This is a genomic window from Dickeya oryzae, from assembly GCF_009372235.1.
Taxonomy (GTDB): domain Bacteria; phylum Pseudomonadota; class Gammaproteobacteria; order Enterobacterales; family Enterobacteriaceae; genus Dickeya; species Dickeya oryzae.
The window spans coordinates 279,298-394,640 of the sequence record NZ_ML762920.1 but is presented as its reverse complement, the minus strand read 5'-3'; the positions used below and the strand labels follow the sequence as shown (position 1 = coordinate 394,640).

94 protein-coding genes, 2 tRNA genes, 1 other RNA gene and 3 pseudogenes (1 of these 100 running past the window's edge) are annotated in these 115,343 nt (G+C 54.6%); 51 read left to right on the top strand and 49 right to left on the bottom strand.

What is annotated here, in order from left to right; all coding sequences use genetic code 11:
• From rlmKL to rmf, 6 genes are all read left to right on the top strand, one after another.
• Positions 1 to 530: the 3' portion of a bifunctional 23S rRNA (guanine(2069)-N(7))-methyltransferase RlmK/23S rRNA (guanine(2445)-N(2))-methyltransferase RlmL gene (gene rlmKL, locus FAZ14_RS01720; RefSeq protein ID WP_038926188.1), read on the top strand. The gene continues 1,594 nt to the left of window position 1, outside the view; the window shows 530 of its 2,124 coding nt (coding positions 1,595–2,124); its start codon lies off the left edge, out of view; its stop codon occupies positions 528 to 530.
• Between the two features lie 5 nt (positions 531 to 535).
• On the top strand, positions 536 to 2,470 hold the full coding sequence (locus FAZ14_RS01715) for an ABC transporter ATP-binding protein (RefSeq protein WP_153507957.1): 1,935 nt from the start codon (positions 536 to 538) through the stop codon (positions 2,468 to 2,470).
• 217 nt (positions 2,471 to 2,687) lie between these two features.
• Entirely contained in the window at positions 2,688 to 3,956 is a 1,269-nt protein-coding gene (gene pqiA / locus FAZ14_RS01710; protein WP_016940787.1) for a membrane integrity-associated transporter subunit PqiA, read from the top strand.
• The gene (gene pqiB, locus FAZ14_RS01705; protein ID WP_420890224.1) at positions 3,943 to 5,589 is read left to right on the top strand and encodes an intermembrane transport protein PqiB; all 1,647 of its coding nucleotides are present in this window, start codon (positions 3,943 to 3,945) and stop codon (positions 5,587 to 5,589) included. The genes pqiA and pqiB overlap by 14 nt, the downstream gene beginning before the upstream one ends.
• Entirely contained in the window at positions 5,586 to 6,164 is a 579-nt protein-coding gene (gene pqiC / locus FAZ14_RS01700) for a membrane integrity-associated transporter subunit PqiC (RefSeq protein ID WP_153507956.1), read from the top strand. The genes pqiB and pqiC overlap by 4 nt, the downstream gene beginning before the upstream one ends.
• A 301-nt stretch (positions 6,165 to 6,465) precedes the next feature.
• Positions 6,466 to 6,633, top strand: coding sequence for a ribosome modulation factor (gene rmf, locus FAZ14_RS01695; RefSeq protein WP_012884340.1), 168 nt, complete (start codon positions 6,466 to 6,468; stop codon positions 6,631 to 6,633).
• Here rmf and FAZ14_RS01690 read toward each other — a convergent pair.
• A pseudogene (locus FAZ14_RS01690) lies at positions 6,558 to 7,195 on the bottom strand (3-deoxy-7-phosphoheptulonate synthase). The gene rmf and the pseudogene FAZ14_RS01690 sit on opposite strands and share 76 nt — an antisense overlap.
• Positions 7,196 to 7,370: 175 nt before the next feature.
• Positions 7,371 to 8,192: a posphoenolpyruvate synthetase regulatory kinase/phosphorylase PpsR gene (gene ppsR, locus FAZ14_RS01685; RefSeq protein ID WP_029456276.1), complete on the bottom strand. Its 822-nt coding sequence runs from the start codon at positions 8,190 to 8,192 to the stop codon at positions 7,371 to 7,373.
• 301 nt (positions 8,193 to 8,493) lie between these two features.
• On the opposite strand from ppsR, the gene ppsA reads away from it, so the two are divergent.
• Complete coding sequence (ppsA, locus tag FAZ14_RS01680; protein ID WP_016940784.1) at positions 8,494 to 10,872, top strand: phosphoenolpyruvate synthase; 2,379 nt, start codon at positions 8,494 to 8,496, stop codon at positions 10,870 to 10,872.
• A 95-nt stretch (positions 10,873 to 10,967) separates the two neighbouring features.
• Here ppsA and rprA read toward each other — a convergent pair.
• Both rprA and ydiK read right to left on the bottom strand, forming a co-directional pair.
• Positions 10,968 to 11,078: antisense sRNA RprA (rprA, locus tag FAZ14_RS01675), an RNA gene on the bottom strand.
• A gap of 232 nt (positions 11,079 to 11,310) precedes the next feature.
• Positions 11,311 to 12,411, bottom strand: coding sequence for an AI-2E family transporter YdiK (ydiK, locus tag FAZ14_RS01670; protein WP_420890242.1), 1,101 nt, complete (start codon positions 12,409 to 12,411; stop codon positions 11,311 to 11,313).
• Positions 12,412 to 12,750: 339 nt separating this feature from the next.
• Here ydiK and ydiJ point away from each other — a divergent pair, with 339 nt between their 5' ends.
• On the top strand, positions 12,751 to 15,810 hold the full coding sequence (ydiJ, locus tag FAZ14_RS01665) for a D-2-hydroxyglutarate dehydrogenase YdiJ (protein ID WP_153507955.1): 3,060 nt from the start codon (positions 12,751 to 12,753) through the stop codon (positions 15,808 to 15,810).
• Positions 15,810 to 16,232: a hotdog fold thioesterase gene (locus FAZ14_RS01660; protein WP_016940780.1), complete on the top strand. Its 423-nt coding sequence runs from the start codon at positions 15,810 to 15,812 to the stop codon at positions 16,230 to 16,232. The genes ydiJ and FAZ14_RS01660 overlap by 1 nt, the downstream gene beginning before the upstream one ends.
• Before the next feature lie 60 nt (positions 16,233 to 16,292).
• On the opposite strand, the gene FAZ14_RS01655 is transcribed toward FAZ14_RS01660, so the two are convergent.
• Entirely contained in the window at positions 16,293 to 16,694 is a 402-nt protein-coding gene (locus FAZ14_RS01655; protein WP_016940779.1) for a hypothetical protein, read from the bottom strand.
• Between the two features lie 416 nt (positions 16,695 to 17,110).
• Between FAZ14_RS01655 and FAZ14_RS01650 the strand changes: the two genes are divergently transcribed.
• Positions 17,111 to 18,115 (top strand): L,D-transpeptidase family protein, encoded by a 1,005-nt coding sequence (locus FAZ14_RS01650; protein ID WP_153507954.1) that lies wholly within the window; start codon positions 17,111 to 17,113, stop codon positions 18,113 to 18,115.
• A 314-nt stretch (positions 18,116 to 18,429) separates the two neighbouring features.
• Here FAZ14_RS01650 and FAZ14_RS01645 read toward each other — a convergent pair whose 3' ends face one another.
• A complete protein-coding gene (locus FAZ14_RS01645) occupies positions 18,430 to 18,666 on the bottom strand; it encodes a major outer membrane lipoprotein (RefSeq protein ID WP_012769424.1) in 237 nt (78 codons plus the stop codon).
• A 307-nt stretch (positions 18,667 to 18,973) separates the two neighbouring features.
• On the bottom strand, positions 18,974 to 20,386 hold the full coding sequence (pykF, locus tag FAZ14_RS01640) for a pyruvate kinase PykF (RefSeq protein WP_016942511.1): 1,413 nt from the start codon (positions 20,384 to 20,386) through the stop codon (positions 18,974 to 18,976).
• A 695-nt stretch (positions 20,387 to 21,081) separates the two neighbouring features.
• Between pykF and licT the strand changes: the two genes are divergently transcribed.
• From licT to FAZ14_RS01620, 4 genes are all read left to right on the top strand, one after another.
• The gene (gene licT, locus FAZ14_RS01635; protein ID WP_029456478.1) at positions 21,082 to 21,933 is read left to right on the top strand and encodes a BglG family transcription antiterminator LicT; all 852 of its coding nucleotides are present in this window, start codon (positions 21,082 to 21,084) and stop codon (positions 21,931 to 21,933) included.
• 310 nt (positions 21,934 to 22,243) lie between these two features.
• Positions 22,244 to 24,175 carry a PTS beta-glucoside transporter subunit IIABC gene (bglF, locus tag FAZ14_RS01630; protein WP_153507953.1) on the top strand — a complete coding sequence of 644 codons (1,932 nt, stop codon included), beginning with the start codon at positions 22,244 to 22,246 and terminating at the stop codon, positions 24,173 to 24,175.
• Between the two features lie 33 nt (positions 24,176 to 24,208).
• Entirely contained in the window at positions 24,209 to 25,606 is a 1,398-nt protein-coding gene (locus FAZ14_RS01625) for a glycoside hydrolase family 1 protein (RefSeq protein WP_153507952.1), read from the top strand.
• 382 nt (positions 25,607 to 25,988) lie between these two features.
• The gene (locus FAZ14_RS01620; RefSeq protein WP_029456476.1) at positions 25,989 to 27,173 is read left to right on the top strand and encodes an alpha/beta hydrolase-fold protein; all 1,185 of its coding nucleotides are present in this window, start codon (positions 25,989 to 25,991) and stop codon (positions 27,171 to 27,173) included.
• A 195-nt stretch (positions 27,174 to 27,368) separates the two neighbouring features.
• Here FAZ14_RS01620 and FAZ14_RS01615 read toward each other — a convergent pair.
• From FAZ14_RS01615 to FAZ14_RS01605, 3 genes are all read right to left on the bottom strand, one after another.
• Positions 27,369 to 27,445: transfer RNA gene (locus FAZ14_RS01615), tRNA-Val, on the bottom strand.
• Between the two features lie 36 nt (positions 27,446 to 27,481).
• Positions 27,482 to 27,558: transfer RNA gene (locus FAZ14_RS01610), tRNA-Val, on the bottom strand.
• Positions 27,559 to 27,714: 156 nt separating this feature from the next.
• Positions 27,715 to 29,088 (bottom strand): MATE family efflux transporter, encoded by a 1,374-nt coding sequence (locus FAZ14_RS01605; protein ID WP_016942506.1) that lies wholly within the window; start codon positions 29,086 to 29,088, stop codon positions 27,715 to 27,717.
• Between the two features lie 279 nt (positions 29,089 to 29,367).
• On the opposite strand from FAZ14_RS01605, the gene FAZ14_RS01600 reads away from it, so the two are divergent.
• Entirely contained in the window at positions 29,368 to 30,027 is a 660-nt protein-coding gene (locus tag FAZ14_RS01600; protein ID WP_016942505.1) for a riboflavin synthase, read from the top strand.
• A 137-nt stretch (positions 30,028 to 30,164) separates the two neighbouring features.
• Here FAZ14_RS01600 and cfa read toward each other — a convergent pair whose 3' ends face one another.
• Both cfa and purR read right to left on the bottom strand, forming a co-directional pair.
• Entirely contained in the window at positions 30,165 to 31,316 is a 1,152-nt protein-coding gene (gene cfa, locus FAZ14_RS01595) for a cyclopropane fatty acyl phospholipid synthase (protein WP_016942504.1), read from the bottom strand.
• A gap of 427 nt (positions 31,317 to 31,743) precedes the next feature.
• Positions 31,744 to 32,769 carry an HTH-type transcriptional repressor PurR gene (gene purR, locus FAZ14_RS01590; protein ID WP_016942503.1) on the bottom strand — a complete coding sequence of 342 codons (1,026 nt, stop codon included), beginning with the start codon at positions 32,767 to 32,769 and terminating at the stop codon, positions 31,744 to 31,746.
• 384 nt (positions 32,770 to 33,153) lie between these two features.
• On the opposite strand from purR, the gene cydH reads away from it, so the two are divergent.
• Positions 33,154 to 33,243 carry a cytochrome bd-I oxidase subunit CydH gene (cydH, locus tag FAZ14_RS01585; RefSeq protein ID WP_157782982.1) on the top strand — a complete coding sequence of 30 codons (90 nt, stop codon included), beginning with the start codon at positions 33,154 to 33,156 and terminating at the stop codon, positions 33,241 to 33,243.
• A 101-nt stretch (positions 33,244 to 33,344) separates the two neighbouring features.
• Here the strand turns inward: cydH and FAZ14_RS01580 are convergent, their stop codons facing one another.
• Positions 33,345 to 34,364: a C40 family peptidase gene (locus tag FAZ14_RS01580; RefSeq protein WP_016942501.1), complete on the bottom strand. Its 1,020-nt coding sequence runs from the start codon at positions 34,362 to 34,364 to the stop codon at positions 33,345 to 33,347.
• Positions 34,365 to 34,693: 329 nt separating this feature from the next.
• Here FAZ14_RS01580 and FAZ14_RS01575 point away from each other — a divergent pair, with 329 nt between their 5' ends.
• The gene (locus tag FAZ14_RS01575) at positions 34,694 to 35,044 is read left to right on the top strand and encodes a Grx4 family monothiol glutaredoxin (RefSeq protein WP_016942500.1); all 351 of its coding nucleotides are present in this window, start codon (positions 34,694 to 34,696) and stop codon (positions 35,042 to 35,044) included.
• Positions 35,045 to 35,168: 124 nt separating this feature from the next.
• Here the strand turns inward: FAZ14_RS01575 and rnt are convergent, their stop codons facing one another.
• Entirely contained in the window at positions 35,169 to 35,849 is a 681-nt protein-coding gene (rnt, locus tag FAZ14_RS01570) for a ribonuclease T (RefSeq protein ID WP_016942499.1), read from the bottom strand.
• A 132-nt stretch (positions 35,850 to 35,981) separates the two neighbouring features.
• On the bottom strand, positions 35,982 to 36,389 hold the full coding sequence (gene gloA / locus FAZ14_RS01565; RefSeq protein WP_019845813.1) for a lactoylglutathione lyase: 408 nt from the start codon (positions 36,387 to 36,389) through the stop codon (positions 35,982 to 35,984).
• Positions 36,390 to 36,671: 282 nt separating this feature from the next.
• Between gloA and FAZ14_RS01560 the strand changes: the two genes are divergently transcribed.
• Together FAZ14_RS01560 and slyA are read left to right on the top strand one after the other, a co-directional pair.
• On the top strand, positions 36,672 to 36,911 hold the full coding sequence (locus FAZ14_RS01560; protein WP_016942497.1) for a DUF1289 domain-containing protein: 240 nt from the start codon (positions 36,672 to 36,674) through the stop codon (positions 36,909 to 36,911).
• 172 nt (positions 36,912 to 37,083) lie between these two features.
• Positions 37,084 to 37,521, top strand: a complete 438-nt coding sequence (gene slyA / locus FAZ14_RS01555) for a transcriptional regulator SlyA (protein ID WP_016942496.1) — start codon at positions 37,084 to 37,086, stop codon at positions 37,519 to 37,521.
• A gap of 464 nt (positions 37,522 to 37,985) precedes the next feature.
• Here the strand turns inward: slyA and FAZ14_RS01550 are convergent, their stop codons facing one another.
• Complete coding sequence (locus tag FAZ14_RS01550) at positions 37,986 to 38,453, bottom strand: outer membrane lipoprotein (RefSeq protein WP_012884366.1); 468 nt, start codon at positions 38,451 to 38,453, stop codon at positions 37,986 to 37,988.
• 339 nt (positions 38,454 to 38,792) lie between these two features.
• Here FAZ14_RS01550 and anmK point away from each other — a divergent pair, with 339 nt between their 5' ends.
• The 5 genes from anmK to pdxY all read left to right on the top strand — a co-directional run bounded on the left by anmK (position 38,793) and on the right by pdxY (position 43,675).
• On the top strand, positions 38,793 to 39,920 hold the full coding sequence (gene anmK, locus FAZ14_RS01545; RefSeq protein ID WP_016942494.1) for an anhydro-N-acetylmuramic acid kinase: 1,128 nt from the start codon (positions 38,793 to 38,795) through the stop codon (positions 39,918 to 39,920).
• 134 nt (positions 39,921 to 40,054) lie between these two features.
• Complete coding sequence (locus FAZ14_RS01540) at positions 40,055 to 40,363, top strand: MliC family protein (protein ID WP_016942493.1); 309 nt, start codon at positions 40,055 to 40,057, stop codon at positions 40,361 to 40,363.
• 123 nt (positions 40,364 to 40,486) lie between these two features.
• A complete protein-coding gene (gene pdxH / locus FAZ14_RS01535) occupies positions 40,487 to 41,185 on the top strand; it encodes a pyridoxamine 5'-phosphate oxidase (RefSeq protein WP_016942492.1) in 699 nt (232 codons plus the stop codon).
• A 138-nt stretch (positions 41,186 to 41,323) separates the two neighbouring features.
• Positions 41,324 to 42,601 carry a tyrosine--tRNA ligase gene (tyrS, locus tag FAZ14_RS01530; RefSeq protein WP_033581440.1) on the top strand — a complete coding sequence of 426 codons (1,278 nt, stop codon included), beginning with the start codon at positions 41,324 to 41,326 and terminating at the stop codon, positions 42,599 to 42,601.
• Positions 42,602 to 42,814: 213 nt separating this feature from the next.
• Positions 42,815 to 43,675, top strand: a complete 861-nt coding sequence (gene pdxY, locus FAZ14_RS01525) for a pyridoxal kinase PdxY (protein ID WP_153507951.1) — start codon at positions 42,815 to 42,817, stop codon at positions 43,673 to 43,675.
• A gap of 155 nt (positions 43,676 to 43,830) precedes the next feature.
• On the opposite strand, the gene gstA is transcribed toward pdxY, so the two are convergent.
• Positions 43,831 to 44,445: a glutathione transferase GstA gene (gene gstA / locus FAZ14_RS01520; RefSeq protein WP_153507950.1), complete on the bottom strand. Its 615-nt coding sequence runs from the start codon at positions 44,443 to 44,445 to the stop codon at positions 43,831 to 43,833.
• Positions 44,446 to 45,254: 809 nt separating this feature from the next.
• Here gstA and FAZ14_RS01515 point away from each other — a divergent pair.
• Positions 45,255 to 46,874, top strand: coding sequence for an ABC transporter substrate-binding protein (locus FAZ14_RS01515; RefSeq protein ID WP_153507949.1), 1,620 nt, complete (start codon positions 45,255 to 45,257; stop codon positions 46,872 to 46,874).
• 66 nt (positions 46,875 to 46,940) lie between these two features.
• Here FAZ14_RS01515 and ribA read toward each other — a convergent pair whose 3' ends face one another.
• The gene (gene ribA / locus FAZ14_RS01510) at positions 46,941 to 47,534 is read right to left on the bottom strand and encodes a GTP cyclohydrolase II (RefSeq protein WP_027711787.1); all 594 of its coding nucleotides are present in this window, start codon (positions 47,532 to 47,534) and stop codon (positions 46,941 to 46,943) included.
• Between the two features lie 253 nt (positions 47,535 to 47,787).
• Between ribA and pgpB the strand changes: the two genes are divergently transcribed.
• The 5 genes from pgpB to yciH all read left to right on the top strand — a co-directional run bounded on the left by pgpB (position 47,788) and on the right by yciH (position 51,669).
• A complete protein-coding gene (gene pgpB, locus FAZ14_RS01505) occupies positions 47,788 to 48,564 on the top strand; it encodes a phosphatidylglycerophosphatase B (protein WP_153507948.1) in 777 nt (258 codons plus the stop codon).
• 304 nt (positions 48,565 to 48,868) lie between these two features.
• Positions 48,869 to 49,177 carry a LapA family protein gene (locus FAZ14_RS01500; protein WP_012884377.1) on the top strand — a complete coding sequence of 103 codons (309 nt, stop codon included), beginning with the start codon at positions 48,869 to 48,871 and terminating at the stop codon, positions 49,175 to 49,177.
• A gap of 11 nt (positions 49,178 to 49,188) precedes the next feature.
• On the top strand, positions 49,189 to 50,358 hold the full coding sequence (gene lapB, locus FAZ14_RS01495) for a lipopolysaccharide assembly protein LapB (RefSeq protein WP_153507947.1): 1,170 nt from the start codon (positions 49,189 to 49,191) through the stop codon (positions 50,356 to 50,358).
• 235 nt (positions 50,359 to 50,593) lie between these two features.
• A complete protein-coding gene (pyrF, locus tag FAZ14_RS01490; RefSeq protein WP_153507946.1) occupies positions 50,594 to 51,343 on the top strand; it encodes an orotidine-5'-phosphate decarboxylase in 750 nt (249 codons plus the stop codon).
• Positions 51,343 to 51,669, top strand: a complete 327-nt coding sequence (yciH, locus tag FAZ14_RS01485) for a stress response translation initiation inhibitor YciH (protein ID WP_038926196.1) — start codon at positions 51,343 to 51,345, stop codon at positions 51,667 to 51,669. Before pyrF ends, yciH begins: the two co-directional genes overlap by 1 nt.
• A gap of 110 nt (positions 51,670 to 51,779) precedes the next feature.
• Here yciH and osmB read toward each other — a convergent pair whose 3' ends face one another.
• Positions 51,780 to 51,995, bottom strand: coding sequence for an osmotically-inducible lipoprotein OsmB (osmB, locus tag FAZ14_RS01480; RefSeq protein WP_016942482.1), 216 nt, complete (start codon positions 51,993 to 51,995; stop codon positions 51,780 to 51,782).
• 354 nt (positions 51,996 to 52,349) lie between these two features.
• Between osmB and araD the strand changes: the two genes are divergently transcribed.
• Both araD and kdgT read left to right on the top strand, forming a co-directional pair.
• The gene (gene araD / locus FAZ14_RS01475) at positions 52,350 to 53,045 is read left to right on the top strand and encodes an L-ribulose-5-phosphate 4-epimerase (RefSeq protein WP_029456472.1); all 696 of its coding nucleotides are present in this window, start codon (positions 52,350 to 52,352) and stop codon (positions 53,043 to 53,045) included.
• Positions 53,046 to 53,485: 440 nt separating this feature from the next.
• On the top strand, positions 53,486 to 54,502 hold the full coding sequence (kdgT, locus tag FAZ14_RS01470; protein WP_153507945.1) for a 2-keto-3-deoxygluconate transporter: 1,017 nt from the start codon (positions 53,486 to 53,488) through the stop codon (positions 54,500 to 54,502).
• Between the two features lie 124 nt (positions 54,503 to 54,626).
• Here kdgT and FAZ14_RS01465 read toward each other — a convergent pair whose 3' ends face one another.
• The 6 genes from FAZ14_RS01465 to FAZ14_RS01440 form a co-directional block, all read right to left on the bottom strand.
• Positions 54,627 to 56,693, bottom strand: coding sequence for a carbon starvation CstA family protein (locus FAZ14_RS01465; protein WP_153507944.1), 2,067 nt, complete (start codon positions 56,691 to 56,693; stop codon positions 54,627 to 54,629).
• A gap of 355 nt (positions 56,694 to 57,048) precedes the next feature.
• Entirely contained in the window at positions 57,049 to 57,966 is a 918-nt protein-coding gene (locus tag FAZ14_RS01460) for an aldo/keto reductase (protein ID WP_153507943.1), read from the bottom strand.
• A 102-nt stretch (positions 57,967 to 58,068) separates the two neighbouring features.
• Positions 58,069 to 60,000 (bottom strand): exoribonuclease II, encoded by a 1,932-nt coding sequence (locus FAZ14_RS01455; protein WP_016942477.1) that lies wholly within the window; start codon positions 59,998 to 60,000, stop codon positions 58,069 to 58,071.
• Positions 60,001 to 60,140: 140 nt separating this feature from the next.
• Positions 60,141 to 60,614, bottom strand: coding sequence for a DUF2335 domain-containing protein (locus FAZ14_RS01450; protein ID WP_016942476.1), 474 nt, complete (start codon positions 60,612 to 60,614; stop codon positions 60,141 to 60,143).
• Positions 60,601 to 60,807: a hypothetical protein gene (locus tag FAZ14_RS01445; RefSeq protein ID WP_038926201.1), complete on the bottom strand. Its 207-nt coding sequence runs from the start codon at positions 60,805 to 60,807 to the stop codon at positions 60,601 to 60,603. The genes FAZ14_RS01450 and FAZ14_RS01445 overlap by 14 nt, the downstream gene beginning before the upstream one ends.
• Before the next feature lie 183 nt (positions 60,808 to 60,990).
• Entirely contained in the window at positions 60,991 to 63,300 is a 2,310-nt protein-coding gene (locus tag FAZ14_RS01440; RefSeq protein WP_153507942.1) for an FdhF/YdeP family oxidoreductase, read from the bottom strand.
• Positions 63,301 to 63,505: 205 nt separating this feature from the next.
• Between FAZ14_RS01440 and FAZ14_RS01435 the strand changes: the two genes are divergently transcribed.
• Positions 63,506 to 64,417 (top strand): LysR family transcriptional regulator, encoded by a 912-nt coding sequence (locus FAZ14_RS01435; protein WP_153507941.1) that lies wholly within the window; start codon positions 63,506 to 63,508, stop codon positions 64,415 to 64,417.
• A gap of 150 nt (positions 64,418 to 64,567) precedes the next feature.
• On the opposite strand, the gene fabI is transcribed toward FAZ14_RS01435, so the two are convergent.
• The 6 genes from fabI to sapA form a co-directional block, all read right to left on the bottom strand.
• A complete protein-coding gene (gene fabI / locus FAZ14_RS01430; protein ID WP_012884394.1) occupies positions 64,568 to 65,359 on the bottom strand; it encodes an enoyl-ACP reductase FabI in 792 nt (263 codons plus the stop codon).
• 195 nt (positions 65,360 to 65,554) lie between these two features.
• Positions 65,555 to 66,370 (bottom strand): putrescine export ABC transporter ATP-binding protein SapF, encoded by an 816-nt coding sequence (sapF, locus tag FAZ14_RS01425; RefSeq protein ID WP_016942472.1) that lies wholly within the window; start codon positions 66,368 to 66,370, stop codon positions 65,555 to 65,557.
• On the bottom strand, positions 66,370 to 67,362 hold the full coding sequence (gene sapD, locus FAZ14_RS01420) for a putrescine export ABC transporter ATP-binding protein SapD (protein WP_153507940.1): 993 nt from the start codon (positions 67,360 to 67,362) through the stop codon (positions 66,370 to 66,372). Before sapD ends, sapF begins: the two co-directional genes overlap by 1 nt.
• Before the next feature lie 15 nt (positions 67,363 to 67,377).
• The gene (sapC, locus tag FAZ14_RS01415; protein WP_153507939.1) at positions 67,378 to 68,268 is read right to left on the bottom strand and encodes a putrescine export ABC transporter permease SapC; all 891 of its coding nucleotides are present in this window, start codon (positions 68,266 to 68,268) and stop codon (positions 67,378 to 67,380) included.
• Positions 68,255 to 69,220 (bottom strand): putrescine export ABC transporter permease SapB, encoded by a 966-nt coding sequence (gene sapB, locus FAZ14_RS01410; protein ID WP_016942469.1) that lies wholly within the window; start codon positions 69,218 to 69,220, stop codon positions 68,255 to 68,257. The genes sapC and sapB overlap by 14 nt, the downstream gene beginning before the upstream one ends.
• Positions 69,217 to 70,926 carry an ABC transporter substrate-binding protein SapA gene (gene sapA, locus FAZ14_RS01405; RefSeq protein ID WP_020477053.1) on the bottom strand — a complete coding sequence of 570 codons (1,710 nt, stop codon included), beginning with the start codon at positions 70,924 to 70,926 and terminating at the stop codon, positions 69,217 to 69,219. The genes sapB and sapA overlap by 4 nt, the downstream gene beginning before the upstream one ends.
• A gap of 267 nt (positions 70,927 to 71,193) precedes the next feature.
• Here sapA and zigA point away from each other — a divergent pair, with 267 nt between their 5' ends.
• Positions 71,194 to 72,384, top strand: a complete 1,191-nt coding sequence (zigA, locus tag FAZ14_RS01400; protein WP_153507938.1) for a zinc metallochaperone GTPase ZigA — start codon at positions 71,194 to 71,196, stop codon at positions 72,382 to 72,384.
• A 64-nt stretch (positions 72,385 to 72,448) separates the two neighbouring features.
• On the opposite strand, the gene pspF is transcribed toward zigA, so the two are convergent.
• Complete coding sequence (gene pspF, locus FAZ14_RS01395) at positions 72,449 to 73,447, bottom strand: phage shock protein operon transcriptional activator (RefSeq protein ID WP_153507937.1); 999 nt, start codon at positions 73,445 to 73,447, stop codon at positions 72,449 to 72,451.
• 219 nt (positions 73,448 to 73,666) lie between these two features.
• Here pspF and pspA point away from each other — a divergent pair, with 219 nt between their 5' ends.
• From pspA to tyrR, 8 genes are all read left to right on the top strand, one after another.
• On the top strand, positions 73,667 to 74,332 hold the full coding sequence (gene pspA, locus FAZ14_RS01390; RefSeq protein WP_016942465.1) for a phage shock protein PspA: 666 nt from the start codon (positions 73,667 to 73,669) through the stop codon (positions 74,330 to 74,332).
• A 63-nt stretch (positions 74,333 to 74,395) separates the two neighbouring features.
• A complete protein-coding gene (gene pspB / locus FAZ14_RS01385; RefSeq protein WP_012884403.1) occupies positions 74,396 to 74,623 on the top strand; it encodes an envelope stress response membrane protein PspB in 228 nt (75 codons plus the stop codon).
• On the top strand, positions 74,623 to 74,982 hold the full coding sequence (gene pspC, locus FAZ14_RS01380; protein WP_012884404.1) for an envelope stress response membrane protein PspC: 360 nt from the start codon (positions 74,623 to 74,625) through the stop codon (positions 74,980 to 74,982). Before pspB ends, pspC begins: the two co-directional genes overlap by 1 nt.
• Before the next feature lie 202 nt (positions 74,983 to 75,184).
• On the top strand, positions 75,185 to 76,600 hold the full coding sequence (locus FAZ14_RS01375; protein WP_038904048.1) for a YcjX family GTP-binding protein: 1,416 nt from the start codon (positions 75,185 to 75,187) through the stop codon (positions 76,598 to 76,600).
• Entirely contained in the window at positions 76,597 to 77,652 is a 1,056-nt protein-coding gene (locus FAZ14_RS01370) for a TIGR01620 family protein (RefSeq protein ID WP_153507936.1), read from the top strand. Before FAZ14_RS01375 ends, FAZ14_RS01370 begins: the two co-directional genes overlap by 4 nt.
• A 503-nt stretch (positions 77,653 to 78,155) precedes the next feature.
• Positions 78,156 to 79,451 (top strand): MFS transporter, encoded by a 1,296-nt coding sequence (locus FAZ14_RS01365; RefSeq protein ID WP_016942461.1) that lies wholly within the window; start codon positions 78,156 to 78,158, stop codon positions 79,449 to 79,451.
• A gap of 508 nt (positions 79,452 to 79,959) precedes the next feature.
• Complete coding sequence (locus tag FAZ14_RS01360) at positions 79,960 to 81,522, top strand: M20/M25/M40 family metallo-hydrolase (RefSeq protein WP_016942459.1); 1,563 nt, start codon at positions 79,960 to 79,962, stop codon at positions 81,520 to 81,522.
• 119 nt (positions 81,523 to 81,641) lie between these two features.
• The gene (gene tyrR, locus FAZ14_RS01355) at positions 81,642 to 83,207 is read left to right on the top strand and encodes a transcriptional regulator TyrR (protein ID WP_016942458.1); all 1,566 of its coding nucleotides are present in this window, start codon (positions 81,642 to 81,644) and stop codon (positions 83,205 to 83,207) included.
• Positions 83,208 to 83,262: 55 nt separating this feature from the next.
• Here tyrR and FAZ14_RS01350 read toward each other — a convergent pair whose 3' ends face one another.
• The gene (locus tag FAZ14_RS01350) at positions 83,263 to 83,520 is read right to left on the bottom strand and encodes a hypothetical protein (protein ID WP_153507935.1); all 258 of its coding nucleotides are present in this window, start codon (positions 83,518 to 83,520) and stop codon (positions 83,263 to 83,265) included.
• A gap of 802 nt (positions 83,521 to 84,322) precedes the next feature.
• The gene (locus tag FAZ14_RS01345; RefSeq protein WP_023640051.1) at positions 84,323 to 84,871 is read right to left on the bottom strand and encodes a GNAT family N-acetyltransferase; all 549 of its coding nucleotides are present in this window, start codon (positions 84,869 to 84,871) and stop codon (positions 84,323 to 84,325) included.
• 116 nt (positions 84,872 to 84,987) lie between these two features.
• Here FAZ14_RS01345 and FAZ14_RS01340 point away from each other — a divergent pair, with 116 nt between their 5' ends.
• A complete protein-coding gene (locus FAZ14_RS01340) occupies positions 84,988 to 87,321 on the top strand; it encodes a penicillin acylase family protein (protein ID WP_153507934.1) in 2,334 nt (777 codons plus the stop codon).
• A gap of 44 nt (positions 87,322 to 87,365) precedes the next feature.
• Here FAZ14_RS01340 and FAZ14_RS01335 read toward each other — a convergent pair whose 3' ends face one another.
• Positions 87,366 to 88,274, bottom strand: a complete 909-nt coding sequence (locus FAZ14_RS01335; protein ID WP_016942454.1) for a helix-turn-helix transcriptional regulator — start codon at positions 88,272 to 88,274, stop codon at positions 87,366 to 87,368.
• A 126-nt stretch (positions 88,275 to 88,400) separates the two neighbouring features.
• Between FAZ14_RS01335 and FAZ14_RS01330 the strand changes: the two genes are divergently transcribed.
• Entirely contained in the window at positions 88,401 to 89,822 is a 1,422-nt protein-coding gene (locus FAZ14_RS01330; protein ID WP_153507933.1) for an MFS transporter, read from the top strand.
• A gap of 98 nt (positions 89,823 to 89,920) precedes the next feature.
• Here the strand turns inward: FAZ14_RS01330 and tpx are convergent, their stop codons facing one another.
• Together tpx and mpaA are read right to left on the bottom strand one after the other, a co-directional pair.
• Positions 89,921 to 90,424 (bottom strand): thiol peroxidase, encoded by a 504-nt coding sequence (gene tpx, locus FAZ14_RS01325; protein ID WP_012884420.1) that lies wholly within the window; start codon positions 90,422 to 90,424, stop codon positions 89,921 to 89,923.
• Between the two features lie 56 nt (positions 90,425 to 90,480).
• A complete protein-coding gene (gene mpaA, locus FAZ14_RS01320; protein ID WP_038926213.1) occupies positions 90,481 to 91,212 on the bottom strand; it encodes a murein tripeptide amidase MpaA in 732 nt (243 codons plus the stop codon).
• A 302-nt stretch (positions 91,213 to 91,514) separates the two neighbouring features.
• Here mpaA and FAZ14_RS01315 point away from each other — a divergent pair, with 302 nt between their 5' ends.
• Positions 91,515 to 93,095: a peptide ABC transporter substrate-binding protein gene (locus FAZ14_RS01315; protein ID WP_235914447.1), complete on the top strand. Its 1,581-nt coding sequence runs from the start codon at positions 91,515 to 91,517 to the stop codon at positions 93,093 to 93,095.
• Positions 93,096 to 93,236: 141 nt separating this feature from the next.
• A complete protein-coding gene (gene zntB / locus FAZ14_RS01310) occupies positions 93,237 to 94,214 on the top strand; it encodes a zinc transporter ZntB (protein ID WP_071526218.1) in 978 nt (325 codons plus the stop codon).
• Between the two features lie 463 nt (positions 94,215 to 94,677).
• On the opposite strand, the gene ttcA is transcribed toward zntB, so the two are convergent.
• Both ttcA and FAZ14_RS01300 read right to left on the bottom strand, forming a co-directional pair.
• Positions 94,678 to 95,619 (bottom strand): tRNA 2-thiocytidine(32) synthetase TtcA, encoded by a 942-nt coding sequence (ttcA, locus tag FAZ14_RS01305; protein ID WP_016942449.1) that lies wholly within the window; start codon positions 95,617 to 95,619, stop codon positions 94,678 to 94,680.
• Between the two features lie 55 nt (positions 95,620 to 95,674).
• Positions 95,675 to 95,887 (bottom strand): annotated as a pseudogene (locus FAZ14_RS01300) (tyrosine-type recombinase/integrase); the annotation flags it as partial.
• Between the two features lie 285 nt (positions 95,888 to 96,172).
• On the opposite strand from FAZ14_RS01300, the gene FAZ14_RS01295 reads away from it, so the two are divergent.
• A complete protein-coding gene (locus FAZ14_RS01295; protein ID WP_016942447.1) occupies positions 96,173 to 96,670 on the top strand; it encodes a hypothetical protein in 498 nt (165 codons plus the stop codon).
• A 162-nt stretch (positions 96,671 to 96,832) separates the two neighbouring features.
• Here the strand turns inward: FAZ14_RS01295 and FAZ14_RS01290 are convergent.
• Positions 96,833 to 97,402, bottom strand: a pseudogene (locus tag FAZ14_RS01290) (hypothetical protein); the annotation flags it as partial.
• A gap of 251 nt (positions 97,403 to 97,653) precedes the next feature.
• Here FAZ14_RS01290 and FAZ14_RS01285 point away from each other — a divergent pair.
• A complete protein-coding gene (locus FAZ14_RS01285; protein ID WP_029456465.1) occupies positions 97,654 to 97,944 on the top strand; it encodes a putative hemolysin in 291 nt (96 codons plus the stop codon).
• A 96-nt stretch (positions 97,945 to 98,040) separates the two neighbouring features.
• Here the strand turns inward: FAZ14_RS01285 and FAZ14_RS01280 are convergent, their stop codons facing one another.
• Positions 98,041 to 99,033: a 2-hydroxyacid dehydrogenase gene (locus FAZ14_RS01280; RefSeq protein ID WP_153507931.1), complete on the bottom strand. Its 993-nt coding sequence runs from the start codon at positions 99,031 to 99,033 to the stop codon at positions 98,041 to 98,043.
• Positions 99,034 to 99,254: 221 nt separating this feature from the next.
• Positions 99,255 to 100,808 (bottom strand): methyl-accepting chemotaxis protein, encoded by a 1,554-nt coding sequence (locus tag FAZ14_RS01275; RefSeq protein ID WP_016942442.1) that lies wholly within the window; start codon positions 100,806 to 100,808, stop codon positions 99,255 to 99,257.
• A 304-nt stretch (positions 100,809 to 101,112) separates the two neighbouring features.
• Between FAZ14_RS01275 and FAZ14_RS01270 the strand changes: the two genes are divergently transcribed.
• Together FAZ14_RS01270 and FAZ14_RS01265 are read left to right on the top strand one after the other, a co-directional pair.
• A complete protein-coding gene (locus FAZ14_RS01270; protein ID WP_153507930.1) occupies positions 101,113 to 103,716 on the top strand; it encodes a YdbH family protein in 2,604 nt (867 codons plus the stop codon).
• Positions 103,717 to 103,755: 39 nt separating this feature from the next.
• Positions 103,756 to 103,989, top strand: coding sequence for a YnbE family lipoprotein (locus tag FAZ14_RS01265; RefSeq protein WP_153507929.1), 234 nt, complete (start codon positions 103,756 to 103,758; stop codon positions 103,987 to 103,989).
• A gap of 210 nt (positions 103,990 to 104,199) precedes the next feature.
• On the opposite strand, the gene FAZ14_RS01260 is transcribed toward FAZ14_RS01265, so the two are convergent.
• Positions 104,200 to 104,805, bottom strand: coding sequence for an FMN-dependent NADH-azoreductase (locus FAZ14_RS01260; protein ID WP_016942439.1), 606 nt, complete (start codon positions 104,803 to 104,805; stop codon positions 104,200 to 104,202).
• A gap of 385 nt (positions 104,806 to 105,190) precedes the next feature.
• Here FAZ14_RS01260 and hrpA point away from each other — a divergent pair, with 385 nt between their 5' ends.
• On the top strand, positions 105,191 to 109,078 hold the full coding sequence (gene hrpA / locus FAZ14_RS01255) for an ATP-dependent RNA helicase HrpA (protein WP_153507928.1): 3,888 nt from the start codon (positions 105,191 to 105,193) through the stop codon (positions 109,076 to 109,078).
• A gap of 124 nt (positions 109,079 to 109,202) precedes the next feature.
• Here hrpA and FAZ14_RS01250 read toward each other — a convergent pair whose 3' ends face one another.
• The 6 genes from FAZ14_RS01250 to FAZ14_RS20515 form a co-directional block, all read right to left on the bottom strand.
• Entirely contained in the window at positions 109,203 to 109,898 is a 696-nt protein-coding gene (locus FAZ14_RS01250) for a LutC/YkgG family protein (protein WP_029456464.1), read from the bottom strand.
• A complete protein-coding gene (locus FAZ14_RS01245) occupies positions 109,898 to 111,319 on the bottom strand; it encodes a LutB/LldF family L-lactate oxidation iron-sulfur protein (RefSeq protein ID WP_016942435.1) in 1,422 nt (473 codons plus the stop codon). Before FAZ14_RS01245 ends, FAZ14_RS01250 begins: the two co-directional genes overlap by 1 nt.
• A gap of 11 nt (positions 111,320 to 111,330) precedes the next feature.
• Entirely contained in the window at positions 111,331 to 112,050 is a 720-nt protein-coding gene (locus FAZ14_RS01240; RefSeq protein WP_153507927.1) for a (Fe-S)-binding protein, read from the bottom strand.
• Positions 112,051 to 112,170: 120 nt separating this feature from the next.
• A complete protein-coding gene (locus FAZ14_RS01235) occupies positions 112,171 to 113,721 on the bottom strand; it encodes an L-lactate permease (protein ID WP_153507926.1) in 1,551 nt (516 codons plus the stop codon).
• 282 nt (positions 113,722 to 114,003) lie between these two features.
• Complete coding sequence (locus tag FAZ14_RS01230; RefSeq protein WP_016942432.1) at positions 114,004 to 114,822, bottom strand: trypsin-like serine peptidase; 819 nt, start codon at positions 114,820 to 114,822, stop codon at positions 114,004 to 114,006.
• 359 nt (positions 114,823 to 115,181) lie between these two features.
• Positions 115,182 to 115,343, bottom strand: a 162-nt coding sequence (locus tag FAZ14_RS20515) for a hypothetical protein (protein ID WP_478210372.1), incomplete at its 5' end; no start/stop codon positions are given.

Here is a 115,343-nt window from a genome sequence, read left to right as displayed (position 1 = left end):
GTATGCTGGGCGAAATGGGTAACGGCAAGGATTTCCTCAACCTGTTCGCGTACACCGGCAGCGCCAGTGTGCACGCCGGGCTTGGCGGCGCACGCTCTACAACCACGGTGGATATGTCGCGCACTTATCTGGAATGGGCGGAGAAAAACCTGCGTCTTAACGGCCTGACCGGTCGTCAGCACCGGCTGATCCACGCCGACTGCCTGGCATGGATGCGGGAAACCCACGAACAGTTTGACCTGATTTTTATCGACCCGCCGACCTTCTCCAACTCGAAACGGATGGACGAATCGTTTGATGTACAGCGTGACCACCTGATGCTGATGACCCAGCTCAAACGCCTGTTGCGCCCTCGCGGTACCATCCTGTTTTCTAACAACAAACGCGGATTCCAGATGGACAAGGCCGGGCTTGCCACGCTGGGGCTGGAAGCGAAAGAAATTACTGCGCAAACACAGTCGCAGGATTTCGCCCGTAACCGTCAGATTCACAACTGCTGGCTGTTGAAACACGCCGGCGAGGAAAAATAACCACTATGTCATTGATCAGTTTATCCGGTGCCTGGCTATCGTTCAGCGATGCGCCGTTGTTGGACAACACCGAACTGCATATTGAAGACAACGAGCGTGTATGTCTGGTTGGGCGTAACGGTGCTGGCAAATCCACCTTGCTGAAAATTCTGGCAAAAGAAATCCCGCTGGATGACGGTCGGCTGGTGTACGAGCAAGACCTGATTGTGGCGCGCTTGCAGCAGGATCCGCCGCGTGATATCGACGGCACGGTGTTTGATTTTGTGGCCGAAGGCGTCGCGGCGCAGGCAGAATACCTGAAAGCCTACCATGTCGCGTTGCGTCAGGTCGGGGAAGACCCCAGCGAGAAGAACCTGAATCAACTGGCGAAGATTCAGGACGTGCTGGATCACCAAGGGCTGTGGAAGCTGGAAGACCGTATCAACGAGGTGTTGGAGCAACTGGGGTTATCGGCGGATACGCCGTTGTCGGCGTTGTCCGGTGGCTGGCTGCGTAAAGCCGCGTTAGGGCGGGCGTTAGTCAGCGCACCGCGGGTATTGTTGCTGGACGAACCCACCAACCACCTGGATATCGACACTATCGACTGGCTGGAAGGTTTCCTCAAAGCATTTTCCGGCAGCATTGTGTTTATTTCCCATGACCGGTCGTTTATTCGCAACATGGCGACCCGTATTGTCGATCTGGATCGCGGTAAGATGGTGTCCTGGCCTGGCGATTACGACAAATACTTGCTGGGGAAAGAAGAGGCGCTGCGGGTGGAAGAACTGCAGAATGCGGAATTCGACCGCAAACTGGCGCAGGAAGAAGTGTGGATTCGCCAGGGCATCAAAGCCCGTCGTACCCGTAATGAAGGTCGGGTGCGGGCGCTCAAGGCGATGCGACAAGAGCGGGCTGAGCGCCGTGAAGTCATGGGCAACGCCAGAATGCAGGTGGAAGAAGCGGCCCGTTCCGGCAAGATAGTGTTTGAACTGGAAGACGTACAGTATCAGGTTGACGGGAAAACACTGGTATCGGGCTTTTCTGCCCAGGTACAACGCGGCGATAAAATCGCGCTGGTCGGGCCGAATGGCTGCGGTAAAACCACGCTGTTAAAGCTGATGCTGGGTCAACTGGCACCGACATCCGGGCGTATTCACTGCGGTACCAAGCTGGAAGTGGCGTATTTCGATCAGCACCGTGCTGAGTTAGACCCGGAAAAAACGGTGATGGATAACCTCGCCGAAGGTAAACAGGAAGTGATGGTCAACGGTCGTCCGCGCCATGTACTGGGGTATCTTCAGGACTTCCTGTTCCACCCGAAACGCGCCATGACACCGGTAAAAGCGCTGTCAGGTGGGGAGCGTAACCGTCTGTTACTGGCGCGGTTGTTCCTCAAACCCAGCAACCTGCTGATTCTCGACGAACCGACCAACGATCTGGACGTGGAAACGCTGGAATTGCTGGAAGAACTGTTGGAAAGTTATCAGGGAACCGTGCTGCTGGTCAGCCACGATCGTCAGTTCGTTGATAACTCGGTCACCGAGTGCTGGATTTTTGAAGGCAACGGCCTGATTGGCCGCTATGTCGGCGGGTATTATGATGCCCAATACCAGCGTGCGTCCTCTGCGCCGTTGCGAAGTGCTGCGCCCGTAAAAAGCGTGGCGACCAAAGAAGACCTTGATAGCGAGAGCGCACAAAGCACACCGGCCGCACAGCCAGCTAAACGCAGCGGCGGCAAGCTCAGTTATAACCAACAGCGTGAACTGGAACAGTTGCCGCAACGTATTGAAGCACTTGAGGGTGAGATTGCCTCGCTACAACAGCAGATGAATGACCCGGCATTCTTTTCCCGATCGCATGATGAAACTCAGCCCGTGCTGGCGGCGCTGGCGCAAGCGGAACAGCAACTGGAGACCTGTTTTGAGCGCTGGGAAGCGCTTGAGGCACAGAAGAACGGCTAAAGCGTGGCGTTGTGCCGCTGTGCGTCATTTTTAACGCGGATGTTTTTTAACAGTTCGCGGATGTTTTCTAACAGTTAATGTTTTTTTAGCGGTAATGTTTTTTAACGGCAATAGCCGGAGTGTTAAGGCGAGCGCCTCCATCGCGTTAACACCCCGGTCATGCCGGTGCGGCAGTATGAGCGATTGTCGTTATCAGCCAGGCCACAGGAGGCGGCGAATGGGTGAGCATCACCACCACTATGACCAGCATATGCTGTGTCCGCATTGTGATCTGCTGGTAGAACTGCCGACATTACAGGATGGGCAGCGGGCGGTGTGCCCGCGTTGTAAAACCGCGTTGTCCAGCCGTCAGCGCGAGCCGCGCTGGCGTCCGGCCAGTTTCGCGTTTAGCGCACTGATGATGTTGCTGCTGTCCATGCTGTTTCCTTTCGTTTCGATGAGCGTGGCCGGTATTCGCAGTGAAATCACCTTACTGGAAATTCCCCAGGTAATGGTGGCGGAAAACTACGCCAGCATGGCGACGCTTTTTCTGCTGTTTGCCCAGTTGGTTCCCGCCTGCTCGATGACGGTGATCCTGTTACTGTGTCTGCGTGCACCGTTGCCTGATGGGGTGCGGCGTCTGTTTACCCGCCTGCTGTTCCAGTTAAAAAGCTGGGGCATGGCGGAAATCTTCCTGGCTGGCGTGCTGGTCAGCTTCGTCAAACTGATGTCATACGGCGATATTGGCATCGGTGCCAGTTTTATTCCGTATATCGTTTTCTGTCTGTTGCAACTGTTGGCTTTTCAGAGTCTGGATCGTCGCTGGTTGTGGGATGACGTCGCACCACCGCCGCTGATGCCAGCCGGGCTGGAGGTCGGGCGGGTTGGACAAGCGCAAGGGGTGCGTTCCTGTCACTGTTGCAGTGCCATTTTGCCTGCCGGGGTCGTGCGTTGCCCACGCTGCCATACCCATGGTCATGTGCGGCGGCGTCATAGTTTGCAGTGGACGTTGGCGCTGCTGTTCACGTCGGTATTGCTGTATGTCCCTGCCAACCTGATGCCGATTATGGTGACTGAAGCCCTGGGGCATAACGTCACCTCGACCATCATGTCCGGGGTTATCCTGCTGTGGGACTCCGGGTCGTGGCCGGTCGCGTTGGTGATTTTTGTCGCCAGTATCATGGTACCCACGCTTAAAATGCTGGCGATGGGGTGGTTGTGCTGGTGTGCGCACGGCGCGCGTCGTCATGATACCGAACGTCTGCACCGGGTGTATGAGGTTGTGGAGTTTGTGGGGCGTTGGTCCATGATCGATGTTTTTGTTATCGCCGTACTGTCGGCGATGGTGCGTATGGGCCGACTGATGAGCATTTATCCGGCCATCGGCGCGGTGTTGTTTGCCACCGTGGTCATTCTGACCATGATTGCCGCAATGGCCTTTGATCCCCGCCTGTTGTGGGATAGGCATCACGTGCAAGGAGAGGAGCATTCTGTTGACGAACACTAACCAAGGTATGGCGCAGATAGAGACTATCAAACGCTGGTCGCCGGTATGGATAGTACCGATTGTGACCGTGCTGATTGGCGCCTGGATTCTGTTTTATCACGTGAGTCATCAGGGGCCGGAGATTACGCTGACCACCAGTAATGCGGATGGAATCGAGCCGGGAAAAACGGCGATTAAAAGCCGTAGCGTAAACGTGGGCGTGGTGGAAGGGGTGAGGCTCAGCGAAGACTTGCACCAGGTGGAGATCAAGGCACGGTTAAACGACGGCATGGATAAACTGCTGAGCAAGGATTCGGCGTTTTGGGTCGTCAAGCCACAGATAGGCCGTGAGGGCGTTTCCGGGTTGGGGACGTTGCTGTCCGGCGCGTTCATCCAACTTCAGCCAGGCTCCAGCAAGGAAGACAGCCGTTCGTTCAAACTACTGGATTCACCACCGCTGGCGTCACCTGACGCGAAAGGGATCCGTATTATTCTCAACAGTATACAGTCCGGGCAGTTGAGCGCGGGCGATCCAGTGCTGTTTCGTGGCTATCGGGTGGGCTCGGTAGAAACCAGCCATTTTGATCCCGCCGCCAGAAAAATACAGTATCAACTGTTTGTCGCCTCACCTTATGACCAACTGGTGACATCGAATGTCCGTTTCTGGAAAGACAGCGGCGTGGCGCTCAATCTGTCGGCACAGGGAATGCGGGTGGAGATGGGATCGCTGAGTACGCTGCTAAGCGGCGGCGTCAGTTTTGATGTGCCTACCGGTTGGGACATCGGTAGCCCGGCGCATGAGCGTGATCAATACCAACTGTTTGATAATCAGAACAGTATTCAGGATTCGCTTTACACCGAATACAAAGAGTATTTGCTGTTTTTCGACGAGTCGGTTCGTGGCTTGCAGGCGGGGGCACCGGTCGAGTTTCGTGGCATCCGCCTGGGGACCGTGACCGAAGTGCCGTTCTTCCCTAAAAACATGTCGCAGCGTTTTGATAGCGATTATCGCATTCCGGTCCTGGTACGCATCGAACCAGGGCGGCTCAAGCCGGGGTTACGTGGCCAGATCAACCTGGAACGAGAGTTAAGCAAAGGTGCCGATTCGGGGATGCGGGCATCGATGAAGACCGCCAATTTGTTGACCGGTGCGTTGTATGTGGATCTGGATTTTTACCCGCCACAGAAAGGCCGGATGACGTCGCTGACGCAAGTAGATGGTTATCCGGTGCTGCCGACGGTGAATGGCGGCCTGACGCAGATTCAGCAAAAGCTGATGTCGGTGTTGGATAAGATCAATGGCCTGCCACTCAATCCGATGGTGGAACAGGCAACGAAAACCCTGACAGAGAGTCAGTCCACCCTGCGTGAGTTGCAGAAAACGCTGGCGTCACTCAATAAACTGACCAGTAGCGATGCGATGCAGCAGTTGCCCGCGGATATGCAACGCACCTTGCGTGAGCTGAACAGTAGCCTGCAGGGAGTACAGCCCGGCTCACCGGCCTACAACCGCATGGTGGTCGATATGCAACGCCTCGATCAGACGTTGCGTGAGTTGCAGCCGCTGCTGCGTACCCTGAATGACAAGAGTAACGCGCTGATTTTCGAGGCACCGGCTGCCCGTGATCCACAACCGAAGAAGGCGAAACCATGATAAAGAAATGGCCGTTGTGGCTGGTGTTGTTGCTGGCTGCCTGTAGCAGCCCACAGAAAGTCTATTATCAACTGCCTGCTACGACGCAGGGGACAACGCAGGGGACAGCCAGCCTGTCGGTGACGCCAGCCGACAGTCGCCAGTTGTGGGTAGCGCCTGTTGTCCTGAGCGATTCACTGGCTGGAAACGGCATCGTGTTCCAGACCTCAGCAGTGCGTTATACCATCGCCACCAATAATCTGTGGGCCAGCCCGCTGGATCAGCAACTACAGCAGGCGTTGGCATCGTCGTTACGCACTCGTCTGCCGGAGTGGAATGTGGTGACTAACGGTGTTGCCAGCGCGGCGGCGTCCAGTTTACAAATCAATGTGACTGCGTTTCAGGGGCGCTTTGACGGTAAAGCGGTTATCCAGGGGGATTGGGTGCTGCGCAGCAACAAGCGTATCGTGACCCAGCCGTTTAGTCTTGAGGTGTCACAAACCGAAGATGGTTATGACGCACTGGTTGCCGCGCTTGGCAAAGGCTGGCAGCAGGTAGCGGAGCAGATTAGTCAGCGGCTATTAGCCGGGAATTGAGACTTATCTGACGTGAAACTCGGATGTCTTATACCGAGAGAGATTGAGTTATAGCAAATACCTCTGAATCCCGTTTTTGTGAGCATGATCGGGTTTCAGGGGTTTTGTTTTTGTCTCAGCCGGTTAGCGCGAAATGTGGTTTTATTCTACGGAAAATTCTTCATTCTGGTTCACAAATATGACAATGACGTGAATTTTGCGCCTTGATCTTCGTCTCCCAAATGGCTATTCATAGAGTGTGGTTGCATGAAAAACGACCACTGTTTTCTTTCCACCAGAGTCGAAATGAGGGAAACAAGGCATGAAGAGACAGAAAAGAGATCGTCTGGCACGGGCGCATTCACGGGGCTACCAGGCTGGTATCATTGGCCGGTCCAAGGAGCTCTGTCCTTATCAATCTATCGATGCCCGGTCTAACTGGTTGGGAGGCTGGCGAGAAGCCATGGAGGACAGGGCAGTGATGGCCTGATCACGCCTTGTCAATCGAAAAGGGAAAACCTCCGCCGCGGCGGAGGTTTTCGTTTTAAGGTGTGGGTAATACAGTGCGCCGATGGCTCCCCAACTGATGGTATCGGCAATGTACTGCCCGGTGACGATATCCAGAAACTCGGTGGCGGTTGGCAGCCTGAGCGCGTTGATATCCAGCAGCAACTGGCGTGCCCGCATCAATCCTTCATTGATCAGGAAGCTGCCGTTAAGCTGTGGATCAGCTATCAGCCCTTTCCAGCCCACCACGGTGCGTGGTTTTTAGAAGTAGGTCCGCATGACGATTTCCAGCCGGTGCTGGTATCGCATCCGTAATGTAGCCAGGCGTTGGGCGTAGTCTTTGGCGCTATCAATATGGTGAATGGAACATGGGCCAATGATCACCAGCAAACGGCAGTCTTGCCCGGAAAGATACGTTCTATGTGTGCGCGTGAGGCGATGACGGTGTCGGCGATATCCGGTGTGAGCGGAAGCTCGGTCAATAGTTCATGCGGCGTCATCAGACTGGCTAGTCGCTCACTGCGCAGCTCATCAGTGGGTTGCATGGATAATCTCTGAGTGTGAGTTAAATCTGTCTTATCAGGCTACTTTGTCATTTCTGGTCAGCCTGCTCTACTCGCAGTGAGGTGGCCGAAGGGCCACCGATATACCTGCGTGCTACATAGCCACAATGGGGGTAGTTTATCATTGGAGGCGTGCGACTCCGATGAATGAAAGTAGTTAATACATACGTCTATTTATTCCCATCAGGTCAATAATTCTGGCTGATATCTCTTCTACCGAGTAATTGGTGGTGTTGATGTAGCGAATTTGGTGACGACGGAATAACGATTCCACTTCGCTCAGCTCCATACGGCATTGCCGTAGGGACGCGTACCGGCTGTTGCCGCGTCGTTCTTCACGAATGGCGGTGAGGCGCTCGGCATCAATGGTTAACCCGAACAGCTTTTGCTGATAAGGCTTGAGCGCGTCTGGCAATAACAGGTTGTCCATGTCATCGGCGGTGAAAGGATAGTTGGCGGCGCGAATGCCAAATTGCATCGCCAGATAAAGGCTGGTGGGGGTTTTGCCGCAACGGGACACCCCCAGCAGGATCACCTGTGCCTGATCGAGATTTCGCAATGAAATACCATCATCATGCGCCAGCGTATAGTCGATGGCGGCGATGCGGGCGTCATACTTGATCAGGTTGTTGGCGGTTAATCCGTGGGTGCGATTGGCGACCGGCGTTGGTGAAACCCCCAACTCCTGCTGTAGCGGTGCGACCAGTGCTTGCACGATATCCTGACAAAATCCTTCACTGCCGACGATGATGTCGCGGATAGCGGGCGTGACAATGGAGTAGAATACCAGTGGGCGCACGCCGTTTTGATGGTATAAGCTATTAATCTGATCGCGAACGGCAGTAGCCCGGGTTTCATTATCGACAAACGGCAAGGTGTAGCTGGTGGTACCGACCGGAAACTGGGACATGACCGCATGGCCTAACACTTCTGCGGTAATGGCCGTGCCGTCGGATACATAAAATACGCTTCTTTCCATACTGACTCCTTAAATGCCCTCGCTGGCTATCATAAGACTTTTGTGCCGAAAATCAGGTGTTTCCTGACTTTTTTGTTGAAACGGCGTTTCATTATCCGCATGATTACGATGATATTATTTCACAATATTGGGATTTTTCTGACTTTTAGCAATCTCAATCCGCGAATTCCTTTTTTTTTCACTTGGTTGATCGATTCACCTTTCCGTCCTTTTTAAAACCCTGTGCTACGCTGATAAAGCCGAAACTCATTCACGGCGAAATATTTCACACCCTAATTGTATGCAAAAAGGATTATTTTCGATGTCTAACAACGGCCCTGATATGCGTAATGTCCTGTGGTATAACCAGCTTGGTATGCACGACGTTGAGCGGGTGGGAGGCAAAAATGCCTCGCTGGGGGAAATGATCACGAATCTGTCGGAACTTGGGGTGTCGGTTCCGAATGGTTTTGCGACCACCGCCCAGGCGTTTAATGACTTTCTTAACCAAAGCGGTATCAATCAGCGTATCTATGAGCTGTTGGATCGCACCGATGCCGACGACGTCAGCCAGTTGGCTAAAGCCGGTGCACAGATTCGTCAGTGGATTATTGATACGCCATTCCAGCCGGAGCTGGAGCAGGCTATCCGTAGCGCCTATCAGCAACTGGCGGATGGCGAACCGGACGCATCCTTTGCGGTGCGCTCGTCGGCAACGGCGGAAGACATGCCGGATGCGTCCTTCGCGGGTCAGCAGGAAACCTTTCTTAACGTACAGGGCATAGACGCCGTGATGGTGGCGGTGAAGCATGTGTTTGCCTCACTGTTTAACGACCGCGCCATCTCTTATCGTGTGCATCAGGGCTATGATCACCGTGGCGTGGCGTTATCTGCCGGGGTACAGCGCATGGTGCGTTCGGATCTGGCGGCTTCGGGCGTTATGTTTACGCTGGATACCGAATCGGGTTTCGATCAGGTGGTATTTATTACCGCTGCCTGGGGCCTGGGTGAAATGGTGGTGCAGGGGGCGGTGAACCCGGATGAGTTTTATGTGCATAAACCGACGCTGCTGAGCGGCAAACCGTCGATTGTGCGCCGCAATATGGGCTCGAAGAAAATTCGTATGGTGTATGCCGCAACGCAAGAGCACGGCAAACAGGTGCGGGTGGAAGACGTGGAAGAAGCACAGCGTACCCGGTTTTGTCTGAGTGATGACGAAGTGCAGGCGCTGGCGCATCAGGCGCTGTTGATCGAAAAACACTATGGCCGCCCGATGGATATCGAGTGGGCCAAAGATGGTCACACCGGCAAGCTTTACATCGTGCAGGCACGACCGGAAACGGTACGCTCCAACGGTCAGGTGATGGAGCGTTATCATCTGCCCGCGGGCGGCAAGGTGTTGGTGGAAGGCCGTGCTATCGGTCATCGCATCGGTGCCGGTGAAGTGAAAATCGTCCATGACATCAGTGAAATGCATCGAGTGAATGCGGGTGATGTGCTGGTGACTGACATGACCGACCCTGACTGGGAACCGATCATGAAAAAAGCGGCGGCTATCGTCACCAACCGTGGCGGGCGTACCTGCCATGCGGCGATTATCGCCCGTGAACTGGGTATTCCTGCGGTAGTGGGATGCGGCGATGCCACGGAGCGTTTGCAGAACGGCCAGAAAGTCACCGTGTCCTGTGCTGAAGGCGATACCGGCTATGTCTATCAGGATTTGCTGGACTTCACCGTGAAAAGCTCGCAGGTGGACGCCATGCCGTCGCTACCGCTGAAAATCATGATGAACGTCGGTAACCCGGACCGGGCATTCGACTTCGCCTGCCTGCCAAATGAAGGGGTTGGGTTGGCGCGCCTCGAGTTCATCATCAACAGGATGATTGGGGTTCACCCGCGTGCGTTGCTGGAGTTTGAGCAGCAAACGCCGGAATTGCAGCGTGAAATCCGTACCCTGATGCAGGGGTATGACGATCCGGTAGAATTCTATATCGAACGTCTGAAAGAGGGTATCGCGACGCTGGCGTCAGCGTTCTGGCCGAAGCGCGTGATCGTGCGTTTGTCTGATTTCAAATCCAATGAGTATGCCAACCTGCTGGGCGGTACTCGCTACGAACCGGAAGAAGAAAACCCGATGCTGGGCTTCCGTGGCGCAGGTCGTTATGTCTCGCCGAATTTCCGTGCCTGCTTTGCGCTGGAATGTGAAGCGGTGAAACGGGTCCGCAACGGCATGGGGCTGACCAATGTCGAAGTAATGATTCCGTTTGTACGCACCGTGGCGCAAGCGGAGGCCGTGGTGGCGGAACTGGCGAATCAAGGGCTGAAACGTGGCGAGAATGGCCTGAAAATCATCATGATGTGTGAAATCCCGTCTAACGCTTTGTTGGCGGATGAGTTCCTGAAACACTTTGATGGTTTCTCTATCGGCTCGAACGACATGACCCAGCTTACGTTGGGGCTGGACCGCGACTCCGGTGTCGTCTCCGAGTTGTTTGACGAACGCAATGACGCGGTGAAGGCGTTGCTGGCAATGGCGATCCGTGCTGCGAAAAAACAAGGCAAATACGTTGGAATCTGTGGTCAGGGGCCGTCTGACCATGAAGATTTCGCGGCCTGGCTGATGGATGAAGGTATTGATAGCCTGTCGCTGAACCCGGATACCGTGGTGCAGACCTGGCTGAGCCTGGCTGAAAAACGCTAATATTTCGTCTGACTGTTCGATTATAGCTAACCGCCCGGCGTAGATGCCGGGCGGTTTTTTTATGCCCGTGGGCGGTACTGGCGGCGAAACGCAGATAAAAAAAATGCCCACCTCGGGGGATGGGCAAAGACTACACACAGCAATTCGTTACTAGCTCTGACGAGGAGAAACCTCACTGACAAACATTACGTTAACAATAGCTCCGGGTATGAATACTAGATTTTTGGCCGAGTTGAGTCATTAGGAATCATCCTAATGGTTAATTATTTTTGAATTATTGATTTGCGATAAAAGTGTTTTTTTCAGGAAAATTGATCTGAAGTAGAGTTAAATAGCAAAAATAGTGCTTTATGGCTGGGGGGTTTCTTAAAAAGATAAACTTATCTTACATATTAGGAATATTCCCGGTGCGGATTACACCGGGAAATGATGCCGTAGTCAGGGTTTTTTGTGATGGTGTGAGAGTGTGCGGATCGGCTGCGGTTCCGGTGAGGCTTTCATCCAGGCCGACAACAGACGGTAGGACACCGCCAACACTACCGGGCCAATAAATAACCCGATCATGCCGAATGCCAGTAACCCGCCGATGACGCCGGACAAGATCAGCAACATCGGTAAATCCGCGCCCATACGAATCAGCAACGGACGAATAATGTTATCCAACGTGCCGACGACACAGCTCCAGACCAGCAAGATGGTGCCCCAGGTGGTGTCGCCGCTCCAGTACAACCAGATAATGGCTGGTACCAGTACGGTTAACGGGCCGATTTGCGCCACACAAGACAAAAACATCAATACCGTGAGCAGCGTGGTGTAGGGGATGCCAGCCAGCGCCAGACCAATACCGCCCAGCACCGACTGTACGATGGCGGTGACGACAACCCCAAGCGCGACCGCCCGAATAGCCTGAGCCGCCAGAATCACCGCCGAATCCCCGCCTTTTCCCCCCAGCCGAATCGCAAACCGGCGTACGCCCAGAGCCACCTGATCGCCTTTGCTGTACAGCAACACGCTAAATAGTACCATCAGTGCGCAGTGCATCAGGAAACGGCCGACATGTGCCGCCTGAGAAACGACCCAGGAGGCAGTCTGGCCGATATAGGGTTGGATTTTGGCAATCAGCGCCGGGCCACCGCTGTGCGCCAGCGCATGCCAACTGCTGTGCAACTTGGCACCTACCAGCGGGATGGATTGCAGCCAGTCAAGCGCTGGCGGGGTCATCCGCCCCTGCGCACTGACCCAGTTGATCAGGTTGGAGGCGTTGTCTATGACGCTACTGACCAGAATGGATGTCGGGAAAACGAACAACAAGACCAGCAGTATGGTCATGACGATAACGGCCAGCGAACGGTATCCCCAGAGTATCTGCTGCAATCGGATAAGCAGCGGCCAGGTGGCGATAACCACCATACTGGCCCAGGCGAACCCGAGAATAAAAGGTTGTACGACCCAGAAGCAGGCAATGATCATAATGCCAATAAATAACAGGCTAAACAGTATTCGAGCGAGATCGAATCGCTGTGACTGAGATTGTCTCATCAAGAGAGGTTACCTCGTTAATTCAGGCGACAGGCCTAATGCAAGATGATGAAAACAGGGCTGGCAGTCATGTCTGTCTGGCTGACAGGTCAGAAGCCGGGCCAGAATTTATCATGCGTGATTTACAGCGATTTGCACAGTGATTCCTGAGCGTAAGCGGCTATTGGCACTATGTCGCAACATGGATTTATGGCCGTTGCCTGTTTAAGTTTTTGTTGATCCGTTGACGCACTACCGGGGGAAATATGATAAAACGAAAGGCCTGCAGGTAGCGGATTGCTGCCCGCCGACACGTATTTTATTGGCAAACACCTCTCGCATGGACAGGGTCAACAGATAATGATCCCACAGATCACACAGGCGCCGGGAATCGTTCAACCGGTGCTGAGCTTTTTGGAAGCCTTGAAACAACACGGTTTTACCGGCGATATCGCCACGCAGTACGCTGATCGCCTGACAATGGCGACGGATAACAGTATCTATCAGTTATTGCCGGACGCGGTGGTGTTTCCCCGCTCGACCGCTGACGTATCGCTGCTCGCCCGGCTGGCAGGTGAAGCGCGTTTTCATGAGCTGGTGTTCACGCCACGTGGCGGCGGCACCGGCACCAACGGACAGTCGCTCAACCACGGTATTGTGGTGGATATGTCGCGCTACATGAACCGCATTCTGGAAATCAATCCAGAGCAAGGGTGGGTACGAGTAGAAGCCGGGGTTATCAAGGATCAACTGAACCAGTACCTGAAACCGTACGGCTACTTTTTCTCGCCGGAGCTCTCCACCAGTAACCGTGCGACGCTGGGCGGTATGATTAATACCGATGCCTCGGGGCAAGGGTCGCTGGTGTATGGCAAAACCTCAGACCATGTGTTGGGTTTGCGCGCGGTACTGCCTGGTGGTGAACTGCTGGATACGCGGGCGATGCCGGTCGCGCTGGCAGAACAACTGGCGCAGGAAGATTCACCGGTCGGGCGTATATACCACACTGTACTGCATCGTTGCCGCGAGCAGCGCCAGCTGATTATCGACAAATTCCCCAAGCTGAACCGTTTTCTGACCGGGTATGACCTGCGGCATGTGTTCAGCGATGATATGCAAACCTTTGATCTGACCCGCATTCTGACCGGTGCGGAAGGGACGCTGGCGTTTATTACTGAAGCGAAGCTGGATATCACGCCGCTGCCCAAGGTGCGGCGGCTGGTCAATGTCAAATATGACTCGTTCGATTCTGCCTTACGCAACGCGCCGTTCATGGTGGACGCCCGCGCCCTGTCGGTGGAGACGGTGGATTCGAAAGTGCTGAATCTGGCTCGCGAGGACATCGTGTGGCACTCGGTCAGCGAACTTATTACCGATGTCCCCGGCGAAGAGATGCTGGGGTTAAACATTGTCGAGTTTGCTGGTGACGATGAAACGCTTATCGATGGCCAGGTGGCCTCGTTGTGCGAACGTCTGGATGGACTGCTGGTTAGCCGTGAAGCCGGGGTGATCGGCTATCAGGTTTGTCGTGATCTGGTGGGGATCGAGCGTATTTACGGCATGCGCAAGAAAGCGGTCGGTCTGCTTGGCAACAGCAAAGGGCTGGCAAAGCCGATCCCGTTTGCGGAAGACACCTGTGTACCGCCGCAGCATCTGGCGGATTATATTGCCGAATTCCGTGCACTGCTGGATAGTCACCACCTGAGTTACGGTATGTTTGGCCACGTCGATGCCGGGGTGTTGCATGTTCGTCCGGCGCTGGACATGTGCGACCCACAGCAGGAAGTGCTGATGAAGCAGCTTTCCGATCAGATAGTGGCGCTCACCGCCAAATACGGTGGCCTGCTATGGGGTGAACACGGTAAAGGTTTCCGTGCTGAATACAGCCCGGCATTTTTTGGGCCGGAATTGTATGACGAGTTGCGCCGAATCAAGGCCGCGTTTGACCCGGATAACCGCCTCAACCCCGGCAAGATCTGTGCGCCGCTGGGGGTAGATGCGCCGATGATGAAAGTGGACGCGGTAAAACGCGGCACCTATGACCGGCAGATTCCGCTAACGGTGCGTACCGCTTACCGTGGTGCCATGGAGTGCAACGGTAACGGTCTGTGCTTCAATTTCGATACCCGCAGCCCGATGTGCCCGTCGATGAAAATCACTGGCAACCGTATCCACTCGCCGAAAGGGCGTGCCACGCTGGTGCGTGAATGGCTGCGTTTGTTGTCAGAGCAAGGGGTAGACCCGCTGGTACTGGAGCAGGCACTGCCGCGCCAGCGCGTCAGTTTTCGTGGCCTGATCGCCAAAACCCGCAATACCCTGGCGGCGCGTCAGGGCGAGTATGACTTCTCGCATGAGGTCAAAGAGGCGATGTCCGGTTGTCTGGCCTGTAAAGCCTGCTCGACGCAATGCCCGATCAAAATTGATGTGCCCGGCTTTCGTGCCCGTTTTCTGCAACTGTACCACACCCGTTACCTGCGACCGGCCCGCGACTATCTGGTCGCCGATGTGGAAAGTTACGCCCCATTGATGGCGCGCAGCCCGAAAGTGTTTAACTTTTTCCTGAGCCAGCCGTGGGTCAATACGATTAGCCGCACGGTGATCGGTATGGTGGATTTGCCGTTACTGTCGACACCATCGCTGCGCCAGCAGTTTGTTGGTCACCGGGCGATGACCACCACGCTGGAGCAACTGGAGCAGATGTCAACGCAGGCCCGTGCTGATCACGTGCTGATCGTGCAGGATCCCTTTACCAGCTATTACGATGCACAGGTGGTGGCGGATTTTGTCCGGTTGGTCGAAAAATTGGGTTTACGGCCAGTGCTGCTACCGTTTTCACCGAACGGTAAACCGCAGCATATCAAAGGATTCTTGCAGCGTTTTGCGAAAACCGCCGGTAAAACCGCCGAGTTTCTGAATCGGGTTGCCCGCCTGGGGTTACCGATGGTGGGGGTCGATCCGGCGCTGGTGCTGTGTTATCGGGACGAATACCGTGAAGTGCTGGGCGATAGGCGCGGTGAGTTTCAGGTACAACTGGTACATGAGTGGTTGACGACGCTGGTGAACAGCCGTGATGACCGGGCTGCGGCCCTGCGTGACGAGCCGTGGTATTTGTTCGGTCACTGCACTGAGACCACGGCATTGCCCGCCAGCGGACAACAGTGGGCGGCGATTTTTGCGCATTTTGGTGCCCGGCTGGAAAATGTCAGTGTCGGTTGTTGTGGTATGGCCGGTACTTACGGTCATGAAACCCGCAATCTGGCCCATTCTCAGGGGATCTATGCTCTTTCCTGGCAACCGTCCCTGCAACGGCTGCCGCAGGCGCGTTGTCTGACTACCGGCTATTCCTGTCGGAGTCAGGTTAAGCGCATGGAAGGGCGTGGAGTCAAACATCCGTTGCAGGCGTTGCTGGAGCTGGTGTGATGCTGTGGAAACGTAGTGTAAATATAGAACAACTCAACCAGATGGCGGTGGGCGGTATGGCCGGTCATATCGGTATCCGCATGACGCACCTGAGTGACGATACGCTGGAAGCGGTGATGCCGGTGGATCATCGCACCCGCCAGCCGTTCGGTCTGCTGCATGGCGGGGCGTCGGTGGCGCTGGCGGAATCGCTTGGCTCTATCGCCGGTTACTTGTGTTCGGAAGGCGACCAACGGGTAGTGGGGGTGGAGATTAACGCTAACCACCTGCGGGCGGTCACCGAAGGCGAAGTGCGAGGAGTGTGTCGTGCGTTGCACACCGGTAAACGGATGCAAGTCTGGCAGATTGATATTTTCGACAGCCAGGATCGGCTGTGCTGCACCTCACGACTGACCACCGCGGTGATTTCACCCGACGCCTGATCTCTGTCTTAGCCGTGTCCTGCCGGGCTTGAGGCCTGGCAGGACAGCGCCTGCTTCCTTTCAGGGAATAAACGTCGCCCGTTGCATAAAATCCGCCTGGAAAGCGGCGGCCTTATCCCAGTTACCCATCAGATTGAACTGAGTACAAATGTACCGTAGCGTCTGGTGTGCAAAATAGTAGCTTTGTACCCGAAACAGACGGTCGCGTTCGGCGTTGTTGATTTCATGAATCAGATGCTGATGCAGTCTGATCAGGCTGAACAGATAACTGTTTTCGTCACCGTGCTGTTGGCTCAGCTCTGCCATATGAAGCCCCGTCAGGTAGTAGTGGCGCAAATCACTGATATCACCATCCTCCCGTTCCAGCGATAACTCTGCCAGATAAAACTCCATGGTGGCGTTACGCAGTTGCCGCCGGTAGTCATCAATCTGTGTCTGCAACCAGGCTCTGAACGGAAACATATCGGGCACCTTATTGCGAAATAAGAATCATTATCATATTTTCGTGTGATTGATAATGCAACGTTTTTGACCCGTGGCTTTGTCTGAGGGAAGGGAATATGAGAGGAGCAGAGCGGTGCTGACGGTATGAGGGAATATTATCGGTGACTATTGTCCGTTACCTGGCGGCTATTCGTACCGACAGAGCGCCATTTCTGCGCTTTGATGTGTCACATTTCGGAATCCATCCGGTGGATTTCCTGCTACCCTGCTTTTATCCTTGGGGCTTTCCAATGACGAAAGAGATTCAACCTATTGATAAGAAATAAGAAAGAAAGTGCCCGCTGGTGGCGATACTTCAGCGTCTGTGATAGCCGCAGGCCTGACGCATACTCTGGCGCTCACCCTATCTTCAGAATTACAACAGGAAACTCATAATGAAACGTGCGCTTACCCTGATGGGATTATTGTTTGCATCTTGCCTGACGGGCATACAGCCTGCCAGCGCGACGGAATATCCTCTGCCACCCCCCGATAGCCGCCTGATTGGGGAAAATATTAGCTACACCGTACCTCATGATGGTCACCCACTGGAAACCATTGCCGCCAAATTTAAAATTGGTTTGCTGGGGATGTTGGAAGCTAATCCGGGTACCGATCCCTATCTGCCGAAACCTGGCTCCAGCCTGACTATCCCGTTGCAAATGCTGCTGCCGGATACGCCGCGAGAAGGGATAGTGGTAAATCTGGCAGAACTGCGGCTCTACTATTTTCCTAAAGGGAAAAACACCGTCATCGTCTATCCTATCGGCATCGGCCAGCTTGGTCGCAATACGCCGGTAATGGTGACCCACGTTATTGAGCGTCGCCCGAATCCGACCTGGATCCCGACCGCGAATACGCGGCGTCATTACAAAGAACAGGGTATTGATTTACCCGCTATGGTACCCGGTGGGCCGGATAACCCGATGGGATTGTTTGCATTACGGCTGGAGAAAAGCGGCGGCGTGTACTCTATCCACGGCACTAACGCCGATTTTGGTATCGGTATGCGGGTGAGTTCCGGTTGTATCCGCTTGCGCCCGGAAGACATTGAGGCGTTGTTTAATGACGTGCCGGTAGGCACCCGTGTACAGATCATCAATGAGCCTATCAAGATTGCGGTGGAGCCGGATGGGAAACGCTATGTCGAAGTGCATCAGCCGCTGTCTCATACCGATAAAGATGACCCGCAAACCATGCCGATTGCCCTGAACCAGAAAGTGAAGGCCTTTATCCACAATGGCGATACTGATACTGACGCTGTTCATAACGCGATTGTGCGTCGCTCTGGTATGCCGGTGCTGGTCAATACCGGGCAGATTGTTCCTCAGCAACCATCGTCATTGCTACCGCAAAATGCTGCGCCGATATCGGCGGTGAAGACATCATCGTCACACTAACGGCAACGGGTGTCAGAGTGCCATGCGTGAACGGGCGTTCTGACACTGTCCTCAGTAGTCCTTCAGGTTGAAACCCCTTCAGGTAGATAACCCCTCAGAGAGATAACTCATCAGGTGTATAAACCTTCAGAGGGGGGGAGCAGGCTCAGTCGCCTCGTCCGAATACACGGCTTTGTCATACAACGTAGAGGGTACTGCGCCAGATTGGCGGCACGCATGAGTCTGTGGTGATGTGAGTGGTGAGGGCAGAGGTGTAAAATGAAGGGCAAAAAAAATGGCGCACAGAAGTGCGCCATTTTCCATTCAACCAGTTCTTACTTTTTGTAAGTACGAACCTGGTTGTCCAGGCGCTGGTTAGCACGAGCTGCGTCATCTTTAGCAGCCTGCACGTCGGTAGCCAGAGCGTCAACTTTGCTGGTCAGAGCAGATACTTTCTCGTTCAGAGAAGAAACGTCAGAAGACAGCTGATCCAGTTTAGCGTTGCTGGAGCAACCAGCCAGCAGAGTGGAACCCAGGATTACCGCGCCCAGTACCAGTTTAGTACGATTCATTATTAATACCCTCTAAATTGAGTTAATCTCCATGTAGCGTTACAAGTATTACACAAACCGTTTTCTGATGAGAATAAATTTTTGATGGGAACATGCTTAATTTTGATCGTTCGCTCAAAGAATCATCGAGTTTTACAAGCAGGTTAAAAAAGTAAGGAAAACAGGGCCATTTTATCAGAGTCCTGTGGCTTTCATGGCCGTAGATATATCTTTTTTGTCTAACCAATCGTGCTATTTATCATCGACGCCTATCGCGAAAAATAAAAAAAGCGCCCGCAGGGCGCTTTAAAAAACTCTCATTATCGAATTACAGGCGGTGGACTGACGCGGTGTTGGTGGTGCCGCTCGGTACCAGCGCACCGGAAACCATCACAACTACATCGCCTTCCTGCGCTAAACCGCTCTTCAGCGCTGCTTCTTTACCAATGCGGTAGAAATCATCGGTAGAGGCGATTTCTTTCACCAGCATGGTTTCCACGCCTTTGCTCAGCAGCAGCTGGCGGGCGGTGATTTCGTTGGTGGTCAGCGCCAGAATGCGAGCCGTTGGGAAGTATTTGCGGATAGACTTGGCAGATTTACCGCCATGGGTGGCAACCACGATCAGCGGAGCTTCCAGTTTCTCTGCTGTTTCCACCGCACCGCGGCACACCGCTTCGGTAATGCGCAGTTTGCTGGTGTTTTGCAGTTTATCCAGCCGTGACGTCATGACTCTATCAGTACGTTCGCAGATGGTCGCCATGATGCTGACCGCTTCCAGCGGGTATTTGCCTTTGGCGCTCTCGCCAGACAGCATGACCGCGTCGGTACCGTCGATGATGGCGTTGGCAACGTCACCGGCTTCAGCGCGTGTTGGGCGTGGGTTCTTGATCATGGAATCCAGCATCTGCGTTGCGGTGATCACCACTTTGCGAGCCAGGTTACATTTTTCGATCATCATCTTCTGGGCGAAGATCACTTCTTCAACCGGAATTTCAACACCCAGATCGCCACGGGCAACCATGATGCCGTCAGAAGCGTCCAGGATGTCGTCGAAGTTGTTCAGGCCTTCCTGGTTTTCGATCTTGGAAATGATCTGGATGTGCTCGCCACCGTGCTGTTTCAGGTGGGCGCGGATCTCTTCTACGTCAGAACGTTTACGAATAAAGGATGCGGCAACAAAATCGACGCCTTGCTCGCAACCGAAAATCAGGTCACGTTTGTCTTTTTCCGCCAGTGCTGGCAACTGGATAGAAACGCCCGGCAGGTTAACCCCTTTGTTTTCACCGAGGTCGCCGTTGTTCAGTACCTTACACACCACTTCGCCGCCGTTGATTGCGACGACTTCCATACCAATCAGACCATCGTCGACCAGCACGGTGTTACCAACGCTCAGGTCATCAGCAAAACCCGCATAAGTGACCGCCACACGTTCTTTGTTACCGACAACGCTGGTATCGGTGGTGAAGGTGAAGGTCTGGCCCGCGGTCAGAGAAACGTCTGCACCGTTTTCCAGTTTGATGGTACGAATTTCCGGGCCTTTGGTATCCAGCAGGATGGCTGCTTTCTGGCCAGTTTTTTCTGTAATGGCACGCAGATTTTTGATGCGCTGGCCATGTTCGGCGTAGTCACCGTGAGAGAAGTTCAGGCGCATGACGTTCATACCGGCGTTCAGCAGCTTGCCCAGTACTTCCTCTGATTCGGTTTTCGGGCCGATAGTACAAACAATTTTGGTCTTTTTCATAACGGTAGTTTCTACAAGTTGTGATGGATAAAAAAACAGGATGACCGGCGGTTAGCTGAGACTGAAACTTGACCGTCGGGGACAATATGCTTGCGATTGCGAGAGAATGATAAGTATAGATGGTGACAGACGAGGGAGAGTGAAGAAGCACGTGACTGGATATTGCCCATAGTAAGAAGTGGGCGAGGCGGCAATATCCCTGAGGAGTATGTTGTTGGTTGTATTTTTATCAGTGGCACGTGGATTCGCTGAAACCATTCAATGAAACAACGTTCCGTATTATAGTTATCAGGCAAAGAGATACAAGCCGTTGAAGGGCTGTATAGCACGTATTTTCGTGCTCTTGCGCAAAAAAACGTACGATTTATTGTTTTTACACAAACTTGTTGCGCAAATGCACGAAAAACATCTGGCTGTCGGTGTGGCGATGGCGCTAAACGTGAGGCGTCAGTGACAGGTCTGACAATAATTTGTCGTGATAATGCTGGCTTTGTGTCGATCCGGTCACGTTTCCATCACCGGGCGGTTGAGCCCTTGTAGGCTGGTGGTAAGTTAGCAACAGGTTGTAGATGGTCAGGCGTGAGGGTGGCGTCGTGGCGGTGTGCAGCCCGGGGTTGTTACTGCCGTTGGCAGGCAAAACCAGATGTTCGCGTTGGTGGCGAGCGTCTGGTTTTTTTGTTTTCAGGGGTCGAACAATGAAGATCGCTAAAATACTGAATAATAATGTCGTCACGGTCATCGATGAGCAGGGTAACGAACAGGTCGTGATGGGGCGAGGACTGGCGTTTAAAAAACGGCCGGGCGAGAGGCTGGATACCACCCTTGTCGAGAAGGTTTTTTCTTTGCGCAGTAGCGAACTGACCGCACGCCTGAGTGATGTACTGGAGCGTATTCCGCTGGAGGTGGTGACGACAGCGGATCGCATCATCGCGCTGGCAAAAGAAAAACTGACCGGAAACCTGCAAAACAGCCTCTATATCTCGCTGACCGACCACTGCCATTTTGCCATTGAACGGCATCGACAAGGTGTGGATATCCCTAATGGACTGTTGTGGGAAGTAAAACGGTTGTATCAAAAAGAGTTCGCCGTCGGGCTGGAGGCGCTGGACATCATTCACCAGCGTTTGGGGGTGCGGCTACCGGAGGATGAGGCGGGCTTTATTGCGTTGCACCTGGTGAATGCACAATTAGATAGCCATATGCCGGAAGTGATGCGTATCACCCGTATCATGCAGGAGATACTGAATATTGTTAAGTACCATCTCCATCTTGACTATAACGAGCAGGCGTTCAGCTATCATCGCTTTGTCACCCACCTGAAGTTTTTTGCCCAGCGTTTATTGGGGCGTATACCGGTTTCCAGTGACGATGAGTCGCTACATGATGTGGTAAAAGAGAAATACAGTCTGGCGTATCGGTGTGCCGAGAAAATTCAGGATCACATGATACTGAATTACCAGTACCAGCTGACAAAAGAAGAGTTGATGTTTCTGACTATTCATATTGAGCGGGTGCGTGCTGAATTACAGGAACAGGCGAAAAAATAAATGCTGGCAGCGAGCAACAGAATATTGCGTGACATCACAAAATAGCCGATGGCCGGTGCGAAACGCTTGTCAGAATACACTACGCTGGTAGTCTGTAATGTAAGAAATATGGATTGCGACTGTATCTCCCACTAAGGAGAATACAGGCAAAACCTGAACCGTTTTTTGCGAGCGTTACGCCGCAATGAAACGGTTCAGGTTTTTTTTTGCCGCAAACACGGGTGCGCTGACATCAAGGTTCACTGATAGCGTAGCGCGCAGCCACTCAGCAGTTTGCTCCGGGCATGGACTGAGTATTAAGGATATCACCATGAATTACGAAACATTAGCCAGTGAGATAAAAGAGGGCGTAGGGGGTCAGGACAATATTATCAGCGTGATCCATTGCGCCACGCGCTTGCGGTTTAAATTAAAAGATAATGCTGCTGCCCATGCGGATGCCCTGAAAAATAATCCCGGCATTATTATGGTGGTGGAAAGCGGTGGGCAGTTTCAGGTCGTGGTGGGTAATCAGGTCGCTGAGGTCTATCAGGCATTACTATCGCTTGATGGCATGGCGCGTTTCAGCGACCCCTCTGCTTCGTCAGAAGAGAAGAACGAGAACCTGCTAGCCCGGTTTATCGATATTATTTCCAGTATTTTTACGCCCTTCGTCGGTGTGATGGCGGCAATGGGGATCCTGAAAGGGTTTTTGGCGCTGGGCATCGCCACCCAGATAATCGTGGAGAGCAGCGGCACCTATAAATTGCTGTTTGCCGCCAGTGATGCGTTGTTCTATTTTTTCCCGATTGTGCTGGGGTATACCGCGGGCAAGAAATTTGGCGGTAACCCGTTTACGACACTGGTGATTGGCGCCACGCTGGTTCACCCCAGTATGATCGCCGCGTTTAGCGCCATGCAGGCACCCGATCATCCGATACTCCATTTTTTGGGTCTCCCGATAACCTTCATTAACTACAGTTCGTCGGTCATTCCGATCCTGTTCGCCAGTTGGGTGTCTTGCAAACTGGAAAAACCGTTAAACCATTGGCTGCACGCTAATATCCGCAATTTCTTCACGCCGCTGCTGTGTGTTGCCATCAGCGTCCCTCTGACATTTCTAGTGATTGGTCCCAGTGCTACCTGGCTTAGCCAGATGCTGTCGGGCGGGTATCAATGGTTGTACGGCTTGAACTCGATGCTGGCTGGCGCGGTCATGGGGGCATTTTGGCAGGTGTGCGTGATTTTCGGCCTGCACTGGGGGTTTGTGCCGCTGATGCTGAATAACCTGAGCGTAATGGGGCATGACACGCTGCTGCCACTGTTGACGCCAGCGGTACTCGGCCAGGCTGGCGCAACGCTTGGCGTACTGCTGCGCACCCGCGACATGAAGCGCAAAGGGATTGCGGGATCGGCGTTTTCCGCCGCGATTTTCGGTATCACTGAACCGGCGGTATACGGCGTGACGTTACCACTACGCCGTCCTTTCATCTTTGGTTGCATCGGGGGATCGGTGGGCGCGGCGGTCATGGGGTATTTCCACACCACCATCTATTCGTTTGGTTTCCCGAGTATTTTTACCTTTACCCAGATCATTCCGTCGACCGGTGTTGATAGCAGCGTCTGGGCGGCGGTTATCGGAACACTGGCGGCGTTCACGTTCGCGGCGGTAACCAGTTGGGCATTTGGTATACCGAAAGACGACGCACAAGAGGCGGTGGTGGAAAGTACAACGCAACCCACTGCGACACCGGATCACACCAGTGTGGTTCACGATGAATCCGTTACTCGTGACGAAAAGCGAGTGTGCGCGGAAGAATTGTGTAGTCCGTTGGTGGGTGAGGTCGTGCCATTAGCGCAGGTCACCGATCGCACCTTCGCCAGCGGCGTGATGGGCAAAGGGGTTGCTATCCGGCCTTTACAGGGGCGGCTCTGTGCGCCGGTAGACGGCACCGTGATGTCAGTGTTTAAGACCCACCACGCCATTGGTCTGGTATCAAGGGGCGGCGCAGAAATATTGATACACGTGGGTATTGATACCGTCCGGCTGGATGGCCGCTATTTTACTGTGCATGTGCGCGTCGGTGATGTGGTGCGGCGAGGTGATTTGTTGCTGGAGTTTGATGGCCCGGCGATTGAGGCGGCAGGATACGACCTTACCACGCCGATAGTGATTACCAATAGTGAAAATTATCAAGGGGTAACGCCCGTTGCCAGTGGCAAAGTCGATACCCATACACCGCTGGTACAGCTGGTATGTTGAATAATGCGTGAATAGCGATACAGGAGATCAGTGATGAGTAATCCTTTCCCGGAACACTTTTTATGGGGCGGTGCGATTGCCGCCAACCAGGTGGAAGGTGCCTATCTGACGGATGGAAAAGGGCTTTCCACCTCAGATTTACAGCCGCAGGGGATTTTCGGCAATATTGTGGCGCGCCAGCCCGGCGACAGCGGTATCAAAGATGTGGCGATCGATTTCTATCATCGTTACCCGCAAGATATCGCGTTGTTTGCTGAAATGGGCTTTACCTGCCTGCGTGTATCCATTGCCTGGACGCGTATTTTTCCCGAGGGCGATGAGCTGGAACCGAATGAAGCGGGGCTGGCATTTTACGATCGGCTGTTTGATGAGCTGGCAAAACACGGTATTCAGCCATTAGTGACGTTGTCACATTATGAAATGCCGTATGGACTGGTGAAAAAGCATGGCGGCTGGGGTAATCGTCTGACCATCGATTGTTTTGAGCGGTATGCCCGCACGGTGTTTGCGCGTTACCAGCACAAGGTGAAGCGTTGGCTGACATTCAATGAGATCAACATGTCGCTCCACGCGCCGTTTACCGGTGTTGGGTTGCCGCCAGACAGCAGCAAAGCGGCGATTTATCAGGCTATCCATCATCAACTGGTCGCGAGTGCCAGGGCAGTGAAAGCCTGTCATGACATCATTCCGGACGCGAAAATCGGCAATATGCTGCTGGGGGCGATGCTCTACCCGCTGACCAGCAAACCGGAAGATGTGATGGAAAGCCTGCACCAGAACCGGGAATGGCTCTTCTTCGGTGATGTGCAGGTACGCGGTGCGTACCCTGGATATATGCAGCGTTATTTCCGCGAGCAGGGTATTACGCTGATGATTACGGAGCAGGACAAGCAGGATCTGACCGCTACCGTCGATTTTATCTCGTTTAGCTATTATATGACCGGCTGTGTCAGCACCGATGAAGCGCAGCTCGAAAAAACGCGTGGCAATATTTTGAATATGGTGCCGAACCCCTATTTAGAAAGTTCTGAATGGGGCTGGCAGATTGATCCGCTGGGGTTGCGGTATTTACTGAATTTCTTGTACGACCGCTATCAAAAGCCATTATTTATTGTCGAGAATGGCCTGGGGGCGAAAGATAAAATCGAAGACAATGGTGAAATACACGATGATTATCGTATCCGTTATTTAAATGATCATCTGGTACAGGTTAGCGAAGCGATTGCCGATGGCGTGGACGTAGTAGGGTATACCTGCTGGGGGCCAATTGACCTGGTCAGTGCCTCAAAAGCGGAAATGTCAAAACGCTACGGTTTTATTTATGTCGACCGTGATGATACCGGCAAGGGAACGCTGGAACGGCGGCGTAAAAAGAGCTTCTATTGGTATCAGTCCGTGATCGCCAGCAATGGAAAAACGCTGACACGCTAACAACACGACGACCCAATAATAGTCGGAATATCCACGTTGCAGGCGTACTGGTATACCTGCAACGTGGGTCATGACAGTTATTTTTAGCGATAACATGACAGCCTCAATCCTTTCTGTATTGGGGAGAGAGCGTGCACCTGAAAATAATGTTTTGATTTTTATCACACCAATCAGAGCGTGTTTTATGGCCGATAAGCGTGTGAAAAATAATGTTAGCAGCATAACGAAAACCGCTACGTCGATCGCGGACAATCCTGCGCCCGCTACCGTAGCATCGTCAACTACCAGCCGGGTGTTCATCACGTTACGTGAGCTGGGGCCGTTTTATTGACACAGTGTGTTTCTTTTCCCTGCACCGACAAAAGACAAAAAGAGGTTAATAATGAAAACCAGGAAAACCTGCCTGTACCTGTTGTTCTCTGCACTGAGCATCTCGGCACCACTGACGGCGTTAGCCGCTTCGGGAGCTATCCCAGAACTACCGCGTGTTGATGTACCGACGAAACAGTATTTGTCACAGGTTAACGCGGATAACAGTATTACGTTTCGGTTGTTTGCACCGGCGGCGAAATCGGTGAATGTTGTGACCGGTGCAACGCCGGAAACCTGGGTTGCCCACCCGATGGTAAAAAATGAGCTGGGTGTCTGGTCGTGGCGTAGCGAGCCAAAGCAGCCCAATCTGTATGAGTATTTTTTTAATGTGGATGGTTTTCGCAGTATTGATACCGGTTCCGCTTTCCCCAAACCGCAGCGTCAGGTCAATACCAGTATGATTCTGGTACCCGGAAGCGTGCTGGATACACGGGCGGTGCCACATGGTGAACTGCGTACGGTGACCTACCATTCAGCGTCGCTGAAATCAGAGCGGCAGATTTATGTCTGGACGCCACCGGGATACACCGGTACCGGTAAGCCGCTGCCCGTGCTGTATTTCTATCATGGGTTTGGTGATGCCGGGGATTCTGCCGTCAGACAAGGGCGTATCCCCCAAATCATGGATAACCTGCTGGCGGAGAAAAAAATCACGCCGATGCTGGTGGTGATCCCAGATACCGAGACCGATGCGACAGACGCGATAGCGGAAGATTTTTTGCCGAAAGATCGACGTAAGGTGTTCTATCCGCGTAATGCCGCCGCGGCTGATCGCGAGCTGATCCATGACATTATTCCGCTGGTCAGCGAGCGCTTCAATGCTCGTCGGGATGCGGATGGTCGTGCGCTGGCTGGGTTGTCTCAGGGGGGATATCAGGCGTTGGTGTCCGGCATGAGCCATCTGGATTATTTCGGCTGGCTGGCAACCTTTAGCGGCGTGACAACGGAAACCGTGCCGAATGCACAGGTCACCGCACAATTGGGGAATGCCGCTGCTATCAATCGGCAACTGCATAATTTCAGCGTAGCCGTGGGTGAAAAAGATACCGTCACGGGTAAAGATATCGCTGGGTTGAAAGCGCAACTGGAGCAGAAAGGCGTCAAATTCGATTACCGGCAATACCCTGGTTTAGGGCATGAAATGGACGTCTGGCGTCCGGCCTATATCGAGTTTGTGCAGAAGATATTTAAATAACCGAACTAGCCGTCAGACAGCGAAACGGGCAGGGTAGCCTGCCCGTTTATGATAATGATTGGCGGTGAGATGGCTGGACATAAGTGCTCGCTGGCCAGCATGCTGCCAGATGACTAAAACGATATTGTTTGAGGGCGCTATAGCGTGGAAATGACGCGAGTGTCTTCTTGCAGGATAGTTATTGCAGCATAGAAATGGTGCGACCGAGTGGACTCGAACCACCGACCCCCACCATGTCAAGGTGGTGCTCTAACCAACTGAGCTACGGTCGCAACGTGCACATTAGCGTGAGGCTAATGGCTGAAAAATGGTGCGTTCAATTGGACTCGAACCAACGACCCCCACCATGTCAAGGTGGTGCTCTAACCAACTGAGCTATGAACGCATTATTCTTTATCAGCGGCTGTCAGGGCGACAGCGGGGACGAATATTAACGGGCTGGATGGATGCTTGCAAGGAGAAAAACGAAAAATTCCCGTTGTATCTCACTGATTGACGAGCTTGTAGACAGAGCGCCGCTTTTTTCGGCGCTCTGTCGTCTTTAGCGTGCGGCTCGTGCCAGAATACGATCTGGCGACTGGCGCTGTACCCAGCGTATCCGCAGTACCATCATGGTGGCGGAGGAGGTCAGGCCGATGATAAATCCCCACCAGAATCCCGCAGGCCCCATACGTGGCACCACGATATCAGTTAGCGCCAGTACATAACCGCTGGGCAACCCCAGCAACCAGTAAGCGATGAACGTGATGAAGAAGATAGCGCGCGTATCCTTATAACCACGTAAGACGCCACTGCCGATAGTCTGCACGGCATCAGAAATCTGGTAGACCGCTGCCAGTAGCATCAAATGCGATGCCATCGCCACGACATCCGGGTTTTTGTTGTACAGCATGGCGATAGACTCACGCAGCGTAATGGTAAAGATAGCGGTGCATATAGCCAGTAACACACCGGCTGCAAGACTGGTGCGCGCTGCCACCTGGGCGGCCGGTGCTGAGCCTTCGCCGAGGCGGTGGCCGACGCGAATGGTGGCGGCAACACCCACTGACAACGGTAGTACGAACATCAGTGAACTGAAATTAAGTGCAATCTGGTGTCCTGCCACATTCACGACCCCGAGAGGCAACACCAACAGGGCGACGATGGCAAATAGTGTCACTTCAAATAACATCGCCAGTGCTATCGGCAATCCCAGACCGGATAACCGCCGGAGTACCGTCCAATCCGGTTTTAACGGGGAGTTGAACCGGCGGATATCTTTCAGCCAGTAAGCGTGGCGGGAATAGACCGCCATCATCAGCATCATTATCCAGTATACGGAGGCCGTCGCCACGCCACAGCCGACACCGCCCAGCTCGGGCATGCCGAGTTTACCGTGAATAAGCACGTAGTTGATGGGGATATTAATCAACAGGCCGATAAAGCCGATCACCATACCTGGCTTGGTTTTGGAGAGCCCTTCGCACTGACTGCGCAATACCTGATAGAACAGATAACCGGGCGCGCCCCACAGCAACGCATGCAGATAGGCCACCGCTTTGTCAGCCAGCTCCGGCGCGCCGTCATGCATCAGGTTGATTGCGTATTTCCCCTGATAAAGCACCACCATGGTCAGGATGGAAATGCCTGTGGCCAGCAGAAAGGCTTGCTGGGTTTGATGCGCGATGCGGTCCCGACGTCCGGAGCCGTTGAGGTTCGCCACAACGGGGGTGAGCGCCATTAACAAACCGTGGCCGAACAGGATGACAGGCAACCAGATGGATGTCCCTACGGCTACGGCGGCCATATCCGTGGCGCTGTAGGAGCCGGCCATGATGGTATCCACCACACCCATTGAGGTTTGTGATACTTGCGCGATGATGACCGGAATAGCCAGCGCCAGCAAATGTCGGGCTTCTGATAAGTACTTCTGCACGAAAACACCTTCCTAATGCAGGATGGAGAGAGATCTCTAATGAGGAGAGAAAGACAATCATCCTTTATTTTTACGAAAAAAGATGAAGTATTGTAACTAGTTGCCAACAGTAAACCAATGATTGACTGACAGAGAATGATCCCGTTTGGTTTTCCTGATGATATGGTGCAAACTGCCAGACATCAGTGAACGTCGCTAATGCCAGGCGTCGGCTGCTATGCTGCCCCGCTGTTTTGGGGCGTTCACGCTTATTACTGATCAGGAGGCAAGCTCAACACCATGTTTACCGGTATTGTTCAGGGCACGGCGACCGTCGTGTCCATCGATGAAAAACCCAATTTCCGCACCCATGTCGTTCAACTGCCCCCCGAACTGTTGCCGGGACTGGAAACGGGCGCATCCGTAGCGCACAACGGTTGCTGCCTGACTGTCACCCGTATCGACGGCGACCGGGTGAGTTTTGACTTGATCAAAGAGACTCTGCGGTTGACCAATCTGGGTGACGTGAACGTCGGCGATCGGGTTAATGTGGAGCGTGCAGCCAAATATGGCGATGAGATTGGCGGGCATGTCATGTCTGGTCATATCATGTGTACCGCTGAAATAGTGAAAATTCTGACGTCGGAAAATAATCATCAGATTTGGTTCCGCTTGTCTGATGAATCGCAGATGAAATATGTGTTGCACAAAGGATTTATTGGTATTGACGGTATCAGCCTGACGGTCGGTGAAGTGACCCGCAGTCGTTTCTGCGTACACCTGATCCCAGAAACCCTGCAACGCACGACGCTGGGACAAAAACGACTGGGCGCCCGCATCAATATCGAGATTGACCCGCAGACTCAGGCCATTATCGACACGGTTGAGCGTGTTATGGCTCGTCAGGCTGAGCAGCAACAAGCGCTGGCGGCAGCAGAGCTTGCAGCGAAGAGTGAATAATTGGGTGAATAAAAGGCGTCTGAGTACGCGTTATTCCTGTTAGCCATAATAAAAACCGGCAGTCAGACTGCCGGTTTTTATTTGAGGTTCTTAATCCGAGGTACGAGAACGGTGGGGGAGAGTAGGCGGTGTGCCGGTCATCGTGCCACGCGCATACCGCCTTCAATTCCTTCGACACTGAATAGCACCTGCCAGAGTTGGATGTTGCGTGCACGAAATGCGCCAGCACAGGCGTTAAGGTAATAACTGAACATCCGCCGAAAGCGCTCGGGGTAGCGTGCCGACAAGGTAGGCCAGTGCTGCTGGAAGCGCTCGTGCCAGGCCATAAGGGTACGGTCATAGTCCGCGCCGAAATTGTGCCAGTCTTCCATGACCAGATAAGGCTCGCTGCGTTGGGCGATATGCTGTACTGAGGGTAAGCACCCATTAGGGAAGATGTATTTGTCTATCCAGGCATCGACCTTCAGGCTGGTTTCGTTGGCACCGATGGTATGCAACAGGAACAGACCGGTGGATTTGAGGTTTTTTCTGACCACCTGGAAGTAGGTGTCGTAATTTTTCGGGCCGACATGTTCGAACATGCCGACGGAAACGATACGGTCAAACTGCCGGTTCAGATCGCGGTAGTCCTGTAGCAGAATGGTGACATCCAGATCCTGACAGCGCTGTTGCGCCAGTGCCTGTTGCTCGCGGGAGATGGTCACACCGGTGACGCTGACACCGTAATGGCGGGCGGCAAATTCAGCCAGGCCACCCCAGCCGCAGCCGATATCCAGCAATGTCATCCCCCGGCGTAACTGCAATTTTTCGCAAATGAGGCGCAGCTTATCTTGTTGTGCCTGTTCGAGCGTTTCAGCTTGTTTCCAGTAACCACAGGAGTACTGCATGTATGGGTCTAGCATCAGGCTAAAAAGATCATTACCGAGGTCGTAATGCTCCTTACCCACAATCCATGCCCGCCGACGCGATTGCAGATTGGTCAGGCGCGCCATCAGTATCCGTAGCGTATCCTGCCAACGCTGGGGCAGTTGCTTCTCCAGCCCGGCGCGTATCGCACGGTGGAAAAACATGTCCAGCCGTTCACATTCCCACCAGCCATCCATGTAACTCTCGCCCAGACCCAGTGACCCGTTACGCAATATGCGCTTGTACAGTTCAGGGTTTTTGACCTGAATATCAAACGGTCGCGAACCGTTAATCGCGATATCAGCGGCCGACAGCATTTCATTAACCAGTTGGAACCAGGGTTGACTGGGGGTACCCAGATCCTCCACATAAGATGAACTCATAACTTCTCCCTACCTTGCCAGATACATGCGTTACACGGGATAAACCAGACAACCACGCGATGGAGGGTATTCGATGTACCCATTCCACACGTCATCGTCTATCCCTGAGAGCCTCAGAGGAAAATAAGAGACAAGCCGACACGAAAGGCATCTACCCCGGCCGTGACAAACGGTGCAACAGTCATTAGTGGGGTAGAAAAAGTAAGGCGATGCGTATTGCTAAAAGCATCGTCTGATCATGGTTATTGTCGTCAATGACAGTGACAAGTGTATGACTGCTTTAGCCCGGCGACAAGATTCATCGGGCTAAAGCAGCACATTGCGTTCTATATTAGGGGAACAGGGGGACACGCTTTGGCGCTCTACTGCGCGGTATAGCGGCGGTTGACACACCTGCGTGCGATAATGAAATCGTCTGGCTAATTCATTAACGGCGATAATCGAGATACGGACCATCGGCCACGGAACGACGCTCGATCAGCGTCGGGTGGACTTCGATGGTTTGCGCTTCCTCGCGTTTGCTGGTGATGCGGTCAAGCAGCATGGAGAATGCTGCTTGTCCCAGTCGTTCCTTCGGCTGATGAATGGTCGTGAGCGCTGGCGTAAAATAGCGGGAGTGGCGCACATTGTCATAACCGATCACCGAGATATCCTGTGGTACTCGCAGGCCCAGTTCATCCGCGGCACAAATCGCCCCCATCGCCATAATATCGCCGCCGCAGAATACCGCTGTTGGCCGCTGTTTTTGCGCCAGAATCTGGTGCATGGCTTTGTAGCCGGATTCGGGTTCAAAGTCACCCTGAACCACCCACTCTTCACGCAGGGAAATATCCGCTTCTTTCAGCGCTTTCAGAAAGCCCAAATAACGTCCGCTGCCGGTATTGCGCCCCTGAGAGCCGGGGATGGCACCGATATCGCGGTGACCGCGCTCAATCAGATAGCGACCGGCCATATACCCACCGGCAAACGCATTATCAATAATGGTATCGGTGAAATCGCTGTGCGCTTCGCCCCAATCCATGACGACCATCGGGATATGGCGATAATCCGCCAGCATTGACAGCAGTTCAGGCGGGTACTCAGCACACATCACCAGCAGGCCATCAACACGTTTTTGTGCCAGCATTGACAGGTAAGCACGCTGTTTATCCTGATTATTGTGAGAGTTACACAGAATCAGTGTATAGCCTCTGGCGTAGCAACTGTTTTCCACCGCTTCGATAATTTCGGCGAAATAGGGGGCCTCGCTGGAGGTGGCCAGCAGCCCGATAGATTTGGTGTGGTTGACTTTCAGGCTTCGGGCCACCGCACTGGGTGAGTAATGCAATTCATCAATAGCTGCGCGTACCGCAGCCTTGGTCTCTTCGGCGACGAAACGTGTTTTATTAATCACGTGTGATACGGTTGTGGTTGAAACGCCTGCGCGTTTTGCCACATCTTTAATCGTTGCCATCTAAAGTGACTCCTGAACTCATCTGTTACAGTCGCGTGTCTGTTACAGCAGTAAATATGTTGTTAATCGTTTGCCTGCGTGAATTTTGCTCCTGCTGGACAACAAGGCAACATTTCAGTAGGAGACATGCCGAGGTGTGTAGCTTGAAGGGAGGGCGGACGCTTCGACCAACGCAGTGTACACGGTAAACTGCGGATTTTGGCCGATTTAGAGCAAAAGGGGAAGAGGCAATTCGTGTTATCTCTGTGATGCAGAAACCGGTTTTTTGACTTCAGTCGGGTAATAATAGACCTATACTTTATGTGTTTCCCATCCGCCGGGATACGGTGTTGATTCAGACATAACGGGATGACGGCGATCATCAGTCACATACAGGAGAATACGATGGATACAAATTTGAAAATGTCACTGTGTAGTACGTTGGTTACGTTGGCGGTGATCATTATCTTTGGTTTCACTGCGGTATTGAACTGATAGCCGATCGCCAGTAGCGTAAAAAGAAAACAGAAAAGGGGCATTAGCCCCTTTTCTCGTTATTAATTAAATCTAATCGGTGATTATACAGCGTATATCCGCTAGCGAATGGTCTTCGGTGTCACCACACGGCGAGCGCCGACATAATGATCCTGCCAGTAATCTTCACTCAATTTACTGATCTTGATATCGGAACCCGAACGCGGTGACTGGATGAAACGGCCATTGCCCAGGTAGACGCCAACGTGGTCGGCAGCGCCGCGGTTGGTGATACGAAAGAACACCAGGTCGCCACTTTCCAGCTCGCTTTTCTTGATGGGGGCCGCATCGCGCAGGTGGAACATCTCATTGGCTGTGCGCGGAATAGGGACTTTTACCACATCTTTATAGGCGTAATACACCAGCCCGCTGCAATCAAAACCTGAATAAGGTGTTGAACCGCCCCAATGATAAGGTTTACCAATTTGGCTCATCAGCTTGTTCATGGCAGTTAATTTAGCGTGCTGATAGCGTTTTTGGTGAGCAGCACTGATGGTCAACGCTGCTTTATCGTGTTTACCTTTCTTGCTTTTACCATGTGAAGAGGTGGTTGCTACCTCATCTTCTTTGTCGACCGTCGCTTTACCCTTTTTGTATGCGGTTTTGGCCACCGCCAGCTCATGGGCTTTATGGCTGGCTTTAGCCTGCACAAGCGTCTCTTTCTTTATGGTTTCTTTTTTTGTCGTTTTAGCTAATACCGCTTTAGTTGCATGAGCGCTGGCAGTATGTGTGCTTTTCTCAGGCTGCGATTTTGTATGAAGGGAATGGGCGGCGACCGCCACTGACTTTTTGTCCGCAGACTTCTTGTCATTGTGAGACCGTGCATTTTTATCAAGACTGGCTACGGTCTTGGCTGACGTAGACTTCGCGTTTTTCTCCGGTTTTTTGCCGTGCGTCGGCTCCGCGCCTTTTTTGTTGGCGCTTTTGGCAACCTTGTTCTTTTTGGATTCATCAGGCGCTTTATTCGCCGTTTCTACGCCAGATTTGCGAGGTAACACTGCACCGCCATGCGGATTAGCAAGCGCCAGACCAGAAAATAGATTACTGAAAAATAATAAAAAGAGCGTAATAAATAACCGCATGATAGTTCTGACCGAATGTTGTCCTCAATCGTTCAATCTTCACAGTATTCCCGAAAATGACCTGATAAAAAAGTGGGAGATAGAATAATCCTACTACAAAATAGTGAGAAAACGTTAACAACAGCGTTTGCTGCTTAATTATCAGGCGATTTGGCGTCGCTTTGTACCGGTATGCGTCGCCCGGATAAAACCCTATAAAAGATAGCGTTTTTTTGTGGCCGTCGCTATCGTTAGAATACAAAACAAAAGAAGCGGTATGCCACGGTTTGCCGCGAGTCATATGAGCGGTCCTACAGGGCCGTTCATCACGCGCTTGAGGAAGCAATAGAATGACGACAACGACACTTGAAAAAATTCAGCGCCAGATTGCTGAAAACCCGATTCTGCTGTACATGAAAGGCTCTCCCAAACTGCCAAGCTGCGGTTTTTCTGCTCAGGCAGTACAGGCGTTGTCGGCGTGTGGCGAACGTTTTGCTTATGTAGATATTTTGCAGAACCCGGATATCCGCGCCGAATTGCCGAAATATGCCAATTGGCCGACATTCCCGCAATTGTGGGTGGATGGTGAATTGGTTGGCGGTTGCGACATCGTCATTGAAATGTATCAGCGCGGCGAACTGCAAAAGCTGATTAAAGAGACTGCCGACAAATACCGTTCCGAGCAGGAAGACCAGCAGTAATCTTCCTTATTGTCAGGCAGCATTGCGCTGCCTGACAGTCTGTTTATCGTTGTTTACGCCAGCATGAGGTCGGCGTGTGAGCAGTACGTGTGAACAGTACGTGTGAACAGTAGTTGTACTGCACTTATTCTTCGTCGACAGCCAGTGGCGCGTCTTCCGTATCGCCGACACCGCCCGCCAGCGGCCAACCCCCCATCCGTTTCCACCGATTGACCAGTTCACAAAACAGCTGTGCGGTACGCTCGGTATCATACAGTGCCGAATGTGCCTGACTGGCGTCGAAAGGGATCTCCGCGGCAATACAGGCTTTGGCCAACACGGTTTGCCCCAGCACCAACCCGCTGAGCGCGGCGGTATCAAAAGTGGCAAACGGGTGGAATGGGTTGCGTTTCAGGCCGCAACGTTCAGCCGCCGCCATCAGAAAGCTGTGATCGAAGGTCGCGTTATGTGCCACGATGATCGCACGACTACAATTCCGGTCTTTGATACCTTTGCGGACGGCTTTAAAAATGTCATGCAGGGCGTCATACTCACTCACCGCACCGCGCAGAGGATTGGTTGGGTCGATCCCGTTAAACGCCAATGCTTCAGGTCGCAGAATCGCGCCTTCAAAGGGTTCGATATGAAAATGTAAGGTGTCGTCCGGCTGTAACCAACCGCTTTCATCCATTTTCAGCGTTATGGCTGCAATTTCCAGCAGCGCATCAGTTTTCGCGTTGAATCCAGCGGTTTCAACGTCAATCACCACAGGGTAAAAGCCACGAAAACGCGCATTCAGCGCATTCAGGTTATTTTTCTCAGCCATTCGTTTCTTATTTCTTCAGCAACATGCAGTGCGCATTATGGCAAATTGTGTCGGGGGATGCAGCAGCCGGACATGGCGTTGTCCCCCCGGAAAAGGCAGGTGCCATCGGCACCTGAACAGACAAGGATAGAATCAGTTACCCAGGCCCTGACCGGCTTGTGAACGCTCAATCAGTTCTATCTTGTAGCCATCCGGGTCTTCAACGAAGGCGATCACCGTCGTGCCGCCTTTGACCGGGCCTGCTTCACGGGTCACTTTGCCGCCCGCCTGACGAATACGCTCACACGCTCCGGCAACATCATCCACACCCAGTGCGATATGACCAAAGGCGGTCCCCATGTCATAGCTGTCTACACCCCAGTTGTAGGTCAGTTCGATCACCGCACCTTCGCTTTCCTCGGTGTAGCCGACAAATGCCAGAGAATATTTATATTCCGGATTGTCGCTGGTGCGCAGCAGACGCATGCCCAGTACCTTGGTATAAAAATCGATAGCGCGTTGCAGGTCGCCAACGCGTAGCATGGTGTGAAGTAAACGCATAATGACCCCTATTTTGATCCGTGGGTTAACCGTCTGGACGATATCGGTGGTATTCCGTTATCGTCTGAAACAATAGGGCCAGAGTATAGCGTCGTTGCTGGGGGGAGTCCAAACCTGTGGCTGTAGAGATGTGTCGTGCCGCTGAGTCTTGTTTTGGTGCGCGTTTGCCGCCAAACAACCTGGATAAACGGAATATGGTGGTTAATTGCGCATTAACGCCACGTAAGGCTTGCCAGTGACGGCAATCAAGGTTTCAATAAAGATGTCGGAAGAGGAGGTACTGTGGCTGAGCAGCTCGAGCTTTTTCCCGTTCCCAACCCGTGCCGCGGTATCTGTCAGGCGGATGACCGGGGCTTCTGCCGTGGTTGTTTTCGAAGCCGTAACGAGCGCTTTAATTGGGGAACGATGAGCGATGCGCAAAAACAGGATGTGTTACGATTATGTCGCCAAAGGATGAAGCGTTCGCAGCGAAATGAGAAAAATTCAACATCCTCAGAACCGGAACAGCCGACCCTGTTTTAATCGACATGGTGATATTTAATGGCATAAATTAAGTTCAAGATCATTTTTAATTAATTATTATTTGCTAGAATAGATAGATAACAATAAGACCTTTTTATAAAACTTTCGTTTTAAATCAGAGTTGATTGCAATCCAGGGAAGTTGCTTAGTATGCTAACTATAAGGAGAGGTGATGGAATTGCCGTTAGGTTCTGATTTAGCTCGGTTGGTTCGTGTATGGCGTGCTTTGATTGATCATCGATTGAAGCCTCTAGAGCTCACTCAAACTCACTGGGTCACGCTGCATAATATTCACCAACTGCCCCCGGGGCAGTCCCAAATTCAACTTGCCAAGGCGATTGGAATAGAACAGCCTTCGTTGGTGCGAACGTTGGATCAATTGGAAGACAAAGGGTTAATTACCCGACATATTTGTGCCCATGATCGACGTGCCAAACGAATTCTGTTAACCGATATGGCCGATCCGATCATTCAGGCGGTCAATGATGTTATTGATCAAACACGCGGCGAAATATTAGATGGTATTACTCCTGCCGAAGTGGATGAGTTAGCCACTATTATCTCCCGGCTGGAAAAAAACATATTGGCATTACATGAGACTCAGTCTTAATTAATCGAAGCAGTAAATGTCCCGACAGGTAATTCGAATTTCAGGCGATATATACTCTCAAGGATTCGAGTTGCTGGACAGTGCGCTTGCGTGTTGTTCAATAACATATTGTTCAATTTTATGTTGCTCAATTGTATGTTGTGCAAGGCGTTAACCCTTCAGGGCAAGATTCATGATGAATCTTGCAATGCGGTATTCGGGCGTATTTGACGTGACTGGCATGAATAAGTCACTGAGATAATGTGCAACGTTGTCGGGAGCGGCGTTGAGTTCGATAGGCCGTAGACCTGAAGGGTAAACGTCAGGGTTGGACTGATAACGCCAACATTCCTGTAACCTGAAGTTATAACAGGTATAACGTTATAACGGGTATAGCGTACCAATAATGGCTTATCTGAACAGGCGAGTCGGATGAGGGCGATAAGACAATCACCACCCATTGGGTGGTGATTGATTATTATCGCTTAGCGAGGAGATACCGTGATGGAACGACCATTGCTGGCCATCGCTACACGCTGTCCTGCGTGGAATTTGGTGTCACCTTGTTTTTGTACCACCATGATGGTGCTACCGTCATCTTTACGGATTTCCAGCTCAACCCCCTGAACGCGGTTAACCGCGCCTTCAATGCTGTTACCCGCAACGCCACCTGCAACCGCGCCTGCTGCTGTTGCCAGATTACGACCCGTACCACGACCGATAGTATTCCCTACCAGTCCGCCCAGTACCGCGCCACCGATCGTACCGATGACGTTGCTGTCTTCCCCGGCCTGAATCTGTACCGGACGGGTGGAGACAACGGTACCGTAGGTTACCGTCTGGACTTGTTTGGCTTCAGATGCACTATAAACGTCTCCTGACAGGGTACTGGTGTTAGCACAACCCGCCAGTGTGATACCTGCTAAAGTGATCACGAGAAAACGTTTCATCATAGAAAGACTCCTGTTATAGCTGTGTCTGTGTCGGAGGGCGCAGCCTGAGCCGACGAATTATTTCTTGTCGCATTATGGCGTGGTCGAACGCACCATTCTACTGTGTCGATTAACCTCAAAGATAGAATAGCGCGACTAAATTGATAATAAACACGTTATAAAGTTCCTTGAGAATCCCTCTTTTTCTGAAAAAGGCACTGAATGGTAATGGGTGATCTGGTCTGGCATCTGTCTGACAAAAAAGACAAAATTGGCACAGGAAACGGCGTTCTATGCACCGTGTGCGCCGATGCCGCTGTGGCGTAACAGGCAATCATTTACATAACGAAAGGTAACCCGATGAGGTCTGGAAGATATATTGGCGTGATGTCTGGCACCAGCCTGGATGGTGTCGATGTGGTGCTGGCCGCCATTGACGAGCACACCGTTGCACAGCAAGCCAGTTATTGTCACCCGATTCCGCCTGAGATTCGCCAGACGATACTGAGCATGAATCAAGGGCAGGCGGTCACACTTTCCGAACTGGGGCGGCTTGATACCCGCCTTGGCGCGCTGTTTGCCGACGCGGTACAGGCGTTATTGCGCCAGACCGGCCTGAGTGCGGGGGATATTACCGCGATTGGCTGTCATGGACAGACGGTTTGGCATGAACCAGACGGCGATGCCCCTTGTACGATGCAGATTGGCGATGGTAACCGTATTGCCGCGGTGACTGGCATCACCACCGTAGGTGATTTTCGGCGGCGAGATATGGCGTTGGGCGGGCAAGGTGCACCGCTGGTGCCCGTTTTCCACCACGCGTTGCTGCAACATCCGGTGGAGCGGCGAATCGTACTGAACATCGGTGGGATCGCCAACATTTCGGTACTGGCGCCGGGGAAGGCGGTAAAAGGTTATGACACCGGGCCGGGTAATATGCTGTTGGATGCCTGGATATGGCGCAATCGGGCACAGCCCTATGACAACGATGCCGCCTGGGCGCTGACGGGGCAGGTGGATAACCGCTTACTAAGCCGCATGCTGGCCGATCCGTATTTCGGTCTGGCGGCACCAAAGAGTACCGGGCGTGAGTATTTCAATCTGACATGGCTGGAAAGGCAGCTGGCGTCGTTTGCACGTTTGTACCCGGAGCGTTTGCGCCCGGAAGATGTGCAAGCCACGCTGGTGGCGCTGACGGCGGAAAGCATCGCGGAGCAGGTGCTGCTGACTGGTGGTTGTGAACGCGTACTGGTGTGTGGCGGTGGCGCGCGTAATCCATTGCTGATGAGCCAATTGTCAGCGCGTCTGCCGGGTATTGAGGTTTGCCCGACCGATAACTTCGGTATCCGGGGTGATGATATGGAGGCGTTAGCGTTCGCCTGGCTGGCATTTCGCACCCTGTCGGGGCTGCCGGGCAATTTACCCTCGGTGACGGGGGCCAGCCGTGAAACAGTCCTGGGGGCGATTTATCCAGCGATGGTGCCGTAAATCGGGTGAGGGTGGCGTAATCAGATTTTGCTGACAGGCCTGTGAGTGCGTTGTTGATAGACTCCTCTTTTGTGCGAGGGTTCGGGTGGGATGCCGGAATCATCGAATGCCAGAAAAAGACGGAGAAGAATAAGATGAAACCACTGTTTATGGCCGGGGCCTTGGTCTTGCTCAGTGGCTGCGCCCATTTCATGCCGACGGCGAAGCCACAAACCTTACATTATCAGTGCGGCACCATGCCGCTTACCGTCACACTGAATCCCGGCCAAAAGGTCGATAGTGTGACGTTCCTGCTGGATGGCGAATCTCACACCTTGCCACAGGTGCCGGCTGCGTCTGGTGCGCGTTACAGCGATGATCGTTATACGTTTTGGAGCAAGGGCCAACAGGCGTTTATCGTCAGAGGCGATAGAATCATCGTAAATGACTGTGTGTTGCAGTAAGACCGTTTCTATGCCGTTCGTTTCTATACCGTTGTATGTCGTTGCGGGCGTTGAGATTTCGACGACGTGGGCGCAAAATGGGCCATTCCCCTTTCTCGCCCGATAAGGCAACGGCAGGATTGCATGACCACAGAAAACGACAACGCCCGCAACAAGGTGGCCCTTGCGCCGGAACAGGCCGCAAGTGTCGATATCGCCGATTTGCGGCGTGAATATACTCAGGGCGGCCTGCGCCGTCGTGACCTCACAGCCAACCCGCTCGATCTGTTTGAACACTGGCTGAAACAAGCCTGCGAAGCGCAATTGGCGGATCCTACCGCGATGTGCGTAGCAACGGTCGATGAGCAAGGCCAGCCTTATCAGCGCATCGTACTGCTGAAACACTATGACGAAAAAGGCATGGTGTTTTACACCAATATGGGCAGCCGTAAGGCTCAGCAACTGGCTGCCAACGCCCGTATCAGTCTGCTGTTCCCCTGGCACATGCTGGAGCGTCAGGTCATCGTCCTGGGTAAGGCGGAAAAACTGCCGATGCTGGATGTCATGAAGTATTTCCATAGTCGCCCGCGCGACAGTCAGATTGGTGCCTGGGTTTCAAAGCAGTCCAGCCGCATCTCTGCACGGAGTATGCTGGAAAGCAAATTCTTTGAAATGAAGCAGAAGTTCCAGCAAGGTGAGATTCCGCTACCGAGCTTCTGGGGTGGGTTCCGCGTCACTATCGAGTCGGTGGAGTTCTGGCAGGGGGGCGAGCACCGCCTGCACGACCGTTTTCTGTACCAACGTGAGGGTAATGGCTGGACAATTGACCGCCTGGCACCCTAAATCACCGGAATTTGTTGAGTTAAGCGCTGGCACTCCCGGTGTCGGCGCTTTATTCTATGTCACCCTGAATTATTACTTTCGCCGCTATGGCGAAAAGTCGTGTACCGGCAAAGGTGCAGTCGTTTATACATGGAGACTTTGATGGCAAGCAATCTGATTCAACAATTGCAAGAGCGGGGCCTGGTGGCCCAGGTAACGGACGAGGGCGCGTTAGCAGAGCGACTGGCGCAGGGGCCAATTGCACTGTATTGCGGCTTCGACCCGACCGCCGACAGCTTGCATTTGGGACATCTGGTACCGCTGCTGTGCCTGAAACGCTTTCAGATGGCCGGACACAAACCGGTAGCACTGGTAGGTGGTGCTACAGGGTTGATTGGCGACCCGAGTTTCAAAGCCGCCGAGCGTAAGCTGAATACCGAAGAAACAGTGCAGGAGTGGGTGGAGAAAATCCGCCGTCAGGTCGCTCCTTTCCTGGATTTTGACTGTGGCACCAACAGCGCGATAGCCGCCAACAACTACGACTGGTTTGGTTCCATGAACGTGCTGACGTTCCTGCGCGATATCGGTAAACATTTCTCCGTCAACCAGATGATCAACAAAGAAGCGGTCAAGCAACGTCTGAACCGCGATGACGTGGGCATTTCCTTCACCGAGTTTTCCTACAATCTGTTGCAGGGCTACGACTTTGCTTCGCTCAATGCGCTGCATGGTGTGGAGTTAGAGATTGGTGGTTCTGATCAGTGGGGTAACATCACCTCTGGGATCGATCTGACCCGTCGCCTGCATCAGAAGCAGGTGTTCGGCTTGACGGTTCCGTTGATCACCAAGGCTGATGGGACCAAATTCGGTAAAACCGAAGGTGGGGCGGTATGGCTGGATCCGAAGAAGACCAGTCCGTACAAATTCTACCAGTTCTGGATCAACACCTCTGACGCAGATGTGTACCGCTTCCTGAAGTTCTTCACCTTCCTCGACATTGACGTTATCAATGCGCTGGAAGAAGAAGACAAGAACAGTGGGGTTGCACCGCGTGCTCAGTACGTTCTGGCAGAAGAAGTGACCCGTCTGGTGCATGGCGAAGAGGGGCTGACAGCCGCTAAACGTATCACCCAGAGTCTGTTTAACGGTAACCTGAACGACCTGACTGAAGCGGATTTCGCGCAGCTGGCGCAAGATGGTGTACCGATGGTGGAACTGGCGACAGGCGCGGATTTACAACAGGCGCTGGTTGATTCCGAATTGCAGCCTTCTCGTGGGCAGGCGCGTAAGACCATCGCCTCTAACGCGATCACGATCAACGGTGAAAAACAGTCTGATCCGGAATACACCTTTACGGATGCTGACCGTCTGTTTGGCCGTTATACCTTGCTGCGTCGGGGCAAGAAAAACTACTGCCTGGTCTGTTGGAAAGACTGATAGAGACACGCAAGGGAGCAACATGCTCCCTTCGTTTTTAGGTACCTCCCCACAGCGGGGGATAGCCTGACAAGTTCGCCAGGTAATACCGTATCAGCCATACCGTGGCGGACGGGATAACAGCATGACGCTGTTCGATAAGAAACGGTTTAATAACCAGCAGTATATAAAAACAAACACATCGCATTTGAGCAGGCAAAGGTAGTCACTTTCATGAAAAACATACTGTCGATTCAGTCTCACGTGGTTTTCGGTCATGCCGGCAACAGCGCGGCGGAGTTTCCCATGCGTCGGATGGGCGTCAATGTCTGGCCGTTGAATACCGTGCAATTCTCCAACCACACGCAATATGGTCAGTGGACAGGCTGTGTTATGCCCGCCGAACACCTGACCGAGATTGCTCAGGGTATCAGTAATATTGATCATCTGAAGGACTGCGACGCGGTACTGAGTGGGTATATTGGCTCACCAGAGCAGGGCGGGCATATTCTGGAGGTGGTACGCCAGGTGAAGGCGGCGAATCCGCGAGCCATTTATTTCTGCGACCCGGTGATGGGTACGCCGGAAAAAGGCTGCATTGTGCCAGCAGGGGTGACGGATTTTCACTGCAACCAGTCACTACAGGCAAGCGACATGATTGCCCCCAACCTGCCGGAGCTGGAACTGCTGAGTGGGCGGACGATTCATACAGTAGAGGAAGCTGTGCAGGCCAGTCGTGAACTGTGTCAGCGCGGGCCGCAACTGGTGCTGGTCAAACACTTAAGCCGTGCGGCAGCCAGTAAAGACAGTTTTGAAATGCTGCTGGTTACCCCGAAAGAAGCCTGGCATATCCAGCGTCCGCTGGTGGATTTTGGACCGCGCCAGCCGGTGGGCGTGGGTGACCTGACCAGCGGTTTATTACTGGTGAATCTGCTAAAAGGTGTCGCGCCGGAAAAAGCGCTGGAACACACCACGGCGGCTGTCTACGAGGTGATGCTGGTCACCAAAGAAATGGAACAATACGAACTGCAACTGGTGGCCGCGCAGGATGGCATCGTACAGCCGCGTCACCATTTCCAGGCTGTTCGTCTGTAGTTGCTAAATCGGTAGTTGATCGATAGTCACTAAATCGGTAGTCACTAAATGGGTAGCAACTAAAACCAGCGGTGACCTGCATAACATAACGGGGCGTTGAGCCCCGTTATGGTTACTGCAATAAGCGCAGTGTGTATTACCATCCTTCTGACTTGTCAGAATTTCACTTCAAGCCCTTCCGCCGTCAGCGCTTTTTCTACCGCTGGTCGCCCGGAAACACGCTCCAGATAAGCCACCAACGCAGGGAATTGGAGCAGGTTAAATTTCAGTTCATTCGCCCAGCGAGAAATGGTGAACAGGTAAGCATCGGCGACGCCGAACCGGTTACCGATCAGATAATCGTGTTCGCTGAGTACCTGATTCAAATAGCGGAAGCGCTGTTCCAGATAGCTTTTCAGCAACTCTTTGTACAGTTCTGGTGTACCGGGGCGGAACAGCGGCGTGAACGATTTGTGCAGTTCCGTGGAAATGTAGGCCAGCCACTCAATGGCGCGGTAGTGATGAATAGTGCTGGATGGCGCTATCAGATTATATTGCGGGGCTTTGTCTGCCAGATACAGGGCGATAGCAATATTTTCCGTCAGAATCGTGCCGTCATCCAATGCCAGCGCCGGGACCATTCCTTTGGGGTTGATCTGCAGGTAATCGACATCCTGCTCGGTTCTCTTGGTACGCAGGTCGACATTCACCAGTGTGAACTTGGCCCGGGTCTCATGCAGGATGATATGAGGAAACAGTGAGCAACTTCCCGGTTTGTAATAGAGTTTCATTCGCCATTCCTTCAGTAAACGTCTTTGCGGTGAGTTGTAGTGTCAGGTATATCGTGTCAGTGCACATTGTATCGGCGCATGTTCGGTCAGAGTATGTACTGCCAGAGCATAGTGTTAACAACGTAAGCGTTTTCACACGATCGTGTAAATTATATTGCTATAAATCACAGAATCAGGTTGTGCGCGGCATCGCAAGATAAGAGTGCTGTGAAATCAACGCACTGCCGGGTTGTCTCCTTTTCCCAATATTCGTTAGTCTGCAGAGCGTCCTCTTCTTCCTATTGTTATCGGTTGCAATGAGGGAATGTTCACCCTGATATGTGGTTTATCTTATAATTTGGTGTGCTAAGAATGCGTTAAACGTGCGATCTATCATTGGTCAACACGCCAGGACGCACGATCGACGATAATGCAATCTTGATGCCTCCAGCTATCGGACAAATCCGTTGCCACCCTACCTGTTATCCGCAGATGTAAACCATCATCTAATAACGCGCCGGGATCTAATGACGTGCCGGGCCCGTTGGCATTATCACGCTATCCTTATTCTGGCTCAGAGTGTCGCTGCAGAACGCTCTCCCTCTGTTTACGCCTGGCATCTACTCCGAAAAGGTTGGTGACTATGGCAATGTGGTGGGAATTGTGCGTTGCGCACTTGTACTGTTCTCACAGATACAGTATTAGTGGTTGATGGCTTAATGCCATGATTCATAACATAAAATTATTGCACCTGAATAATTCAAATCGTGGGGTAACGGTTGTTATGCCACGGTAAATGGAAATAAGACCGAGATGCAGAGGAGCACAGAATGACGATAGACAAGGGTTGGCTGGCATCCATTTTGGGGGTGTTGAGTGTTGCCGCGGTTTCAGTGCAGGCAGCGGTGGTACCGGCAGGTGTTCAACTGGCAGATAAACAGGAACTGGTTCGAGCCAATGGGTCCGAGCCTGCGTCGCTGGATCCACATAAAATAGAAAGTGACGTTGAAGGAAACCTGGTCCACGATTTTTTTGAAAAGCTGGTGTCGGTACATGATGACGGCACGGTGGCACCCGGTTTAGCGGATCGCTGGGAAAATAAAGACAATCAGGTCTGGACGTTCCACCTGCGCCCGGGGCTGAAATGGTCGGACGGTAGCCCGATCACCGCTGACGATGTGGTGTTTAGCTGGCAACGTCTGATAGACCCCAAAACCTTGTCGCCGTATCAAAGTTACCTCGGCAGTATGCACGTGTTGAATGCCAGCGACATTATCGCGGGTAAGAAGAGCCCGCAGGAGTTGGGTATTAAGGCGCTGGATAAACAAACGGTACAGGTCACGCTGGATCAACCGCTGTCTTATTTCCTGCCGATGGTTGACCACTATGTGATGGTGACTGTGCCGAAAGCGGCCATTGAGAAATTCGGCGACAAATGGACCCAAACGAGCAATTTTGTCGGCAGCGGGCCGTTTGTGCCAACCGAGTGGGTCGTCAACGAGCGTATCACCGCCAAACGTAACGTTAACTATTGGGATAACGCCCACACAGTATTGAACAAAGTGACCTATCTGGTCATCGTCTCCAATACGGCCGAAGTCAACCGCTATAAGGCGGGGGAAGTCGACACAACGTACACCATGCCCAACCAGTTGTTTAAATCCTTGCAACAGGAACTACCGAATGAAGTCAAGGTGACGCCTTATCTTTCGACATATATTTATCGCTTCAATACCCAAAAACCCCCGTTTAACGACCCACGGGTCAGACGTGCACTGGACCTGGCGCTCGATAAGAGCGTGATTGCCGACAAGGTGTTGGGGCAGGGCCAGATACCGGCGTATAACTACGTGCCACGCGGCATGGCTGGCTATACCAGCAATCAGCCGGAATGGGCGAGCTGGACGCAGCAGCAGCGTAACGCTGAAGCGAAAAAACTGCTCAAGGAAGCGGGCTTCGATGCCAGCCATCCGCTGAAATTCCAGTTGTTGTATAACACCTCCGAATCCCATCAAAAGATTGCTATTGCTGCCGCTTCTATGTGGAAGCAAAACCTCGGTGCGGAGGCGACATTGCTGAATCAGGAGTGGAAAACGCTGCTGGATACTTCGCGTACCGGCAACTTCGAGGTCGTGAGGAACTCCTGGGGGGCTGACTATAATGAGCCTTCCACCTATTTTGACACCCTGCGCGCCAACGACAGCAATAACACCGGCAAGTTTACTGACAAGGCTTACGACGAGGTGTTGGATAAAGCGGTGATGGCATCCTCATTGGAAGCGCGCAACGCGCTTTATCATCAGGCGGAAACTATCCTGCAACAGCAAATGCCGTTGATCCCGATTTATTATTACGTGCGTAGCCAGTTGGTGAAACCGTATGTGGGTGGGTTTAAACCTGACCTGAAAGGGGATTTCTACAGCAAGGATATTTATATCGTCAAACATTGATTGGCGAGCATTGACTGGCAAGAACACACCAGGTGGTGACCGCCTGGTGTGACAATGAACGGGGGATTATTTGCTGTCCAGCAAGTGGCCCATTTTGGCGGCCTTGGTGGCCAGATAATGCTCGTTTTTCGGATTGCGACCGACGATGAGCGGCACACGTTCAACGATGTTGATGCCCGCTTCGGTCAGGATGGTGACTTTCTTCGGGTTGTTGGTCAAAAGACGTACCGCTTCCACGTTCAGTAGCTTGAACATATCCGCACACAGTGTGAAATCTCGCTCATCGGCGGCGAAGCCCAACTGGTGGTTCGCTTCCACGGTGTCGGCGCCTTGATCCTGTAGCGCATAAGCCCGGATTTTATTCAACAGACCGATGTTACGTCCTTCCTGACGGTGATACAGCAGAATGCCGCGCCCTTCTTCGGCAATGTGATTGAGAGCGGCTTCCAGTTGAAAGCCGCAATCACAACGCAGGCTAAACAATGCATCACCCGTCAGACATTCAGAGTGCACCCGCGCCAGTACCGGTTCGGGACTGGAAATATCACCGTACACTAACGCCAGGTGATCGCGCCCGGTTGCTGTTTCCTCGAATCCTACCATCAGGAAATCGCCCCACGGAGTGGGTAGTTTGGCTTCCGCCACCCGTTTTAGCTGCATGTTACTCTCCAACGCATAAATGATAAATTCCCGCTCCAGGCAGGAAGGGAACCTCGTATCGCCGCCGCCGTGCTGAGCCCCGGTAGCGGATAGTCACCTGCTTTGTTATCGATGACTGAATGATTCGGGATAATCGTGGTGTCGTTGACAGAACTGACAGATAGTTTACGTCATACTGAAAACCGATGTCCCATTTTTTGATAAAAATGTAAAAATTTTGTTCTAATATCCTGCTGAATTATAGGGAGAAGTAATGTACGACCTCGCCAGACGCACCGTAATTGGCACAATATCGTTGATGGTGTTGCCTATTTTGGTCTGGATCACGGGATGGCACTGGCAGCCAACCGTGTCAGGATGGTGGCTCAAACCGTTATTCTGGATGACACAGACAGTATCAGCCCCGTGGGGAATTCTAACCAGCGTGGTGCTGTCGGTCTGGTTTTTATGGCTGCTGCGACTCCCTTTGCGCCCGACGTTGACTCTGCTGGCTATCTTGTTTGCCAGCATCGTGCTGGGGCAGGGGGTGAAATCCGTAACGAAAAACCTGACGCAGGAAGCCCGGCCCTTTGTGGTCTGGCTCGAACAAGCGCATCAGGTGGATGAGCACTATTTTTACGCATTACCCGCCAGCGAGCGTGCCAGCTTGCTGGAACAGCAGCTTCAGCAGGTCTCGCAATTGCCTCCCTGGCAGCGTCAGCATTGGCAGGAACAGGCGGATTACTCTTTCCCATCGGGCCACACCGTGTTTGCCGCCACCTGGGCGTTGCTGGCGGTGGGATTACTGTGGACGCGGCGTCATTATCTGATGGTTTCTCTCATCGTACTGTGGGCAAATAGTGTGATTGCCAGCCGCTTGTTGCTGGGGATGCACTGGCCGCAGGATGTGGCAGCCGCCACCCTGATAGGCGCGGTAGTCTCGCTGGTGGCAGTCTTGCTGGCGCAGCGCTGGTGTGGGCCACTGCTGGCGGTAGTGCCACCCAAAACAGTAACACGGCATCACCAGCAAGCGCGCCCGAACGCCCGATGATGGCTGATAAGAATCGCTGATAAGGAAATCGGTTGTGCGGGTATGGCGACATGGGTATCCATCATCTGGATACTCACAGCCGATGTATACAGATGCCGGTAGATACCAATGCCAGCAGGCGGCTTCGCGGATTGACTGTCGCTGCCACCGCTGGTGTATCGGTAGTGTGCCGCTTATCCCCCGTTTTTCCTTTCACGACCCCCGTTAGCGTTCCCCCTCCGCTGAGGAAATGTTAAGTTAATAGGGTTCACTGCCGAAATTTGGCATAATTCATCCGTTTAAGGCGATATCACAGGAAGCGAACGTGAAATATATGCTGATTTTTTTTCTGGTGCTGGCGGTATTCATCGTATCGATCACGCTGGGAGCGCATAACGATCAGGTGATTACTTTTAACTACCTGCTGGCGCAGGGGGAATACCGGTTGTCGACGTTGCTGGCAACGCTGTTTGCTGCTGGTTTTGCGCTCGGCTGGGTGATCTGCGGCCTGTTTTATCTGCGCCTGCGCATTGCGCTAGGGCGGGAACAACGTAAAATTAAACGTCTTGAGCAGCAACTGTCTGCCCCGGAGAGCGCCAGCGGTGCGACCTCCGCTGAGTCCGCTACCCACTAAGGATCGCCTCCATGCTAGAACTGCTGTTTCTGTTGCTGCCGGTTGCCGCCGCCTATGGCTGGTATATGGGGCGCAGGAGTGCACAGCAGGACAAGCAGGACGAAACCAACCGCCTGTCGCGTGATTATGTCACCGGGGTGAACTTTCTGCTGTCTAACCAGCAGGATAAAGCGGTCGAGTTGTTTCTCGACATGCTCAAAGATGACAGCAATACCTTTGAAGCTCACCTGACGCTAGGCAACCTGTTTCGCTCGCGCGGCGAGGTCGACAGGGCTATCCGTATCCATCAGGCGCTCACCGAAAGCGCGTCCCTCAGTTTTGAACAACGCCTGTTAGCGGTACAGCAACTGGGGCGTGACTATATGGTGGCGGGTTTGTACGACCGCGCCGAAGAGATTTTTAAGCAACTGGTGGATGAAGAGGATTTTCGCGTCAGTGCGTTGCAGCAACTGCTTCAGATTCATCAATCCACCAGTGACTGGCCAAACGCTATCGACACCGCTGAAAAGCTGGTGAAATTGGGCAAAACGCAATTTCGCAGTGAAATCGCCCACTTCTATTGTGAACAGTCGCTACAGGCGATGGGCAGCGATGATCTTGATAAAGCCCTGGCGATGTTGAAAAAGGCATCGGCGGCGGATAGTCAATGCGCGCGCGTGTCCATTATGCTGGGGCGCATTTATATGGCGCAGCAGAATTACGCACAGGCTGTCGCATTACTGCAGCAGGTGCTGGAGCAGGATACCGAGCTGGTCAGTGAAACGCTGCCGATGTTGCAGGAGTGCTACCGTCACCTGGAACAGCCTGAAGGGTGGGCGGCATTTCTGCGGCGTTGTGTTGAAGAGAAAAGCGGTTCCACGGCAGACCTGATGATGGCCGATGTGCTGGAACAGTACGAAAGCACCGAGTCGGCACAGACTTACGTCACACGCCAGTTGCAGCGCCATCCCACAATGCGGGTGTTCCACCGCTTGATTGACTACCATCTGCGTGAAGCAGAAGATGGCCGTGCTAAAGAAAGCCTGCTGGTGCTGCGTAACATGGTCGGCGAGCAAATCCAGGCCAAACCACGCTACCGTTGCCATAAATGCGGTTTTACCTCGCAATCACTCTACTGGCATTGTCCTTCCTGCCGCACCTGGGCCAGTGTTAAACCGATTCGCGGGCTGGACGGGGAATAAGTCGTCCGGCTATTCGGTTCCCCAACCGTTATCCCCGCGCGGCCAGAATGGCTCGTCACGTCACCTCGTCATTTTCTTCCTCCTGTACCATGTCATTTAGTTACAACATACTAAAGGCCTGTCAACGCTACGCTGGGTTAGGCATCGGCGCGGTTTGGCATTTAGGAGCAGGGGCGGGTAGAATGCGCGCCATAAAATGATTAACTCACTCACGCTTAACGACGGGAGCATACCAGTGAACAGCCCAATCATCTCTTCGAATACGACGCCTTCGCATATCACGGCTTCAGGCTCGCCGATCATTGTGGCGCTGGATTACGCCGATCAACATGCCGCCTATGCGTTTGTCGACCGTATCGATCCACGTGACTGTCGGCTGAAGGTCGGCAAAGAGATGTTCACGTTGTTCGGGCCGCAACTGGTCAGCGATTTGCAACAGCGTGGTTTTGAGGTGTTTCTCGATCTTAAGTTTCACGATATTCCCAACACCACGGCCAGAGCTGTCGCCGCTGCGGCAGAGTTGGGAGTATGGATGGTGAATGTCCATGCCAGCGGTGGGGCTCGCATGATGACAGCCGCCCGTGAGGCGCTGGTGCCGTTTGGGAGCGACGCGCCGTTACTGATAGCCGTGACGGTACTGACCAGCATGGATGACGCGGACTTGCAGGGACTGGGGATTACGCTCTCTCCGGCCGAGCAGGCAGAAAAACTGGCGCGGTTGACCCAGCAGTGCGGTCTGGATGGGGTGGTGTGTTCTGCCCATGAAGCCGTGCGGCTCAAGCAGGTGTGCGGTGCGGATTTCCGGCTGGTGACCCCTGGTATTCGCCCGGCGGGCAGCGATGCTGGCGATCAGCGTCGGATTATGACGCCGCAGCAGGCACAACACGCCGGTGTGGATTACATGGTGATTGGCCGTCCTATTACCCAGTCCGCTGATCCGGCGCTGACCCTGAAAACGATTTTGGCTTCGCTGGGAGAGAAATAATGCGCGACGATAACAGCCGACTGGTGTATTCCACCGAAACCGGGCGAATTGATGAACCCGAGCAGAAAGCGGCCCGTCCGAAAGGCGACGGCATTGTGCGCATTCAACGCCAGACCAGTGGTCGCAAAGGTAAGGGCGTTTGCCTGATTACCGGTATCGATCTGGATGACGCGGCGCTGGACTTGCTGGCAGCAGAACTGAAAAAGAAGTGCGGTTGTGGCGGTGCGGTTAAAGACGGGGTGATCGAAATTCAGGGCGACAAACGCGATCAACTCAAGCAGTTGCTGGAAGCCAAAGGGATGAAGGTCAAGCTGGCTGGAGGCTAACCTTCTCTGTGGCGCGACAGGCATTGATAACAGCATGAAAATAGCCATATGAACATAGCAGTATAAAAACACACAGGCTCCCTTGGGAGCCTGTGTGTTTTGCGGGCTGGTTATCGGGTCGTCTGGTGACCGATGATGCCACCTACCGCCGCGCCGCCAACCGTGCCGAGGGCGCTGCCGTTGGTCAATACCGCGCCGCCGAGTGCGCCAATCCCCGCGCCGATGGCGGTATTTCGTTGCCGTTTGTTCATACCGGCACAGCCTGCCAGTGTACTGACGATCACCATAGCCAGAACGGCGGTTGTGAATTTTTTATTGATTTGCATGGTTCTTCTCCGGTTGTTCACCTGTCACGGCAGCGGGTTATCACGGCCATGAACAATGTTATTGTCGTGGCAAGGGGCGTTATGACAGTGCGCGATGACTTGCCGTGACGTGCTGTGTCTATCTGTCTGCCAGTATAATTATCGGCAGGGGGCGTAACAGGTGAAAAACTCTTAATTCACAGTAGGCTGGCGGCGATGGCGACAATACGACCCGCTTTCAGGCACGCCTTCGGTGTCGCTGTGATCCCTTTCCTGTCGTCCCAGCAGAACACAGCCCGTTTTTCAGCCATTCAGCCCATACCTGTGCCGGTAGCCCAACGTGAGAATAGGGCAAACCACACAGGAGGGCGGATGATGTTGGAAGAACTTAAAATTCAGGTGCTTGAAGCTAATCTGGCTTTACCCCGGCATCAACTGGTGACCTTCACCTGGGGAAACGTGAGCGCGGTGGATCGTGAGCGCGGTCTGATGGTGATCAAACCCTCAGGTGTCGAGTACGACGTGATGACCGCGCAAGACATGGTTGTCGTTGAACTGGAAAGTGGCCGGGTTGTGGAAGGGCAGCGTAAGCCCTCGTCTGACACCGATACCCACCGCGTGTTATATCTGGCTTTCTCATCGTTGGGCGGAATTGTCCATACCCACTCACGCCATGCCACTATCTGGTCACAGGCGGGTAAGGATTTACCGCCGTGGGGGACCACCCACGCCGATTATTTCTATGGGCCGATTCCCTGCACCCGATTGATGACCGAGGCAGAAATCAACGGGCGTTATGAGTGGGAAACCGGGCAGGTCATTGTCGAGACGTTTCGTGAACGCGGCCTGTCACCACAAGATATTCCGGCGGTGCTGGTCAATGCCCACGGCCCGTTTGCCTGGGGAACGGATGCGCATAACGCGGTGCACAATGCCGTGGTGCTGGAAGAAATCGCTTACATGGGGATTTTCTCGCGTCAACTGACCCCAGCATTGGAACCAATGCAATCCACGTTGTTGGATAAGCATTATCTGCGTAAACACGGTAAGAACGCTTACTACGGGCAGTGATTCATCAGGGATCTAACCGTCACGCGCTGGTTGCCCGTCATACGCGCTTTACCTCTCGCAATGGGGGATAGATATCTTTTTCTCCATTGCGAAATAAACAAAATGGCAGATCTTAAAAAAAGAAACATCGTTTCATTTGCTTGCCAATGATCACTTTTCTCTCATCATTAAACGACTACCTTCAGCACTGAGAAGTATGGGGGCGTGTCCTCCCGGCTATATTCTTCATCATCGACGCCTCTTCATTGCCGATTTTCTACATCGCCAATGCTGGCGCTCAAAGGGGGCGATGTAGTTCAGGGGGATGACTCGGCCCTGCTTCGGGTGGGCTGAACAGGCCGTATTACGTCATGAATGCGCAGTCTGGGCGGTAGTGCTGGTCATGACAGGCGCGTCTGTATTGCTCATGGTTTCTGTCCCTTTTTCAGGCAATGAATCCTATGCATATCAAACGTTCTATTGAAAAGATTCCGGGTGGCATGATGCTGGTGCCGCTATTTCTTGGCGCGTTATGTCATACCTTTGCGCCGGGTGCTGGCAAGTATTTCGGGTCGTTTACCAACGGTTTGATCAGCGGCACGGTGCCGATTCTGGCGGTGTGGTTTTTCTGCATGGGGGCATCGATTCGGCTGAGTGCCACCGCAACGGTATTGCGTAAATCGGGCACGCTGGTGGTGACGAAAATTGCGGTAGCCTGGGTGGTGGCCGCCCTCGCGTCACGTCTGCTGCCGGAGCATGGGGTGGAAGCGGGCTTTTTTGCCGGGTTGTCCACACTGGCGCTGGTGGCGGCGATGGATATGACCAATGGCGGGTTGTATGCGTCCATCATGCAGCAATATGGCACCAAAGAAGAATCCGGCGCGTTCGTGCTGATGTCGCTGGAGTCTGGCCCACTGATGACGATGGTGATCCTCGGTACCGCCGGTATCGCCTCGTTTGAACCGCATGTCTTTGTCGGTGCGGTGTTGCCGTTTCTGGTGGGGTTTGTACTGGGGAATCTGGATCCGGAATTGCGTGAGTTTTTCAGCCGTTCGGTGCAGACGCTCATTCCTTTTTTTGCTTTCGCGCTGGGCAATACCATTGATTTGAGCGTTATCGGTCAGACCGGGTTCCTGGGGGTTATGTTAGGTGTTGCGGTGATCATCATTACCGGTATCCCGTTGATGGTGGCGGACAAGTTGCTGGGTGGCGGTGACGGTACCGCGGGGATTGCCGCGTCCAGTTCAGCAGGGGCAGCAGTGGCGACACCGGTGCTGATTGCGGAAATGGTTCCGGCGTTTAAACCTGTGGCACCGGCAGCCACGACACTGGTGGCGACATCGGTGATTGTGACGTCGGTTCTGGTACCGATCATCACCGCGATGTGGTCAAAGCATGTCAAAGGTGGCGATGGCACCGTCGCACAAGAAGAGGGAACGCTGGAGCAAGAACAATCGCAGCAGGCAGCACATCGCTAAGCCGTACACCACTAAGCCGTATACCACTAAGTAGCACACCACTAAAATAGCGCTCACGCCCTCTGGCAAGGGGGCGTGAGCGGTGTGACATTTCACCCGAAAGGGATTAACTCCCCGAAAGGGATCAATTGTTATGCGCCTCCTGTCGCCAGGCGGCTGTGGTCTCGTGTGTGGTGGGGCTGTGACTGTGTAATGCACGCCGGATAGCGAAGAACGCAGCGACCAGCATGGTGACCGCCACCAGCATAAAGAAGCCGCACAGGATGGCGTTGATCTGATTACTGAACACGATGGTTGCCATGTCCTGCATGTTCTTGGCCGGTGCTATCAGGGTGCCGGACTCGATACCTGTCGAGAAGCGTTTCGCCTGCGCCAGAAAACCGATACTGGGTTTTTCGTGGAAAATCTTCTGCCAGCCTGCGGTCATCGAGGTGATAAACAGCCAGGCGGTAGGCAGTATCGTCACCCAGGCGTAACGCTGTTTTTTCATCTTGAACAGCACGACCGTGCCGAGGATCAGCGCCATTGAGGCCAGCATCTGGTTACCAATACCAAACAGCGGCCACAAGGTGTTGATACCGCCCAACGGGTCGATCACCCCCTGATAGACGAAGAAGCCCCAGCCCGCCACCGCCACGGTGGTACCGGCCATGTTGCCCAGCCAGGAGTGACTTTTCCCCATCCCCGGCACCACCAACCCTGCCAGATCCTGCACCATGAAGCGGCAGGCACGGGTACCGGCGTCAACGGCGGTCAGGATAAACAGCGCTTCGAACAGAATGGCGAAGTGATACCAGAAAGCCATCATGGCCCGGCTATTGAAAATGTCGGTAATGATGTGTGCCATGCCGACGGCAAACGTTGGTGCGCCACCGGCGCGTGACAAAATCGAGGCTTCACCGACGTCTTTGGCGATGCTGCTAAGATCAGCCGGTGTGATGACAAAGCCCCAGCCGCTGACCACCTGCGCGGCGCTTTCCACCGTGGTGCCGATCAGTGCGGCGGGCGCATTCATGGCGAAATAGACACCGGGGTCGATCACCGAGGCGCAAATCAGCGCCATGATGGCGACGAAAGACTCCATCAGCATCGCGCCATAACCGATGAAACGGATATGACTTTCGCGCTCAACCAGTTTGGGCGTGGTACCGCTGGATACCAGAGCGTGGAAGCCGGAGATAGCGCCGCAGGCGATGGTAATAAACAGGAACGGGAACAGGCTGCCTGAGAACACCGGCCCACTGCCGTCAATAAAGCGTGAAACCGCAGGCATTTTCAGTTCAGGCATGGCAAACAGGATGCCGATCGCCAGCCCGACGATCACGCCGATTTTCAGGAAGGTGGACAGGTAATCGCGCGGTGCCAGCAACAACCAGACCGGCAGGACCGAGGCAATGAATCCGTAAATCACCAGCACCCAGGTCAGGGTGGTGCCTTTCAGGGTAAAAAACGGTCCCCAGTAAGGATGGACGGCAATGTCGCCACCGTAGACAATCGCCATCATCATCAGCACAAAGCCTATCAGCGACACCTCGGCAATCTTGCCCGGTCGCAGAAAGCGCATGTAGACCCCCATAAACAGCGCAATTGGGATGGTGGCCGCAATGGTGAAGACCCCCCACGGGCTGTTGGTCAACGCTTTAACCACCACCAGCGCCAGCGCCGACAGGATGATGATCATTACGCCCAGTGCGCCCAGCATGGTGACGACCCCGGCGAACGACCCTAATTCCTGACGCGCCATCTCGCCTAATGAGCGACCATCACGACGCGTGGAGATGAACAGCACCAGAAAGTCCTGCACGGCACCTGCCAGCATCACGCCGATCAGGATCCACAGCGTACCCGGCAGAAAACCCATTTGCGCCGCCAGAATCGGCCCCACCAATGGACCAGCACCGGCGATAGCGGCAAAATGGTGGCCGAATAACACCCACTTGTTGGTGGGAACGTAATCCAGACCATCGTTGTGACGCTCCGCCGGGGTTAAACGGCGGTCATCCAATTCAAACACCCGACGCGCAATAAACAAGCTATAAAAACGGTAGGCAATGCTGTAGCACGCGACGGCGGCGATGACCAGCCAGACGGCGCTCACATGCTCTCCCTGACTCAGCGCCAGCATGGCAAACGCCACGGCGCCGGCTATAGCAACAGCTATCCAGATAGACACGCTCTTGATCGTTTTCATCTCACTGACTCCTGACTGGTTATGATTCCCGGTCGTCGATAATCCCGGCACCCTGTCAACGTACCTTTTGGCGTAACGAATACGGCAAGACACCCGCAATACTCGAATCGTATCCACTGCGGGATAACAGGAAATATTGTGATATCAATAAATAACCATAGTGCAGCGATTAATCAGCGTGGTCATAACAAGATAAAAATGTGAGCAAAGATATATTTTTGTTACGAATAAAGCAGTTATCTGTATTTTCAATCAGAGATAAATGGGGCGATGAGGGGAATGGCCCGGTGCGGTAAGCCCGGCGAGAGCCGGGCAAGGCACGATAAAGACACAGTAAATGTGCGGTAAAGGCAGGTCAGGGCAGCTTGTTACCCGCCGCACGGTAAATTTCATACCACTCTTCGCGGCTGATGCGCAGTTCAGAGGCGGTGGCGATGTCTTGCAGACGCTGTGGGTCCATGCTGCCGACAATCACCTGCATGCTGGCCGGGTGACACAGGATCCAGGCCGCCGCCAGCGCAGTGGTGGATACGCCGTGCTCGCTGGCGATATGCTGAAGCGTGGCATTGAGCTGCGGAAATTTATCGTTATCCACGAATACACCGTCAAAGAAGCCGTACTGGAAGGGCGACCAGGCCTGAATGGTCATCTTCTGCAAACGACTGTATTCCAACACCATGCCATCGTGGTGCAGTGACGGCGCATGGGTCATATTGACGTTGAAACCCGCGTCAATCATTGGCGTGTGCATAATGCTCAACTGCAACTGGTTAGTCAGCAGCGGCTGGCGCACTGCACTTTTCAGTAGTTCAACCTGCAACGGGTGCTGATTGCTGACGCCAAAATAGCGCACCTTACCGCTGGTTTCTAAGGCGTCAAAGGCGGCGGCGACTTCATCCGGCTCGCACAGTGTATCCGGGCGGTGTAGCAGCAGGGTATCGAGGTAATCCGTGTTCAGGCGTTTCAGGCTACCTTCGACCGACGCAATAATGTGCGCTTTGGAGAAATCGAAAAAACCGGGACGGATACCGCATTTGCTTTGCAGCAGTACCTGATCTCGGGTGATGCCCGCCTGACGCGCCGCGGCGGCAAACATCTCCTCGGAACGGCCACCGCCGTAGATATCGGCGTGGTCAAAGAAATCGATACCGGCATCAAGCGCCGTTTGCAACACCGTGGCCGCTTCCTGCTGTGTCTTGCCCGCCAGCCGCATACAACCCAGCGCAATATTCGGTACTGACAGGGTGCTTGTTCCCAGTGTGATTCTTTTCATGTTCACCTCTCCGTTATGTTGCTCTCTGTTACAGGGGCGGGCGGCATGCTCCCGGCGATAAAAAAAACGCCACCCGGTGGGGTGGCGTGATACGGACGCGGATTAGGCGGCGGGTTTGGCGATAATGCTGCGCGTTTCAAGCCGCACTTCGGTTAATACCACCGTCAGGGAATCGCTTTGGCGATAGACGGGTTCGCCTTTCACCGTCACAATGCCGGTTTCCTGACTGCAAACCAGTTCGTCGCGTACCGCGTGGATAAACGAGGCAGGAATGAAGGCAGAAGCGCCGTTTTCCAGCAGACGTACACGCAAGCCGCCACGATTGACATCCATAATCTCGGCGGTAAAGCGGGTGTCGGTACCGGCTTTGTCTTTCAGGAAACGGGCGTACAACCAGTCACTGACGTCACGCTCGGCCATACGGTTAAGACGACGACGTTCAGCCAACTGCTGCGTGACCTCATCCTGCGGTTTGTCTGCCGCGGTATGGGTGATGACAGCCTTGAGCAGACGATGGTTAACCATATCGCCGTATTTACGAATCGGTGACGTCCAGGTGGCGTAAGCCTCCAGACCCAGGCCAAAGTGTGGACCGGGAGCGGTGCTGATTTCTGCAAATGTCTGGAAACGACGGATACGGCTATCGAGGAACTGGGTCGGTTGGGCATCCAGTTCACGACGCAGGATACAGAAGCCTTCCAGTGTCAGCAGTTGCTGAGCCTCAGCATGAATCCCGTTGCTCTCCAGCACGGCAACCGCCTGGTCAATACTGACCGGATCGAAGCCGGTGTGGACGTTGTAAATGCCGAAACCGACGGTATCGCGCAGTACCTGTGCCGCGCAGACGTTGGCGGCGATCATCGCTTCTTCCACGATGCGGTTAGCGATACGACGTGGTTCGGTAACGATATCCAGCACTTCACCTTTCTCGCCTAACAGGAAGCGATAATCCGGGCGGTCGCGGAACACCAGCGCATGGGTGGAGCGCCAGGCACTGCGCGCCTGACACACGCGATGCAACAGACGAATTTGGCTGGCGATGTTATCGCTCTGCGGCTGCCAGTCGCCACGCTGCTCCAGCCAGTCCGACACCTCGTCGTACACCAGTTTGGCGCGCGATTCGATCCAGGCGGCAAAGAAGCGAATCTGGCTCAGTGCGCCATCAGCGGCGACGGTCATGCGGCAGGCCAGCACCGGACGGCGTTCGTTCGGGCGCAGCGAGCAGATGTCGTCTGACAAGTGGCGCGGCAGCATCGGAATGTTAAAGCCGGGCAGATAGTTGGTAAACGCACGTTGACGGGCAATGCTGTCCAGTTCGCTATCGGCACGCACGTAAGCGGTCGGGTCGGCGATAGCCACCGTCATCTCCAGCGTACCGTCGCCGTTGTCCTGCACGTACAAGGCGTCATCCATGTCTTCGGTGCTGGCGCTGTCGATAGTGACAAAGTCCAGCCCGGTCAGGTCTTCACGCTCAAGCGCCCCGTCGTCGAGTTCGGCCGCGTCGGCATTCGGCGCTTCGCGCTCCAGATTATGGCGCGACAGCGTCACCCACCAGGGGGCCAGCGGGTCATCGCCGGTAGTAATGTACTGGGTCAGGTCAGCAAAGAAACCTCGATCGCCTTTTAACGGATGACGGCGCATTTCCGCGACCGCCCAATCGCCTTCTTTAAAGTCCTGCTCGACGCCACGCGCCGGGCGGCACGGAATGGCGTCTTTCAGCAACGGATGATCCGGCACGATAGACAAGCGGTCATCTTTTTTCTGTACCCGGCCGACAAAACGGGTCAGAAACGGCTCCACCAGCGATTCCGGCTCCGCGATTTCGCGCTCTTTTTCGGTATGCAGCGTGACGATGATGCGGTCGCCGTGCATCACTTTCTTCATGTGCGGCGGCGGGATGAAATAGCTCTTCTGCGCGTCGGCTTCAAGAAAACCAAATCCTTTGTCGGTGGCTTTGACGATACCTTCCGCTCGTGGCGTCTGAGAGTGGAGTTGCTGTTTAAGCTGCGCAAGCAGCGGGTTATCTTGAAACATAGCGTCCAGAATTGCGGTTAATAGTGGCTTTAGCGGCAGACAGTTTTACGCGAATCGGCCGCTGGCGGCAAGCGTTGCTGCAATGAACAGCCTGTACAATGCCGACGTGTTTGAACTGCGTCGCGGGGGAGCCTGGTGGGTTATTCGCTGTTATTGGAAGGACGATATCTTCCGATAACAAATACCGACGCCAGCCCGATTAAATCAAGCGTGATTAACGTACCGGCAAACACCATTTCGCCCTTCCAGGCAAAAAAAGTCGCGATCGCCAGAATAGTCATGGTAATGGTGAATGCCATCCACTGCCCGCGTTTGTCCCTGCTTATCTCACCGTCGAGGCCTTTCTCAGTGAGACGATGACGATGGGCTTGCTCCCGCTCGCTTTTTGCCATGATCCTTTCAGCGCCGTTGGGCACGATATCATCGTACTCTTTCAGCATTTCTGGAGGGGGAAGCGGTCCGCGAAAAAATGTAGATGAAACGATGGCTTGAATCTGTGGCCTGGCAAGCAAACGTTCAAGGAATACCGGATTTTCAATCAGCGTAGACTCGACCTTTTCGGCAAGCGCCTGTGCTTCTTCATTTTCCCTGTCCTGTGTGTCAGCGTTTTGCAATCCCTGACGCAATTCCTTTTCTTCTTCCGTATGCATTCATCGCTACTCTTAGGTCGTCACCTATGGCCTGAAAATCGCTGGCCATTCTCTGCGCATCACTTTGCTTGTTGATGTCTGCCAGATAGTCTGTCGCTGGCATCAGATCTAAAACGCTGCCGGCGGCACGAAGATACCTACGGGTTGCCTTCAACATGATTTATCTCCTTGGGACCGACACGGATGACACTCTTCTTAGTTAATCTTACTTGAGTATGGCGCGGTTGCAAATAACGACTAAACAATCTGTTGTCGCAGTTGACGGGCATCAGCATGACACCCGTTGTGGATAGCATGAGGGATTAAGCCGGGCGTGAAAAGAACCCACCCGGCAGGGGTATCAGGCGATGCGTTGCAGCGGGGTGTCGGCACTGGGGGTAATGCGTACCGGCACGGATTTGGACGTCGGGGTGAAGGTATCGTCGCCGTAGCTGGATAACGGCACCAGCGGATTGGTTTCTGGATAGTACGCTGCCAGATTACCGCGAGGAATGTTATAGCTGACCAACCGAAACCCGCTGACTTTACGCTCGATGTGGTCATGCCACAGGGTTTCGATATCTACCCGGTCGCCGTCTTGTAGACCCAGCGCGGCGATGTCCTCCGGGTGCATAAACAGCACGTCGCGCTGGCCGTACACGCCGCGATAACGGTCATCCAACCCGTAAATCGTGGTGTTGTACTGGTCGTGGGAACGCAGTGTTTGCAGGGTAAACGGTGCCGGGGTATCACCGTATACCGGCACCACGCTGTCGGGTAAGGCGGCGGCGCTGAAACCGGCTTTACCGGTGGCGGTGTTGAAACGGTAGTCGGCGGCGGCGTTACCCAGCCAGAATCCCCCCGGCTCGGCGCAGCGCTGATTGAAGTCAGCAAAACCCGGCAGGGTGGCGGCGATGTGATCGCGGATCAGGTTATAGTCGGCTGCCAGCGCCAGCCAGTCGAGGTGCGCGTTGCCGAGAACGGCGTGGGCAATGCCCGCCACGATGGCCGTTTCCGACCGTTGTTGGTCCGACAACGGCGGGCTTATCCCCTCAGAGGCATGCACCATGCTAAATGAGTCCTCGACGGTGACGAATTGTGGGCCACTGGCCTGCATATCCCGTTCGGTGCGTCCCAGCGTCGGCAGAATCAACGTATCACGCTGTGCGGTAATCAGGTGGCTGCGGTTGAGTTTGGTGCTGATATACACCGCCAGTTCGCAGCGGCTAAGCGCCTGTGCGGTGCGATCGGTATCCGGCGCGGCGGCGGCCAGATTGCCACCCAGCGCGATTAAGACCCGCACCTCATCACGCAGCATCGCCTCCAGCGCTTGTACGGTATTGTGGCCGTGGCCGCGCGGCGGGGTAAAACCGAAGTGACGTGCCAGACTGTCGAGCATCGCGTCAGAGGGTTTTTCATCAATCCCCATGGTGCGGTTACCCTGCACATTGCTATGGCCCCGCACCGGGCATAGACCCGCGCCCGGCTTGCCGAGCTGACCGAACAACAGTTGCAGGTTGACGATTTCCCGTACCGTGACGACCGAGTGACGGTGTTGAGTCACCCCCATCGCCCAGGTGCAGATCACCTGCTCAGAGCGCCGGTAAATATCGGCGACATAGCGGATTTGCGCCTCACTCAGCCCCGACTGCTGGACGATGTTGTCCCACGAGGTGGCATCCACCTGTTGCAGATAGGCGTTGACGCCGTCGGTATGCTTATTAATAAAGTCCTGATCGAACAGCCCAGCGTCTCCCGCGTCCAGCCGTTGACGATGGGCTTCCAGCAGTGCTTTTACCATGCCGCGGACTGCCGCCATGTCACCGCCCAGATGCGGTTGCAGGTAGGTTTCACTGATGGTACCGGATAGCGGCGTCAGCAACTCCAGCGGGTTTTGCGGGTTGGCGAAGCGTTCCAGACCCCGTTCGCGCAAGGTGTTAAACGCCACGATATGCGCACCGCGATCGGCGGCATGTCGCAAGCTGTGCAGCATACGGGGGTGATTGGTACCGGGATTCTGACCGAAGACGAAAATGGCGTCGGCGTGTTCGAAATCCGCTAATCGTACCGTGCCTTTACCCACGCCAATGCTCTGTTTCAGCCCGGTACCGCTGGCTTCATGGCACATGTTGGAGCAGTCGGGGAAATTATTGGTGCCCGCCATACGGCCGAACAGTTGATACAGGTACGAGGCTTCGTTACTGGCCCGACCGGAAGTGTAAAGCTCCATCTGGTCGGGGTGTTCCAGCGTGCGGATGTGGCTGGCGATAAGCGCGAAGGCATCCTCCCAGCTTATCGGCACGTAATGGTCGCGCTCCGGGTCGTAACGCAGCGGGTGAGTCAGTCTGCCTTGATATTCAAGGAAATAATCGCTCTGGCGGCGCAGTGTACTGACGCTGTGCTCGGCGAAGAAGTCCGGCCCGGCAGCTTTGCGGGTGGCTTCCCAACTGACCGCCTTGGCACCGTTTTCACAAAAGCTGAAGGTACTGCTGTTGTCATCTCCCCAGGCACAGCCGGGGCAGTCGAATCCTTTGCTTTTGTTGACTCGCATCAAATTACGGATATTTTTCAGCGCTTGCTTGCTGTCCAGGACAAAGCGGGTAGTGGCTTCCAGTGAGCCCCAACCGCCAGCAGCGGCGCGGTATGGCTTAATGGCAGATTTAAATTTCATGATTCGCTACGCAGGTGATGATGTTTTTAGTATGTAAAAAAATCTTTAAAACTTTGCTTGCTAATCAAGAGTGTAGGCGGCGTGTCACAGGGCGTCTAATCAAAGGAGGTAATAGCGGGATAGAGGAGGTTTATCGTGGTGGTCATCTCTGCTGCGCCAGAGGGGGGGTGGTATACTGCCCCAGCCTGACATGCTGGAGAGCCTGATGGACATTAAGCAACTTATCTACTTGTGCAATCTGGAAAAAGAGCGGCATTTTGGCCGTGCGGCCGAGGCCAGTTTTGTCAGCCAGCCGACGTTATCGATGCGACTGAAGAACCTGGAGCGGGAACTGGGGCTGTCGCTTATCAATCGGGGTAACAATTTCGAGGGGTTTACCGCCGAAGGCGAGCGGGTCCTGGCCTGGGCGCGGGAAATGGTGTCGGTGTATCAGGGGTTGAAGCTGGAGGTGGCATCACTGGCACGCGGTACCAGCGGGTTGCTGCGCATTGGTGCGGTGCCACAATGCAGCCTGGCAGTACCGGCCTTGCTGGCCGAGGTCAGCCGTACCTACCCGGAGATGGATTATCAGGTCGCACTGTTTAGTGCTGATCAGTTACTGGAAGCACTCACCGCCCATACGGTGGATGTCGGGATCGGCTTTTTCGAACTGACGACGCTGCGCGAGTTACATTTTCAGGCCTCGTCGCTGGCGGAGCAGGGGGCCTCGCTGCTGTATCATCCACACTACTTTCCCACGTTAGAGGGAGATGGCCCACTGACATTAGCGGAACTGGCGACCGTGCCGTTGTGTCTGGCGGAACCCAGCCGTTACTTTCGTCGCTATCTGGACGGTCAGTTCCGGGAAGCCGGGGTGACGCCACGAGTACGGGTGGAAAGCACCTCGATACTGCAATTGATGCAAAGTGTGTTCGTCGGGCTGGGGTGCGGCATTGTACCCAATGGCAGTTTGCTGCCGGAGATGACCCCGGAACTGGCCTGGCGGCCGTTGGCACTGACACCGATGTCACGACACGGCGCGGTGGTGATTGCCGAAGCCGGGCGTGCCACCATGCTGGCACAACATTTCTTTGACGCCGCACAGCACTGGCTGGGCGAACATTCACCGCCGCAATAAGACGCGAGAACGGGTGGCAAGGCAATAGCCATAATCGAGATAATCAAATTACAAGCGGGACATAACGCAAAGAAGGGCGAGAACGCAGAAAAGGGCGAGCAAGATAGGACGAACCCTGTGCCAGATCGGAATCCGGCACAGGTGGCGTGATTATTCGCCCAGTTCCAGCTCGTTCATCGCGGCGATGTTGAAGCCGCCGTCAACGTGCAGGATTTCACCGGAAATACCGGCTGCCAGGTCAGAACACATGAACGCGGCAGCGTTGCCCACGTCTTCAATGGTGACCACGCGGCGGATCGGCGTGACGGCTTCGCAGTGAGACAGCATCTTCTTGAAGTTCTTGATGCCGGAAGCAGCCAGCGTACGGATCGGGCCTGCGGAAATGGCGTTGACGCGAACACCCTGCGCGCCCATGGCGTTAGCCATATAGCGTACGTTAGCTTCCAGAGAGGCTTTAGCCAGACCCATGACGTTGTAGTTCGGGATGGCGCGCTCAGCACCCAGGTAGGACAGGGTGATCAGGCCAGAGTTCGGGTTCAGCATGCTGCGGCAGGCTTTCGCCATTGCGACAAAGCTGTAGGCGCTGATGTCGTGAGCGATGGAGAAACCTTCGCGGGTAACGGCGTTGACGTAGTCGCCATCCAGCTGGTCGCCCGGCGCGTAAGCGATGGAGTGCACGAAGCCATCAAAGTTCGGCCACACTTTCGCCAGTTCAGTGAACAGTGCCTCAATGCTGGCATCTTCTGCCACATCACAGGGTAACACGATGCTCGAACCAAACTCTTTGGCAAACTCATCCACACGCGGCTTCAGCTTGTCATTCTGGTAGGTGAACGCCAGTTCTGCACCTTCACGATGCATTGCTTGTGCGATACCGTATGCGATGGAGCGGTTGCTGGCAACGCCCGTTACCAGAATGCGCTTACCGTTAAGAAAACCCATGGCAGTATCCTTGTGATCATTGTTACTGCGATCATCGTTAATAAAAATAATTATTTACCATGATCGATGTGAATAAACTGGGCGATTCTAGCATGTATGGTGCCCCAAGGGGTACTCCAACCACTAGAGGCCGGAGGGGCTTTCACCCCATCCACACGGCTCACCCGGCGACGTCGTCTATTTCAGCACAGTTTTTTACGGGCGGTTACTGTCCCGCCGCCAGGCGTCAGCGCTCAGCGCCTCACCAAAGTGACTGGCGATCAAGCGCTTGGTCAGGTCGTGTAACGGCGATGCCAGCACATCGGCGGTGCTGCCGCGTTCGACCACTTCGCCCGCCTGCATCACCAGAATCTGGTCGCTGATGTGCTTCATCATGCCCAGATGCTGGGTAACGTAGATATAGGAGATGCCGTGTTTCTCCTGTAGCTCCAGCATCAGGTTGATTATCTGGGAGCGTACCGACATATCCAGTGACGCCAGCACTTCGTCGGCCACGATCACCTTGGGTTGCAGAATCAACGCCCGCGCCAGCCCGATACGCTGTTTCTGACCCGGCGCCAGTGCGTGCGGGTAGTAGGTGGCGTGGTCGGCACGCAGGCCAACCTGACGCAACGCCAGATTAATGGCTTTTTCCCGCTCTTGCGGCGTCAGGTTGGTATTGAGCCGCAGCGGCAACTCCAGTAGCTGACCAATCCGCTGGCGTGGGTTGAGCGAGTTGGCTGAATCCTGAAAAATCATGCGAATACGCTGACTGCGGTAGTGATAGTCACCGTATTGCAGCGGATGATCGTCAATGACCAGCTCGCCGGAGGTGGGGGGGATCACGCCGCTCAGCATCTTGGCCAGCGTGGATTTGCCCGACCCGTTCTCGCCGATGATCGCCAGCGTTTGCCGCTCGCGCAGCGTAAAACTCACCGATTTCACCGCCTCAACGTGCTGACGTCGGAACCAGCCAGTACGGTAGCGGAAGGTTTTGGTGAGATTACGGGCTTCCAGCAGGGTTTCCACCATCAGGATTCCTCCATATTGAGCGGGAAGTGGCAGGCGTACCAATGGGTTTTCACCGGAACGAGCGGCGGTGCGGTCATACAGCGTTTTTGCGAATAGGGACAACGCGGCCCCAGCCGACAGCCGACGGGCAGATGCGCCAGCGCCGGAATCGCCCCCGGCAGCGCATTCAGGTGGCTCTTGTGTGGTAATGAACAGCCGAAATCCGGCATGGCGCGGATCAATGCCTGGGTGTAAGGGTGGTGCGGCGCACTGATCAATTCATCGCTGACCGCGCTTTCCACTGTCTGGCCGCAGTACAACACGTTGATGCGATCCGCCCATTTGCTCATGGTCTGCAAATCGTGGCTGATTAACAAAATGGTGGTGTTGTTGTTCTGGTTAAGCCGGGAAAGCAGGCGGAAAATCTGCGCCTGTGTCGTGGCTTCCATCGCGTTGGTCGGCTCATCGGCAATCAGCAATCTGGGCTGGTTGGCCAGTGCTATGGCGATCATCACCTTCTGGCATTCCCCCTCGGTCAGTTCATAGGGGTAGCTGCGCATAATGTCTTTATGGTCTTTGATGCCGACGCGGTGCAGCAATTCGATGGCCCGGCGTTTGCGCCAGTTGATGCGCTGCCACCAGCGGCCTTTGTACGTCCAGCCAGGAATAGATTGCATCAACTGGCGACCGACACGCGCGGAGGGATCCAGACAGGATTGTGGTTCCTGAAAGATCATCGACATGTTGTGCCGCACCAGTTTACGGCGCTGACGGGGCGTGAGCTGGAGCAAATCCACGTCATCGAAGCGGAAACGGTCGGCGGTAATCCGCCAGTTTTCCTTGTTGATGCCGCAGATAGCTTTGGCGATAAGGCTCTTGCCAGAGCCGGATTCCCCCACCAGCCCGCGAATCTCGCCCTCGGTAAGGCTGACGCTGACGCGATCCACCGCTTTCACCGGGCCATCCGGGGTGAGGAATTCAATGGTCAGATTACGAATTTCCAGTAATGCCATGATGCAGTTCCGTCACTATTCGGTTTGAGCGAGCAGGGCGCGGCGAATGCCGTCTCCCAGCAGATTAACGATCAGTACGCTGACAGTAATGGCTGCACCGGGCAGCATCACCGTCCACGGTGCGGCGTACACCAGCTCCAGTGAATTCCCCAGCAACACCCCCCATTCGGTGGAGGGGAGTTGCGCGCCGAGATTGAGAAAGCCGAGTGCGGCGATATCCAGAATGGCGATGGAGAGCGCACGGGTGATTTCACTGACCAGTATCGGCAGGATGTTGGGCACCACGGCATACCAGATCAGGTAGAGTGTGGAGGCACCATCCAGCCGGGCAGCAGTCACGTACTCTTTTTCCAGTTCGTCATGCACAGCGGAATAAATCGTGCGCACCATACGCGGCAACAGCGCCATCCACACCGCCAGCATGGCGTGGCTCAGTTGCGGGCCGATAAACGCGATCACCACCATCGCCAGCAGTAACGAGGGAATCGACAGCAGCGGGTCGAGAATATGGTTGAGTACCGCAGAACGCAGGCCGTGGGTCACCCCGGCCAGCATGCCGAGCACAATACCGACCAGCGTGGCGGCCAGCGTAACCAGCAGCGCCGAGCCGAAGGTCGGCGCGGTGCCGCTCAGCAAGCGGCTCAGCAGGTCGCGCCCCAGGTCATCGGTGCCGAGAAAAAACGACACTTCGCCATAACGTGACCAGGACGGCGGCAGCAACTGGTAGCCGAGAAATTGTTGATCCAACCCGTAGGGTGCCAGTGTGTTGCCAAACAGGCATAACCCCAGCAGCAACAGGAATCCGTAAAAACCCACCATCGCCATCCGGTCCTGCCGGAAGACTGTCCAGGCATCGACCCAGCGGCTGGGGAGCGCTTTTTCGCCGTAGATGTTATCGGAGTGCATACCATTCCTTATGTTTCAGCGGGTTTGTCATGGCGCCCCAGATATCGGACAGTACGTTGATGGTGATTACCAGCGCGCCGACCACCATCACCCCGGCAGAAATCGCCGCAAAATCCTGCTGGCGGATGGCGTTGACCAGCCAGCGGCCAAGGCCCGGCCAGTTAAACACCACCTCGGTAATCATTTCCAGTGTCAGCATGGTGGAGAATTGCAGCCCCAGTTGCGGAATAATCGGCGGCAGGGCGTTATGCAACAGGTGACGGCGGATGACCGTCGCGCGGGGTAACCCACGGATAATCGCCGCTTTAATGTAATTCTGGGTGCCGATGTCGGTGGTGCTGATACGCATCAGGCGAATCACTTCGGTGGTCGGGCCGACCGACAACACCAGCACCGGCAAAATCATGTGCTGTATGGCGCTGGCGATCATCTCGTCCCGGTAGGGGGAATGGGAAAGCCAGGCATCGATCAGCGCAAAACCGGTCACCGGCGGCACCGGGTAAAGCAGGTCGAAACGACCCGACACCGGCAGCCAGCCCAGATGCAGCGAAAAGAATAAGGTCATCAACAGCGCCAGCCAGAATACCGGCAAGGAAAAGCCCAGCAGTACCAGCGCGCTGATCACCCGATCGGCAGCTTTGTGTTGCAACACGCCGGTGGTGATCCCGAGTGGAATACCCACCAGCAGCGACAGCGAAAACGCCAGCAGACACAGTTCGACGGTGGCGGGCAAAATATCGCGCAACTGCTCGCTAATCGGCTGTCCGTTAATACTGGAAACGCCAAAATCCCCCTGCAACAGGCTGACGAAATAAAAGCGATAGGCGTCGAACAGCGCCGCCCCGCTCAGTGGGGCGTGTGGGGTGTAATACAGCAGACTAAAGCCGATCAGCGACAGCAGAAACAGCGTGACCAGCAACAACAACAAGCGACGAAGGGTAAAGATAATCACGGCTGTTCCCCCTGGATCGGCGCATTGGAAGACGGATCAACGGCGTGCTCATCCGGTTTGTCTTTATGACCATCGCTACCGTCCTCACGGTAAACACCGGCGAAGGAGGCGTTACCAAACGGACTGAGTACCAGCCCTTTGATGTCGTAGCGATAGGCCTGCATCCGCAGCGATGAGGCCAGCGGCAGTACCGGCAGCTGCTCGGTCAGAATGTGATGGGCGACCCGGTAGTACTCCATACGTCGGGAGAGTTGCTGGGAAGAGAGCGCGTCCTGCAAGACCTGATCGAAATCGGGATCACACCAGTGAGCATAGTTGGTTTGGGAGCGGATAGCGGCACAGCTCAATAACGGGCGGAACACACTGTCTGGGTCGTTACTGTCGGTCGCCCAACCGGCCAGCGTCAGGTCGTGGTTCATCTCCATCAGGCGCGCTTCCTGAAAACGGCCCTCTACCGGCATGATGGTCACCCGAATGCCGATTTGCGCCAGGTCAGCCTGAATCAGTTCGGCGGTTTTCACCGGGCTGGGGTTATAGGACTGCGACGCGCTCGGCACCCACAATTGCAATTGCAGGCCATGAATGCCCAGTTCTTTAAGTAACTGGCGCGCTTTATCCGGGTTGTACTCGGAAATCTGCGCTTCATTGTCGTAAGCCCAGGAGGCGCGCGGCAGAATCGAGGCGGCGGTTTCGGCGGTGCCGTAGTAAATCGACTGCATCAGACGATCGTTATTGATAGCCAGCGCGATGGCGTGACGCACGCGAGCATCATCCAGCGGTGGTTTTCGCACGTTAAACGCCAGATAGGCGACGTTCATCCCCGGTCGCAGCGATAGCCGCAAACGAGGGTCATTACGCAGAATGCTTAACTGACTGGCGGCCGGGTAGGCCAGCACGTCGCACTCGCCCGTCAACAGTTTTGACAGGCGACCGGTGCCACCGGCACCCAGGTCGATAACCACCTGCTCCATACGCGGTTCGCCGCGCCAGTAGTCATCGTTGCGTTTGAGCCGCACGTACTGCCCGTAGCGATACTGTTCCAGCCGGTAAGGGCCAGTCCCTACCGGCTGGCGGTCAAGCAATTCCCGGCGGTCCTGACGAGTCAGTTGTTGGGCGTATTCCGCCGACAGGATGGGCGCATAATGGGTAGCGAGGTGCCACAGGAACGAGGCGTCAGGGCTTTGCAGACGGAACTCGATGGTGTAATCGCCCAGTTTGCGGATGCTTTGTATGTTATCTGCCAGTTGCAGACTGTCGAAGTAAGGATACTCGCCGCCGTTGACATCATGGAACGGGTGCTTTTTATCCAGCATGCGCTGGAAACTGAACAACACATCGTCAGCGTTCATCATCCGGCTGGGGGTAAACCAGGCGGTCTTCTGGAACGGCACATCACGACGCAGGGTGAAACGGTAGGTCGCGCCGTTGTCGCTGACTTCCCAGTGCTGCGCCAGTTCCGGCATCAACCGGTAGGTATAAGGGTCAACGCCCAGCAGACGGTCATAGAGCTGTGCGGCCAGCGTATCCACCATCAGCCCGCTGCGCGCCATCTGGGGATTGAAGGTATTGAGAACGTCGTTGACGCAATAGACAAAACCGCTCTGGCGGATAGGGGGCACCGGCGCGTCGGGGACGGTCGGCGTCTGTGCCAGAGCGGACTGTGTCAGCCAGGCCAGCGCCAGTATAAGAATGTGTTTTCCGGACATACGGTTTTTTTCAGACAATCGGCAATACACAGAGTGTACCGCACTCTGTGATTCCACCCAATTTCTTACGCTTATCTGCCGGTTTTTTCTACAAACTGCTGGGGTTGTCGGCAGCAGCTGGCAGGTATTTGTACACCACTGAACGCGCAGCCCATTAGTAATAATTGTTATGTTATAACATATCTTATTTGTGGTAGTATGCGCAGCCAGGCGGTGACTCGCGCTAAGTCGGTCGCCGGGCAATCATTTTTGAGCAGGAGCACTCGCATGCAACCTTTACCCGTTACCGTACTCTCCGGCTTTTTGGGGGCCGGGAAAACCACGGTGCTAAACCATATTCTGAATAATCGTCAGGGACGTCGGGTCGCGGTGATCGTCAATGACATGAGTGAAGTGAATATCGACGCGGAGTTGGTTAACCAGGAGGTGACGCTGGATCACCGCCAGGAAAAGCTGGTGTCGATGAGTAACGGTTGCATCTGCTGCACCCTGCGGGAAGATTTGCTGGTGGCGGTGCGCGAACTGGCTCGCACCGGGCGTTACGACTATCTGCTGATTGAGTCCAGCGGCATTTCCGAGCCGTTGCCGGTGGCAGAGACGTTTACATTTGAAGACGAACAAGGGCAATGCCTGTCTGAGTTCGCCCGCCTGGATACGATGGTCACCGTGGTGGATGGTGCCAGCTTTCTGGCACAGTATCAGGCGGCGGAAAGCCTGCAATCGGTGGGGCAGAGCCTGGGAGACGACGATGTTCGCAGTGTCACCGACCTGCTGATTGAACAAATTGAGTTTTGCGATGTACTGCTGGTCAGTAAAACCGATGAAATGACCGACAGCCAGCGTGATGAGGTGATCGCTATTCTCCACACCCTCAATCCCTCCGCACGAATTCTGCCGATTGCCCACGGGCAGGTGCCGATGGACGAAGTGTTAAATACCGGGCGTTTTAATATGCAAACGGCGGCCATGACGCCGGGCTGGCTACAGGAGCTACGCGGTAGCCATACACCGGAAACCGAAGAGTATGGAATTGGCAACTTTGTCTATCAGGCACGCAGGCCGTTTCACCCCCAGCGCTTCTATGACTTCCTGAGCCGCGAGGAGTGGGGGCCGGGTCGTCTGCTGCGCTCCAAAGGGTTTTTCTGGCTGGCGAGCCGTCCGTTCGAGGCTGGTTCCTGGCATCAGGCCGGGGGGATTTTGCGCTACGGGCTGGCCGGTCTGTTCTGGAAAGCGGTCGCACCGGAGCGCTGGCCACAGGACGAAGAAACCCTGGCGGCGATTCGGGCGAAATGGCAGGAGCCGTTCGGTGATATGCGACAGGAAATTGTGTTTATTGGTCAGCATCTGGATCAGGCGTGGATTACCGCCCAACTGAATGCCTGCCTGCTCACCGATGAGGAACTGCTGGGCGGCGTGGAGAGCTGGCAGGATTTGCTCGACCCGTTTGACGAGTGGTAACGCGCACCGCCCCCGGTTTTATCGCCGGGGCGATGATTGCTGTTATGGGTTTTGCAGACCACAGTTAGTCACTGGCACCGATCTCGTGCTTTTTCAGCAGGCCGCGAAACTGATGGTAAGTGAGTGTCAGCAACCCGGCGGCTTTGCGCTGGTTAAACTGCGCCTGAACGAGCGCCCGCTCTACCAGTTGTCGCTCCTGATGGTGCTGCCAGTCACGCAGATTCAACGGCAGCGTGGGTAAGCCCGTCGCCCCCGCGTGTGGCGAGTCGAGCGCCAGTGCGGGGGAGGCCAGTGGCGTAAACGGGTTAAGGATAATGCTGTCCACCGCGTTCGGGTTGGCACCATGGCGGTATAGCGAGCGTTCCACCACGTTTTTTAGCTCGCGGATATTGCCCGGCCAGCTGTAGTCCAGCAGGGTACGTTCCGCCTGCGGGCTGAAGCCGGGAAACAGCGGCAAGCCCAATTCCCGGCACATCTGTACCGCGAAATGCTGTGCCAGCAGCATGATGTCTTGCTGGCGTTGGCGCAGTGGCGGCAGGTGTACGACATCGAACGCCAGCCTGTCAAGCAGGTCGGCGCGGAACTTGCCCTGTGCCGCCAGCGCGGGCAGGTCTTCGTTGGTGGCGCACACCAGTCGGACATCCACCTGTAGCGGTTGCCCGCCGCCCACACGTTCGAGTACGCCGTATTCGATCACCCGCAACAGCTTTTCCTGCACCAGCATCGGCGCGGTCGCCAGTTCATCCAGAAACAGGGTTCCGCCGTCGGCACGCTCAAAACGGCCCAGATGACGTTTTTGTGCGCCGGTAAATGCCCCGGCTTCATGACCGAACAGTTCGGAATCCAGCAGGTTGTCATTCAGGGCGGCGCAGTTAAGTGAAATAAACGGCCCCTGCCAACGGGGAGAAAGGTAATGCAGACGGCTGGCAATCAGTTCTTTACCGGTGCCACGTTCGCCAATCACCAGCACCGGTTTATTGAGCTGTGCCAGCTGAGACACCTGCTCCAGCACCTCCAGAAAACTGTTGGCCTCGCCCAGTAACGAATCCTGTCCATGCGTCATGATATCGCCTTGTGTTTTTCACCACTTGTTGGTCAATTTGACCATAGCAAAGCACGCGTCTATTGTATATCAAAATCAATAACGCATTATTTATCATGTGATTACGATGATTTTAAAAGCTGGCACAGTATTTGATTATGTCAGGATGTCATCAGGCAACGGCTGATGGAGATAACGAACCGGGCGTCGCAGACGCCGGAAATCATTGAGGAGTAGAGTATGGGTATTTTTTCCCGTTTTGCCGACATCGTGAACGCCAATATCAATGCCTTGCTGGATAAGGCTGAAGACCCGCAAAAACTGGTGCGGCTGATGATTCAGGAAATGGAAGATACACTGGTTGAAGTGCGTTCCACCTCCGCCCGGGCATTGGCGGAAAAGAAACAACTGGCTCGCCGCATTGAACAGGCGCGCAGCCAGCAGCAGGAATGGCAGGAAAAAGCCGAGCTGGCGTTACGGCGCGAGCGTGAAGACCTGGCGCGAGCGGCGCTGGTAGAAAAACAGAAGCTGACGGAACTGGTCACAGTACTGGAGCAAGAGGGTGCGGCGGTTGAAGAAACATTGGATCGCCTGAAACGCGAAATTGGCGAGCTGGAAAATAAACTGACCGAAACCCGCGCCCGTCAACAGGCGCTGACATTACGCCATCAGGCCGCCAGTTCATCCCGTGATATTCGTCGCCAGTTGGATAGCGGTAAACTGGATGAAGCGATGGCGCGTTTTGAGCAGTTTGAACGCCGTATCGATACCCTGGAGGCGGAAGCGGAAAGCGTGGGGCTGGGTAAACAAAAATCGTTGGATCAACAGTTTGCCGAGCTGAAAACCAGCGACGAGATCGATGCGCAACTGGCTGCGCTGAAAGCGAAAGTCAAACCGGCGGAATAATGATTACTGGTTGCCGTTTCGGCGGCAATCAGGCTGCATCACCATAATAATTAAGGAGAAAAAATGGGTGCTCTGGTAATGACAATGATTCCCCTGACGGTGTTTCTGCTGTTTGTCGCACCGCTGTGGTTGTGGCTGCATTACAGTCAGCGCCGCCGTGCGCCTCAGTGGGATCAGGCTGAAATGCAGCGGCTGACCCGGTTAACGCAAGACGCACAGCGCATGCGCGAACGGATTGAGGCGCTGGAACAGATTCTGGATGCGGAACATCCCAACTGGAGACAATCCTGATGAACACCCGTGCTGAGCGAAAACTTTACCTGCTGCCGGAAGAGGGCATGATTAAAGGCGTGTGTGCCGGGCTGGCGCGCTATTTCGATGTGCCGGTAAAACTGGTGCGTTTTATTGCCGTGCTGTCGATTTTTTTCGGTCTGTTTCTGATTACGGTCATCGCTTATATCGTTCTCAGTTTCGTACTGGAACCTGCGCCGCCGGAGGCATACACGACGACACGTGATGAGGCTTCACCGCAGACGTTGCTCGATCAAGCCGATGCGATATTGAGCGCCAGCGAACAACGCTTACGCCATATCGAACGCTATATCACGTCAGAAACCTACGGCGTGCGCAGTAAGTTTCGCCAACTGTAGTCGCGCTGCCAGCCACCCGGCTGGCCTGATCTTCTGAGCAGGATTCGCGGCGCAGGCATCGAATTCTGCTCACCGTTTTTCGCACCGTCGCACTATTGTTTGTGCTTGTGCTGTTTGTTCGGTTTTTCGTAATTGACAGGTAACACGACGGTGGCCGGATATGGCAGGACGATCATATGGCAGGACAACCAACAGGAGTGTCATGGCTTATTCCCATCATGTTAGCCGCTTACAGAACGAGTTCAGCGCGCTGGTCAATCGCAGCGCCGATCGTCACCTGCGGCTGGCCGTTACTGGCCTGAGCCGCAGCGGCAAAACGGCGTTTATTACCTCACTGGTCAATCAACTGTTGAACGCGCAGCATGGCGCACGGTTGCCGCTGTTTTCGGTGGTGCGCGAAAACCGTTTGTTGGGGGCTCGTCGTATCCCGCAGCGGGATTTGGCTATTCCCCGGTTTGCGTATGACGAAGGCATGGCCTCGTTATACGGCGTGCCACCTGCCTGGCCGACGCCGACGCGTGGGGTGAGTGAAATCCGGCTGGCACTGCGCTACCGCTCCCGCGACAGCCTGTTGCGTCACTTTCGTGATACCGCCACGCTGTATCTGGAAATCGTTGATTATCCCGGTGAATGGCTGTTGGATTTACCGCTGCTGGAGCAAAGCTACGCCGACTGGTCCCGGCAGATGTCCACCCTGTTGCAGGGGGATAGACTACGCTGGGCGCAGCCCTTTCTGGCGCTGTGTGAAGGGCTTGACCCACTGGCCCCCGCCGATGAAAACCAACTGGCGGCGATCGCCCAGGCGTACACCGACTACCTGTTGCGCTGTAAGCAGGAAGGATTGCACTTCATTCAGCCGGGGCGTTTTGTGTTGCCGGGCGATTTGGCCGGTGCGCCGGTATTGCAGTTCTTCCCCTGGCCCCAGCCCGACGAGCGACTGGACGCTGCGCTGGCTCAGGCAGGCGAACACACGGTGATCGGGATGTTGCGCCGCCGCTTTGAATACTACTGCCAGCATGTTGTGCGTGAGTTCTATCGCCAGCACTTTGTCCGCTTTGACCGGCAAATCGTACTGGTGGATTGCCTGCAATCGCTCAATCATGGCGTGCAGTCGTTTAACGACATGCGACTGGCGCTGACTCAACTGATGCAGAGTTTTCATTACGGTAAGCGCACGCTGTTGCGCCGGTTATTTTCGCCGTGTATCGACCGGCTGATGTTTGCCGCCAGCCAGTCTGACCATATTACCGCCGACCAGCACGCCAACCTGGTGTCGCTGTTGCAGCAACTGGTGCAGGAAGCCTGGCGCAATGTGGCGTTCGAGGGCATCGAGATCGACTGTGCTGGTATTGCGGCCGTGCAGGCGACGCAAAGCGGCGTGGTGTCGCATCAGGGGCAATCGTTGCCTGCTTTGCGCGGCAACCGGCTGGCGGACGGTGAGCCTATTACCCTGTATCCGGGTGACGTCCCGGCACGGCTACCGGACCCGTCCTTCTGGCGCGAGCAGGGGTTCCACTTTGAGCCGTTCCGTCCACAAGAGATGCAGATGGACCTGCCGCTACCGCATATTCGTATGGATACGGTGATGGAGTTTTTACTGGGAGATAAATTGCGATGAGTGAACCGCTGAAGCCTCGCATCACCTTTGACGATACGCCGATTGAACCAGCGGCGGCATCGTTGCGACCCTCGGTTGCCTTTGATGACGGTGACGCCCGCCATTTCGCACCGACCGTCGCCGTTGACGATACGCAGACCGATGACGGCGAAGGGGCGGAGCAGGTGGTCAGTGATGCGTTGCGCCCACGTCGTAGTCTGTGGCGGCGCATGCTGGGGGCTGGTGTGGCGTTGTTCGGCCTGAGTGCGCTGGCGCAGGGCGGACGTGCGTTGTATCAGGCGTGGGTCGGCCAGGACTGGATTGCGCTTGGCGCTGTGGCCGCCGGTATTCTGATTGTTGGCGCGGGTGTCGGGTCGCTGGCGGTGGAGTGGCGTCGGCTGTACCGGCTGCGCCAGCGGGCGGAAACCCGAGACCGGGCGCAAGCGTTGCTTAACAGTCACGGCACCGGGCAAGCGCGGGCATTTTGCGAGCATCTGGCCCGCCAGGCCGGGCTTGAGGCCGGGCACCCAGCGCTGCAACGCTGGCAGGCATCGCTACAGGATACCCACAACGACCGTGAAGTGACGGAGTTATACGCGCGTCTGGTACAACCGGTGCTGGATGCGCAGGCGCGTCGTGAGATTAGCCGTTCCGCCGCCGAATCCGCCCTGATGATTGCCGTCAGCCCGTTGGCGCTGGTGGATATGGCGTTCATTGCCTGGCGCAACCTGCGACTGGTCAATCGCATCGCCCGGTTGTATGGCATCGAGCTGGGTTATTTCAGCCGCATTCGCCTGTTCCGACTGGTGCTGCTCAATGTGGCGTTTGCCGGTGCCAGTGAACTGGTGCGGGAAATCGGCATGGACTGGATGTCGCAGGACTTGGCCGCTCGCCTGTCGGCACGTGCCGCGCAAGGGTTGGGGGCTGGGTTGCTGACCGCACGTCTGGGGATCCGCGCCATGGAGTTATGTCGCCCGTTGCCGTGGCTGGATGATAAACCCCGGTTAGGCGATTTCCGGCGCGAACTGATTGGCCGGATGCGGGTAAAAACACCGTCGTCACCGGGGGAATAACCCCCTGGTACAACCCACTGACTTCCCTCCACAGGTTGTGCATGATGTAACCAGATATATCGCCATTACGGGTAATGATGGCGATAACGTATCGATTTCTCTCATGAAAAACTGACGCGCCTGTTACCGTCCGGTTATACCGTTATATTCTGAAAATAATTCCGTTTATAAGCAGTAATAAATGATAATTATTACCGCTATGGTTTGCCGGAACGTGATTATCGATAACCTATACCCTAAATAATTCGAGTTGCAGGAAGGCGGCAAGAGAGTGAATCCCGATGAGCTTACTCAGGTAAGTGATTCGGGTGAACGAACGCAGCCAACACACCTGCAACTTGAAGTATGAAGGGTATATCATCAATCAGGGGCAAGCCATGGACACCCGCTTTACTGAACGCAGTGCGCCGACGGTTTATACGGTCAATCATTCACTTCCGTTCCATATACTGGCGGCGCGTATTGATGCCTTGCCCCCGTCGTGGGGGTTATGGCGTTTCATCATGCTGCTGTCGCTGGGGGGATTCTTTGAACTCTACGACCTGTTTCAGACGGCGTATATCAGCACCGGTCTGATGAACGAGAACATCTTCCATGCCGGTCAGGCGGGGCTCCTCGGGGTATCGGATCAGGCGACTTTCGCGTGCGTCACCTTCCTTGGCTTATTCGTCGGGGCCAGTGTGCTGGCTCCACAGGCCGACAAACTGGGGCGTCGCAGCGCATTCATGTTTGCGCTGGCGTGGTACGGCGCGTTCTCGTTGCTGATGGCGTTCCAGCATCAGGCACAAGGGGTGATCCTGTGCCGCTTTTTGGTCGGTATTGGGCTGGGGGTGGAACTGGTGACCATCGATACCTACCTGTCTGAATGGATGCCGACCCACCTGCGCAACCGGGCGTTTGCGCTGGCATTCTTCATGCAGTTTCTCTCGGTACCGGCGGTGGCGCTGATGTCGTGGTGGCTGGTGCCGCACCAGTTCTGGGGGCTGTCTGGCTGGCGTTATGTGGTGATTATCGGTGCTCTATGTTCGCTGGTGGTGTGGTTGTTGCGGCGCAATCTGATGGAGTCGGCGCGCTGGCTGCTGTCACGCGGGCGTTATCGGGAAGCTGAGCAGGTGATGACAGCGATGGAACACCGCTGCGGTGTGCAGCCGGGAGACGCGTTGACGCCGTCGCAGTCGGTCATCACCTCCCCATCACGTGGCCGCTTTCGTGATATCTGGTCGCCGCGTTACCGACGCCGAACCCTGATGCTGATGGTGATGAATGTGTTTCAGGCCATCGGTTTTTTCGGTTTCGGTAACTGGCTGCCGACGCTGCTGGCAGGGCAGGGAGCCACCGTCACCCACAGTCTGCTGTACGCCTTTTTTATTACGCTTGCCTATCCGCTTGGGTCGCTACTGTGCTGCTGGTACATCGGGAAACTCGAAAATAAATGGCACATTGTGTTGTCGTCACTGATGACGGTGGTATGCGGTACCCTGTTTGCTTTTCAGACCCAACCGCTGTGGTTGATGGTCTGCGGGTTTCTGGTCGCTTACTCCAACGCCTGGCTGACCATCAGCTATCATGCCTACCAGACCGAGGTTTTTCCCACCGCGATTCGCGCCCGCGGCGTGGGCTTTTGCTACTCGTTCAGCCGCCTGTCTACCGCGTTCAGTAGTCTGCTCATCGGGTTGATTTTACAACACTACGATACCAGTGGCGTGCTGGCGTTTATCATCATCAGCATGTTAACCGTGGTGGTCACCGTCGGGGTATTTGGCCCGCGAACCCGTGGCATTCGGCTGGAGAATATCTGAGGGAGGGATGTGTCGTTACCTATCCGTTATGAAAAATACCGCCTGAAAACAACCGGGTTTTGATGTAACCCGCGTTGCCACGAAGCATGTTTATCTATACTTGTTATCCATCAGGTTGCCATTGTGCGGCAACCTGATGGATTTGTACCCTAAATAATTCGAGTTGCAGGACAACACGCTCGCGTGTTGAACAACGCAACGCGTTGGCCCTTTAGGGCAAGGCTCATTAGAGCCTTGTAATGCGGCAAGAGAGTGAATCCCGATGAGCTTACTTAAGTAAGTGATTCGGGTGAACGACAAATCGGCATACGCCGATTTGAACGCTGCTTGCTGCGGCCCGAAGGGCGAGGCCCATTGATGGGCCGAGTAACGCAGCCAACACACCTGCAACTCGAAGTATGACGGGTAACGGGTAACCCGGCAGGCAAATCGCTCACACGACGTTCGATGCTGCCGATAACCAGAAGATGGATGTTCTTTTTTTCCTCCGGCTGGAAGGATACTGATAATGTTTCGTGGCAAAAAACGCCTGTTGGTCAGTGTGCTTGGTGCGTTGGCGCTGGCAGGTACTGCTCAGGCTCAACAGTGGGTCATGACGCCCACTGAAGGTCTGAATTTCGCTAAGGCCAGCTTTCCCGAATATCTTGAAGGCCTGACGCTCAGTAACGATACCGATGTCGCCGCTGATATTCAGCGTAACCTCAATTGGCTGGATAAGGCGTTTCAAAAGCGCGGATTCACCACCCAGCAATTGGTTAACGGCGCACACCCGATGTTGTATGCGGAGTGGGGGCCTATCCAGCCCAATCGCCCGACAGTGTTGTTTCTGATGCACTTTGACGGCCAATCCGCCAGCGCTTCTGACTGGACGTCTGACCCCTGGAAACCCACGCTGAAAATGAAAGATGCTCGTGGAATCTGGATGCCGCAGCCCAACGATCGGCTGATGCAACCGGGTGTGGATCCGGAGTGGCGTGTCTTTGGGCGGTCCGCGTCGGATGGGAAAGGCGTTATCTCGATGTTCCTGACAGCCGTGGATGCGATTAAAAGCGCCCGTATCACGCCGACGGTCAATATCAAGGTGTTACTCGACTCTGAAGAGGAGCGTGGGTCGCCACACCTGGCGGCGGTGGTCAACCAGAATGCCGCCCGGCTTAAAAACGACGGCGTAGTGATTTTCAATGGCGCAGTGAACACCAATAACAAACCGGTGATCACCTTCGGTTATCGCGGGTCGATACAGGTTGATATGACGGTCTTCGGCCCGGACCCGGCAGCGCACAGCGGTGCATTCGGTAATGTGATTATCAACCCGGTGCAACAGATGGCGACCTTGCTGGCCGGGCTTAAAGACGCCGATGGACGGGTGACCTTGCCTGGTTTCTATGATCGGGTCAAATTAACCGACGAGGAGCATAAGCAACTGGCCGCGCAGGCCCCGCAGCCGGGCACGATCGAAAGCCGTTATGGGGTGACCCAACTGGAGAAAATGGCACCCAACCCGGTGGAAGCTGTGCAGTACCCATCGCTGGATGTGATTGGGTTCCGGGCGGGCGATACTGGCCGTAAGGCGGTGTACGCCATTCCCTCAACCGCGACCGCCAGTATCAATATCCGTACTGTGCCTGAAACATCGCCAGATTACCTGTATGACCTGCTGAAAAAATACGTGGTGTCGAAAGGGTTCTATGTGGTTCGTTCGGATTCGCCCTCGTTGCAGGAACGTAATCATAATGCCCGGCTTATCTCCATGAGCATGATGACCTCGTCAGGCAGCTCCTTTGCGGTGCGCACCCAGATGGCCTCGCCACTGGCGAAATGGGCGATAGATGGCGTGAAGGCACCGATAAAAGGGGAACCGGAGAAAAACCGTATGCTGGGGGTGTCGCCACCGATTAACGGCGCACTGGCCGCGCTGAAAAACGCGTTTGCGGTGGTCTCACTGGTGAATGTGGATAACAGTTCGTATGGTGCTGATGAGAATATGCGTATCGGCAACTATATCGATGGCATCCGGGTTATGGTCTCCATGCTGACAACACCGTTTCCTGAAGAGGAAAAGGCGAAGTAAACCTGAAATTCACTTGCCGGGGTGTCAACTTTTGCTGACACCCCACTTCATCCGGTGGCGGTGAAAGGGTATGATGCAGCTCTCGTCCCTGCCGCACCTGATAGAAGAAGGTTTTATTGATGCGTCTGGAAGTATTTTGTGAAGACCGCATTGGTCTGACTCGTGAATTGCTGGATCTGCTGGTATTGCGGCATATCGACCTGCGCGGTATCGAAATTGATCCTGCGGGTCGTATCTACCTCAATTTCACCACCCTCAGCTTTGACACCTTCCGTGAACTGATGACGGAAATTCGCCGCATCGTGGGGGTCAGTGATGTGCGTACCGTGGCGTTTATGCCATCCGAACGGGAGCATCGGGCGCTGAATGCATTGCTGGAGTCGATGCCTGAGCCAGTTTTATCGTGTGACCTGAAAGGAAAAGTGGAGCTTATCAACGCGGCAGCCCTTAGCCTGTTTGATCTCACGCAGGAAAAAGTCCGTACACTGACTATCAGCCAGTTGCTCAATGATTCTCCTATCACCCGCTGGCAAGAGCAGGGCGGCCAGCCGGAAACTACCCGCGTGGTGCTACGCGGTCAGGATTTCCTGCAGGAAGTCACCCCGGTTCACCTGGAAGACGATAAAGGGAAACCGACCGTCGTCGGCGCACTGGTGATGCTGAAATCTGCCGCCCGCATGGGCCGCCAGTTACAGGATACCCCCGTTAACGACGAGCGCGAGTTCGACCATATCGTGGCCGTGAGCCCACGCATGCGGCAGGTGGTGGAACAGGCGCGCAAGCTGGCGATGCTGGATGCGCCATTGTTACTGGTAGGCGAAACCGGCACCGGCAAGGATATGCTGGCCCGCGCCTGCCATCTGCGCAGTAGCCGCGGTAAGAAACCGTTTTTGGCGCTCAACTGCGCCGCCTTGCCAGACGACGTGATGGAAAGCGAGCTTTACGGCCATGCGCCGGGCGCGTACCCCAACGCGCTGGAAGGCAAGAAAGGTTTCTTTGAGCAGGCGAACGGCGGTTCGGTACTGCTGGATGAAGTGGGTGAAATGTCACCGCAGATGCAGACTAAACTGTTGCGTTTCCTCAACGACGGGACGTTTCGCCGGGTAGGGGAAGAGCATGAGGTGCATGTGGATGTGCGGGTTATCTGCGCGACACAGAAAAACCTGCTTGACCTGGTGCAGCGCGGCCTGTTCCGTGAAGACCTCTACTACCGTCTGAATGTGCTGACGTTGCAACTGCCGCCGCTGCGGGAGTGCCCGGCGGATGTCATGCCGTTAGTTGAGCTGTTTGTCGCCCGCTTTGCTGATGAGCAAGGCATGACGCGTCCGCCTATCGCCCCGGAAGTGCGCAACCTGCTGCCGCAGTATGGCTGGCCGGGCAACGTGCGTCAGTTGAAAAACACTATCTATCGCGCACTGGCGCAAATGGGCGGTGGCGAACTGCGCCTGCACGATATCGATTTACCGGCCTTTCAGCCGGAAATCACCCACAATGACGATTTACTGGAAGGCTCGCTCGACGATATCAGCAAGCGCTTTGAACGTTCGGTATTAACCCGCCTTTACCAGACTTACCCGAGTACCCGTAAGCTGGCCAAACGGCTTGGCGTCTCCCACACCGCCATCGCCAACAAATTGCGGGAATATGGGCTGAGTAGCCGTAAAGGTGGGGATGAGGACGAGTAATGCCAAGTAAAAATCCACCTCTTCAATAGGTGGATTTTTACTAATCTTCTATTTACTACTTACTACGAAATTTTTTGATTTTGCTCTCATACTCTTTAAATGCATCATCGATTTCTTTGGTGACTCTATCAAACTCAGCAAAGTCTTCATCGAAATTTTTCTGTTGTTGTGGTGTTATCTCGTTATCCTCATCAACAGCATTGCTGGCAAGACGATCACCAATCTCTTTTTGTCGCGCCATTGGTCCTTTTATCTTTTCATAGTATTCATTGATATAATTTCTTACTTTATTAATTCTTTCTAAATTACTCATGTAGTTATCCTTTTTTGGGGGGGATAAGCACTAAATATAGTGGGTATGTCGTGATTTCAACCTGATGGATACATATCATATCTATTAATAATCAGATTTTGTTTGACGGTTATCCGGTGGGCGAGTTTTAAAAATAGTATAAATCTAAGGTGATGGAGTGACAAATAGTGAAAATTTCCACGTTGAATGTCTAGGAGAAAGATATTGTATTGTTATCGGAAAATAGAATGGTGCTGGGCCAGTTATTGATAGTTACTGAAGCAATTAGCACCGCAGCACACCGAGCATGATCACCGACAAAAAGTGAGTTCAAATCGCTATTAACAATAACTGAATATTTTATCTGTCAGTCAGTTCTTCGAGATGGCAGTATTATAAATGCTTGCAGAGGAAATGCCGTTTAAACAGAAAAAATCTGCCAATAATGAAAAAACAAAGTTAATGGTCTTACAAACTTATATGCCAAATCTTACAAGGATAATAAGTAATTAGCTGTACCAAAAAATCTGAAGTGTTGATTGAAGAAGCGATGCGTGAGCGATTAGGCAAATCGTCCGTAAACCCGAGTCTAAATGGTTTCTCATATTACTGCTACACTTGCGGGAGGTGGTACCCCATCACGGGCCTCGCTCAATTAGAGGTGAAGTATCAATGTGCGAAGTTATTTAGATGAATGATTACAGACAGCTCCACTCTGTTGCAATCTGTCCACTGACAATTATCAAAGATGTTCTTCTTTGACACACAGCATGGCTCAACTCTGTAAGCATGTCGCGTCAGGTTTTATCAACACCGACAAACATCAATGAGCCAGCACATCCCCGGGAATAAGCGAATATAACGCGGCGGTGACCGGCTGGTCATGGATAATAATCCGGTTTCGCAGCAACCCTTCGAAATGAGCGCCGATTTTCTTTGCGACCTGACGGCTGGCGTGGTTTTCCTCGGCGGCGATGATTTCCAGTCGCGTCAGCCCCAGCGTACCGAAACCGAATGGCACCACTTCTCGTAGCGCTTCAGGAACGACCCCTTGGCCTTGTGCAGACTGGCGAACCCAATAACCAATATTGCCGAGTCGGTAGGCTTTGCTGATATTGTTGATGGCGATAGAACCCAACAGATCGCCAGTAGTACGGTCGGTGATCACCAGATCAAAGGCGGTGCCTTCACGACGTAGTTGTTCGCAAAAGGTTATCCAGCTTTGTGCCATTGGCAGATCGTAATCGGGCACGCACCACGGTAGCCAGCGTCCTACGGATTCTATCGATTCACGGATGGCGTCAAATAGTGCGACGTCGTCAGAAGGCATGAACGGGCGCAGACTCAAACGCTCGGTTAGCAGTGGGAACATATCACCTCCAGAAAATCAGCCTGGCGGATACAGGATGATACAAATGATAATGCAACAGTTTTTGGCCCCACGCTATGGTCATTAACGCTCACCTGAATAATGCGGGAGAATAGATTGTGCGTATCAAAAACTGGCGAAGGCTGACGGTTGGCGCGTTGTCGCTGGGGGGCGTGCTGGTGATAGCGCTGGCTGCCACCGTATGGTGGTTACTGCGCCAGAGTTTACCCCCGACAGACGGTGAGTTACGTGTCCCTGGGTTGCACACAGCAGTGACGATCGACCGGGACGATGCCGGTGTGCCGGTCATCCGGGCTAACGATCGTCAGTCAGCCGCCTTCGCGCTGGGGTTTGTCCATGCGCAAGACCGCTTCTTCCAGATGGACTTGCTAAGACGTAATGCCGCAGGAGAACTGGCGGCGCTGGTAGGCGCGGCGGCGTTACCGTTGGACCGGCAGCATCGATTGTTCTTGTTGCGTCAGCAAGTGGCCCGAAACTGGCAGGCATTGCCCGCTGAGCAGCAGCAGACCTTGCGCAGTTATGCCGATGGCGTCAATGCCGGGCTGAGTAGCCTGAAAACGCGTCCGTTTGAATATTGGTTGCTACGCGTTAAGCCGCAAGTCTGGTTGCCGGAAGACACCTTGCTGGTGATCGCTTCCATGTATTTTGATTTGCAGGATAACCAGTTTGGTCGGGAGTACGCCCGTGGCTGGATTGCCAGCCAGAGTACGCCGGAACAGGCCGACTTTTTGTTGCCGGATGCCAGCGTATGGGATGCGCCGTTGGCAGGTCAGCTGCCGCCTTTTTCGCAAGAACCGGCTACGCCGCCATCGTGGTGGGGGCAGTCTGGTGGCAAGACTGGTGCGTCAGTTGGCGGCCAGGAACAGGCCAAAGGCAGTAATGGCTGGCTGGTGAGCACCGCAGGGAAGGCGATACTGGCTAACGACATGCATCTTGGCTTGAGCCTGCCGACGATATGGTATCGCGCACAGCTTATTTACCCGACGGAGGCGGGCACACTGCGCCTGACCGGATTTTCTCTGCCCGGTGCGCCTGCCATCGTCAGTGGCAGTAATGGGGTGATTGCCTGGGGTTTTACCAACAGTTATGTCGATACCTTTGACTGGGTGAAACTAAACCCTCAGGAAGGCCATCAACGCACGGTGCAGGAAACGCTGACAGTCAGTCATGGCGAGCCTCAGACGATGACCGTGCAAACCAGCGACTGGGGACCGGTGGTTGATACCGGACAAGGACGCATGGCGATGCATTGGGTACTCCAGTTGCCGGGCGCGCTGGATCTGTCGCTGATGTCGCTGGCAGAAACACACTCCGTGCCAGATGCGCTGGCTGCGGGGCAGCGCGCCGGTCTGCCGGCACAAAACCTGTTGGTGGCGGATAACCGAGGCCATATCGGCTGGACGCTGGCTGGCGTACTGCCGGACCGACTGATACCCGGCAGGCAGAACACGTTCCCCCTGGTTGATCTGGCGCAGGCGCGCTGGCGTGAACGAGGATTACCCCCTGAGTCCTATCCAGAAATCATCGACCCGCCGCAAGGCGTCATCGTTGCTGCCAACAACCGTATGCTGTTTGATGATCAGGGGGAGCGGCTCGGGGATGGCGGGGCGGACCCCGGCGTGCGTGCGTCGGCGATTCATCAGGCGTTGGGGGAGGTCAGCCAGCCAGATATTGCCGCGATGCACCGGATCCAACTCGATAACCGCGCACTGCTGTCGGCCAGCTGGCGTGACCGGTTGATGGAGTGCATGAATGCCTCTGCGCCTGACTCGATGGCCGATTACACTGCGGTCAAAACGTTATTACAGCAATGGGATGGTCAGGCATCGGCCGATTCTGTGGCGTACCTGTTGCTGAATCGCTGGCGTGAGGCGCTTTACCAACACCTGTTCGGCACATTCGATCAACAACTGTCGCAAGCGTGGCCGAAGGCCAGTTACCGGGGGGCTAACCCGCGCTGGGATATGACGGTACAACAGCTCATGCGTGATGAGGCCATTTTGTGGGTACCGAAACCGGCGAAGAACTGGTGCCAGTTTTCGTTACAACAACTGGAAACGGTATGGCGGGATAACGGCGAGGGCCACCGTCGCTGGGGGGATGAGAATCAGAGCCACATCGCTCACCCGCTGGCGTCGTCACTGCCGTTGCTGGGCCGTTTGCTGCAAGCGCCGGTATACCCGCTGTCTGGAGACAACAACGTGCCACACGTCAATCGCCCGACGTTTGGCGCGTCGGAGCGGCTGGTGATAGCGCCGGGTGATGACGCTGGCGCGACGCTGAGCCTGCCGGGTGGGCAGAGTGGTAATCCGCTCAGTCGCTGGTGGCTCGATGGGTATCACCGCTGGATAAGCGAAGCGCAGACACCGTTATTACCGGGTAGCGGTACCCGACAACTGCGACTGAAACCGGCTGACAGCGCTCAGCTTTAATCATGTTGGCAATCATGTTGGCGGGGGCACCGCACCGGTAGCGTTTATGACGCGTGCGGTGCATCGCCAGGTGGCGGCAGTTGCGCCAGCTGTGCCAATTGCGCGCTATCCTGCTCGCTGGCAGGCATGTAGACCAGTAGCCGGTCACCGCTGCGCGAAGCGCTCCACCAGTTGATTTGTCGCAGGGTGAAAATACCCAACGAGGGATGACGAAATCGTTTGATTTTGTCATCCACGCCTTGCACCTCGTAGCGTTGATACCATAACTGACGAAATTCGTCCGAAGCGTTCAGATAGCGCTGTAGCTGTGCTTCCCACAGCGGTTCCCCGGCATGCTCGGTCATCTGGGCGCGAAACATCGCCACCAGATTGGGCAGTAAATCCTGCTGATCGACCATCCTTTCCCGCCAGTTCGGGTGCGTCAGCGCCAGCCAGATGCAGTTACGATCTTCCGGTGCCAACTGATGCAGGTCGATATCCAGCAACCGGCACCAGGTGAGGTTAACCCCCAGGATGACGAAGCGCGCATTAACGATAACCGCCGGAAGCGGGTTGAGTTGATCGAGAATGCGTTGGCTGTCGGCGCTGATTTTCTCGCAACTGGCCTGAGCTGAGGGGGAAAACGGCAGCCCGGCCAGCATAAACAGATGTCGGGTTTCGGCTTCATTGCATTGCAGGGCATTGGCTATCGCCGTGAGCGTTTTAGCCGAAGCGCGAATCTCACGGCCTTGCTCCAGCCAGGTGTACCAGGTGATACCCACATCGGCCAGCAGCGCCACATCCTCACGGCGCAACCCCGGCGTGCGCCGCTTGCGGGGAATGGAAAGCCCCAGGCGCAGCGGGTCAAGGCTTTCACGCCGTGCGCGTAAAAACGCCCCCAGCCGTTTACGGTTATCCGGTTGTAGTGGCGTAACCCGGGAGTCAGCAGCAGGAACGGGTGTCGGCATAACCATAGCAATCTCCAGATGGGGGAACGTGACAGACAGGTAGTTTTTATACCAGGATAAACAGGAACTGGTACCCGTTTAAATTATCGATAATGCTAACTACCTCACAGAATTAACACAACGGGTACCGCGATGAAACAGGTTTCACTTTCACAGGGGCTTACCGGCATCGGTCTGATGGTATTGTTGACCGGCCAACTGTTGCCGATGATCGATTTTTCGATCGTCAACGTCGCACTGGAAGCGATCGCCCATTCACTGTCTGCCAGCCCGGCTGAGCTGGAGCTGGTTGTGTCGGTTTATGGTGTGGCGTTTGCTGTCTCTCTGGCAATGGGCGGGCGGTTGGGGGACAACCTGGGCCGACGCCGGGTGTTTCTGACGGGCGTAGCCGTGTTCGGCGTTGCGTCGCTGTTGTGTGGCATCGCCCAGTCGGTATGGGTGCTGCTGGCGGCCCGCGCCTTGCAAGGTGTTGGGGCGGCACTGGTGGTGCCGCAGATTCTGGCGACGATTCATGTCTGCCTGCGAGGGCGCGAGCATGCCCGGGCGTTGGGGCTTTACAGCGCGATTGGCGGGTTGGCGTTTGTGGTCGGGCAGGTGTTAGGCGGATTTTTAATTCAGTTAGATATCGCCGGTTATGGCTGGCGGAGCGTGTTTCTGGTCAATCTGCCGGTTTGCCTGTTGGTGTTGTTGGTGGCACCGTCACGCCTGCCGGATACCCGCGGTGAAAAACCGGTGGCGTTGGATTTACCCGGTACCGTGCTGTTGTCACTAGGGTTAGCCAGCCTGTTGTTTCCGTTGGCATTGGGGCCAATCTGGCACTGGCCGTTGGGCAGCGTGGCGGTATTGTTGAGTAGTCTGCTGTGGTTCGCGTGGCTATGGCGGGTAGAAAACCGCCAGCCTGCGCCGTTGCTGCCACCGGCGTTGTTTCGGTTACCGGGGATCCGTTTTGGTTTGTTGCTGGCGTTACTGTTCTTTTCCAGCTGGAGCGGGTTTATGTTTGCGGTGGCGTATACCCTGCAATCCGGCGCGGGCTTTACCCCGTTGCAATCGGGTAACAGCTTTATCGGTTTGGGATTGTCTTATTTTGTCTCATCGCTGTTTAGCGGCCGTCTGCTGACCCGTCTGGGGAACAGAACTGTGCTGCTGATCGGGTGTGCTATCCAGATGAGCGGCCTGGCGTTGTTGATGGCGTCGCTCGCCTGGCGCTGGCCGGTATCGGTGCTGCAATTACTGCCCGCAACCATGATGATTGGGTTTGGTCAGGCGTTTATCGTCAGTAGCTTCTATCGGATTGGCATGTCTGACGTGCCGACGCAGCAGGCAGGGGCGGGCAGTGCGCTGCTTTCTACCATGCAACAGGCGTCACTGGGGCTGGGGCCTATCGTACTGGGTACCGTGCTGGTGCATGTGTTGCACGCCAGCGGCGGGCATTTTGCCAGCGCACTGACAGCGGCATTGATGGCGGAATGGGTCGTCATGCTGGTGTTGGTGTTGTGCGCGCTGCGTAACCGACCATCACGCCCCGTGTCACAGACGGTGGCCTGCGGGGAATAAGTCCTGTCGGGTGGGTGATGCGCTGTTGGATAAGGTGAAAGCAGTAAAAAAATGCCAGTCAACAGACTGGCATTGTTCCTGTGGAGTATCGCCGGGACTTATTTCAGTACGGCGATGGCGGCATCGTAGTCTGGCTCGTTGGTAATTTCGTTTACCAGCTCGCTGTGCAGGACATTGTCGTTTTCATCCAGCACGACAACGGCACGGGCGGTCAGCCCTTTCAGCGCGCCTTCGGCAATCGCCACACCGTAGTTTTCTTTGAATTCCGCACCGCGCAGTGTAGACAGAACCACCACGTTGTTCAGGCCTTCTGCGCCGCAGAAGCGAGACTGCGCGAACGGCAAATCAGCAGAAACGCACAGGACAACGGTATTATCCAGGCTGGAAGCCAACTGGTTGAATTTACGCACAGACGCGGCGCACACACCGGTATCGATGCTGGGGAAAATGTTCAGGACTTTGCGCTTGCCGGCGTAGTGGCTCAGCGCCACATCAGAGAGGTCTTTGGCAACCAGTGAAAATGCTGGTGCCTTGCTGCCCGCAGCCGGGAAAGATCCTGCTACTGGTACTGGGTTACCCTGGAAATGTACATTTGTTGACATGCTTACGTCCTTCTATCACAGGTGATTAACATGTCGATTAGTGTAGGGCAACATTATCAACATTGGTATAAAAAGTTATGGCTCAGTAATTGGGTCAGTGCCGGCAGATAGCGCTGAGTGGCGCTGTCTGCGGCGATCACCGGTAACTCTGCCGTAATGCACAGCAACTGGCGTTCAGCACACCAACTGCCAAAGGAGCCGGGTGTTGGATACCCGACATCGTCGACCAGCGGGAGCGAAAAGGTCTCCGACAGCCAGACACCCAATGCGGAGTGTTGAGGGTCATCAATGCAGGCCAGCGGTTCATGAAATGACACCACCCACGGTGGCGATAAGTGTTCGATGAGACGGCACAATGCCTGTGTTTCTGGCTCAGAGCCAGGGTGGCTGCCGGTCGATATCTGCACATCGCGCACCGGGGTATCGCTGCTCCAGCGGTAGACGGTGCCATCCGGCTGCCAGTTGGCGGTGGGGAAATTGCGATTGAGGTCGACACCGTTGGCATTCGCGCGCAAACCCAACTGGCACCCATCCGGATTAACCGCCAGTACCACATGGTGCGCCAGACCGCCGGGTGCCAGAGTGCGCAAGGCACACGAGAGTGCGACCACCGAGGCTGTTTCATCACCGTGCGTCCCCGCGAGGATCAATCCGTTGTGTTTTCCTGCGTTTTCCGCCGGGAACCACAGTAGCGGCGCACCCAGCCGGGAACGTCCGTACTCCTGACCCGGTGAGGTAAATCCCCCGCGCTCGGCGCGAGGGCGCGGCACAAACTCGATATCTGTCATGGTGTTATCCTGACGGTTGTTGCGTTGTATCGTCTGATAATAACAAAAAATTCGGGCAGGTCGCGTCGGTGAATCTGAATTGCGGGGCGCTTTGCAAACCGCTTTCGCGCTACTGGCTGGAAGGGCGGGTTTACGACTATGATAACTTCCAGCCTGATAACGATTTTTTCAGTGGGCACATGCCCAACATAATTCGAGTCATGCACTGCTACGGGGTAGCAGAACACGGCTCTTTGGTTAAAGGACACAACATGCAATTTCGTGACTCTGCAGTTTCCGTGAGCGTGCTTTGCGCCATACTGATGACCACCCTGACAGGGGCGGCGAATGCGGCACAGGTTCCCCCCGGTACGGTACTGGCGGACCAGCAGCAGATCGTACGCCATATCAAGGACGAACCCGCTTCGCTGGACCCGATCAAAGCAGTGGGGCTACCGGAAATTCAGGTGATTCGCGATTTGTTTGAAGGGCTGGTGAATCAGGACGCGCACGGCAACCCGATTCCCGGCGTGGCCCAGCGCTGGCAGACTAACGATAACCGCACCTTTATTTTTACGTTGCGAGCGGATGCGCGCTGGTCAAACGGCGACCCGGTCACCGCCAGAGACTTCGTTTACAGCTGGCGGCGGCTGGTCACACCGCAGAATAACTCACCGTTTAGCTGGTTTGCCCGAATGGCGGGCATCGTCAATGCTGATGAGATTCTGGCCGGTAAATTGCCTGCCGATAAACTCGGAGCCGTCGCGGTTGATGACCACACGCTGAAGGTGCAACTGAGCAAGCCGGTGCCGTATTTCATTAGCCTGATGGCCAATTTCAGCCTTTATCCGGTGCATCAGGCCACGGTGGAGAAATACGGTAACGAGTGGACTAAACCCGGCAATCTGGTGGGCAACGGCGCGTTTGTGCTTAAAGAGCGGGTAGTGAATGAAAAACTGGTGCTGACCCCTAACGATCACTATTGGGATCACGCCAATACCCGCCTGACGCAAGTGACGTTTGTGCCTATTAATCAGGAATCTAACGCCACCAAGCGTTATCTGGCAGGCGATATCGATATCACCGAATCCTTCCCGAAAAATCAGTATCAGAAACTGTTGAAAGATCTGCCGGGGCAGGTGTTTACGCCAGAGCAACTGGGTACCTACTATTATGCGTTTAACACCCAGCGTGCGCCGACCAACGATGTACGGGTGCGTAAAGCGCTCTCTTATGCCATCGATCGCAAGATTATTGCTGAGAAAGTGTTGGGGACGGGGGAAAAGCCGGCCTATCGCTTTACGCCCGATGTCACCGCCGGTTTCACGCCGCAACCGGGACAACTGCAACAGTATTCACAGGCTGAACTGGACATGCAGGCTAAAGCGCTGATGGCGGCAGCTGGTTATGGCCTGTCCAGACCGTTGAAGCTGACGTTGTTGTACAACATGCAGGAAGTTCACCAGAAAATCGCCATCGCAATTGCGTCCATGTGGAAGACGAAGCTCGGTGTGGACGTCAAACTGGTGAATCAGGAATGGAAAACCTACATCGACAGCCGTAACACCGGTAATTTTGATGTGATACGCGCCTCCTGGATTGGTGATTACAACGAGCCTTCCACCTTCCTGTCGTTGCTGACGTCGAGCCACAGCGGCAATATCGCCCGTTTCAATAATGCCGACTATGACCGCCTGATGGCGGATACCGCCGGACAGACTGACCGGAAGATCCTCAACGAGGATTATAACCGTGCCGAGCAGATTCTGACGGAACAGGCACCGATCGCGCCTATCTACCAGTACACCAACGGCCGCCTGATCAAGCCCTGGGTGAAAGGTTATCCCATCACTAACCCGGAGGATGTGGCCTACAGTCACACGCTGTATATTCTAAAGCACTGACAAACGAGGCAGCCGGGTTTTATCGAGGGGTTATCGGGCATTGCTGGTGCGCCGCTTTCCGATTGCAGGCCGGGATACAGGCAGTAAGATGTGCGGGGTGAACAAAGCAGTCGTGAAGTCAGGAGAGGATGTGTGGACGTGATGGACAGTAACGCTATCCAGCATATGGGGGCGGTTTTTACCTATCAACTGGATGGACAGGGCGGCATTCTGCCGTTGGCAGAGAGTGGGCTGGGAGAGGAGGGGGGGTTACCCGTCTGGTTGCACCTCGACTCGACACAATCGGCCAGCGTGCGTTGGTTGCACGAAACCACCCTGTTACCGGATAGCGTACGCAATGCGCTGGCGGGCGAAAGCGCCCGGCCCCGCGTGGTCCGGCTGGGCGAGGGCACTCTGGTAACCCTGCGCAGCATCAACTACAACCCCAATGAGCGGCCGGATGAATTGGTCGCCATCCGGGTGTTTATTTCTGAGCGGCTGATTGTTTCTACCCGACGCCGCAAGGTCGCGGCGATCGACGAGGTAATGAGCGACCTCAAAGAGGGCAACGGGCCTGCCAACAGCGGTGACTGGATAGTGTCCATCGCTGAGGCGTTAACCGACCACACCAGTGAGTTTATTGATGAACTGCATGAGAGAATCATCGATTTGGAAGATGCGTTACTGGAACAGCGCATTCCACCGCGCGGTGAGCTGGCGTTGATCCGTAAACAGCTGATTGTGTTGCGCCGTTATATGACGCCGCAACGTGATATCTTCTCGCGCCTGTCTGGTGAAAAATTTAGCTGGATGCAGGATGACGATCGCCGTCGCATGCAGGAAATTGCCGAGCGTCTTGGCCGCGGGCTGGAGGATTTGGATGCCAGCATCGCGCGAACCACCGTTATTGCTGATGAAATTACCTCATTGATGACGGATGCTATGAACCGACGCACCTATACCATGTCGTTGCTGGCGATGGTGTTTTTGCCCACCACCTTTCTGACCGGATTATTTGGCGTTAATCTGGGCGGTATTCCGGGCGCGAATAGCGGTATTGGTTTTGGCGTATTTTGCCTGATGTTGGTGTTATTAGTGGGCGGCGTTGCCTGGTGGTTAAAGCGCAGTAAATGGTTGTGAGTGGCGCGGTGGCATTCTTGCGTGAAATATCACACAACCGTCGGCGGAGATAAAAACCATTGTCAATATTGAGCGATATCAACATTTTTGGCCCCTACCTGCGGCACTATGCATCCCGCAGGTGAATGCAACGTCAAGCGATGGGCGTTGCGCTCCATATTGTCTTACTTCCTTTTTTGAATTACTGCATAGCACAATTAATTCACACCATGCCGACGTTTCGTCGGCTTTTTTTTGCCTGCAATTTGACGATGTTGTTATTGGGGGCTGGCGTTGAAGACGGTCGTGTTTATGGCTGTCATGTCTACGTAGGAACCCGCGATTACGCCGCCATGGCAATAAAAACACTCTGTCAATAAAACACACGCTGGCAATAAAACATACGCTGGCAGTAAAGGTATAGGCGGCTAATAATCACACCGCCGATCAACCGCTTGCGTTGTTAAAACGGTAAACGCGAAAACTAGCGAATCTCCAGCACGTCCAGACGTTCCAGTGGCCGGGTGTTGTCTTCGTCATCTTCATCCGGCTGCCAGCCTGCGGGTTGTAGCGGCATCTCTTCACGGTCGAACGCTAAATCGCCGCCATCCACAACGGCGCTGCCCTGACGGATTGATTTGAAATCGAACAAGGCGGTGTCGCACAGATGTGATGGCACCGCATTTTGCATGGCGCTGAACATGGTTTCGATACGGCCGGGGTAGCGTTTATCCCAATCGCGCAGCATGTCTTTGATCACCTGACGTTGCAGGTTCGGTTGTGAACCGCACAAATTACACGGGATGATAGGGAACTGGCGTGCCTCCGCAAAGCGCTCAATGTCTTTTTCACGGCAATACGCCAGGGGGCGAATGACCACATGCTTACCGTCATCGCTTACCAGTTTGGGGGGCATGCCTTTCAGTTTGCCGCCGTAGAACATGTTCAGAAACAGCGTTTGCAGAATGTCATCGCGGTGGTGGCCAAGCGCTATCTTGGTGGCGCCCAGTTCGGTGGCGGTGCGATACAGAATGCCGCGACGCAGGCGAGAGCACAGTGAACAGGTGGTTTTCCCTTCCGGGATCTTCTCTTTCACGATGCCGTAGGTGTTTTCTTCCACAATCTTATATTCAACGCCGATACTATCCAGATACTGCGGCAGCACATGCTCCGGGAACCCCGGCTGCTTCTGGTCCAGATTCACCGCTACCAGCGAGAAGTTCACTGGCGCGCTCTGCTGCAAATTACGCAGGATCTCCAGCATGGTGTAGCTGTCTTTGCCACCGGACAGGCAGACCATGATCCGATCGCCCTCTTCAATCATATTGAAATCGGCAATCGCCTCGCCCACGTTGCGACGCAGACGCTTTTGTAATTTGTTGAGGTTATACTGTTGTTTTGGTGTAGATAATTGATTTTCTGGCATTTTATCCTGCGTCTGTATCTAAAAAGGGCACTGAAGGGGCAAAACCCATTTACGCTTAGAGCCGTTGATTCAACATGCTGTTCTGATCCCCACTCATCTCTTCAATCCACTTCCCATAGATCTCGAATACCATCTGGGCGTTCTCGTGTCCCATCTGATTGGCGATAAATGAAGGATTAGCACCCGCTGACAGTAACCAGCACGCGTAAGTATGCCGTGTATGGTACGGATTGCGGCGCCGAATACCAGAGAGTTTTACAACAGCATTTCAATACGTGCCGATAGGTGGAAATGATCCATTGGTTTTTTGCACTCGTTTTTGCCGATGAAGGCAGAAAATGAAAGACATATCAAACTGGAAGAGGGGAAATGGCCTTTGCCGATAGGGATAATTATCCCCCGACTTGCCCCTTTTTCCTTTCATCGATGGGTGAGAACACTGCTATTCTGTGGACAGGACTTGGTGCCTGCACGCGTTGTGCGACAGGCCATGACAAGACACGGTATGGCCCTTGCATGGGCTGAAACTGTTGGCGAAAAGAGAACAATACCCATGAAGAAACTGCTTCTGGCCGTAGCGGTCACGGCGATGTTGTCAGGATGCTCGGTATTCCGTACCAAGACGACGAGCCTGAACAGTACATTTATCTCGCCGTATTACTTTACCTATGACACGAGCCATGTGTTGAAAGGCCAGACTAACTGGGTAGATTCTGTCTACTTGACCGGTAACCCGGCGCGCTGGGATGAAATTCGCGGTACGTATAAGGCAGCATTGCCGAAAATTACCCTTAACTACCGGGTGGAGCCTGCCGACGGTGGATATCGGATCACCTATAATGGGATGGTGAATTACCTGCTGTCGGCCCGACATGGTGTCGAGAATGGCAAAGACATGATTGAAGGCGAGAGCGTGCGGCAGTTCCTCATCCCACAGCGTAGCGCCGTGGTGAGCATGGACAAAAAGGCGATGCTGACGCTGACCGATGACATCAAGGTGGAAGTAACACTGGCAGAGAAAGTCGAGATGCATTCCATTGCGGATCGTTAACCTGCAAACCAGGGTAACGGCATGATGCCGCGATGATGCATCATGGCTTTCCTGATCAAACCGGCGTTCTTGCCGGTTTTTTTATTGCTCAGCAGTGCTGTTGACAAACAGGCTGACTCAGAAGCTTTCCCAGTCCTGCTGGTTCTGGCGACTGTTGTGGTTTCACGACAGTGTGGCCTGACGCAATGTAGCCTGACTCGATATGGATAACGGATTGCGGGCGCTGGCAGCCAACGTGGTACGGGGCAATAACGGCTGTCTATCTAACGGTTTATTCCCTACCTGTTTATAATCTAAACGTCGATTCTCTAACCGTTGATTATCCTGCGTTAGCCGGAAATGGCTCACCAGTGTTTCCAACCGTACGGATTGTTCCTCCAGCGAGCTGGCGGAGGACGCGGATGCTGTAACCAGCGAGGCGCTTTGCTGGGTGGTGACATCGAGTTCATTCACGGCACTGGCGATCTGCTCGATTCCACGGCGCTGTTCACTCGACGCGGCGGCGTTGTCGGCGTTGTTTTTTACCGTTGAGGTCAGTTGTTCCATGCTGGCGGCGGTCTGGACGACAGAGGTGGATTGTTGCTCGGTAGGCGACGACAGTTCATGGTTGCCGTGGGCGATTTGTGCGGCAGAGGCTGCTACGTTGCTCACGCTGTCACGGATGTTGCCGATCATCTGACGCAACCGTTCGGTCATTCCGGCCATGGCGGTGGTCAACTGGTCCAGTTCATCCTGAATAAGGACATATAATTTATCCCCCTGACAATAATTGTTTTGTTACTTACCGTGAGTAAAAACATGAGAGGTGAAATGGGGGCTAAACGGTGATTTTTTACGCCATGAGAAACATTCGAAAAGAGAAGTAAATAGGACTATGCCGTATTCCGCTATTTAGCGATAAAATGGACCGATTGCTTCTCACATGCAGGCTTTCTCACACTCACGATCTTTCTCACATTCACGAAATAGGAGTCGACAAGAATATGATGATGCCGCAATGGCTGGTGGCGGGCACGGCGCTGATGCTGGTGGTCTGCAGTAGCGGATGTAGTGGCGGACAATCTGAATCGGCGCAAATGCAGGAGTCGGTCGCGCCGCAACGGGCTGCCTGGCAAGGGCAGGAGAGCCCGGCCGCGGTGAATTGTACGCTGGCCGGTGGGCGCATGGGCGTTTCGCGCCAGTTGAGTGGGGCCAGCATCGGTACGTGCCTGTTGGCGAATGGTAAGCGCTGCGACGAAACCTCATTGATGAATGGTCATTGCCCGGCGGGGTGATCCCGGCGAGTCATTCGGCAGGTAAGCAGGTAAGCAGGTAAGCAGGTAAGCAGTAAGAGGTAAGCAAACCGGCGGCAGACGCCACCGGCCGTGTGATCAGGCGTTGACCTGGTTGGGGCAGGGTACGCCTTCGCTAAGCTGTTGGATGTTGTGCAAGGTGGTGTCGGCGATGCTGGTCAATGCTTCTTCTGTCAAAAAGGCCTGATGACCGGTGAACAGCACATTGTGGCAGGCCGAAAGCCGACGGAACACGTCATCCTGAATCACGTCGTTGGATTTGTCGGTAAAAAACAAGTCACGCTCGTTTTCATACACATCCATGCCGAGCGAGCCGATTTTCTGTTGTTTGAGCGCGTCGATGGCGGCTTGAGAGTCAATCAATCCGCCCCGGCTGGTGTTGATGATCATCACGCCGTTCTTCATGCGTGCAAACGCATTCTGGTCGAGCAGGTGATGGTTTTCCGGTGTCAGCGGGCAGTGCAGTGAAATCACGTCTGAGCGGGCATACAGGGTATCGAGGTCGACATACTCTGCGCCCAGTTCCAGGGCGAGTGGATTCGGGTAAGGGTCGTGCGCCAGCAGCGTCATGCCGAATCCTTTAAGGATACGCAGGGTGGCGATACCGATTTTTCCGGTGCCGATAATCCCGGCGGTGCGCTGGTACATGTTGAAGCCAATTAACCCTTCCAGTGAGAAATTGGCATCGCGGGTGCGCTGATAGGCACGATGAATGCGGCGGTTGAGACTCATCATCATGCCTACCGCATGCTCTGCGACCGCTTCCGGTGAGTAGGCCGGTACACGCACGACCCGAATGCCCAGTTCGCGGGCCGCTTCCAGGTCGACGTTATTAAAACCGGCGCAGCGTAACGCCAGGATGTTGATGCCGGTATTCGCCAGCTCCGTCAGCACCTCACGCCCGGCTTCATCATTGACGAAGATACAAACCGCATCGCATCCCGCCGCCATTTTGACGGTGCGCGTGCTCAGCATGAAATCGAAAAACTCCAGCTCATACCCGAACTGTTGGTTTACCTGTTCCAGGTATTTGCGGTCATATTGTTTGGTGCTGTAAATCGCCAGCTTCATGATGATCTCTCCACAGGGTATTGTCGGTTGCGCATCGGTCATCGGTGGTTTTATCACCTGACGTGATGATGGCAACCAGAATAAGCTAGCAGAAAACCATAAACAGACAAAATCGTTACCTTCATCATGGTAACGCAATGAAAGCGTCAGGGCGGCGGTACTGTTGAAAAAACAAGACAGGAGGGGGAATTTCCCCTCCTGTATGACAAAGATGGCGTGACTTACTTCGAGGCACCGAATACCGAGATGGCTTGCGCCATGCTGGCGATCTGCTGCTGCAGGTGCCCGGTGGCGGAGTTGGACTGGCTCGCCAGTGCGGTATTCTGATGGGTCAATTCGTCAATGCGGTTGACCGCGTCATTGATCTGCTGCAGCCCTTGAGACTGTTCTTTGGTGGCCAGGCTGATGTCGTTCATCAAGTGCGTCACTTCCTGCACTTTGACCAAAATGTTGTTCATCGAGCGGTTGGTGTGGGCCACTTGCTGGTCACCGGCGCGGATGCTGGAGAGCGTATTGTCGATCAATGCCGCGATGTCCTTGGCGGAGGAGGCGCTGCGCTGCGCCAGCGAACGGACCTCACTGGCGACCACCGCGAAACTCTTACCTTGCTCCCCGGCATGGGCGGCTTCTACGGCAGCGTTGACCGCCAGAATATTGGTCTGGAATGCCAGATTATCCAACACGCTGATGATATCGGTGATGCGTTCGCTGGCGCGGGTGATCGCATCCATCGTACTGGCAACCTCCGAAACGGCTTGCTCACCGACATTGACGACCTGATTAACGTCCTGCGCATATTGCGAAGCGCGTAACGACGCGTCGGCGTTGCTCTTGATGGTCGCGGTAAGCTGTTCGACCGAGGCGGCGGTCTGTTGCAGGCTCTCTTCGGTTTTCTCGCAGCACTCGGCCAGAATGTGGTTACCTTGCGCGATTTCACTACATGCGGTTTTGAGTTCATGCAGGTTGACGTTGACGTCATCGACAAAGGTGCGGAAGTTCATGCCGGATTGATTGACGGCGCGCATCAACATGCCTATTTCATCAGCACGGTTAAGCTGGGTCAGGCTGTTGGCCTGGCCAGATGCAGAACGCATCGCTTGCTCGAGGATCAGTTCCGTCGGTTTAGCGATATGTTGCACCAGTAGCTCACAGAACAGGCAGGCGCAGGCGATCAAGGCGGCAAACACGCCCCATACCAACGCCGTTTTTGGCAGCAGTGCGAACGCGATAGCCAGCGGTATTAACCCCAACAGCCCAAAATAGCTGCGAATGCGCCAGCGCAGCGGCATGGTTTTGAACATGCTCAACCATTTTAGCGGACCGGTATACACCACCAAACCGTGATGAAAAGTGCGGTTTTTCAGGGTACCCTGATTCACCTGAGCATAGAGTGCTTCCGCCTGGCTGATTTCGTCTGTGGTGGCGGCAGTGCGTACCGACATATAACCGACCAGCTTGCCATCGCGTTTTAGCGGTGTCGTGCTGGAACGAACCCAATAGTGATCACCGTTCTTGCGACGGTTTTTGACCACACCAGTCCAGATTTTTCCGGCTTTTAGCGTATTCCACATGTCCGCGAAGGCCGACGGTGGCATATCTGGATGGCGGATAATATTATGCGGTTGCTCCATCAGCTCTTCCGTCTCATAGCCGCTGACTTTGATGAAATCGGCGTTGGCGTAAGTAATGAGGCTGTCAGGGGTGGTGACCGACATCAGTTTGGTGTTGGCATCCAGCGGATACTGACGTTGGCTTACCGGGTAATTTTTACGCATGAAGCATCCCTTTTTGCGATATTGAAGGGTAAAACGAGTCCATATTGTCTAAATAAACAACAATGCTAATGGGTTGATAATCCAGGCTGGGACGCGGTGTACGGGGGCGGCACCGTGACTGCCATCAAGGCGGAGTGTAGTCAGATACTGCGCTTATGTGAAAATTTTATCATGATCAGGTAATTGTGATGTATGGATTTTGCTGGGTAATGTGAGCTGAATGGTGATATTTAGCGCATTGGTCGTAACAATTCGCACTGAATGACAAAAATGATGATAACGAGAACACCCTGAAACATAATCCATGCTGACGTTTATACGCTGTACCCGATGGCTGGCCCTGCTGGTCGTGGCACTGACATTGGGGGGAATCATCGCCTGCCTGATGATGCCGCGCTGGTTACCCGTGGTAGTGCAGCCTTATTTGCCTGTCGGTGTGACGGTGGCGTTGAGTGACACGCCCGGCTGGCGTCAGGGGGGATTCTGGCTGCCCGATGTACAACTGCGTCTGGCATCGTGTCGGCCAGCGACGCTATCAGGCTTGCTGGTGCGTTACCGGCAAGGGCGCTGGCATTTGGAGGCGCAAGCCTTGACGCTGGATGCGGATTGTTTGCGGCAATGGCCAGCCTCTTCCTCGATGACGGCACCTCAATTAACGCAGTGGCAACAGTGGTTGCCGGAAACCGAATTGATTTTGCACCACGTTGCACTCACCCCCTGGCTGCCCGATGCGGGCAGTCTGCACCTGTCTACCAACACATCGCGCCAGCAACTCCGTATCCAGAGCGACCAGCTACAGGTGCAGGCCGAACTGCGTGGTGCTGAACTGACGTTACATCAAGGCCTGATGCGCACGGCACCGCAAGAAACACCGCTACAAATCAACGGGGCGATGCACCTGGCACCAACGCTTAACCGCCTGCCGCAACGGGGGGAGGTGCAAGGCGTCGGGTTACCATTACGGTTACCGGAACCGGCCAGTGCGGTGTTGCGCTGGCAGGGGAATCAGGGCGAGTTGACGGTCAGTGTAGCGTCAATGGACGAACCGCTGCTGACGCTGCCGTGGCGGATAATCGATGGCAACCTGCGTATTCAGGACGGGCGCTGGCGCTGGCCGTATGCCAGCCAGCCGCTGACCGGCGGCGTTTCGCTGACATTGTACGATCTGTTGCAACCGCGCGACCCACTGCGGCTGGAAGCACGCCTCAATATCCTGACCCAGGGACATCATGGCCGCGCTAACGCCGTGCTGTCGTTGGGGCCCGGTTTACTGGGGATGGCTGACAGCGATATGCGCTTCCAGTTTACCGGGCAAGTGAATTTACCTGATGTGTCCATTTTCGCGTCATTGCCGGGCAGCGTGAAAGGAGCGGTGCTTGATCCTACCGTGGCGTTGCTACCGGGCGCGCTGTTACGGGCCTGGGGAACGCCACGCCCGGACGTCGAACTGGAGGAAGCGCGCTGGCCGCTGGCGGGAATCCAGGTGACCCGGCAAGGTGTGAGCGGCAGGTTACAGGCGATTGTCAACGTACGCGACCGGTACTGGGGGCGCTTTCGCTTGCACCTTGACGGTAAGGCGCAGCAGTTTTGGCCAGACAGCGGTGACTGGCGCTGGCGTTATTGGGGGGAGGGTGAGTTGCCGCCGTTGCAAGGCCGATGGGATATCGCAGGTCAGGGGCGCTGGCAGAACAATGAGATTGACGTCGAGTCGTTGTCCAGCGGACTTAACCAACTGCGGTACGGCGTGGTGACGGTAGAGCAGCCGAGGTTGACGCTGACAGAACCCCTGCGCTGGCGACGCGACCCCACGACGGGCACGCTGCGCGGCGCGCTGAAACTGGCGGCGAAGCAGGTGAATTTTCACGGCGCTGGCACGCTGCCAGCCACCGAGCTGGCGCTGGATATTCATGGCCGCAATTTGCAGGATTTCCAATGGAATGGTCTGTTGCAGGCGCAGGCGGTTGGTCCTATTCGACTTAACGGCCGCTGGGACGGACAACGGCTGCGTGGTAACGGGTGGTGGGCGCCGCAGCCGTTGCGGGTATTCCAGACATTGTTACCGCCACGTTGGCAACTGGCGATTCGTACCGGGCAGTTTTACGCACAGGCGGCATTTTCCGCCGCTCGTGGGCAGGGATTCCGCGCCGGGGGGCATTGGGTGGTGAAAAACGCCAGCGCCTGGCTGGAGGATGGCGAAGTCAGCGGGGTGAACTTTGTGCTGCCGTATCGCTTCGAAAATCATCGCTGGCAGTTGGGCATTTCCCGTCCGGTGGCGTTACGCATTAACCGGCTTGATAGCCTGTTCCCGATGCAGAATATCGATATACAACTGTACGGCCATTATCCTTACAGTGAGCGTCACCCGTTTACGCTGGCGCAACTGGACCTGGATGTGCTGGAAGGGCACCTGTCGCTATCGCCGTTGCGCCTGCCTGCGCATGATTCGGCGATATTACGGCTACAAGGGATTGATATTGGTGAACTGGTGAGTGGCCTGAAGGTGAAGAAGCTATCGATGTCTGGCCGGGTAAGTGGCGTACTCCCGCTGAACTTCAGCCACCCGTCGATGCTGGTCAAAGACGGCAAATTCACCAATGATACGCCATTGACCATAGCGCTGGACTCGCAACTGGCGGACCAACTGGCACGAAACAGTGTCGCCAATGCGACGGCTGTAGCCTGGTTGCGCTATCTGGAAGTGGGGCGCTCCTGGGTGACGGTCGATATCAGTCAGAACGGCGAGTTGTCGCTGGCGTCGCGTATTACGGGGCAAAGCGTGATGGATGACCTGTCACGGCGTGACATTGTGCTCAATTATCGCCAGCAGGAAAATATCTTCCAGTTATGGCGCAGCCTGCGTTTTGGCGACAACCTGAAGGCAGCACTGGAACAACAGGTCGCTGAGTAAAATTGCCGAGTCATTGATGATGAGTGGTAAGAGGACGAGATGAGAACAGCCTGTGTCGCGATAACGGCCGTGTTGCTAACCGGCTGCACCCCGCGCATTGAGGTGGCGGCGCCAAAGGAGCCGATTACCATCAACATGAACGTGCATATTGAGCACGACATTCGTATTCACACGGATAAAGAAACGGCACAACTGCTCGATAGCGCCGGTAACCGGGCCGGTGAGCAGATAAAGAAAAATCAGGGTAGTAAAGGCGTCGTTATAGACGAGTAGTCGTTATAGATGGATAGCAGTTATAGACAAATAGCAGTTATAGACGGGTAGTCGTTATCGGCAAGTCATAAAAAAACGCCGTGTGCCATAAAAAGGAGTAATCAGGCAACACGGCGGCGAGTATGAGGGTAATTAACGCGTTATACACCCCAAATCATTCAGGTTGCAGGCCAGCCAACGCACCGGCAACGTGAAGACGGACGGGGAGAATTATGCAGATGCCAACTGGGACAGCTGTTCTTTAGCATCAGCCACCGCTTTCTGTGCCATATCCGGGCCGTAAGCGATACCTTCTGCAAACACAAATTCGACATCGGTGATGCCGATGAAGCCCAGCATCAGGCGCAGGTACGGTGCGACCACATCGCTCTCGGTATCTTTGTGGATACCACCACGGCTGGTCACTACCACAGCGCGTTTGCCTTTTACCAGACCTTCCGGCCCCTGCTCGGTGTAGCGGAAGGTGACGCCAGCACGGGCGATGAAGTCGAAATAGTTCTTCAACTGAGTTGAAATGTTGAAGTTGTACATCGGGGCGGCCAGCACGATAACGTCATGCGCCTGCAGTTCAGCAATCAGGGCATCGGACAGCGCCAGCGCGTCCTGCTGACGCGGGGTCAGCGGCTTGTCGGAAGGACGCATCGCGCCAACCAGTTCACCATCCAGCACCGGTACTGGCTGAGCGGCCAGGTCGCGAACGGTAATGGTGTCAGCAGGGTGTGCTGCCTGCCAGGAGGCGGTAAAGTGGTCAGCCAACTGGTTAGATTGAGAGAAGTCAGCCAAAATGCTTGATTTCAGAACGAGTACTTTGCTCATTGCCTATTCCTTGTTAAGTGTGCCAGAACGAATGTTGTCGTCGCATGAACGCATCATAGGTGTGTTATGGGCAACGGGATAGCGCAATATTTCGAGATCTTTATTCGATTTTATTGAATGAAGGGGGCGAGAGGCGAGAGGCGAGAGATAGTGCGGCAGAATCCCTTTTGATGGCATATAGCCTGCGCCGTCAATGTGATACCATGCCCGCCGCCCGAATTTGTGTTTTCGCCATGTTGCGCTGGTCATCATTTTTCTGGTCGCCGTTTTTGGGGTCACTATGCGTTCTGATAACCCTCAGGCGATGCTTGCCGACCAGCGGCCATCCCCCTGGGTGTTCGGTATGGCGACGCACTCCCGGAATCAGACAGTAAGGAATTGCACCGTGACATCACCTCTCCATGCGTTAGAACCTCAACTTGATGCCTTAATGCTACGTGACCGGCAACGTCTGCGTCGCCGTTTGCAAGGCGCGATGAAAGTGGGGAATCCACAGGCGCAGGCGGCGATTGCGCAGGAAATTGGTCAGGAGATTGATACTGCTCGCCTGCGGGTAGAACAACGCAGGACGTCGCTGCCGACTATCCATTATCCCGAGGCGTTGCCGGTCAGCCAGAAACGTGAGGCGATCCTCAGCGCTATCCGCGATCACCAGGTGGTGATCGTGGCCGGGGAAACCGGTTCAGGTAAAACCACCCAGTTGCCGAAGATGTGCCTGGAGTTGGGGCGCGGCGTGACCGGTCTGATAGGCCATACCCAGCCGCGTCGACTGGCGGCCCGCAGCGTGGCGGACCGCATTGCCACCGAGCTGGAAACCCCGTTGGGCAGCACCGTGGGTTACAAGGTGCGGTTTAACGATCAAGTGAGTGACAACACGCTGGTCAAGTTGATGACCGACGGTATCCTGCTGGCGGAGATTCAGCAGGACAGGCTGCTGATGCAGTACGACACGCTGATCATTGATGAGGCCCACGAACGCAGCCTCAATATCGATTTTATTCTCGGTTACCTCAGGCAGCTGTTACCGAAACGCCCGGACCTCAAGGTGATAATCACCTCGGCGACCATCGACCCGCAGCGTTTTTCGCGCCATTTCAGTAATGCGCCAGTGATTGAAGTGTCCGGACGTACCTACCCGGTGGACGTGCGTTATCGACCGGTGGTGGAAGAAGCGCAAGACAGCGACCGTGATCAGCTCCAGGCGATACTGGATGCGGTGGATGAGCTGTGCCACGAAGGGCCGGGCGATATTCTGGTGTTTATGAGCGGCGAGCGGGAAATCCGCGATACGGCCGATGCGTTAAGCAAGCTCGATTTGCCGCATACCGAGATTTTGCCGCTGTATGCGCGTCTTTCCAGTCAGGAGCAGAACCGGGTATTCCAGTCTCACCACGGGCGTCGCATCGTACTGGCGACCAACGTGGCAGAAACGTCGTTGACGGTACCGGGTATCCGCTATGTGATTGACCCCGGCACGGCGCGCATCAGCCGCTACAGCTATCGTACCAAGGTGCAACGCTTGCCGATTGAGCCGGTGTCACAGGCTTCCGCCAACCAGCGAAAAGGGCGCTGTGGCCGTGTGGCGGCGGGGATCTGTATCCGCCTTTATTCTGAGCAGGATTTTCTCTCCCGGCCCGAGTTTACCGACCCGGAAATTTTGCGTACCAACCTGGCCTCGGTCATTTTGCAGATGACAGCGTTGGGGCTGGGGGATATCGCGGCCTTCCCGTTTGTCGAAGCGCCGGACAAACGCAATATTCAGGACGGGGTAAGGTTACTGGAAGAGCTGGGCGCGATTCACACCAGCGATGATGGCCGTTATCGCCTGACACCGCAGGGGCGGCAACTGGCGCAACTGCCGGTTGACCCGCGTCTGGCACGTATGGTGCTGGAAGCGCGACAGACCAGCTGTGTCCGTGAGGCGATGATCATTACCGCCGCGTTGTCGATTCAGGACCCACGCGAACGCCCGGTAGAGAAAAAGCAGGCGGCGGAAGAAAAACATCGCCGGTTTGCCGACAAAGAGTCCGATTTTCTGGCGTTCGTCAATCTGTGGGACTACCTGCAAGAGCAGCAAAAAGCCTTGTCATCCAGCCAGTTTCGCAAGCTGTGCCGTAGCGACTACCTCAACTACCTGCGGGTGCGGGAATGGCAGGATATCTATACCCAACTGCGTCAGGTGGTAAAAGAGCTGGGCTTCCCGGTGAATAGCGAACCGGCGGATTACCGCAGCCTGCATTGCGCGTTGCTGACCGGCCTGTTGTCCCATATCGGGCAAAAAGACGTCGATAAGCAGGAATTCAGCGGTGCGCGGAACACCCGCTTTGCCATTTTCCCCGGCTCCGGTTTGTTTAAGAAGCCGCCGAAGTGGACGATGGTGGCGGAACTGGTGGAAACCAGCCGTTTGTGGGGGCGTATCGCTGCCCGCATCGAACCGGAATGGGTCGAGCCGCTGGCGCAGCACTTGATCAAACGCAGTTACAGCGATCCGCACTGGGAAAAAGCGCAGGGCGCGGTGATGGCGCAGGAGAAAGTCACGCTGTACGGTTTGCCGCTGGTGGCTGCCCGTAAAGTGAACTATGGCGCTATCGACCCGGTGGTGTCGCGTGAACTGTTCATTCGCCATGCGTTGGTGGAAGGCGACTGGCAAACCTCCCACGGTTTTTTCCGGGCCAACCAGCAATTACGCCAGGAAGTGGAAGAACTGGAAAACAAATCCCGCCGCCGCGATATTTTGGTGGATGACGAGACACTGTTTGCGTTCTACGACCAGCGTGTGCCGCAGGATGTGGTATCAAGCCGCCATTTCGACAGTTGGTGGAAACAGGCCGCCAAAGCCAACCCGGAATTGCTCAATTTCGAAAAGGCGATGCTGATCAAAGATGGCGCGGAACGTGTCAGCGCGCTGGATTACCCGAACCATTGGCAGCAGGGTGAGCTGCGGTTACGGCTGACCTACCAGTTTGAACCGGGCGCTGATGCGGACGGCGTGACCGTGCATATCCCGCTGCCGGTATTGAATCAGGTGAAAGAAGACGGATTCGAATGGCAGATCCCTGGGTTACGGCGTGATCTGGTGGTGGCGTTGATCAAGTCATTGCCAAAACCGATACGGCGTAACTTTGTACCGGCACCTAACTACGCGCAAGCGTTTCTGGCGCGGGTCACCCCACTGGAAAAAGGGTTGCTGGAAGCGTTGGAGCGTGAGTTACGCCTGATGACTGGCGTGACGGTTGACCGCGAGGCCTGGCAGTGGGATCAGGTGCCCGATCATCTGAAAATCACCTTCCGGGTGGTGGATGAGAAAAACCGGACGCTGCGGGAAGGCAAGCAGTTGCGGGCGCTGAAAGATCAGTTGCAGGAGAAGGTGCAACAGACGTTGTCGGCAGTGGCGGATGACGGCATCGAGCAACGCGATTTGCACATCTGGAGTTTTGGCGATTTACCGGAGCGCTACGAACAAAAACGGGGCGGTTATGCGGTAAAAGCCTATCCGGCGCTGGTGGATGAAAAAGACAGCGTGGCAATCCGTCTGTTTGATTCGCCGCACCAGCAACAGCAGATGATGTGGCGTGGTCAGCGCCGTCTGTTGCTGCTCAATATTCCGTCACCCATTAAGTATCTGCACGAGAAACTGCCGAATAAGGCCAAGCTGGGGCTGTATTTCAACCCTTACGGCAAGGTGCTGGAGCTGATTGACGATTGCATCGCCTGTGGTGTGGACAAATTGATGGAACAAGCCGGTGGCCCGGTGTGGCAGGAGGCGGCGTTTCGCCAGCTGCACGAGCGTGTGCGGGCGGAGCTGAATGACACGGTGGTGGATATTGCCCGTCAGGTGGAGCAGATCCTCACCACGGTGTTTAACATCAATAAACGGTTGAAAGGCCGGGTGGACATGGCGCTGGCACTGGCGTTAAGCGACATCAAAAGTCAGTTGGGCGGGTTGGTATTTCGCGGTTTCGTGACCGATAACGGCTATAAGCGCTTGCCAGATGTGCTGCGTTATCTGCAAGCCATTGAGCGTCGGCTGGATAAACTGGCGCAGGATGTTCACCGCGATCGGGCGCAGATGCTGAAAGTTGAGCAGGTGCAGCAGGCCTGGCAGCAGTGGCTGAATAAGCTGCCGCCGGAACGACGCGATGATGATGACGTGAAAGCCATCCGCTGGATGCTCGAAGAGTTGCGTGTCAGCTATTTTGCCCAGCAACTGGGCACACCGTATCCCATTTCTGATAAACGCATTATGCAGGCGATGGATCAGATAGACGGGTAATGCGGATAGCGGGATAACCGGCCTTGCGGCAGTACCGACCAGGTAGCAGTAGCAGTAGCAGTAAACGCTGGATAACCCTTGCCCGGTGCTTAAGTCGCATCGGGCAAGGGGATAGTGGCAGCAATTAACAGTCTTCGATGATCAGATACGCAGCGTTAACCGGGCCGTGTACCCCCACCACCTTGATAAGCTCGATGTCTGCGGTGGAACTGGGGCCGCCTATCAGGTTGATACAGGAAGGCATTCGGGTGCCTTGCTCCGCCAACTGATGCAGATGGCGCGCCAGTTGCGCGACACGCGGTAAAATCGTGCTCTTGCGCACCACAAAAATTGACGACTCCGGCAGTAAGCTGACCGCACGGCCACGGTCCGGGGTGGAAAATAGCACCACGCCGCCCGATTCCGTTAACCCATATTCCGCGTAGACCACACCGACTTTGGCTTGCTCAGCCAGCCGGATATTTTCGTCTCCCCGCGCAGGGTCCCACACCTCGGCGTGGCAGGCTTCCTGCAACCGTGCGGTGATCCCCAACGCGACCAGTCGCTCATCGCCGCTGAGGATCACCGGCTCGCGGCCATAACGTTCGCATAAACGCCAGGCGGCCTCGGCGGCATCCGCCTCGCTGGTCAATTCACAATGCGCCAGCATGACGTTGGTGGCGCATTCAATGAACGCGTCACAGCGTTGCTGCGCGTCAAGTTCAGTCAGACGGGTCTGGGCATGGTCATGCGCAGGAACCGGCGGCGGCGACGGAAGATGACGAACCGGTCGGCCCAGTGCGTTGGCGATGTCGGCTAAAAATGCGTCTCTGTGATTCATCATTTATTTCCCTGCGCTTTGTGTTTTTTAAACCAGGAACGGAAACTTTCACCATCGGCGGGTGGCAAGTCACGCGCCTGTGTCCATTCGCTGATGGCGCCGATGTTAATCGGGAGCTTCCCATCCCGGATAAACCAACTGGCGGCACGGGCACCCGCTATCATGCCGACTTTCCATAACGTCGGGTGGCTGTTGGCATAAGCGAACAGCTTAATCGTGCTCTGCTCGCCTTTGGGCGTGAGCCCCCCTTCTGCCATGACGCGGCGGTGTTTCAGAATCAGCTTCGATAACGGAATCTGGACCGGGCATACGCTGTCACAGGCGGTACACAACGAGCAGGCGTAGGGCAGATCTTTAAAATCATCGTAACCACCCAGCAGGGGAGAAATGACCGCGCCGATAGGGCCTGGGTAGATAGAACCGTAGCCGTGACCACCGATATGGCGGTACGCCGGGCAGGTGTTCATGCATGCGCCGCAGCGAATACAACGCAATATGTCCTTGAACTGCGACCCCAGCACGGTGGAACGGCCGTTATCGACAATCACCAGATGGAACTCTTCCGGGCCATCCACATGGCCTGCCTCGCGTGGGCCGGTGAGCCAGGTATTGTACCCGGTCAGCCGCGCGCCAACGGCACTGCGCGCCAGCATGGTGATGAGCACATCCACCTCTTCAAACGTCGGCGCGATACGTTCCATTCCCATCACCGCGATGTGCGTCTTCGGCAGGGTGGTACACATGCGGGCGTTGCCTTCATTGGTCACCAGACACACGGAACCGGTTTCCGCCACGGCGAAGTTACAGCCGGTGACGCCGATTTCCGCACTCAGAAAATCCTGACGGATCTTTTGGCGGATGAACAGTGTCATGGCTTCCGGGGTTTCCGGCCCGTCGTAGCCCAGTTTTTCACGCAGCACACGTTGAATCTGGTGACGATCTTTATGAATCGCCGGTACCACGATGTGTGACGGCGGATCGCCATCAAGCTGCAGAATGTATTCGCCAAGGTCGGTTTCAATCACCTGGATACCGGCTTCCTGCAGCACGTGGTTCATGCCAATTTCTTCGGTGACCATCGATTTGGCCTTAACCACTTTTTTCGCCTGCTTCGACTGGGCGACACGCAGGATGTAATCCGTCGCGTCCTCTTTGGTTTTGGCAAAAAAGACGTGACCACCGTTAGCGCTGACGCGTTCTGAGAGCTGGTAGAGGTAGGCATCCAGATTAGCCAGTACGTGTTCACGGATTTGGCTGGCACGTTCGCGCCAGTCTTCCCAATGACCCAACTCATCCACCATTTTCTGGCGGTTGGCACCGATGCGCTCCTGCGCGTTGGCAACGGCGTTACGCATAATGGGGTCGTCTATCTGTTGCTTGATACGCGCTTTGAAAGCAACATCGCTGGTTTTTAAGTACATGGGTAACCTCCTCAGCGGCTCATCAACACTTCGGCGATATGCATCACCTTGACCGGGCGTCCTTCGCGTTGCAGACGTCCGCCGATATTGAGCAGGCAACTGACATCGGCACCGATCAGGTAATCCGGCTCGGCATCCATAATATGGCCCACTTTTTCTTTCACCATTTCACCGGAGATTTCCGCCATTTTTACCGAGAAAGTACCACCGAAACCGCAGCAGGTTTCCGGTGCCTGAAACGGCAGCAGTGTCAGACCATCGACCTGTTTCAGTAGCGCCAGCGGTTCTTCTTTCACGCCCATCTTGCGAAACAGACTACAGGACGGATGGTAAACCGCCTTGCCGGATAAACGCGCGCCTACATCGACGACGCCCAGCGTGTTGACGATGAACGAGGTCAGGTCGAACATCCGTGCGGCGACCTGCTCTGCGCGTTTCGCCCACGCCGGTTCATCGCTAAGCCAGGTGGCGTAACTTTTGATGGCGTAGGTACAAGAACCCGCCGGGGAGATAATCGGGTCGTCATTTTCTTCCAGCGCCGCAATCAGGTTTTTCATCCCAGGGATGGCTTCTTTCACATAACCGCTATTGAGTGCGGGCTGACCGCAGCATCCCTGCTTTTCAGGGAAATGAACCTGGCAGCCTAAGTGCTCCAGCAACAGCACCGAATCACGCGCCATGCGTGATTTCAGCGCGTCGCCGATACAGGTCACAAAAAAGTTAACATTCACGACATCTCTCCAATACAGTAGATAGACTTGTTTTTATAATTAGGACGTTATCGTCCGGCGCTGATTATTCGGAAAAACAAACAGGCTCGGGACAGAAACAGGTTTAAGACATAACCAGGTTTAAGACATAAACAAATAATAAAACAGCCCGACTTTTAGCCCGAGAATCAGGATATAGGCGGTACAGTATTTCAGCGTACCGGCCATAATGGCGCTGCCTTGTCCGTCCATTCGGGTGGCGGATACCGCAATGGCGATACTCTGCGGGGAGATCATTTTCCCGCCGGTTGCCCCGGAGGTGTTAGCCGCCGCCAGCCAGACGGGGTCAATATGGAGTTTTTCTGCCGCGACCGTTTGCAACTTGCCGAACAGTACGTTCGAGTTGGTATCGCTACCGGTGACGAACGTCCCCAGCGCACCGATGATAGGCGCGATAAAGACATAGGCACCCCCCGTGATATTCACCATGGTCTGCGCCAGCGTGGCGATAAGCCCACTGACATCCATGATGGTCGCCATCGCGACGATAGTGGTGATAGCGATAATCGAATTTTTCAGCTGCTTAATCGTGTTAGCTAACACACTCAGCATCTTGCCTAACGTGGCTCCCTGAATGAAACCACCCAGCAGGGTCGCAATGATGATCAGCACGCCGGGTGTGGCTATCCAGTCGATTTTCAGTGACAGCGCTTTTCCTTGCGGTAACGGGAAAGACAGCGTTGAAGTCACCTGCCCGACAACCTGCTTAATGCCGGGGAATAACGGCGAGCAAAGCAGGATAAAGGTAAAAATAAGCATATAAATAGAACAGGCTTTCAGCAATTCACGGCCTGAAGGCAACGCCCTTGAGCGGGTATTATTCTGAATAAGGTAGCGTGGGTCGGTTTTCCCCTTACGCGCACGCCCCATTGCTGCGACCGCGATAAGGCTGACGAGGCTGCCTGCAAACGCTGGCAGTTCTGCCCCCAGGTGAACGGCGACAAAATACTGCGGGATCAGGGTAGTAATGCCACACACCAGGGTGATGCCCACCACGCCTTTTATCGCTTTCACACCGTCACCGATGATGGCGATAATCACAAACGGCAGCAGAATGTTGAACAACGCCAGTTGCAAAATGATCGTACCGCCGAGGGCGGTGACCGGCAGGTGGACCTGCTCTGCCAAAATCGACACCGGAATACCGACGGCACCGAAGGCGGTGGGTACGGTGTTTGCCACCAATGAGGCGATGGCCGCTTTCAGTGGGTTAAAACCCAGCGCAATCAGAATACCGATAGGAATCGCCACGGCGGTACCGTAGCCCGCTGCCGCTTCAAGGAAGCCGCCGAAGCACCAGGAAATCAACAGCACCTGAATACGCTTGTCGTCGCTGATGCTAGCCAGTACGTCACGCAGAACATCCATGCTGCGTGTTTCTTGCATCAGGTTATAACTGTAAATTGCCCCCAGAATCACAATGATGATAGGCCATAAGCCCTTTATCACCCCATAGCCAATGGCTGACCCGAGTGTTTGTAACGGCATGTGCCAGACCGTCATGCTCAATATTGCCGTGATCACCAGGGTGATCAGGACGGAATGATGAATGGGCATTTTGATTTTCAAAATCAGAATGATCATTATCACTAATGGCAACACGCCAAGTGAGAATTGTAAGTATTCGTACATGATGCTCCCTAAAATAAAAATGTAACTTATTGATATCGTTCTAGGAGTAATCGTTTATAGAGAGATAAAAAAATCGGGTCAGGTGGCTGGATCGCTTCATTGAAAGATAAGTTTCAACTTGTCGGTAAAAGGTATGAACAGGTTACCCTTAGGTATAAGAGAAGGTTAATGCCATTAACAAATTGTGGGCTTTTACGGAAAAAAGGGGGAGGTGCGGACGGTATAAGGGAGGGAACGGGAAACTGCCGGCATGTCAGCGACGATACCGGCGGGTCATTGCTATCAGCGTTTCTCTTTAGCCAGTGCTTCCAACTGCTGGCGTATAGCGGTGACCGCAACAGCGCGGTTATCGGCGAGCTTGCGGTTGCTGGCGTCCGGGGCGGAGCTTTGGATGCCGACCAGAATCCAGCTACCGGCGGTTCTCAGCATCAACGGCGAACCGCTATCGCCCGGTAAGGTGTCGCAGCGGTGGGCCATCACGGCGTTATGGACCCAACCGGTAATCTGGCAATCCTGATGACGGTACAAGGTGTCCTCATGGTCTTCCGGGTAACCAGCCTGAGTAACCTTCTGTTGTGCCGCATCGAGCGCGGTTTTCAGTTCTTCCTGCGTGCCTTGCCAGATAGGTAATGGGCGGATGCCCGGCGGTGTTTCCCGCAGGCGAATCAGGGCGAAATCCCACGGTGCGGCAGCGGGGGGGACAATCCAGCCATCGCCGTCCGCTTTTAACATTTTGGCCAGTTTCTTATTGGTTAACGCTTCAATTTTATCAGTTTCATAGCGCCAGCCATTTTCTGCCGACAGAAAACGCAGTGCGACCGGTTTGTCCGGTACACCGGGCGGTGCTACGACACAGTGGCCTGCCGTCAGTGCCAGGTGGGGTGAAATCAATGTGGCGGTGCACAGGTTGCCGCTGGCGGTTTCTAATTGACCAATCGCCTGCCATGGCCACTGGGAGGTATCCGGCACGCTATCGCGGTCATCATGATTAAAGAACAGGGTCTGTTTTTGTTGTTCCGTCAGGGTTGAGGTGTCGTTATCGGCCCACACGTAAGGGGCGAGCACGCTCAATGAACATAACAACCAGGCTGATATGCGCATGTAATGAATGGCCTTTAAAAATGAAAAAATTCAGCGTAGTAACCGTCATCAATCCACTATAAACGTAGCATGCCGACATCAAAGCAGGAAACGATAGGGTAGTCAGGTGGATCGAATGACCTGATTTGGGCGCGCTGGTGAGAGTGAAATCGGATTACAGGAAAAAGACGACAATGACCAACGCGCAGATAAGCAGGAAGGACAACATGATTTCGAATGAATAACGCCGCAGCATTATCAGGTCCCCCATGAAACAAACACCCGGCGAACCGGGTGTTTTATAACACTACTGTCATGCCGATAATCGCTACCGGTGTTCATGACCATTAACTATTTCTTATATTTCTTACCTGAGTGAATTAAGCGGCTGTTGGAGCAGCAACTTTCTTCGCTTTCTTCACTTTTTTGTGTTTTTTGGCAGCCTGAGCTTTCTGAGCAGCCGGTGCTTTCTTAGCTACTTTTTTGTGTTTTTTGGCAGCCTGGGCTTTCTGAGCAGCCGGGGCTTTCTTAGCTACTTTTTT

Coding starts and splice junctions, on each gene's coding strand:
- FAZ14_RS01715 (WP_153507957.1), top strand. CDS start 536: ATGTCATTGATCAGTTTATCCGGTGCCTGGCTATCGTTCAGCGATGCG.
- pqiA (WP_016940787.1), top strand. CDS start 2,688: ATGGGTGAGCATCACCACCACTATGACCAGCATATGCTGTGTCCGCAT.
- pqiC (WP_153507956.1), top strand. CDS start 5,586: ATGATAAAGAAATGGCCGTTGTGGCTGGTGTTGTTGCTGGCTGCCTGT.
- rmf (WP_012884340.1), top strand. CDS start 6,466: ATGAAGAGACAGAAAAGAGATCGTCTGGCACGGGCGCATTCACGGGGC.
- ppsR (WP_029456276.1), bottom strand. CDS start 8,192: ATGGAAAGAAGCGTATTTTATGTATCCGACGGCACGGCCATTACCGCA.
- ppsA (WP_016940784.1), top strand. CDS start 8,494: ATGTCTAACAACGGCCCTGATATGCGTAATGTCCTGTGGTATAACCAG.
- ydiK (WP_420890242.1), bottom strand. CDS start 12,411: ATGAGACAATCTCAGTCACAGCGATTCGATCTCGCTCGAATACTGTTT.
- ydiJ (WP_153507955.1), top strand. CDS start 12,751: ATGATCCCACAGATCACACAGGCGCCGGGAATCGTTCAACCGGTGCTG.
- FAZ14_RS01660 (WP_016940780.1), top strand. CDS start 15,810: ATGCTGTGGAAACGTAGTGTAAATATAGAACAACTCAACCAGATGGCG.
- FAZ14_RS01655 (WP_016940779.1), bottom strand. CDS start 16,694: ATGTTTCCGTTCAGAGCCTGGTTGCAGACACAGATTGATGACTACCGG.
- FAZ14_RS01650 (WP_153507954.1), top strand. CDS start 17,111: ATGAAACGTGCGCTTACCCTGATGGGATTATTGTTTGCATCTTGCCTG.
- FAZ14_RS01645 (WP_012769424.1), bottom strand. CDS start 18,666: ATGAATCGTACTAAACTGGTACTGGGCGCGGTAATCCTGGGTTCCACT.
- pykF (WP_016942511.1), bottom strand. CDS start 20,386: ATGAAAAAGACCAAAATTGTTTGTACTATCGGCCCGAAAACCGAATCA.
- licT (WP_029456478.1), top strand. CDS start 21,082: ATGAAGATCGCTAAAATACTGAATAATAATGTCGTCACGGTCATCGAT.
- bglF (WP_153507953.1), top strand. CDS start 22,244: ATGAATTACGAAACATTAGCCAGTGAGATAAAAGAGGGCGTAGGGGGT.
- FAZ14_RS01625 (WP_153507952.1), top strand. CDS start 24,209: ATGAGTAATCCTTTCCCGGAACACTTTTTATGGGGCGGTGCGATTGCC.
- FAZ14_RS01620 (WP_029456476.1), top strand. CDS start 25,989: ATGAAAACCAGGAAAACCTGCCTGTACCTGTTGTTCTCTGCACTGAGC.
- FAZ14_RS01600 (WP_016942505.1), top strand. CDS start 29,368: ATGTTTACCGGTATTGTTCAGGGCACGGCGACCGTCGTGTCCATCGAT.
- cfa (WP_016942504.1), bottom strand. CDS start 31,316: ATGAGTTCATCTTATGTGGAGGATCTGGGTACCCCCAGTCAACCCTGG.
- purR (WP_016942503.1), bottom strand. CDS start 32,769: ATGGCAACGATTAAAGATGTGGCAAAACGCGCAGGCGTTTCAACCACA.
- cydH (WP_157782982.1), top strand. CDS start 33,154: ATGGATACAAATTTGAAAATGTCACTGTGTAGTACGTTGGTTACGTTG.
- FAZ14_RS01580 (WP_016942501.1), bottom strand. CDS start 34,364: ATGCGGTTATTTATTACGCTCTTTTTATTATTTTTCAGTAATCTATTT.
- FAZ14_RS01575 (WP_016942500.1), top strand. CDS start 34,694: ATGACGACAACGACACTTGAAAAAATTCAGCGCCAGATTGCTGAAAAC.
- rnt (WP_016942499.1), bottom strand. CDS start 35,849: ATGGCTGAGAAAAATAACCTGAATGCGCTGAATGCGCGTTTTCGTGGC.
- gloA (WP_019845813.1), bottom strand. CDS start 36,389: ATGCGTTTACTTCACACCATGCTACGCGTTGGCGACCTGCAACGCGCT.
- slyA (WP_016942496.1), top strand. CDS start 37,084: ATGGAATTGCCGTTAGGTTCTGATTTAGCTCGGTTGGTTCGTGTATGG.
- FAZ14_RS01550 (WP_012884366.1), bottom strand. CDS start 38,453: ATGATGAAACGTTTTCTCGTGATCACTTTAGCAGGTATCACACTGGCG.
- anmK (WP_016942494.1), top strand. CDS start 38,793: ATGAGGTCTGGAAGATATATTGGCGTGATGTCTGGCACCAGCCTGGAT.
- FAZ14_RS01540 (WP_016942493.1), top strand. CDS start 40,055: ATGAAACCACTGTTTATGGCCGGGGCCTTGGTCTTGCTCAGTGGCTGC.
- pdxH (WP_016942492.1), top strand. CDS start 40,487: ATGACCACAGAAAACGACAACGCCCGCAACAAGGTGGCCCTTGCGCCG.
- pdxY (WP_153507951.1), top strand. CDS start 42,815: ATGAAAAACATACTGTCGATTCAGTCTCACGTGGTTTTCGGTCATGCC.
- gstA (WP_153507950.1), bottom strand. CDS start 44,445: ATGAAACTCTATTACAAACCGGGAAGTTGCTCACTGTTTCCTCATATC.
- FAZ14_RS01515 (WP_153507949.1), top strand. CDS start 45,255: ATGACGATAGACAAGGGTTGGCTGGCATCCATTTTGGGGGTGTTGAGT.
- ribA (WP_027711787.1), bottom strand. CDS start 47,534: ATGCAGCTAAAACGGGTGGCGGAAGCCAAACTACCCACTCCGTGGGGC.
- pgpB (WP_153507948.1), top strand. CDS start 47,788: ATGTACGACCTCGCCAGACGCACCGTAATTGGCACAATATCGTTGATG.
- lapB (WP_153507947.1), top strand. CDS start 49,189: ATGCTAGAACTGCTGTTTCTGTTGCTGCCGGTTGCCGCCGCCTATGGC.
- yciH (WP_038926196.1), top strand. CDS start 51,343: ATGCGCGACGATAACAGCCGACTGGTGTATTCCACCGAAACCGGGCGA.
- osmB (WP_016942482.1), bottom strand. CDS start 51,995: ATGCAAATCAATAAAAAATTCACAACCGCCGTTCTGGCTATGGTGATC.
- araD (WP_029456472.1), top strand. CDS start 52,350: ATGTTGGAAGAACTTAAAATTCAGGTGCTTGAAGCTAATCTGGCTTTA.
- kdgT (WP_153507945.1), top strand. CDS start 53,486: ATGCATATCAAACGTTCTATTGAAAAGATTCCGGGTGGCATGATGCTG.
- FAZ14_RS01465 (WP_153507944.1), bottom strand. CDS start 56,693: ATGAAAACGATCAAGAGCGTGTCTATCTGGATAGCTGTTGCTATAGCC.
- FAZ14_RS01460 (WP_153507943.1), bottom strand. CDS start 57,966: ATGAAAAGAATCACACTGGGAACAAGCACCCTGTCAGTACCGAATATT.
- FAZ14_RS01455 (WP_016942477.1), bottom strand. CDS start 60,000: ATGTTTCAAGATAACCCGCTGCTTGCGCAGCTTAAACAGCAACTCCAC.
- FAZ14_RS01445 (WP_038926201.1), bottom strand. CDS start 60,807: ATGTTGAAGGCAACCCGTAGGTATCTTCGTGCCGCCGGCAGCGTTTTA.
- FAZ14_RS01440 (WP_153507942.1), bottom strand. CDS start 63,300: ATGAAATTTAAATCTGCCATTAAGCCATACCGCGCCGCTGCTGGCGGT.
- FAZ14_RS01435 (WP_153507941.1), top strand. CDS start 63,506: ATGGACATTAAGCAACTTATCTACTTGTGCAATCTGGAAAAAGAGCGG.
- fabI (WP_012884394.1), bottom strand. CDS start 65,359: ATGGGTTTTCTTAACGGTAAGCGCATTCTGGTAACGGGCGTTGCCAGC.
- sapF (WP_016942472.1), bottom strand. CDS start 66,370: ATGGTGGAAACCCTGCTGGAAGCCCGTAATCTCACCAAAACCTTCCGC.
- sapD (WP_153507940.1), bottom strand. CDS start 67,362: ATGGCATTACTGGAAATTCGTAATCTGACCATTGAATTCCTCACCCCG.
- sapC (WP_153507939.1), bottom strand. CDS start 68,268: ATGCACTCCGATAACATCTACGGCGAAAAAGCGCTCCCCAGCCGCTGG.
- sapA (WP_020477053.1), bottom strand. CDS start 70,926: ATGTCCGGAAAACACATTCTTATACTGGCGCTGGCCTGGCTGACACAG.
- zigA (WP_153507938.1), top strand. CDS start 71,194: ATGCAACCTTTACCCGTTACCGTACTCTCCGGCTTTTTGGGGGCCGGG.
- pspF (WP_153507937.1), bottom strand. CDS start 73,447: ATGACGCATGGACAGGATTCGTTACTGGGCGAGGCCAACAGTTTTCTG.
- pspA (WP_016942465.1), top strand. CDS start 73,667: ATGGGTATTTTTTCCCGTTTTGCCGACATCGTGAACGCCAATATCAAT.
- pspB (WP_012884403.1), top strand. CDS start 74,396: ATGGGTGCTCTGGTAATGACAATGATTCCCCTGACGGTGTTTCTGCTG.
- pspC (WP_012884404.1), top strand. CDS start 74,623: ATGAACACCCGTGCTGAGCGAAAACTTTACCTGCTGCCGGAAGAGGGC.
- FAZ14_RS01375 (WP_038904048.1), top strand. CDS start 75,185: ATGGCTTATTCCCATCATGTTAGCCGCTTACAGAACGAGTTCAGCGCG.
- FAZ14_RS01370 (WP_153507936.1), top strand. CDS start 76,597: ATGAGTGAACCGCTGAAGCCTCGCATCACCTTTGACGATACGCCGATT.
- FAZ14_RS01365 (WP_016942461.1), top strand. CDS start 78,156: ATGCTGCTGTCGCTGGGGGGATTCTTTGAACTCTACGACCTGTTTCAG.
- FAZ14_RS01360 (WP_016942459.1), top strand. CDS start 79,960: ATGTTTCGTGGCAAAAAACGCCTGTTGGTCAGTGTGCTTGGTGCGTTG.
- tyrR (WP_016942458.1), top strand. CDS start 81,642: ATGCGTCTGGAAGTATTTTGTGAAGACCGCATTGGTCTGACTCGTGAA.
- FAZ14_RS01350 (WP_153507935.1), bottom strand. CDS start 83,520: ATGAGTAATTTAGAAAGAATTAATAAAGTAAGAAATTATATCAATGAA.
- FAZ14_RS01345 (WP_023640051.1), bottom strand. CDS start 84,871: ATGTTCCCACTGCTAACCGAGCGTTTGAGTCTGCGCCCGTTCATGCCT.
- FAZ14_RS01335 (WP_016942454.1), bottom strand. CDS start 88,274: ATGGTTATGCCGACACCCGTTCCTGCTGCTGACTCCCGGGTTACGCCA.
- FAZ14_RS01330 (WP_153507933.1), top strand. CDS start 88,401: ATGAAACAGGTTTCACTTTCACAGGGGCTTACCGGCATCGGTCTGATG.
- tpx (WP_012884420.1), bottom strand. CDS start 90,424: ATGTCAACAAATGTACATTTCCAGGGTAACCCAGTACCAGTAGCAGGA.
- mpaA (WP_038926213.1), bottom strand. CDS start 91,212: ATGACAGATATCGAGTTTGTGCCGCGCCCTCGCGCCGAGCGCGGGGGA.
- FAZ14_RS01315 (WP_235914447.1), top strand. CDS start 91,515: ATGACCACCCTGACAGGGGCGGCGAATGCGGCACAGGTTCCCCCCGGT.
- zntB (WP_071526218.1), top strand. CDS start 93,237: ATGGACAGTAACGCTATCCAGCATATGGGGGCGGTTTTTACCTATCAA.
- ttcA (WP_016942449.1), bottom strand. CDS start 95,619: ATGCCAGAAAATCAATTATCTACACCAAAACAACAGTATAACCTCAAC.
- FAZ14_RS01295 (WP_016942447.1), top strand. CDS start 96,173: ATGAAGAAACTGCTTCTGGCCGTAGCGGTCACGGCGATGTTGTCAGGA.
- FAZ14_RS01285 (WP_029456465.1), top strand. CDS start 97,654: ATGATGATGCCGCAATGGCTGGTGGCGGGCACGGCGCTGATGCTGGTG.
- FAZ14_RS01280 (WP_153507931.1), bottom strand. CDS start 99,033: ATGAAGCTGGCGATTTACAGCACCAAACAATATGACCGCAAATACCTG.
- FAZ14_RS01275 (WP_016942442.1), bottom strand. CDS start 100,808: ATGCGTAAAAATTACCCGGTAAGCCAACGTCAGTATCCGCTGGATGCC.
- FAZ14_RS01270 (WP_153507930.1), top strand. CDS start 101,113: ATGCTGACGTTTATACGCTGTACCCGATGGCTGGCCCTGCTGGTCGTG.
- FAZ14_RS01265 (WP_153507929.1), top strand. CDS start 103,756: ATGAGAACAGCCTGTGTCGCGATAACGGCCGTGTTGCTAACCGGCTGC.
- FAZ14_RS01260 (WP_016942439.1), bottom strand. CDS start 104,805: ATGAGCAAAGTACTCGTTCTGAAATCAAGCATTTTGGCTGACTTCTCT.
- FAZ14_RS01250 (WP_029456464.1), bottom strand. CDS start 109,898: ATGAATCACAGAGACGCATTTTTAGCCGACATCGCCAACGCACTGGGC.
- FAZ14_RS01245 (WP_016942435.1), bottom strand. CDS start 111,319: ATGTACTTAAAAACCAGCGATGTTGCTTTCAAAGCGCGTATCAAGCAA.
- FAZ14_RS01235 (WP_153507926.1), bottom strand. CDS start 113,721: ATGTACGAATACTTACAATTCTCACTTGGCGTGTTGCCATTAGTGATA.
- FAZ14_RS01230 (WP_016942432.1), bottom strand. CDS start 114,822: ATGCGCATATCAGCCTGGTTGTTATGTTCATTGAGCGTGCTCGCCCCT.